This window comes from Streptomyces sp. NPDC055025 (assembly GCF_053608565.1).
Genome location: NZ_JBSGVS010000035.1, coordinates 1 through 94,038 on the forward strand (window position 1 = coordinate 1; position 94,038 = coordinate 94,038).

Annotated in this window: 75 protein-coding genes, 10 tRNA genes, 1 other RNA gene, 1 pseudogene and 1 riboswitch; of the genes and pseudogenes, 44 read left to right on the forward strand and 43 right to left on the reverse strand. The window is 69.9% G+C overall.

Annotated features, from left to right (window positions below; all coding sequences use genetic code 11):
* The first annotated feature begins 554 nt into the window (after positions 1 to 554).
* The 3 genes from ACWGDX_RS21630 (at position 555) to ACWGDX_RS21640 (ending at position 2,920) form a co-directional block, all read left to right on the forward strand.
* Positions 555 to 2,417: an ATP-dependent nuclease gene (locus ACWGDX_RS21630; RefSeq protein WP_453627877.1), complete on the forward strand. Its 1,863-nt coding sequence runs from the start codon at positions 555 to 557 to the stop codon at positions 2,415 to 2,417.
* Between the two features lie 24 nt (positions 2,418 to 2,441).
* Positions 2,442 to 2,588: a hypothetical protein gene (locus ACWGDX_RS21635; protein ID WP_453627879.1), complete on the forward strand. Its 147-nt coding sequence runs from the start codon at positions 2,442 to 2,444 to the stop codon at positions 2,586 to 2,588.
* Positions 2,589 to 2,743: 155 nt separating this feature from the next.
* A complete protein-coding gene (locus tag ACWGDX_RS21640) occupies positions 2,744 to 2,920 on the forward strand; it encodes a hypothetical protein (RefSeq protein WP_453627881.1) in 177 nt (58 codons plus the stop codon).
* A 231-nt stretch (positions 2,921 to 3,151) separates the two neighbouring features.
* On the opposite strand, the gene ACWGDX_RS21645 is transcribed toward ACWGDX_RS21640, so the two are convergent.
* From ACWGDX_RS21645 to ACWGDX_RS21655, 3 genes are all read right to left on the reverse strand, one after another.
* Positions 3,152 to 3,616, reverse strand: coding sequence for a thiopeptide-type bacteriocin biosynthesis protein (locus ACWGDX_RS21645; RefSeq protein WP_453627883.1), 465 nt, complete (start codon positions 3,614 to 3,616; stop codon positions 3,152 to 3,154).
* Between the two features lie 60 nt (positions 3,617 to 3,676).
* Positions 3,677 to 4,873, reverse strand: coding sequence for a hypothetical protein (locus ACWGDX_RS21650; RefSeq protein WP_453627885.1), 1,197 nt, complete (start codon positions 4,871 to 4,873; stop codon positions 3,677 to 3,679).
* A gap of 331 nt (positions 4,874 to 5,204) precedes the next feature.
* Positions 5,205 to 5,292, reverse strand: a tRNA-Ser gene (locus tag ACWGDX_RS21655).
* Between the two features lie 72 nt (positions 5,293 to 5,364).
* On the opposite strand from ACWGDX_RS21655, the gene ffs reads away from it, so the two are divergent.
* The 6 genes from ffs (at position 5,365) to ACWGDX_RS21685 (ending at position 14,654) form a co-directional block, all read left to right on the forward strand.
* Positions 5,365 to 5,463, forward strand: an RNA gene (gene ffs / locus ACWGDX_RS21660) — signal recognition particle sRNA small type.
* 50 nt (positions 5,464 to 5,513) lie between these two features.
* Positions 5,514 to 7,925, forward strand: a complete 2,412-nt coding sequence (locus ACWGDX_RS21665) for a DNA polymerase III subunit gamma and tau (RefSeq protein WP_453627887.1) — start codon at positions 5,514 to 5,516, stop codon at positions 7,923 to 7,925.
* A 246-nt stretch (positions 7,926 to 8,171) separates the two neighbouring features.
* Positions 8,172 to 9,425, forward strand: a complete 1,254-nt coding sequence (purD, locus tag ACWGDX_RS21670) for a phosphoribosylamine--glycine ligase (protein ID WP_453627889.1) — start codon at positions 8,172 to 8,174, stop codon at positions 9,423 to 9,425.
* A 531-nt stretch (positions 9,426 to 9,956) separates the two neighbouring features.
* Positions 9,957 to 11,846 (forward strand): hypothetical protein, encoded by a 1,890-nt coding sequence (locus ACWGDX_RS21675; RefSeq protein WP_453627890.1) that lies wholly within the window; start codon positions 9,957 to 9,959, stop codon positions 11,844 to 11,846.
* Between the two features lie 199 nt (positions 11,847 to 12,045).
* Positions 12,046 to 13,542, forward strand: coding sequence for a N,N-dimethylformamidase beta subunit family domain-containing protein (locus ACWGDX_RS21680; protein WP_453627892.1), 1,497 nt, complete (start codon positions 12,046 to 12,048; stop codon positions 13,540 to 13,542).
* A gap of 209 nt (positions 13,543 to 13,751) precedes the next feature.
* Positions 13,752 to 14,654, forward strand: a complete 903-nt coding sequence (locus ACWGDX_RS21685; protein ID WP_453627893.1) for a phosphoribosylaminoimidazolesuccinocarboxamide synthase — start codon at positions 13,752 to 13,754, stop codon at positions 14,652 to 14,654.
* 75 nt (positions 14,655 to 14,729) lie between these two features.
* On the opposite strand, the gene ACWGDX_RS21690 is transcribed toward ACWGDX_RS21685, so the two are convergent.
* The 9 genes from ACWGDX_RS21690 to ACWGDX_RS21730 form a co-directional block, all read right to left on the reverse strand.
* Positions 14,730 to 14,802 (reverse strand) — tRNA-Gly (locus ACWGDX_RS21690).
* 22 nt (positions 14,803 to 14,824) lie between these two features.
* On the reverse strand, positions 14,825 to 15,481 hold the full coding sequence (locus tag ACWGDX_RS21695) for a response regulator (protein WP_453627895.1): 657 nt from the start codon (positions 15,479 to 15,481) through the stop codon (positions 14,825 to 14,827).
* Positions 15,478 to 16,851 carry a sensor histidine kinase gene (locus tag ACWGDX_RS21700; protein WP_453627897.1) on the reverse strand — a complete coding sequence of 458 codons (1,374 nt, stop codon included), beginning with the start codon at positions 16,849 to 16,851 and terminating at the stop codon, positions 15,478 to 15,480. Before ACWGDX_RS21700 ends, ACWGDX_RS21695 begins: the two co-directional genes overlap by 4 nt.
* 53 nt (positions 16,852 to 16,904) lie before the next feature.
* The gene (locus ACWGDX_RS21705; protein WP_453627986.1) at positions 16,905 to 17,774 is read right to left on the reverse strand and encodes an ABC transporter permease; all 870 of its coding nucleotides are present in this window, start codon (positions 17,772 to 17,774) and stop codon (positions 16,905 to 16,907) included.
* Between the two features lie 20 nt (positions 17,775 to 17,794).
* Positions 17,795 to 18,769: an ABC transporter ATP-binding protein gene (locus ACWGDX_RS21710; protein WP_453627899.1), complete on the reverse strand. Its 975-nt coding sequence runs from the start codon at positions 18,767 to 18,769 to the stop codon at positions 17,795 to 17,797.
* A 202-nt stretch (positions 18,770 to 18,971) separates the two neighbouring features.
* Positions 18,972 to 20,315, reverse strand: a complete 1,344-nt coding sequence (locus tag ACWGDX_RS21715) for a multicopper oxidase family protein (RefSeq protein WP_453627900.1) — start codon at positions 20,313 to 20,315, stop codon at positions 18,972 to 18,974.
* A gap of 889 nt (positions 20,316 to 21,204) precedes the next feature.
* Positions 21,205 to 21,277 (reverse strand) — tRNA-Gly (locus tag ACWGDX_RS21720).
* A gap of 68 nt (positions 21,278 to 21,345) precedes the next feature.
* A tRNA-Gly gene (locus ACWGDX_RS21725) sits at positions 21,346 to 21,417 on the reverse strand.
* A gap of 130 nt (positions 21,418 to 21,547) precedes the next feature.
* Positions 21,548 to 21,883 carry a histone-like nucleoid-structuring protein Lsr2 gene (locus ACWGDX_RS21730; RefSeq protein ID WP_453627901.1) on the reverse strand — a complete coding sequence of 112 codons (336 nt, stop codon included), beginning with the start codon at positions 21,881 to 21,883 and terminating at the stop codon, positions 21,548 to 21,550.
* Positions 21,884 to 22,320: 437 nt separating this feature from the next.
* Between ACWGDX_RS21730 and purS the strand changes: the two genes are divergently transcribed.
* The 5 genes and pseudogenes from purS to ACWGDX_RS21755 form a co-directional block, all read left to right on the forward strand.
* Positions 22,321 to 22,626: a phosphoribosylformylglycinamidine synthase subunit PurS gene (purS, locus tag ACWGDX_RS21735; protein WP_453627902.1), complete on the forward strand. Its 306-nt coding sequence runs from the start codon at positions 22,321 to 22,323 to the stop codon at positions 22,624 to 22,626.
* Entirely contained in the window at positions 22,623 to 23,303 is a 681-nt protein-coding gene (gene purQ / locus ACWGDX_RS21740) for a phosphoribosylformylglycinamidine synthase subunit PurQ (RefSeq protein WP_453627904.1), read from the forward strand. Before purS ends, purQ begins: the two co-directional genes overlap by 4 nt.
* Positions 23,303 to 25,561 (forward strand): phosphoribosylformylglycinamidine synthase subunit PurL, encoded by a 2,259-nt coding sequence (gene purL / locus ACWGDX_RS21745; protein WP_453627906.1) that lies wholly within the window; start codon positions 23,303 to 23,305, stop codon positions 25,559 to 25,561. The genes purQ and purL overlap by 1 nt, the downstream gene beginning before the upstream one ends.
* Before the next feature lie 152 nt (positions 25,562 to 25,713).
* Entirely contained in the window at positions 25,714 to 26,289 is a 576-nt protein-coding gene (locus ACWGDX_RS21750; protein ID WP_453627908.1) for an ArsR/SmtB family transcription factor, read from the forward strand.
* Between the two features lie 101 nt (positions 26,290 to 26,390).
* A pseudogene (locus tag ACWGDX_RS21755) lies at positions 26,391 to 27,203 on the forward strand (M23 family metallopeptidase); the annotation flags it as partial.
* A gap of 109 nt (positions 27,204 to 27,312) precedes the next feature.
* Here ACWGDX_RS21755 and ACWGDX_RS21760 read toward each other — a convergent pair.
* On the reverse strand, positions 27,313 to 28,668 hold the full coding sequence (locus tag ACWGDX_RS21760) for an MFS transporter (RefSeq protein ID WP_453627988.1): 1,356 nt from the start codon (positions 28,666 to 28,668) through the stop codon (positions 27,313 to 27,315).
* A gap of 161 nt (positions 28,669 to 28,829) precedes the next feature.
* Between ACWGDX_RS21760 and ACWGDX_RS21765 the strand changes: the two genes are divergently transcribed.
* From ACWGDX_RS21765 to purM, 5 genes are all read left to right on the forward strand, one after another.
* Complete coding sequence (locus tag ACWGDX_RS21765; RefSeq protein WP_453627910.1) at positions 28,830 to 29,276, forward strand: winged helix-turn-helix transcriptional regulator; 447 nt, start codon at positions 28,830 to 28,832, stop codon at positions 29,274 to 29,276.
* 1,509 nt (positions 29,277 to 30,785) lie between these two features.
* Positions 30,786 to 31,643 (forward strand): sterol carrier family protein, encoded by an 858-nt coding sequence (locus tag ACWGDX_RS21770; RefSeq protein ID WP_453627912.1) that lies wholly within the window; start codon positions 30,786 to 30,788, stop codon positions 31,641 to 31,643.
* Between the two features lie 59 nt (positions 31,644 to 31,702).
* On the forward strand, positions 31,703 to 32,686 hold the full coding sequence (locus tag ACWGDX_RS21775; protein WP_453627913.1) for an META domain-containing protein: 984 nt from the start codon (positions 31,703 to 31,705) through the stop codon (positions 32,684 to 32,686).
* 74 nt (positions 32,687 to 32,760) lie between these two features.
* Complete coding sequence (gene purF / locus ACWGDX_RS21780) at positions 32,761 to 34,287, forward strand: amidophosphoribosyltransferase (protein WP_453627915.1); 1,527 nt, start codon at positions 32,761 to 32,763, stop codon at positions 34,285 to 34,287.
* A gap of 198 nt (positions 34,288 to 34,485) precedes the next feature.
* Positions 34,486 to 35,556 (forward strand): phosphoribosylformylglycinamidine cyclo-ligase, encoded by a 1,071-nt coding sequence (gene purM / locus ACWGDX_RS21785; RefSeq protein ID WP_453627917.1) that lies wholly within the window; start codon positions 34,486 to 34,488, stop codon positions 35,554 to 35,556.
* Between the two features lie 103 nt (positions 35,557 to 35,659).
* On the opposite strand, the gene ACWGDX_RS21790 is transcribed toward purM, so the two are convergent.
* Both ACWGDX_RS21790 and ACWGDX_RS21795 read right to left on the reverse strand, forming a co-directional pair.
* Positions 35,660 to 35,911 carry a DUF3073 domain-containing protein gene (locus tag ACWGDX_RS21790; RefSeq protein WP_046508206.1) on the reverse strand — a complete coding sequence of 84 codons (252 nt, stop codon included), beginning with the start codon at positions 35,909 to 35,911 and terminating at the stop codon, positions 35,660 to 35,662.
* A gap of 280 nt (positions 35,912 to 36,191) precedes the next feature.
* The gene (locus tag ACWGDX_RS21795) at positions 36,192 to 37,274 is read right to left on the reverse strand and encodes a Leu/Phe/Val dehydrogenase (RefSeq protein ID WP_453627920.1); all 1,083 of its coding nucleotides are present in this window, start codon (positions 37,272 to 37,274) and stop codon (positions 36,192 to 36,194) included.
* A 160-nt stretch (positions 37,275 to 37,434) separates the two neighbouring features.
* Between ACWGDX_RS21795 and ACWGDX_RS21800 the strand changes: the two genes are divergently transcribed.
* Together ACWGDX_RS21800 and bldC are read left to right on the forward strand one after the other, a co-directional pair.
* A complete protein-coding gene (locus ACWGDX_RS21800; RefSeq protein WP_363083825.1) occupies positions 37,435 to 38,274 on the forward strand; it encodes a hypothetical protein in 840 nt (279 codons plus the stop codon).
* Positions 38,275 to 38,811: 537 nt separating this feature from the next.
* Positions 38,812 to 39,018 (forward strand): developmental transcriptional regulator BldC, encoded by a 207-nt coding sequence (gene bldC, locus ACWGDX_RS21805; RefSeq protein WP_003949541.1) that lies wholly within the window; start codon positions 38,812 to 38,814, stop codon positions 39,016 to 39,018.
* Positions 39,019 to 39,575: 557 nt separating this feature from the next.
* Here bldC and ACWGDX_RS21810 read toward each other — a convergent pair.
* The 4 genes from ACWGDX_RS21810 to ACWGDX_RS21825 all read right to left on the reverse strand — a co-directional run bounded on the left by ACWGDX_RS21810 (position 39,576) and on the right by ACWGDX_RS21825 (position 45,626).
* Entirely contained in the window at positions 39,576 to 39,782 is a 207-nt protein-coding gene (locus ACWGDX_RS21810) for a DUF6274 family protein (RefSeq protein ID WP_453627922.1), read from the reverse strand.
* A 394-nt stretch (positions 39,783 to 40,176) separates the two neighbouring features.
* Positions 40,177 to 40,251, reverse strand: a tRNA-Asp gene (locus ACWGDX_RS21815).
* A gap of 90 nt (positions 40,252 to 40,341) precedes the next feature.
* Complete coding sequence (gene hrpA, locus ACWGDX_RS21820; protein ID WP_453627924.1) at positions 40,342 to 44,328, reverse strand: ATP-dependent RNA helicase HrpA; 3,987 nt, start codon at positions 44,326 to 44,328, stop codon at positions 40,342 to 40,344.
* A gap of 440 nt (positions 44,329 to 44,768) precedes the next feature.
* Positions 44,769 to 45,626 carry a hypothetical protein gene (locus tag ACWGDX_RS21825; protein ID WP_453627926.1) on the reverse strand — a complete coding sequence of 286 codons (858 nt, stop codon included), beginning with the start codon at positions 45,624 to 45,626 and terminating at the stop codon, positions 44,769 to 44,771.
* A 184-nt stretch (positions 45,627 to 45,810) separates the two neighbouring features.
* Here ACWGDX_RS21825 and ACWGDX_RS21830 point away from each other — a divergent pair, with 184 nt between their 5' ends.
* On the forward strand, positions 45,811 to 46,713 hold the full coding sequence (locus tag ACWGDX_RS21830; protein WP_453627928.1) for a thioredoxin domain-containing protein: 903 nt from the start codon (positions 45,811 to 45,813) through the stop codon (positions 46,711 to 46,713).
* A complete protein-coding gene (locus ACWGDX_RS21835; protein ID WP_453627930.1) occupies positions 46,710 to 47,585 on the forward strand; it encodes a cytochrome c biogenesis CcdA family protein in 876 nt (291 codons plus the stop codon). The genes ACWGDX_RS21830 and ACWGDX_RS21835 overlap by 4 nt, the downstream gene beginning before the upstream one ends.
* 185 nt (positions 47,586 to 47,770) lie before the next feature.
* Here the strand turns inward: ACWGDX_RS21835 and ACWGDX_RS21840 are convergent.
* The 7 genes from ACWGDX_RS21840 to ACWGDX_RS21870 all read right to left on the reverse strand — a co-directional run bounded on the left by ACWGDX_RS21840 (position 47,771) and on the right by ACWGDX_RS21870 (position 52,669).
* Positions 47,771 to 47,847, reverse strand: a tRNA-Phe gene (locus ACWGDX_RS21840).
* Between the two features lie 20 nt (positions 47,848 to 47,867).
* A tRNA-Asp gene (locus tag ACWGDX_RS21845) sits at positions 47,868 to 47,942 on the reverse strand.
* Positions 47,943 to 48,322: 380 nt separating this feature from the next.
* Positions 48,323 to 48,646, reverse strand: a complete 324-nt coding sequence (locus tag ACWGDX_RS21850) for a hypothetical protein (protein ID WP_453627932.1) — start codon at positions 48,644 to 48,646, stop codon at positions 48,323 to 48,325.
* Positions 48,647 to 48,796: 150 nt separating this feature from the next.
* Positions 48,797 to 49,987, reverse strand: a complete 1,191-nt coding sequence (locus ACWGDX_RS21855; RefSeq protein ID WP_453627934.1) for a helix-turn-helix domain-containing protein — start codon at positions 49,985 to 49,987, stop codon at positions 48,797 to 48,799.
* Between the two features lie 230 nt (positions 49,988 to 50,217).
* A tRNA-Glu gene (locus tag ACWGDX_RS21860) sits at positions 50,218 to 50,290 on the reverse strand.
* An 80-nt stretch (positions 50,291 to 50,370) separates the two neighbouring features.
* On the reverse strand, positions 50,371 to 52,149 hold the full coding sequence (locus ACWGDX_RS21865) for a metallophosphoesterase family protein (RefSeq protein ID WP_453627936.1): 1,779 nt from the start codon (positions 52,147 to 52,149) through the stop codon (positions 50,371 to 50,373).
* Between the two features lie 169 nt (positions 52,150 to 52,318).
* Positions 52,319 to 52,669, reverse strand: a complete 351-nt coding sequence (locus tag ACWGDX_RS21870) for a metallopeptidase family protein (RefSeq protein WP_453627938.1) — start codon at positions 52,667 to 52,669, stop codon at positions 52,319 to 52,321.
* A 384-nt stretch (positions 52,670 to 53,053) separates the two neighbouring features.
* Between ACWGDX_RS21870 and ACWGDX_RS21875 the strand changes: the two genes are divergently transcribed.
* The 3 genes from ACWGDX_RS21875 (at position 53,054) to ACWGDX_RS21885 (ending at position 56,683) form a co-directional block, all read left to right on the forward strand.
* Positions 53,054 to 53,752, forward strand: coding sequence for a hypothetical protein (locus ACWGDX_RS21875; protein WP_453627940.1), 699 nt, complete (start codon positions 53,054 to 53,056; stop codon positions 53,750 to 53,752).
* 204 nt (positions 53,753 to 53,956) lie between these two features.
* Positions 53,957 to 56,413 (forward strand): DEAD/DEAH box helicase, encoded by a 2,457-nt coding sequence (locus tag ACWGDX_RS21880; protein ID WP_453627942.1) that lies wholly within the window; start codon positions 53,957 to 53,959, stop codon positions 56,411 to 56,413.
* Positions 56,414 to 56,610: 197 nt separating this feature from the next.
* A tRNA-Lys gene (locus tag ACWGDX_RS21885) sits at positions 56,611 to 56,683 on the forward strand.
* Between the two features lie 172 nt (positions 56,684 to 56,855).
* Here the strand turns inward: ACWGDX_RS21885 and ACWGDX_RS21890 are convergent.
* From ACWGDX_RS21890 to ACWGDX_RS21900, 3 genes are all read right to left on the reverse strand, one after another.
* Positions 56,856 to 57,143: a hypothetical protein gene (locus tag ACWGDX_RS21890; RefSeq protein WP_382851080.1), complete on the reverse strand. Its 288-nt coding sequence runs from the start codon at positions 57,141 to 57,143 to the stop codon at positions 56,856 to 56,858.
* Positions 57,144 to 57,151: 8 nt separating this feature from the next.
* Complete coding sequence (locus ACWGDX_RS21895) at positions 57,152 to 58,066, reverse strand: radical SAM protein (RefSeq protein WP_453627943.1); 915 nt, start codon at positions 58,064 to 58,066, stop codon at positions 57,152 to 57,154.
* A gap of 271 nt (positions 58,067 to 58,337) precedes the next feature.
* On the reverse strand, positions 58,338 to 58,598 hold the full coding sequence (locus ACWGDX_RS21900) for a hypothetical protein (protein ID WP_453627945.1): 261 nt from the start codon (positions 58,596 to 58,598) through the stop codon (positions 58,338 to 58,340).
* Positions 58,599 to 58,705: 107 nt separating this feature from the next.
* Between ACWGDX_RS21900 and ACWGDX_RS21905 the strand changes: the two genes are divergently transcribed.
* Positions 58,706 to 59,470 carry a GntR family transcriptional regulator gene (locus ACWGDX_RS21905; RefSeq protein WP_453627947.1) on the forward strand — a complete coding sequence of 255 codons (765 nt, stop codon included), beginning with the start codon at positions 58,706 to 58,708 and terminating at the stop codon, positions 59,468 to 59,470.
* A 531-nt stretch (positions 59,471 to 60,001) separates the two neighbouring features.
* Here the strand turns inward: ACWGDX_RS21905 and ACWGDX_RS21910 are convergent.
* The 3 genes from ACWGDX_RS21910 to ACWGDX_RS21920 all read right to left on the reverse strand — a co-directional run bounded on the left by ACWGDX_RS21910 (position 60,002) and on the right by ACWGDX_RS21920 (position 62,620).
* A complete protein-coding gene (locus ACWGDX_RS21910) occupies positions 60,002 to 61,408 on the reverse strand; it encodes an FG-GAP-like repeat-containing protein (RefSeq protein WP_453627949.1) in 1,407 nt (468 codons plus the stop codon).
* Between the two features lie 418 nt (positions 61,409 to 61,826).
* Complete coding sequence (locus ACWGDX_RS21915) at positions 61,827 to 62,075, reverse strand: hypothetical protein (protein ID WP_453627951.1); 249 nt, start codon at positions 62,073 to 62,075, stop codon at positions 61,827 to 61,829.
* Between the two features lie 53 nt (positions 62,076 to 62,128).
* Positions 62,129 to 62,620, reverse strand: a complete 492-nt coding sequence (locus tag ACWGDX_RS21920; RefSeq protein ID WP_453627953.1) for a hypothetical protein — start codon at positions 62,618 to 62,620, stop codon at positions 62,129 to 62,131.
* A 288-nt stretch (positions 62,621 to 62,908) separates the two neighbouring features.
* On the opposite strand from ACWGDX_RS21920, the gene ACWGDX_RS21925 reads away from it, so the two are divergent.
* The 5 genes from ACWGDX_RS21925 to ACWGDX_RS21945 all read left to right on the forward strand — a co-directional run bounded on the left by ACWGDX_RS21925 (position 62,909) and on the right by ACWGDX_RS21945 (position 66,199).
* A complete protein-coding gene (locus ACWGDX_RS21925; RefSeq protein ID WP_453627955.1) occupies positions 62,909 to 63,136 on the forward strand; it encodes a hypothetical protein in 228 nt (75 codons plus the stop codon).
* A 170-nt stretch (positions 63,137 to 63,306) separates the two neighbouring features.
* The gene (locus tag ACWGDX_RS21930) at positions 63,307 to 63,474 is read left to right on the forward strand and encodes a hypothetical protein (protein ID WP_382851101.1); all 168 of its coding nucleotides are present in this window, start codon (positions 63,307 to 63,309) and stop codon (positions 63,472 to 63,474) included.
* Between the two features lie 362 nt (positions 63,475 to 63,836).
* The gene (locus tag ACWGDX_RS21935; protein ID WP_363079718.1) at positions 63,837 to 64,382 is read left to right on the forward strand and encodes a hypothetical protein; all 546 of its coding nucleotides are present in this window, start codon (positions 63,837 to 63,839) and stop codon (positions 64,380 to 64,382) included.
* A gap of 260 nt (positions 64,383 to 64,642) precedes the next feature.
* Positions 64,643 to 65,902 carry an APC family permease gene (locus ACWGDX_RS21940; protein WP_453627989.1) on the forward strand — a complete coding sequence of 420 codons (1,260 nt, stop codon included), beginning with the start codon at positions 64,643 to 64,645 and terminating at the stop codon, positions 65,900 to 65,902.
* 84 nt (positions 65,903 to 65,986) lie between these two features.
* Positions 65,987 to 66,199: a hypothetical protein gene (locus tag ACWGDX_RS21945; RefSeq protein ID WP_363079717.1), complete on the forward strand. Its 213-nt coding sequence runs from the start codon at positions 65,987 to 65,989 to the stop codon at positions 66,197 to 66,199.
* Between the two features lie 180 nt (positions 66,200 to 66,379).
* On the opposite strand, the gene ACWGDX_RS21950 is transcribed toward ACWGDX_RS21945, so the two are convergent.
* Positions 66,380 to 67,030 (reverse strand): HAD family hydrolase, encoded by a 651-nt coding sequence (locus tag ACWGDX_RS21950; protein ID WP_453627991.1) that lies wholly within the window; start codon positions 67,028 to 67,030, stop codon positions 66,380 to 66,382.
* A 167-nt stretch (positions 67,031 to 67,197) separates the two neighbouring features.
* Between ACWGDX_RS21950 and ACWGDX_RS21955 the strand changes: the two genes are divergently transcribed.
* The 5 genes from ACWGDX_RS21955 to ACWGDX_RS21975 all read left to right on the forward strand — a co-directional run bounded on the left by ACWGDX_RS21955 (position 67,198) and on the right by ACWGDX_RS21975 (position 71,536).
* Entirely contained in the window at positions 67,198 to 67,383 is a 186-nt protein-coding gene (locus ACWGDX_RS21955) for a hypothetical protein (RefSeq protein ID WP_453627958.1), read from the forward strand.
* Between the two features lie 155 nt (positions 67,384 to 67,538).
* Positions 67,539 to 67,612: transfer RNA gene (locus ACWGDX_RS21960), tRNA-Met, on the forward strand.
* A gap of 220 nt (positions 67,613 to 67,832) precedes the next feature.
* On the forward strand, positions 67,833 to 68,579 hold the full coding sequence (locus ACWGDX_RS21965; protein WP_453627959.1) for a MerR family transcriptional regulator: 747 nt from the start codon (positions 67,833 to 67,835) through the stop codon (positions 68,577 to 68,579).
* Positions 68,580 to 68,909: 330 nt separating this feature from the next.
* Positions 68,910 to 70,055 (forward strand): PP2C family protein-serine/threonine phosphatase, encoded by a 1,146-nt coding sequence (locus tag ACWGDX_RS21970; protein ID WP_453627993.1) that lies wholly within the window; start codon positions 68,910 to 68,912, stop codon positions 70,053 to 70,055.
* 283 nt (positions 70,056 to 70,338) lie between these two features.
* Positions 70,339 to 70,493: riboswitch (cyclic di-AMP (ydaO/yuaA leader) on the forward strand.
* Between the two features lie 11 nt (positions 70,494 to 70,504).
* Complete coding sequence (locus tag ACWGDX_RS21975; RefSeq protein WP_453627961.1) at positions 70,505 to 71,536, forward strand: M23 family metallopeptidase; 1,032 nt, start codon at positions 70,505 to 70,507, stop codon at positions 71,534 to 71,536.
* Between the two features lie 197 nt (positions 71,537 to 71,733).
* On the opposite strand, the gene ACWGDX_RS21980 is transcribed toward ACWGDX_RS21975, so the two are convergent.
* From ACWGDX_RS21980 to ACWGDX_RS22000, 5 genes are all read right to left on the reverse strand, one after another.
* Entirely contained in the window at positions 71,734 to 73,077 is a 1,344-nt protein-coding gene (locus ACWGDX_RS21980) for a PrsW family intramembrane metalloprotease (protein WP_453627963.1), read from the reverse strand.
* Positions 73,078 to 73,219: 142 nt separating this feature from the next.
* On the reverse strand, positions 73,220 to 74,014 hold the full coding sequence (trmB, locus tag ACWGDX_RS21985; RefSeq protein WP_453627994.1) for a tRNA (guanosine(46)-N7)-methyltransferase TrmB: 795 nt from the start codon (positions 74,012 to 74,014) through the stop codon (positions 73,220 to 73,222).
* Positions 74,015 to 74,400: 386 nt separating this feature from the next.
* The gene (locus tag ACWGDX_RS21990) at positions 74,401 to 75,087 is read right to left on the reverse strand and encodes a pentapeptide repeat-containing protein (RefSeq protein ID WP_453627965.1); all 687 of its coding nucleotides are present in this window, start codon (positions 75,085 to 75,087) and stop codon (positions 74,401 to 74,403) included.
* Positions 75,088 to 75,528: 441 nt separating this feature from the next.
* Positions 75,529 to 76,233 (reverse strand): hypothetical protein, encoded by a 705-nt coding sequence (locus tag ACWGDX_RS21995; protein ID WP_453627966.1) that lies wholly within the window; start codon positions 76,231 to 76,233, stop codon positions 75,529 to 75,531.
* A complete protein-coding gene (locus ACWGDX_RS22000) occupies positions 76,226 to 76,645 on the reverse strand; it encodes an ATP-binding protein (protein WP_453627968.1) in 420 nt (139 codons plus the stop codon). Before ACWGDX_RS22000 ends, ACWGDX_RS21995 begins: the two co-directional genes overlap by 8 nt.
* 234 nt (positions 76,646 to 76,879) lie before the next feature.
* On the opposite strand from ACWGDX_RS22000, the gene ACWGDX_RS22005 reads away from it, so the two are divergent.
* From ACWGDX_RS22005 to ACWGDX_RS22015, 3 genes are read left to right on the forward strand one after another with little or no spacing between them, the layout of a single operon-like run.
* Positions 76,880 to 77,710, forward strand: coding sequence for a helix-turn-helix domain-containing protein (locus ACWGDX_RS22005; RefSeq protein ID WP_453627996.1), 831 nt, complete (start codon positions 76,880 to 76,882; stop codon positions 77,708 to 77,710).
* On the forward strand, positions 77,707 to 77,925 hold the full coding sequence (locus tag ACWGDX_RS22010) for a DUF397 domain-containing protein (RefSeq protein ID WP_453627970.1): 219 nt from the start codon (positions 77,707 to 77,709) through the stop codon (positions 77,923 to 77,925). Before ACWGDX_RS22005 ends, ACWGDX_RS22010 begins: the two co-directional genes overlap by 4 nt.
* 11 nt (positions 77,926 to 77,936) lie before the next feature.
* On the forward strand, positions 77,937 to 78,155 hold the full coding sequence (locus ACWGDX_RS22015) for a DUF397 domain-containing protein (RefSeq protein WP_453627972.1): 219 nt from the start codon (positions 77,937 to 77,939) through the stop codon (positions 78,153 to 78,155).
* A 40-nt stretch (positions 78,156 to 78,195) separates the two neighbouring features.
* Here ACWGDX_RS22015 and lhgO read toward each other — a convergent pair whose 3' ends face one another.
* Together lhgO and ACWGDX_RS22025 are read right to left on the reverse strand one after the other, a co-directional pair.
* Positions 78,196 to 79,413, reverse strand: coding sequence for an L-2-hydroxyglutarate oxidase (gene lhgO / locus ACWGDX_RS22020; RefSeq protein ID WP_453627973.1), 1,218 nt, complete (start codon positions 79,411 to 79,413; stop codon positions 78,196 to 78,198).
* A gap of 197 nt (positions 79,414 to 79,610) precedes the next feature.
* Positions 79,611 to 81,095 (reverse strand): MFS transporter, encoded by a 1,485-nt coding sequence (locus ACWGDX_RS22025; protein ID WP_363079699.1) that lies wholly within the window; start codon positions 81,093 to 81,095, stop codon positions 79,611 to 79,613.
* 641 nt (positions 81,096 to 81,736) lie between these two features.
* Here ACWGDX_RS22025 and ACWGDX_RS22030 point away from each other — a divergent pair.
* Complete coding sequence (locus tag ACWGDX_RS22030) at positions 81,737 to 83,938, forward strand: asparagine synthase-related protein (protein WP_453627975.1); 2,202 nt, start codon at positions 81,737 to 81,739, stop codon at positions 83,936 to 83,938.
* An 85-nt stretch (positions 83,939 to 84,023) separates the two neighbouring features.
* On the opposite strand, the gene ACWGDX_RS22035 is transcribed toward ACWGDX_RS22030, so the two are convergent.
* Complete coding sequence (locus ACWGDX_RS22035; RefSeq protein WP_453627976.1) at positions 84,024 to 86,135, reverse strand: sigma-70 family RNA polymerase sigma factor; 2,112 nt, start codon at positions 86,133 to 86,135, stop codon at positions 84,024 to 84,026.
* Between the two features lie 870 nt (positions 86,136 to 87,005).
* On the reverse strand, positions 87,006 to 87,752 hold the full coding sequence (locus ACWGDX_RS22040; protein WP_453627978.1) for a TetR/AcrR family transcriptional regulator: 747 nt from the start codon (positions 87,750 to 87,752) through the stop codon (positions 87,006 to 87,008).
* Positions 87,753 to 88,086: 334 nt separating this feature from the next.
* Here ACWGDX_RS22040 and ACWGDX_RS22045 point away from each other — a divergent pair, with 334 nt between their 5' ends.
* On the forward strand, positions 88,087 to 89,466 hold the full coding sequence (locus tag ACWGDX_RS22045; RefSeq protein ID WP_453627980.1) for an NAD(P)/FAD-dependent oxidoreductase: 1,380 nt from the start codon (positions 88,087 to 88,089) through the stop codon (positions 89,464 to 89,466).
* 284 nt (positions 89,467 to 89,750) lie between these two features.
* A complete protein-coding gene (locus tag ACWGDX_RS22050) occupies positions 89,751 to 91,373 on the forward strand; it encodes an ATP-binding SpoIIE family protein phosphatase (protein WP_453627982.1) in 1,623 nt (540 codons plus the stop codon).
* Positions 91,374 to 91,446: 73 nt separating this feature from the next.
* On the opposite strand, the gene ACWGDX_RS22055 is transcribed toward ACWGDX_RS22050, so the two are convergent.
* Positions 91,447 to 92,739, reverse strand: a complete 1,293-nt coding sequence (locus tag ACWGDX_RS22055) for an MFS transporter (RefSeq protein WP_453627998.1) — start codon at positions 92,737 to 92,739, stop codon at positions 91,447 to 91,449.
* Positions 92,740 to 92,925: 186 nt separating this feature from the next.
* On the opposite strand from ACWGDX_RS22055, the gene ACWGDX_RS22060 reads away from it, so the two are divergent.
* Positions 92,926 to 93,492 carry a MarR family winged helix-turn-helix transcriptional regulator gene (locus ACWGDX_RS22060; protein ID WP_453627984.1) on the forward strand — a complete coding sequence of 189 codons (567 nt, stop codon included), beginning with the start codon at positions 92,926 to 92,928 and terminating at the stop codon, positions 93,490 to 93,492.
* The last annotated feature ends 546 nt before the right edge of the window (positions 93,493 to 94,038 follow it).

Sequence of the window (94,038 nt, forward strand, 5' to 3'; positions counted from 1 at the left end):
GTATTGCCCGGTGAGAGCAATGGCGGAGGATACGAGATTCGAACTCGTGAGGGGTTGCCCCCAACACGCTTTCCAAATGTTCGTGTGGGGGTCCGGACGGGTTCGCAGGCGTTCTGACCTGGGGACCAGTCGTGTCGAGTCGCTCGGATGGTCTCGCCTGAACCGCCATGAATGCAACCCGAAGTGCAACCCTCAGCGGGTGCGGGTGCGGGTGCGGGTGCGGGTGCGGGAGCCGTGCAGTGGTGTGGTCCACTGCTCAGGCGGCGGGAGGCAACTACCAAGAACGCTCCTCAGAGGAGGTCGCCCTTCCGGGCGGAACCTGCAGTCTCCCCGGTGCTGTGCGCCGCCCTCGATGACGTCTTGGCCGACGAACTTTCGAACTCCGGCGACCAGACACATGCTGGACGTCATACACCACACTGGAACCGCCCTGCTGGATGCCCGTCTATTCGTTAGAGTGACCCAACTGCGTTGCGGTATCCTCCGGTTTGCATAGCCCTCCTCCTCTAGAGAGCGGCACCAACTGCTCCTCCCAGTGCATCATTGAGGCCCTCGTGCGTATCTCCGAGATCGTGGTCACCGACTTCAAGGCGATCCGTCACGCGAAGCTGACGGAGTTGGACAAACAGCCGTATACGCTAATTACCGGGCGGAATGCCAGTGGTAAGACTGCGATGCTCCAAGCCTTGCACTTGATCACGCGCACACGAGGGCTGGAGCCGCGCCCAGAGCTGGTACGACTGGGCAAGGACAAGGCCGGAATTGAGCTGTACTTCACGCTTAGCGACGAAGAGTTCCATCGTGTAAACCTGCATCATCAATCGGTGTTTGGCAGGAATGCCGAGCGTAGGGACCGGTTCCGTCGGACTGCGGTAGTGGACAAAACAGGGAATGTTTCTTTCGCGGACTCCTCTGTGGTTGCCACGGTATTCGACCCCGTCTTCAGAGCCAGTAACAGCTTCCCGGACATCACTTTGCTCGGTGCCGCTGAAAACGGTCGGGTAGGGGCCAGTGCTCCGCTTAGTAGCGCCGATGTTCCGCCCTCCAGGCTTGCAGGTGGTCCACCTGCTGCCGAGGACTTGACGATCCGTCTCACGACCCTGGACTACTGCTCGCTGGTAAAAGCCCGGGACAGCGGGTGGCGCGATGACGCCTACGAGCAATTGGGAGAGACATTCCGCGAGGCAACGGGTAAGAGGTTGCTACGCCCGCAACCGATCAGTGGCCTCGGAACTACTCGCATCGAAGTTGTAACGGCGGATGGCCGGCACCCCGTCAGCGAGTTGTCCAGTGGGGAGGCTGGCCTTCTGGGGCTGTTGTGCGCACTACATCAATCTGCGCACGACGGGAGCGTGCTGCTCCTTGATGAGCCCGAGCTGCACCTGCATCCAGCCCTGCAGATGGCGTTTCTGCGTGCAGTTGGAGCCCTTGCCCACCGAACTCAGACGATGATTGTCACCCACTCGGTCAAGATCGTCGCGGCTGCACATCCGTCGCAGATCTACCAAATGGTCGGTGGCGAAGCCGCTGAACAGGCCCGACGAGTCGCAAGCGCCTCCTCATTGGCGGGTGTGGTCGCCGATATGGGCGTTGCCGAGGCAGACCTGCTCCTCAAGGGCGGACGCCTGGTCGTGGAAGGTGACAGGGACGAAAACTATCTGGGGCGTCTGTTCCCCGAGGAACTAGAGAACGTGCATGTGATCAAGGCAGGTAGCTCCGGACAGGTGCTTGCCCGTCACCGAATGCTTGCTGACGACCTGAGTTCACTGCCATGGGTGTGTCTCATCGACCGCGACCTGATGAGCGACACCCAAGTTCGGAATTACCAGCGCGACTATCCCAACCTCCATATATGGCCCCGCCGGGCTCTGGAGAGCCTGCTTCTGGATCCTGGCCTTGTCGCAGCGGTGCTTGGATCTCTCGGCCGCCCGACCTCGCTCGACGAGGCTGAAGCTCTGCTCCGTGCCGCAGTAGATCCACTAGCGGACGATGTTGTCTCCGACATGCTCGCGGGTGAACTGGCCAACCGTTTCCCGATGCCGCGTGCGGACAAGAGGGACGGCATCCGAGGTCTCAAAGAGCAATATACGGCTGCGGCACACGCTATGAAGGCGCGAAGCGATGCTGTAGATGCGATCCATCGGGAGGTGTCCGAGCGAGTACGCGAACGTTGGGAGCGCGACCGGTTCCTCCTGGTTGATCCTAAAAAAGCGCTAGGTGCCCTGGCAGGTGAACTCAACCTCTTCCGCAAGACACAGGATCTTACAAATGCGCTGCTCGCCAGTGCGGGCGCAGGGCCAGCGATAAGGCCGCGGCCTCTAGAAGAGTTTCGACTGAGACTAGTTCAGACCCTGCAAGGGCCCCCGCCGCCAGATGTCTCACTGCCGACCTCGATGGCAAGTGAGACCAAAAGATAAGAGAGGCTGGCTGAGACAGCCGTCGTGACTAAAGAGAGATCTTTGGATATTCGGGATAAAGTAATCCATCAAGGCATAGCAAACGATGCAGCCTGGGTGGGGCGAATTGCTGCCGATTTCGAGAATGCTGAGCTTGACGAGTGCATCGGCGTTGCTTCTTCAGGTTCTTGACTGTCTATCAGGTTCTCGCTAGTTTGGAAGTTCTGCGATCCGATTCTGAGTGCTCGCTCACGTCTCGATCAAATCGAGCTCTCCAGGAAATTCTCGACGCGCCCGCTGCGCGGGCGGTCATGGATCGAAGTGCCAGGCCGTTCCGCAATACCTTGATGCACTACAATCTTGATCGACGCCTTGATCTGTCAAAGGTGGATTTGGATTCCCCTGTTTTCAATTTGGCATCAGCCTACTATCCGGATTATGGTGACTTTGGCGATTTGGTTGATATGGTCGAAAGGGTTCTGGTGCAAACTTCGGCGGCCATCGATGATTGGGCTGAATCGTAGGTCGGCGTCTGAAGTATCGCTTTTGGGTTTGCGTTAGGTCGATTTCCGAGACTTCATGAAAGGGTTCTTTCCGGTCGTAGCGCGTAATGAATTGCATGCGCGGACGATCCATTGCGGTTTCGTTCTCTCGGGTGTTGCGGTGCGATAGGCGCGGCTTCTGCGAGGGCCCGTTTTTACCCATGGATATGCGATGTTTTCCTGGCGTCCCGCACCTCGGCTCTCCTTAGGGTTCTAGCTGTCCAGGATTGCCGCCCTGGCTGCCCAAGCCAGGATGCTCTGCCCGCGCATGGATAGTCCGAGCCGGTTCCAGTGAAAGATCACGTGGTAGCTGAGCATCTGGCGCAGCCCTCGGTCGAGAGTTCCGTCCTGGACGCCGTTGGCGAGGGTCTGGCCGACGCTGTGGAATGCTGCGACCCACTCGCCGATGGGTTCCAGCGGGCCTCCGGGGCGCAGCAGGGTGTCGCTGTCGGCGAGAAGCAGGTGCCGGATCTCCTGGGCTCGGGCGTTCAGCTGTTCCTGCGGTACGTCGCTGACGGCCGAGCGGTGTTCCGTCGTGATGACGCGGTCCCAGACATCACCCTGCTCGTACCACTCCAACCGTGCGGCGCGCATCATGATGGTGCACAGCAGGACGGACGGGTCGATGAAGATGATCTGCCCATCACGAGTCAGCCCAAGTTGCCTCGGCGGCATCATGGCCGTGGTTGCGTAAGGGGATCCATCCCGGCGCTCTGCATTTATTCGGCACAGATCCGGTTATTGCCCCGATGCGTCATTGGTTGCCGCAGTGCTTCCAGATGGGTCGGGGCGCGTAGGTGCGGGCACTCGCTCCTGACGTAGGACAAGGGTCGTACTGAGCTCCACGGTTGCTAGATACCACCAGAAGATCCAGTCGAGAAAAGCGGGGTCGTAGTCCTGCCGCTGTGAGGCGTCCCGGTGGCGAATCTCGAATTTGTTGGCAATCATGAAGAGGGCGCCATCATCAGGCTTCCCCAACTCGGCACGGATCAAATCGCGGCGTTCCTCAAGGATGCCCGCGAGGGCAATAATCGCAGAACGCTTTTCCTCGGTTGAGGAATTCCTGCCGCGGTACAGAGCGATGGCGTGTGCGGTGCGCTGCTTGATGTCGGGGTCAGGGGCGCTGAGGGTGCGGTGCACTAGGTCGGCCCGCGCCTCGTCTGTGACCGCCACCAGTCTGCCTTGGTCTTCGCCCTCGTCGGCGAGGCGGTAATGCAAGGCCGATCGTTCGAGCAGGCGATTCATCCTCCAGCGGTACAGCACTTGTGCAGGCCCGCTGTGGAACTCTCGGTGGTGCCAGCCACACTGGTCCCAGTCGTGGAAGTGGCGATCGCGTGGCCGAGAAACAAGATCGTGGAACACCTCAATGAGACCGAAGAAGGTGTCCTCGTCCCATTCCTGTGGCCTAAGCGGCCAGAGATCGCCTACGCCGAGACGCAGCTTGAGAACCTCGGCAGGATCTGGAAGTTCCTCGTCTACGTCCACGCACTCCTCGCCGAATTGCTCGACCAGGTATCCGCTCTTATGTAGTTCCATCACGAGACGGACGAAGTCTAGGCGTGCCTTCTCGGGATGCGGAGGGTTTGCAGGGTTGGCTACGCCTTTGCGATGTGGCCAATAGGGTCGCGGCTCGGCATATGGTCGAAGTTCGGCGGATCGAACAATCAGTTCGCGGAACCACGACATCTGCGTGACTACCGGGGGCTGCTCCCAAGGAGGGGTGTCGGACTGGCCCCACGGGTCGTCCACTCGCGGAGCAGAGGCTGGCAGGCTCTCGAAGTCGGAGCAGGCACTGCCTCCTTGGAACGCCTCGGTCAGAAGCCACTCAGCCCTAGTCGTCCAGTCCCGACGGCCGGACGACGCCACGCGGTTGGCTTCGGAAGCGAACAAGGCGGCGGGCCAGAGCAACTCGTAGTTGCTGAGATCGATCACCAAGGTCCTCCCTCGCGGTCCGACGACGGGACAACTGCGGCCTCAGTAGGTCCAATGTCGCGTCAGCCGGCAGTGCCCGGGAGCATACCTACAGAGGCGGACGCGGACTGCTCGCATCGCACTCACGCGCGACCTTGGGGCTCTCGTCATATGGCAGCGGTGGTCGGACAGGCCATGGCTTGCGGCGGTCTGATGGGTTCGACGCCGAAGCCATCCACCTCAGCACGTGGAGGACGTCGGCCTCACGGTTGGACCGCGGCAACTGCAACCCTCAACGCTGAAGGGCCCCACCGCAAGCGGTGGGGCCCTTCAGCGTATTGCCCGGTGAGAGCAATGGCGGAGGATACGAGATTCGAACTCGTGAGGGGTTGCCCCCAACACGCTTTCCAAGCGTGCGCCCTAGGCCACTAGGCGAATCCTCCGGGGCAAACAATACAAGACGCCGGGCCGTGCTCGCGAACTCGTTCCGGGGGGTGGGGATCGGGTACTGTGGGCGCAGCCCCTCACGTGGCGCTATCTGACTGAACTCCCCCAGGGCCGGAAGGCAGCAAGGGTAGGTTGGCTCTGGCGGGTGCGTGGGGGGCGTTCGCGTTGGGGTGGTGGTACGGGCGCGATGTCGGAGGGGGCCGATATCGTCGTAGGTGTGTCGTCCCTTGCGCTCTACCGCCGCTACCGTCCCGAGTCCTTCGCCGAGGTCATCGGGCAGGAGCATGTCACCGACCCCTTGCAGCAGGCGCTGCGGAACAACCGGGTCAATCATGCCTACCTGTTCAGCGGGCCTCGGGGCTGCGGGAAGACGACCAGTGCGCGCATCCTCGCGCGGTGTCTGAACTGTGAGCAGGGGCCCACGCCGACCCCGTGCGGTGAGTGCCAGTCCTGTCAGGACCTCGCCAGGAACGGGCCGGGGTCGATCGATGTCATCGAGATCGACGCCGCGTCGCACGGAGGTGTGGACGACGCCCGCGATCTTCGCGAGAAGGCGTTCTTCGGTCCCGCGAGCAGTCGTTACAAGATCTACATCATTGACGAGGCGCACATGGTCACCTCGGCGGGCTTCAACGCCCTGCTGAAGGTGGTCGAGGAGCCGCCGGAGCATCTCAAGTTCATCTTCGCGACCACCGAGCCCGAGAAGGTCATCGGGACGATCCGGTCGCGTACGCACCACTATCCGTTCCGGCTGGTTCCGCCGGGGACGCTGCGTGAGTATCTCGGCGAGGTGTGCGGCAAGGAGGGCATTCCCGTCGCGGACGGGGTGCTCCCGCTGGTCGTACGGGCCGGCGCCGGGTCCGTGCGTGACTCGATGTCCGTCATGGACCAGCTGCTCGCGGGCGCGGCCGAGGACGGTGTGACGTACGCCATGGCGACGGCCCTGCTCGGTTATACGGACGGGTCCCTGCTCGACGCCGTGGTGGACGGTTTCGCGGCGGGGGACGGGGCCGCGGCGTTCGAGATCGTCGACCAGGTGATCGAGGGCGGCAACGATCCGCGGCGTTTTGTCGCCGATCTGCTGGAGCGGCTGCGTGACCTGCTCATTCTGGCCGCAGTGCCGGACGCGGGGGAGAAGGGGCTGATCGACGCGCCCGCCGATGTCGTGGAGCGGATGACGGCTCAGGCGTCGGTCTTCGGCGCGGCCGAGCTGAGCCGGGCGGCCGATCTGGTCAACACCGGGCTGACGGAGATGCGCGGAGCGACCTCACCCCGTCTCCAGCTGGAGCTGATCTGCGCCCGCGTGCTGCTGCCGGCCGCCTTCGACGACGAGCGCTCGGTGCAGGCGCGGCTCGACCGCCTGGAGCGGGGAGCGGCGGCGGCCGTCACGGCCCAGGGAGCCGCGTTCTCGGGCCCGGGGCCCGGTCCGGCGGCAGGCTACGTTCCCGGCCCCGAGGCGCACGCGCCCGTACCGCCCCCGATGCCCGCCGGACCCGCGGCTGCCCAGACGCCTCCGCCATCGCCCCCGCCTCCGCCGGTGCAGCCCCCTGGTACGCCTGCGCCGGCTGTGGCGCCCGTACCCGAAGGCGCGGCGGAGCCGCAGCGTCCCGGAGCGTGGCCCGGCGCCACCGCCCCGGACACCGGCCGCCGTCCCGGCGGCTGGCCCACCGCGTCGACACCGGGACAGGGGGCCGCGCCCGGTCGGCAGACCCCCGCGCCCGCCGCCCCGGCCGCGCCGTCGCAGTCGGCCGCCGCCCCCGGCGGAGCGCAGGGGCCAGGTCAGGGCCACGGTCAGGGCCCTGGCCCTGGTCCGGTTATGGCGCAGGGCGCGGGCCAGGTGCGGAACATGTGGCCGGACATCCTGGAGGCCGTCAAGAACCGCCGGCGCTTCACCTGGATCCTGCTCAGTCAGAACGCGCAGGTGGCGGGGTTCGACGGTACGACGCTCCAGCTCGGTTTCATCAACGCGGGCGCGCGTGACAACTTCACCAGCAGTGGCAGCGAGGACGTGCTCAAGCAGGCGCTCGCCGAGCACTTCAACGTGCAGTGGAAGGTCGAGGCGATCATCGACCCCTCCGGCGGCTCCCAGCCGCCGTCCGGGAGCGGTGCGGGCGGTGGCGGCGGAGGCGGCTACGGCGGCGGTCCTGGTGGAGGCGCAGGCAACAGCGGTGGTTACGGAGGCGGCGCCTACGGGGGTGGCGGTTACGGAGGTGGCGGCTCCGGCGGCGGTCCCGGGAACGGGAGCGGCGGTGGCGGTGGCGGTGGCGGAACTGGGAACGCCGGAGGCACCGGGAGCGGCGGTGGTTACGGAGGCCGTCCCCAGGCATCGGCTCCCGCCCCCGGCGGTTCATCGTCTCAGCGCCCCGCCCCGCCCGCCGCCGTATCCTCGTCGGCCGCGCCCGCGCCCCACGCGCCCGCGGCGCAGTCCCCGGGTTCCGGGCAGGCCCGGAACGAGCCGCCCCGCTCCGACAACCGGCCTGCCTCGCCCCCGCCCCCGCCCCCCGTGGCCCCGGAGGACGACACCCCGGAGGAGGACGATCCGGATCTGGTCGATTCCGCGCTCTCCGGCCATGACCTGATCGTGCGCGAGCTGGGGGCGACGGTGGTGGAGGAATATACGAACGATTAGGGGAATGTATGAACGAGTGGCCAGCCGTCCGGCGAGCAGCGCTCCCTCTGGCCCCGCTCCAAGGCCCGTACGAGTAGCGGCCCCCGTCCCAGGCTCGTGCCAGCAGTCGCGCCAGCAGCGGCCCCCTGCCCAAGCCGCGTACGCGCTCCAAGGCCCGTACGAGCAGCGAACCCCCCTGCCCAAGCCGCGTACACGGACCAAGGCCCGTACACAGCGGGATGCTCCCTCCGGGCTAGGCTGCCTCCCGTGAAGGTCCTTGTCATCGGCGGCGGCGCCCGCGAACACGCCCTGTGCCGCTCTCTCTCCCTCGACCCCGCGGTCACCGCTCTGCACTGCGCGCCCGGCAACGCCGGTATCGCCGAGGTGGCCGAGCTGCATCCGGTCGACGCGCTGGACGGCGCGGCCGTGTCCCGTCTCGCCATCGAGCTGGAGGCCGGACTCGTCGTCGTCGGTCCCGAGGCGCCGCTCGTGGCGGGGGTCGCCGACGCCGTACGGGACGCGGGCATCCCCTGCTTCGGCCCCTCGAAGGAAGCCGCCGAACTGGAGGGTTCCAAGGCCTTCGCCAAGGATGTGATGGCCGCGGCGAACGTTCCGACGGCCCGTAGCTATGTCTGCACCACCCCTGAGCAGATCGACGACGCGCTCGACGCCTTCGGTACCCCGTATGTCGTCAAGGACGACGGGCTCGCCGCCGGCAAGGGCGTCGTCGTCACCGCCGATCTCGCGAAGGCGCGCGAGCACGCGCTCGCCTGCGAGCGGGTCGTCATCGAGGAGTTCCTGGACGGGCCCGAGGTCTCGCTCTTCGCGATCACCGACGGCGAGACGGTCCTGCCGCTCCAGCCCGCGCAGGACTTCAAGCGCGCGCTCGACAACGACGAGGGCCCCAACACGGGCGGCATGGGCGCGTACTCCCCGCTTCCGTGGGCCGACCCCAAACTGGTGGACGAGGTCCTGGAGAGCGTTCTCCAGCCCACGGTCGACGAACTGCGCCGGCGCGGTACGCCTTTCTCCGGGCTGCTGTACGCGGGTCTCGCGATCACGGGCCGAGGGGTACGGGTCATCGAGTTCAACGCCCGCTTCGGCGACCCGGAGACCCAGGTGGTGCTGGCCAGGCTCAAGACCCCGCTGGCCGGTGTCCTGCTGGCGGCGGCCGAGGGGACGCTCGCGGACCTGCCGACGCTGACCTGGCGGGACGACGCCGCCGTCACGGTGGTCATCGCCTCGCACAACTACCCGGACACACCGCGTACCGGCGACCCGATCGAGGGCCTCGCGGACGTCGCGGCGTACGACGCGCCCCACGCGTACGTACTGCACGCCGGAACCCGGCGCGACGACGACGGTACGGTCGTGAGCGCGGGCGGCCGCGTGCTGTCGGTGACGGCGACGGGCAAGGACCTGACACAGGCCCGTGAGCGGGCGTACACGGCGGTGAACCGCGTCACCCTGGCGGGCTCGCAGCACCGTACGGACATCGCGAGCGAGGCCGCGAAGGCCTGACGCCGGCCGGAGCAGCCCCCCCCGTATCCGACCGGGCGACCCCCGTATCCGGCCGAGCGGCTCCCGTAAACCGATGTCCGACCGAGGACCGGGGCTCGGGGATCGGGCATCGGAGCCGCCCGCTACGGCGTCGCGTGAGCCCCCGCGCGTACCACCACGCTGTCCCGCGTGGCACTGCGCCGCGCGTGGCGTGCGCGCCGTGCCACGCATACCCCCTGCCCGTCCGCCTCCCGGCCCTCCGCCGACCGGCGCAACGCGCGGCCGTTTCCGTACCGGAGCCGAGCCCGCCCGGCCCGACCGGCCCCGCCCCGCCTGGGAACCGGGCTCACAGCCCTGTTCGTCAGCAGCTTTGACCAGAGCCATTCCATCGAGTGACGAACAGCCCATCCGGATGACGGGTCGGCGGGGTCCAACTAGGGTGCGGCGCATGCGTTCCGGCACTTGGCCCACCGACATTGCGATGTCAGTGACGGGTGCCACAGTGGGGTAGTGAGCAAAGCGGTGCAGGGGCAGAGGGGGTGAAGTCCGACCATGTCCGGTTCCAGTTCCAGCTCCGGTTCCAGCTCAGGTATGGGTGACGAGCTGGGTGCTCAGGGCGCCCGTGTCCGGGCCCTCGCCGTGTTGCGTGTCCGCAGCAGGGCGCTGGCCGTGGCCCTGCTGCCCGCGGCCGTCGCCGTCGTGCTGCTGGTCGGAGGGGCCACAGGCCATCTCCACGGGGGGAGCTGGGACGCGGCCCGCTGGGCCGTGACGGGCTTCGCGGCGGTCGTGCTGCTGCTCGGTGCCGCCGTCGCCGCCGTGATCGCCTTCGCCAGACCGGCTCTCAGCCCCACCGTCGCGGTCAGCGAGTCGGCCGCCCCCGACCTCTACCGGCTCGTACGCGATCTCGCGGAGCGGCTCGAAGTGCCGGCCCCCTCCGCCATAGCGTTGACCCCGGACTGCGACAGCTGGCTGGAGGACCGTACGCACCCCGCGCACGCGCAGGCGCCCGCGCCCACTGGGCCCTCGCTCCCCGGCGCTGGCCGCCGACGGCGTACGCCCGCCGCGCCCGTCCTGGTGATCGGTTCGCCCTTCCTGTGGTGGATGCGGGTCGCCGAGCTGCGTGCCGTGCTCGCGCCGGTCGTCGCGGGTACGGGCCCTTCGGCGCACCCGGACATAGCCGCTGCCCGCCGTTTCGTCCGCGGGCTCGACGCGGCCGTCGCCGTGGCGTTCCGTCCGGGCCGGGGGCTGCCGGGGAGAGCGGCGTTCGGCCTGATCGGCCGGATCGCCCGGCTGCTGCTGCGCGGTTGCGGTGAGCATGCCGCCCAGATGGAGCGGGGTGTCGCGGCGGCCGCCTCCGAGCGTGCACAGGGTGTGGACTACGGCCTGCGGATCGTCGCCCAGGAGCAGGTGGGCCTGGCGTACGCGGGCTGGGACCGGCTGCTGACCCGGGTCGCGCTGCCGGCCTGGCGCATGGGCCGCTGGCCCTCCCGTCTGGACGCGGGCGTGGTGTCCGCCCTCACCGAGCTGTCCCGTCGCGACCGTCTGGCCGAGGGCTTCACCTCCCGGCTCGGGGAGCGGCCCGCCTGCGATCTGCTCGAAGAGCCGGGCGCGGTCGACGAGGCGGCGTCCCTGCTGGCCGCGCGTCTCTTCCACGGCGGCCCGGCCGAAGCGGGACCCGACTGGTCCCCGGTGGACTGGCAGCAGTATCCGGAGGAGGTCGTCGACCGTAAATGGCGTACGGAAGCGGCCAGGCTGCACCGCGTCCTGGACAGTCTGGGAGTACGTCGCCCGGCGGACACCGCCTCTTCCGCGACGGCACCAGGTCCCACGCTGGCCCGGGTCATGGACCATCTCTCCGCCCCGAGCGGCGCGGGCGGTACGGGCGGTACGAGGGACGCCAGCGCTACGGGGAACACGGGCGCTACGGGCAGCACGGGCGCTACGGGGGACACGGGCGCTGCGGGCGGCACGGGCCGGGCGGGTGGCTCGTCCAAGCAGGACAGCGCCGCCAGGCAGGACAGCGCCGACGGTGAGACCCACGGACACGCCCAGGCCGGTGATGCCCTGGCCGCCGGGATCAGCGCCGAGCTGGCCCGGGAGGAGGCGGCTGCCCCACCCGTCCCGGCCGGGGCCGTGGGCGATTCCGTAACCCTCTGGGGCACCGACCCGCTGCCTCTCTCGCCGCTCCAGCCGCCCCGCACGGGCAGGGAGCTGCTCGCCGACCATGTGACGGCGATGGTCTGCTGCTCGGCCGTCGACACGGCGGGTGCCACACCCGGTCTGGACTGGCTCGACGGACCGACCCTGCTGATCGACGGCGAACGCCGTACGGATCTGGGCGGGCGCGTCCTCAGCCTGGTCGAGGGAGGTGACGCGGAACCGCTCCGCTCCTGGCTGGCCTCGCTCGGCGTACGGCCGGAGAAGCCCGTACGCCTCGTGTGACCCCACTTCGGTCACACCCGCCCCGCACCGAATCTCCTTTATCACATCCCGCATCCGGACCGGGACGTTCCGTTAACGCCAATTCGCGACGAACGGTGACGAGCCGCATGCGTTATGTGATGTGCTGGAGGCCGGTGCTTGTAGCAAAAACGGCCGTACCACCCGATGTGGCGCGGCGGACGCGGAGGAGGGGCGTGCGATGGGGGCGGACCAGATCCGACGAGCGGACCGGATCCGACAGGCGGAACAGATCCGGCGATGGGAGTCGGGCGCTCTCGCCCACGCGGTCAGCGACCCGTTCGGCCAGGGCCCGCTGCCCTGGCTGCGCGGCAGCGAGAACTACTTCGACGACACCGGTCAGCTCGTGCCCTGGTACGCCGATCCGACCCTGGGCCGCGACCGCGGCGGCGGCCTCCACACCGCCGACGACGTACGCCGTCAGATCAAGGGCTTCGCGTCCACCGGCGGAGTCGCCCCCGGCGAGGCGATCGACTTCCATGTCACCGTCGACCCGCCCCAGCAGTTCTCGGTCGACATCTACCGGATCGGGCACTACGGCGGCGACGGCGCCCGCAAGATCACCACCAGTCCCCGGCTCTCCGGCATCGTCCAGCCGCCACCGCTCGCCGCCGACCGCACGGTCTCCTGCCACCACTGGTGGCTCTCCTGGCGGCTCCAGATCCCGTCGCACTGGGAGCTCGGCGCGCATGTCGCCGTCCTCACGACCGTCGACGGCTACCGCTCGCACATCCCTTTCACCGTCCGCGACAGCCATCCCGCCGATCTGCTCCTGCTGCTCCCGGACATCACCTGGCAGGCGTACAACCTCTACCCCGAGGACGGTCATACCGGCGCCAGCCTCTACCACGCCTGGGACGAGAAGGGCGGGCTCCTCGGCGAGCAGGACGCCGCGACCACCGTCTCCTTCGACCGCCCCTACGCGGGCGCGGGTCTGCCGCTCCATGTCGGGCACGCCTACGACTTCATCCGCTGGGCCGAGCGGTACGGCTACGACCTCGCCTACGCGGACACCCGCGATCTGCACGCCGGCCGGGTCGACCCCACCCGCTACCGAGGGCTGGTCTTCCCCGGCCACGACGAGTACTGGTCCGTTCCCATGCGCCGCACCGTCGAGCTGGCGCGCGAGCAGGGCACATCACTCGTCTTCCTCTCCGCCAACACCCTGTACTGGCAGGTGGAGCTCGGCCCCTCGGCCTCCGGCGTCCCCGACCGGCTGCTCACCTGCCGCAAGCGCCGCGGCCCCGGACGCCCCGCGCTCTGGCGCGAGGTGGACAGGCCTGAACAGGAGCTTCTCGGTATCCAGTACGCGGGCCGGATCCCCGAGCCCCACCCCATGGTCGTACGGAACGCCGATCACTGGCTCTGGGAAGCCACCGGCGCGACCGAGGGCGACGAGATCGACGGACTCGTCGCGGGCGAGGCCGACCGTTATTTCCCGCGTACCCCGCTTCCCGAGCACCAGGACCGCATCCTGCTCGCGCACTCCCCGTACCGCGACAGCGAGAACGCCCGACGTCACCAGGAGACCTCGCTCTACCGGGCTCCCTCGGGCGCGCTGGTCTTCGCCTCGGGGACCTTCGCCTGGTCCCCGGCGCTGGACCGGCCCGGCCATGTTGATCCCCGTATCCAGCGCGCGACCGCCAATCTCCTGGACCGGATCTGCAAACGGGACTGACTCGAACGGACTCGACCGGACTCGAACGGACCCCCGCACCCCCTCCCGCACCCTCTCGCATCCCGCCTGCACCACCTCCCCGCACTTCCCCGCACCTCCCCCTCGGGGGCGGACGCGTGGCGCGCGCCGGACCCCTGCGAGCTGCGCCTTCCGGCATACGGGAGAATCGAGGCGATCTTCAAGATCGGACAGAACCACGGGGAGGAACCGTGTCCGGATTCGTCGAAAAGCCCGAGCCCCTTCAGGTGCCGGGTCTGGTGCATCTCCACACCGGCAAGGTGCGGGATCTGTACCGGAACGAGGCGGGCGACCTCGTGATGGTCGCCAGTGACCGTATGTCCGCCTACGACTGGGTGCTGCCCACCGAGATCCCCGACAAGGGCAGGCTTCTCACCCAGCTCTCGCTCTGGTGGTTCGAACGGCTCGCCGAACTCGTACCGAACCATGTGATTTCCAGTGATGTCCCCCCCGGCGCCCCCGCCGACTGGGCCGGACGCACCCTGGTCTGCGAACCGCTGCGGATGCTCCCGGTGGAGTGCGTCGCGCGCGGCTATCTCACCGGCTCGGGACTCACCGAGTACAACGAGTCCCGTACCGTCTGCGGACTCGCGCTCCCCGAAGGCCTGGCCGACGGCTCCGAGCTGCCCGGTCCGATCTTCACCCCCGCCACGAAGGCGGCCGTCGGCGAGCACGACGAGAACGTGTCGTACGAGGAGGTCGCCCGCCAGGTCGGCACCGAGACCGCCGCCCTGCTGCGCCGGACGACCCTCGACGTGTACAGCCTCGCCCGTGACCTGGCCCGGGTCCGCGGGATCATCCTCGCCGACACCAAGTTCGAGTTCGGCTTCGACGTCGACGACCGGCTGGTGCTCGCCGACGAGGTGCTGACCTCCGACTCCTCGCGTTTCTGGCCGGCGGACTCCTGGGAGCCGGGTCGTCCGCAGCTGTCGTACGACAAGCAGTACGTACGCGACTGGCTGACCTCTCCGGCCTCCGGCTGGGACCGCGCGAGCGAGCAGCCGCCGCCCCCGCTGCCACCGGAGGTCGTCGAGTCGACCCGGGCGCGGTATGTGGAGGTGTACGAACACCTCACCGGCAGCACCTGGCAGTAGAGCCGGTCACAGTGGAGCCGGTCACAGTGACACGAAGAAGCCCCCGGTCGACCGACCGGGGGCTTCTTCCTTCTGAGCGGACGACCAGGTTCGAACTGGCGACCTCAACCTTGGCAAGGTTGCGCTCTACCAACTGAGCTACGTCCGCATGCGCCGTGGCGCGTCTGCCACTATACCCAACCTCGCCGCCGTGCGAGACGCACAGCCGTATGACGGTTCTCCGCACCGAGTTTGGACGCGGCGGACGAGAGATAGTTCCGTACGGTCCCCTGCGACAGCGAGGCACGCTCCGCGATCTCCGCGATGGGCGCACCATCTGCCGCCAGCTCCAGTACCTCCGCCTCCCGCGCGGTCAGTGGCGAGTCCCCCGCCGAGATCGCGTCGGCCGCCAATTCCGGGTCCACGAAGCGGTTTCCCGCGTGCACCGTACGGATGATCTCGGCGAGCTGCCGAGCGCTGACGGTCTTGGGCACGAAGCCCCGGACGCCCGCGGCCAGCGCCCGCTTCAGATGGCCGGGCCGACCATGACTGGTCACGATCATCGTCCGGCAGCCGGGCAGTTCCGTGCGGAGCGATGTGGCGACTTTCACACCGTCGGCACCGGGCATCTGGAGATCGAGAACGGCCACATCGGGCCGGTGCGCCCGCGCCATCGCCAGCGCCTCGGGCCCGGACGCCGCCTCGGCGACCACCAGCAGATCGTCTTCGAGCGCGAGCAGCGCGGCGAGCGCGCCCCGGATCAGATGCTCGTCGTCGGCGAGCAGAACGCGTACGGGAGCGGGTACGGGGCCGGGTACGGGAGCGCCCTGACGGGGCAGGGACGTCATACCGCGACGACCTCGGCGGAGACGGGGCCGTGGCCCGGCGCGGTCAGCGGCACCCGCGCCGTCAGCCGGAAACAGCCGTCCCCCGTGTGCTTCGCCTCCAGCGTGCCGTCCAGCGCGGCGAGCCGCTCCCGCAGTCCGGCGAGACCGGAGCCGCCGTTCGAACCGTTCCGTACGCGTTCGGCGGAGGCGATCACGTCCATCGGCACACCGTCGTTCTCGACGACGAGAACCGCTTCCCGGGCGTCGGCATCCGCCTGGCCGTCCTCCCCGCTCTCCGACAGCCGTACGGTGCACCGCCGCGCGTCCCCATGGCGCAGCACGTTCGTCGTCGCCTCGCGCACCACCCACCCCAGTGCCGACTGGACCTCGGCCGGAAGCCCCCGGCCGCCGCTCCCGCTTCGGCCACCGGCTCCGGCCCCGCCTCGCCCAGCACCGCCGGTCGGACCGTCCTCCCCCTGGACCAGACCGTCCGCTCCCTCGATCAGGCAATCGATGCCCGCCGCCGTCAACACCCCACGAGCTCCTTCCAGTTCCGTATGCAGATCCGCCGCGCGATATCCCCGTACGACATCCCGTACCTCGCGCTGCGCCTCCCGCGCTATCCGCTGTACCTCGGTCATCTGGGCCACGGCCTCCGGCCGGCCACGCTCGGCGAGCTGGACCGCCAGCTCGCTCTTCAGCGCGATCACCGCGAGATTGCGGCCCATGACATCGTGCAGATCGCGGCCGAAGCGCAGCCGTTCCTCCGCGACCGCGAGCCGCGACTGAAGTTCCCGGGCCGCGTCCAGGTCCCAGACGGCCTTGAGCAGCCAGGCCGAGAAGACATAGGTGAAGACGAGGGCCGTGCCCGCGAGGGCGAGCCCGACGACATTGGCCACGATGATCCTGGCCGGCAGGGACAGTGCCAGGGAGACGGCCGCCGTGCCACCCACCGTGCCGAGCACGGTGTACGCCATCTGGCGATGCGTCCGCAGACCCATGGTGATCGACGCCAGCCCGAAGACCGCGAAACCGAACAGCAGCAGTGCGTTCTGGCTGTCATCGGTGATCACATCGGTGCCGCGCAGGACGAGGGCGACGAGGGTGCCCTCCGCCGAGACCACCGCCACGGTCACGGTCAGCCTTACGGGCCGCTCGCGTCGGCCGAGACGCCAGTCCAGGGCCCGGGACTGGAGCAGACAGCAGAGCGCGGCCTGGAGGCAGACCAGCAGGAACAGCCATCCACTGAGCGGTCCATGACCGCTGGTCAACGACGGGACGCCGATCAGCGCCAGCTCCATGACCCCGAGGAAGTAGAACGACCAACGGGTGTAGATCTCGACCTTGACCGGCTTGCTCTTGCCGTGCCACCAGCCCGTCAGCCGGGACATCGCGCCCTCTCCATCCAACTCCCCCTCGCGCCTTCCGAACGCGGCGCCGCGGCTCAGCGCCGTGGCTCCCACCGGAACCATCGCTCCGCGGCGAAGACGGCGAGCACCGTCCACACCAGCGCGCCGAGCGCGGCCCCGAAGAGGTCGTACCCCTCCCCGCCGCCCAGCCACCCCGCCCTGATCAGAGTCATCACCCCGGTCAACGGCAGCAGTTCGCACATGGAGGCGATCCTCTCGGGCAGCGCCTCCAGCGGGATGAACAGCCCCGAGCCGAGGACCGAGATCATGAACAATGGCATCGTCGTGAGCTGGGCGCTCTCCACCGTACGGGTGAATGCGGAGGTCACGGCGGCCAGCGCGGTGAGCAGCACCAGTCCCGCCAGCAGCCCGCCGACGAGCACCACCGGCCGCTGCGGCGCCCGTATCCCGAGGAAGGCGACCCCGGCCACGATCATCACGGCGGACTGCGCGAACGCCAGCGACACGGCGGGCAGTGCCGTACCGGCGAGTATCTCGCGGTCTGACACCTCGATCGTACGCAGCCGCTTGAGCACCAGTTCCTCACGCCGGGCGGTGTACGCGGAGGCGAGGTTGGCGTACACCGCCATGATCAGCACCATGCCGATACCGCCGGACAGGGCGGCCTCGACGGCACTCATCCCCGTCCTGCCCAGGTCGATTCCCCCGAGCGAGGACTTGATCGCCCCGATCATGGCCACCGGCACGAACAGCGCGGCGAACAGCGCCGTCCTGTTCCGCACGAGCAGCGTGAACTCGGCCCTCCCGAGCGCCCCGAGACGCCCCGCGACCGTGGTCGTGCCCGCTCCCGCCCCTGCCGATCCGGCCCCCGCCGTACTTTTCGTACTCGCCGTGCCCACGCCCGCCGTACTCTCCCCGCTGTCCCCCGTGCGTGCCGTGCCCATCTTCGCCGTATCCCCCATGCTCATCGCACCCCCACCGTCGCCATCGGTTCCGCGCTCGCGCTCCGCGCCGCGATTTCCAGAAAGGCCTCTTCGAGGGAGGCCGACCGTGCGTCCAGTGCTTCCAGCTCCACGTCCGACTCCCGTGCCCACCGCAGGAGTTCGCCCAGGTCCTGCTGGAGCTGATGGGTACGGATCTCCACCCGCCGTCCCTCCGCCGCGGCCCGCAGCGACAGCGGCAGCCGCCCGGCCGGAACATCGGCCGGCAGCAGGAAACGGATCCGGGCCGGCCGCGCCGCGGTCACCTCGGCCGGAGTCCCCGAGACCTCGATCCGGCCCTGGTGCATGATCGCCAGCCGGTCGGCGAGGGTCTCGGCCTCCTCCAGATAGTGCGTGGTCAGCAGCACGGTGGTGCCGCCGTCCCGCAGGTGCCGTACCAGCTCCCAGGTGTCGCGCCGCCCTTCGGCGTCCAGGCCCGTCGTCGGCTCGTCGAGGAAGAGCACCTCGGGGCGGCCGAGCAGCGCGAGCGCCAGATCGAGACGCCGCTTCTCACCGCCGGAGAGCTGTTTGACCCGTACGCCGGACCGCTTGCCGAGCCCCACCAGCTCCAGCGCCTCACCGGTGGGCCGCGCCCCGCTCGTACAGCCCGCGCACATCCGTACGGTCTCGGCGACCGTCAGATCGGAGGGGAAGCCGCCCTCCTGGAGCATCACCCCGACACGGGGACGCACGACCGCCCGCCGGGTGTACGGATCACTGCCCAGCACCCGCACCATTCCTCCGCTGGGCCGGGCGAGGCCCTCCAGCAGCTCGACGGTGGAGGTCTTGCCCGCGCCGTTCGTCCCGAGCAGCGCGAATATCTCCCCCCGCGCCACGGAGAACGAGACGCCATTCACCGCGGTGAAGCCGCCGGCGTAGGTGCGCCGCAGCGCGTCCACATCGATCACCGGCGGTTCGGTGCCCGGCGGTTCGCTCAGCCAAGACGAAGACTCAGTCATGTCTTCAGGCTCCCCGCCGACCGGGACGCCCGGCAGTGCGCGCTGTCACCGCCGCCGATGACATATGTCATGGACGGCCCCGGACCGGCGGGGGCAGGCAAGGGTCCGGCAAGGACAGCCGCAGACCGGCGAGGGCAGCCACGGACCGGCAAGCACAGCCGCGGACCGGCGAGGGCAGGCAAGGACAGCCACGGACCGCCGGTCAGTCCTTCTTCACTCCCGGTGCCGCCGGGTCCCTACCGCTCCCGGTCCCGGCCCCGGTTCCGTTCCCGGGCGGGCCGTCGACGAGTTCCAGGACGGACATCATGCCCTTGTCCTCGTGATTGAGGATGTGGCAGTGCAGCACTGTCTTTCCGGTGTAGTTCTCGAAGGCGGTCCGGACGACGATGTTCCCGCGCGCCGGCACGTCCACCGTGTCCTGGTAGCCGTAGAACGTCTGGGGCTTGCCGTTCGTGCTCATCAGCTGGAAGTCGTTCGTGTGCACATGGAACGAGTGCACTTCGTCACTGTTGTTCTGGACCGTCCACTCCTGCACGGTGTTCAACTGCCCTGTGAAATCGATGCGGTTCGGGTCGAACTGCTTGCCGTTGATGTAGTACTCCGTGCCGGCCGCGTTCTCCGTGTACGTGATCGTCCTACGGGCGGCGAGCTTGGCCTTGGCCAGGTCCCGGGCCGGCGCGAAGGCGGCGGGCGGCTTCACCGGAGTCCGGGCCTCCCCCCGCGAGACGAGCGTGGCGAGCGTCGCCTCGGGGAACTGGTTGCCCGCCGGACCCGTGTTGTACGGGAGTGTCTTCAGCTCGGTGGTGCCGGGCGGACCGCCCTCCACCAGTACGTCATAGCGGGCCGCCGCCGGAATGATGATCGTGTCGACGGAGTAGGTCTTGGTGACAGGGTTCCCGTCCCGCGCGATCACCCGGAATCTGTGGCCCGGCAGCACCACCTTGTAGAAGATGTTGGCGCCGATGTTGGCGATCCGCCAGAGCTGGGTCTCGCCCGGCCGGATATGGATGGCGGGGTTGAGCTGCCCGTTGACCACGCGGGTCGTGGGCGCGCCGATGCTCAGATCCGCGGTCTTGATCTGGTCACCCACCCGCTGGAAGTCCTTGAGCGCGACGACCCGTTCGGTGATGTTCCGCAGTGCCTTCGGCAGATACCGCTTCAGTCCGTCGACGATGATGATCCCGGACATCCCGCCGGCGGTCTGGGGAGCGGACAGCGTGTGGGGGTGCGGGTGGTACCAGTAGGTGCCCGCCGCGAGGTCGCGCGGGAACTGGTACGAGTAGTGGTAGGTCTCCCCGGGCTCGATCATCAGGAAGATGTTGTCGGAGTGACCGCTCGGCGAGACGTGCAAGCCGTGGACGTGCAGGTTCGTCATCTGGTCGATTTTGTTCACCATCGCCAGCTTCACGCGGTCCCCGGGTTTGATACGCAGGGTCGGCGGCATGTACCGGCCGTTGTAGGTCAGTGCCCACAGTTTCTTGCCCGCGAGTTCCACCCTTTTGCGCTCGACCACGATGCGGGTGTTCAGGAAGCCGTTCCTGCTCACCACTTCAGGGGGGTTGCGGAGCGCGCCCGTCGGCCGGGCGGCTGTCAGCGGTGGTGACGGCGAGACAACGGCGGCGGGGGACGCGGAGGATGAGGAGTGTGCCGGGCCCGTCATCGGCCGCGACGCACCGGAGTGGTCGCCGCAGCCCGAGATCAGGGCGAGGGCGGTGAGGGCGGCGAGGAGTGCCCGCGCCCCGGCCGTTTCGACCGCCCCGGCGAAGGACCAGCTTCCTCTGGCACGAGTCCGATGAGTCCGATGAGTCCGACGAGTTGGACGAATCCGGGGGGTCCGATGAGTCCGACGAGTCCGCATCATGGTCTCCGGTCTGATGTGACGCCGTGACGCCCTGGCAGGGTGACGTCCTGACGGGACGCCGGGACGGTGATGCCGGGGCCGAGGGATCCGGCGCAATGCGGTGGAATCCGGGCCGGTGACGGCATCGTCGGGTCATTCTGGCGTGCGGGATTCGCCGTCGCGGAGATCGACCCGCTGAGGAATTGGGCTGGTTTGTCGCTTGCTGTGGCGCCGTTCATCACACGCTCTGATCATCTACAGCGCACCCAGGCCGACCGATGCGGACACCGCGCGTCCCACTGGACGAGGCCGCGCGCAGGCATACCGCAGGCGTACGCACATGCGTACGCGCACGCCGCGCACAGGCATACGCCGCGCAACGCCGCGCACAGGCATACGCCGCGCAACGCCGCGCACAGGCATACGCGCACACAGAAACGCCCGGCCGATAAAACCGGCCGGGCGTCCATACGTACTAGTGTCTGATGCGCTGATCAGATGCTGATCGCAGCCGGATCAACCGGCCTTGTGCTATGAACGATCTTGTGTCGCGAAGATCTCCAGCCGTTCTTTTCGACCAGAACCTTTGCTTCCGAGCGGACGACGAGATTCGAACTCGCGACCCTCACCTTGGCAAGGTGATGCTCTACCAACTGAGCCACGTCCGCACCGCGCCGATCGCTCGGCGCGACCATCACCCTACCCGATCCACTGAGTGGACCGAAGAGCGATGCAGAGCGGGTGACAGGAATTGCACACTGCGCCTCCCCCTTGGAAAGGGGGCGTTCTGCTACTGAACTACACCCGCACGCTCGGCGAGGTTTTGGCCTTTCGGCCTTGCCCCTCGGCGTGGTCCAAACTCTAGCCGATCAGTGGGGGTGCTGTGCAACTCGGTGCGCTGCCGCGTCGCCCGGCCGGCCCCATGGGCCGCCGCCGGCTCAACTGGCTTCGCGGAACGCCTCGTAGACCCGCTTGGGGATCCGGCCGCGCGCCGGTACCTCCATCCTGTGGGACTGGGCCCAGGCGCGGACGGCCGCCGGGGCGGGCGCGAGGGCGGTGTGCCGGTAGGTCGTCAGGGATTTGCCGTGCTTGCTGGCGTTTGTCTGCTTTCGGCCTGCGGCCATGAACGGTGCCAGGGCCTTGCGTAGTTTCTTTGCATTGGCGGGATTGAGGTCGATCTCGTACGACTTCCCGTCCAGGCCGAACGTGACCGTTTCCGACGCTTCTCCGCCGTCGATGTCGTCGGAGAGCGTGACCACTACGCGCTGCGCCACGGATATCGGTCCTTTCTTGCGGTACCCGCCCGGTCCCTGCCGTCTGCGAAACACGGCTGACGTGCGGCGATACCGGCCTTCCGGCTGTTAACAGGGGGCTAGCTGGCACTTCTGGGGACTTCGGGTTCAATGTTGCTTTCCGCTGTATTCCTTTGTACAGCGGCAGGCGCCGCATTGTGAAGCCCAGCCAATTGCATCAGCGTGTCCCATGCAATGGGGAGGCATGGTTTTTCCATGGATTTTCCTGTGCGTTGCTCGGTGGCCGAAATCGGCGGGCGATCCGGCGAGACTGTATCTACCCGCGTAGATTCTCGGGCCGGGTAAGCTGAGGGAAGCTCGGGGGGTCAGGGGGATTCCCCGGGACCCGGGGATTCCCCGGAGAACGCAGCAGCAGAAACAGCAGCAGAACCAGTCGCACCACACCACCGGGAGTGCCAGTGGCACGCGTCGTAGTCGACGTCATGCTCAAGCCGGAGATCCTCGACCCGCAGGGACAGGCTGTGCAGCGCGCGCTGCCCCGTCTGGGTTTCGAGGGCATCGCCGACGTCCGCCAGGGAAAGCGCTTCGAGCTGGAGGTGGCGGAGCCGGTCGACGACGCCGCCCTCGCCCGTATCCATGAGATGGCCGAGACCTTCCTCGCCAACACCGTGATCGAGGACTTCGTCGTCAAGGTCGAGGGGACCGAGAAGGGCGACGCCGCGAAGGCCCGGGACGAGGCCGAGAAGGCCGGGGAGCCGAAGTGACCGCTCGTATCGGAGTCGTCACCTTCCCCGGCACACTCGACGACCGGGACAGCCTGCGCGCCGTCCGGATCGCCGGAGCCGAGCCCGTCTCCCTCTGGCACCGCGACAAGGACCTTCACCAGGTCGACGCGGTCGTCCTGGCCGGCGGCTTCAGTTACGGTGACTATCTGCGGGCCGGGGCCATCTCCCGGTTCTCCCCGGTGATGGAGACGATCATCGAGCAGGCGAAGGCCGGGCTGCCGGTCCTCGGGATCTGCAACGGCTTCCAGATCCTCACCGAGTCCCATCTGCTCCCCGGCGCGATGCTGCGCAACAACCATCTCCACTTCATCTGCCGCGACCAGAAACTGCGCGTGGAGAACGCGGAGAGCGCGTGGACCGCCGACTATTCCGCGGGCCAGGAAATCTCCGTACCCCTCAAGAACATCGACGGGCGGTACGTCGCCGACGAGCGCACGCTCGACGAGCTGGAGGCCGAGGGCCGGGTCGCCTTCCGCTATCTGGACGGCAACCCCAACGGCTCGCTCCGCGACATCGCCGGCATCAGCAACGCGGCGGGCAATGTCGTCGGCCTGATGCCGCACCCCGAGCACGCCGTGGAGCCGCTGATCGGTACGGGCCGTACCGACGGCCTGGGATTCTTCACCTCGATCCTGAAGAAGCTGGTAAGCGCCTGATGCCCATCAAGACCCTCGACACGGTCAAGCACGCGAGCGGCACGCCCGAGGCGGAGCAGCCCTGGAAGGACCTCGGCCTCAAGGAGGACGAGTACACCCGGATCCGGGAGATCCTGGGGCGCCGGCCCACCGGGGCGGAGCTGGCCATGTACTCCGTCATGTGGTCCGAGCACTGCTCGTACAAGAGCAGCAAGGTGCATCTCAAGCAGTTCGGCGAGAAGGTCCCCGCCAATGACGCGATGCTCGTCGGCATCGGCGAGAACGCGGGCGTCGTGGACGTCGGCCAGGGGTACGCGGTCACTTTCAAGGTCGAGTCGCACAACCACCCCTCGTACATCGAGCCCTACCAGGGCGCGGCCACCGGTGTCGGCGGCATCGTCCGCGACATCCTGGCCATGGGCGCGCGGCCGGTCGCGGTCGTGGACCCGCTGCGCTTCGGCGCCGCCGACCACCCCGACACCAGGCGGGTACTGCCCGGTGTGGTCGCGGGCATCGGCGGTTACGGCAATTCCCTGGGCCTGCCGAACATCGGCGGCGAGGTCGTCTTCGACGCCTGCTACCAGGGAAACCCGCTGGTCAACGCCGGCTGTATCGGTGTGATGAAGCACGAGGACATCCATCTCGCGCAGGCGTCCGGCCCCGGCAACAAGGTGATCCTGTACGGCGCCCGTACCGGTGGCGACGGCATCGGCGGTGTGTCGGTCCTGGCGAGTGAGACCTTCGAATCGACCGGACCGGCCAAGCGGCCCGCCGTACAGGTCGGTGACCCGTTCCAGGAGAAGCTCCTCATCGAGTGCACCCTGGAGATCTTCCGCGAGAAGCTCGTGGCCGGGATCCAGGACCTCGGCGGCGCGGGTCTCTCCTGCGCGACGAGCGAGCTGGCGTCCGCGGGCTCCGGCGGTATGCGGGTCGAGCTGGACACCGTCCCGCTGCGTGACGCGACCCTCTCGCCCGAGGAGATCCTCATGAGCGAGTCGCAGGAGCGGATGTGCGCGGTGGTCGAGCCCGGCAACGTCGACCGCTTCATGGAGATCTGCGAGAAGTGGGACGTCATCGCCACCGTCATCGGTGAGGTGACCGAGGGTGACCGGCTGGAGATCTTCTGGCACGGCGAGCAGATCGTGGACGTACCCCCGCGGTCGGTGGCGCACGACGGTCCGGTCTACCACCGGCCGTACGCCCGTCCCGAGTGGCAGGACGCCCTCCAGGCGGACGACGCGAACAAGCTGCCGCGCCCGGTCACGCCGGCCGAGCTGAGGGAACAGGTCCTGAAGCTGGTCGCGTCGCCGAACCAGGCGTCGAAGGCGTGGATCACCGACCAGTACGACCGTTTCGTCCAGGGCAACACCGTGCTCGCGCAGCCCGAGGACGCCGGGATGGTCCGGATCGACGAGGAGTCGAATCTGGGTGTGGCGATGGCGACGGACGGCAACGGCCGGTACGCGAAGCTCGACCCGTACACCGGCGCGCAGCTCGCGCTCGCGGAGGCGTACCGCAATGTCGCGGCCTCCGGTGCCAGGCCGCTCGCCATCTCCGACTGCCTGAACTTCGGTTCGCCCGAGGACCCCGCCGTGATGTGGCAGTTCGCCGAGACCACACGTGGTCTGGCGGACGGCTGCCTTCAGCTCGGCACCCCGGTCACCGGCGGCAATGTCTCCCTCTACAACCAGACCGGCGAGACGGCCATCCATCCGACGCCGGTGGTGGCCGTGCTCGGTGTGATCGACGACGTCAACCGCCGTACGCCGATCGCGTTCAAGGAGGAGGGCCAGCTTCTCTGCCTCCTCGGTGACACGCGCGAGGAGTTCGGCGGTTCGGCCTGGTCGCAGGTGGTGCACGACCATCTCGGCGGGCTGCCGCCGGCCGTGGACCTGGACCGGGAGAAGCTGCTCGGCGAGATCCTGATCTCGGCCTCGCGCGACGGGATGATCGACGCGGCGCACGATCTGAGCGACGGCGGTCTGATCCAGGCGGTCACCGAGTCCTGCCTGCGCGGCGGCCACGGCGCCCGGCTGGTCGTACCGGACGGGCTCGACGCGTTCACCTTCCTGTTCAGCGAGTCCGCGGGGCGCGCGGTCGTCGCCGTACCGCGCAGCGAGGAGCTCCGCTTCACCGACATGTGCGGCGCGCGCGGACTGCCCGTGACGCGGATCGGTGTCGTGGACGGTGACGAGATCGAGGTCCAGGGCGAATTCACCATCGCGCTGACGGAACTCAGGACGGCCCACGAGGCGACGATTCCGGCGCTGCTGGCCTGATGGCGCTGCCGGCCTGATCGTCATGGTCGAGTCGACGAGCCCCCGCCCGGTGTGTACCGGGCGGGGGCTTTGTCGTGGGCGCGGGCGCGGGCGCCGGCACCGGCGTGCAGGGCGCGCTTGCAAGGTGTTACGTAATTACGTAACTTCAAAGAGTGGAGCTCGCGGTGGAACTTGAGGAGCGGGTAGCCGCGCTGGAGCGGCGGATCGCGGCGCTGGAGGCGGTGGACCGTGAGGGCGGTGGGAATGGCGGGGACAGTAGGAATGGCGGGGACGGTGGGAATGGTGGGGACGGTGGGGTTCCGTCTGGGTACGGGGATGAGTTCTGGGCGCTTCAGCGGCTCAAGGAAGAAGTCGCCAAGGCCGGCTCGCCGAACGGCGGGGTCCTCTACACCGGTGCGGTGCGGCTGCCGACGGAGGAGCGGTACGAGTGGCAGTACGGCACCTTCACCGACGGGCTCCTCGACGCCAACTGGTCGCACGCGGCCGAGTCCTTCGCGGCGCTCGGCCATGCCGTACGGCTGCGGCTGCTGCGCGAGATCCTCGGCGGCCGGCGCACCGCCGCCGAACTGGCCGAGCTGGACGGTATCGGCACCACCGGCCAGATCTACCACCATCTGCGCCAACTGACCGGCGCGGGCTGGCTGCACACGACGGGCCGAGGCAGGTACGAGGTGCCGGCGGCCCGGGTCGTACCGCTGCTGGTGATGCTCTCGGCGGCCCGGCCGTGAACTGCCTACGGCCATGAAGCACGACTGTCAGGACCGGCAGGACTGATCCGTAAGCGTCACCCGTCTCCGTAAGCGTCACCCGTCGTCGTCAAGGGGGAACGATGCCCGTCCGTAAACAAGCCATGATCCTCTTCCGGCTGTCCTGGCTGGCCGTCTTCGCGCTCATCCTCCTCGATGTGTTCCGCGTGCTGTCGGTCTCCTGGTGGCTGACCATGCTGCCCGGGGCCGTCGCCATCGCCGTGACCCTTGGTGTGAGCCGTATCGGCCGTGCCCACCACGCGGACCGGCCCGCCGCGATCGAGGTGGCGCCTCCCGTCAGGGGCCGCTGGTCCGCGCTCAACAGCCCGGCCGACAAGGTGCCGAGCCATGGCACACACACGTATGGGCAGACCTACGCGATCGACATCGTGGCGGAGGGGAAGCCCGGTGCCGCCCGTCCCGCCTTCACCTGGCTGTGGCCGATCGTGCGGCGCAACCGCGACTTCCCGGCCTTCGGCGAACCGCTTCTCGCGGTGGCGGACGGGACCGTCGTGTACGCCAGGGACCGGCAGCGCGACCATCTCAGCCGCAACTCATTCCCGGCCCTCGTCCATCTGATGCTCATCGAGAGCGTCGTACGTGAGATCGCCGGAGCGGGCCGGGTCACGGGCAACCGTCTCGTACTCGACCTCGGGAACGGTACGTACGCGATGTACGCCCATCTCCAGCGCGGCTCACTCCAGGTCCGCGCGGGCGAGCGGGTACGGACCGGCCAGCCCCTGGCCCGTTGCGGCAACTCGGGCAACTCGTCGGAGCCGCATGTGCACTTCCAGCTCATGGACCACCCGGACCCGGACGCGGCGCGAGGCATCCCGTTCCGCTGGGAGGGCATCGGAGTCCCGGCCAATACGGAGGAGTTCACGGTGGGCGGGGAACTGGCGGCGGGGGAGGAGGAGGGGGAAGGGGAGGGGGTCACCTTTGAGGAGAAGCTCGCCTCTGAGAAGAAGCGCATCTCTGAGGTGAAGCGCATCTCTGAGGTGAAGCTCACCTCTGAGGAGAAGCTCGCCTTTGAGGAGAAGCTCGCCTTTGAGGAGGAGCGGACGATCGCTCCGTCAGGGCCCACACGAGAAGCGCGAGGCAACTGAACGACGCGCCCAGCACGCAGACGGCGCCCCAGCCCGCCGCCGCGTACAGCGAGGTGGAGGCGATGGCGCCGGTGGCGCTGCCGATGGAGTAGAAGATCATGTAGCCGCCGAACAGCCGACTGCCCGCGTCCGGGGCGAGTGCGTGGATCAGGCTCTGGCTGGTGACATGGACCGCCTGTACGGCGAGGTCGAGGACGATCACGCCGACCACCAGCGCCCATAGCGAGTGCCGGGTGAGGGCCAGGGGCACCCAGGACGCGGCGAGCAGGACCAGACCGATACCGGTCGTCCACCGGGAGAGACCACGGTCGTTGAGTCGTCCGGCCGCCGTCGCGGCGAGGGCACCCGCCGCCCCCGCCAGTCCGAACGCGCCGATCGCGGAGTCCGACAGCGAGAACGGGGGCGCGCTGAGCGGCAGCGCGACGCAGCTCCACAGAGTGCTGAACGCGGCGAAGACCAGCAGAGCGAGCAGGGCGCGGATCCGCAGGAGGCGTTCCCGGGCGAACAGAGTGACGGTGGAGCGGAGCAGCCGCCCGTAGCTGAGGGTTGAAGGCACCGCGCGGGGCCGTCGTGTGCGGGACGGTAGCGCCCGGGATGGCAGTGCGCGGTGCAGCGTGAGGGCGAGTACGCAGGTGAGGGCCGCCGAGGTGAGATAGACGGAGCGCCAGCCGGCCAGATCCGCCAGCAGTCCGGACACGGTGCGGGCGAGCAGGATGCCGGTGACCACACCGCTGGTCACGAGACCGACGACGCTCCCGCGCCGCGCTGTCGGTGCGAGCGATGCCGCGAAGGCCACCAGCGTCTGGGTCACCACCGCGAGAAGTCCTACGACGGCCATCCCCACCAGCAGAACGGCCCCGGTGGTGGCGGTGCCGACCAGGGCCAGCGCTGCCGCGAGCAGCAGGAGCTGCACCGAGACGAGGCGTCTGCGGTCGACCAGATCGCCCAGCGGGACGAGGAAGAAGAGCCCCAGGCCGTAACCGATCTGGGTGAGGGTGACGACGGCACCGAGCGTCGCCGGACTCATCGCGAAGTCATGGCCGAGGGTCACGAGGAGCGGCTGGGCGAAGTAGACATTGGCCACCGCGGACCCGCATGCGACGGCGAGGAGCAGGGTGATGCCGGGGGACAGTACGTAACGGGTACCGGCTGTCGCTGCTTTCTCCGGTTGTCCAGTGCTTGCGAGCCGTCCGGTGCCTGGGGTCTGTGCGGTGCCTGGGGTCTTCTGGATTGTGGTGTCCTCGCTGTCGCCCATCAGTACCCTCCAGAGCCGCATTGGTTTCATCTTGCTACCGGTCGGGACGCTATCCGTCTTGGTAGCATGTTGCAACCGATGTGACGGTGGAGCGGGATGCGGGACGCAAGAACGACGGACCCCAAGAGGAACGACGGACCCCAAGAGGGAAGGCGGGCGCCATGGTGAGAAGGACGCGTTTTGACGACAGCGACTGTCCGGTCGCGCGATCGGTCGACGCGATCGGCGACTGGTGGTCCCTGCTGATCGTCCGGGACGCCTTTGACGGCAGCCGCCGCTTCGGGGAGTTTCAGCGCAGCCTCGGTGTGGCGAAGAACATCCTCACCACGCGCCTGCGCGCCCTGGTTGCCGGCGGAATCCTGGAGGCTGTCCCTGCCTCCGACGGCAGCGCGTACCAGGAGTACGTCCTGACTCCGAAGGGCAAAGCTCTCTTCCCCGTGATCGTGGCGCTGCGGCAGTGGGGCGAGGGGCACTTCTTCGCCCCCGGCGAACCGCACTCGAAGATGACCGACCGCCGACATGGGCAGCCCCTCCACGCCCTGGAGATCCGCGCGGCGGACGGCCGACGGCTTGAGGCGGACGACACGATCGTCAACAAGGTGCCTTGACGAGGTGCGTGGCGGGGATGGGTGGTGCGGGTGGGAGGTGGGTGGCGGGTGCGTGGTGGTGGGTTGGTGGTTGGTGGGTTGGTGCGGGTGGGTGGTGGGTGTGCGCGGGAGTGGAGTGGGGTGGTGACGACACCGGCTCAGCGACAGACCGTCCACTGTCTGCTGGGGTTCAGTCCCATGTCTGGGATGGGGTTGTCGGGTGCGGGTGAGGACCGAGGGGTAGTCGGGGTGGGCCGGCAGGTCCCGTGCCACGCGGGGGCCGCCCCTCTGGCTTTGAGTTTCGCGATTGCGGGCCGGGCGTCAAGGGCGCTCCTCCGTCGCGTCGGCAAGCCGATTCCGCTCCGCTCCACCCTTGACCCCCGTCCCTCCATCGCAAGTGCGGATCAGTGGGAGGGGCGGCCCGGGGGAAGGGGTCCCCGGGGGGCTCAGATGGGGGTGCCTGTTTCCTTCCCGGCCTCGGGTTGGTGGGCCCTGCGGGGCTGCGCGGCAGTGGAGTGGGGCGGCCCGGCACCGGCTCAGCGACAGACCGTTCATTGTCTGCTGGGGTTCAGACCCGTGTCTGAGATCCGTGGTGACGTGGCACCCCAAGCGCCAGGCGGACGAACTGGCGCCCTCGACGGTCCGGATGGGCTCGTATGTCTGCCCTTTTTGCTGGTCGGGGACCTGTGAGGACGCTTCCCGTGTCACTAGGACGCAAGAGACGTCCGAAGGACGCAGCCGGACCCATCGCCGCGCCATTCCCGGGGAAAGAGGCCTGACTAGCCCCACCGATGCCCCATATGCCCATATTTGGAAGGGCGTTGGGGGGTCCTATGAGGCGGTCGTGTGTCCTCAGGTGCGCTAGGCGGGTCCCAGACCACAAACAGACCCCGAACCGGCCCACTCGCACCCGCCACGGACACACCCACCCCACCAACCACCCACCCCAGATACGGGACTGAGCCCCAGCAAGCAGCGGACAGAAAGCCGCCGAGCCGGTGTCGTCACCGCCCCATTCCACTGTCGCGCAGCCCCGCAGGGCCCACCAACCCGAGGCCGGGAAGGAAACAGGCACCCCCATCTGAGCCCCCCGGGGACCCCTTCCCCCGGGCCGCCCCTCCCACTGATCCGCACTTGCGATGGAGGGACGGGAGTCAAGGGTGACCGAAGGTCATCGGCTTGCCGACGCGACAAAGGAGCGCCCTTGACGCCCGGCCCGCAATCGCGAAACTCAAACCCAGAGGGGCGGCCCCCGCGTGGCACGGGACCTACCGGCCCACCCCGACTACCCCTCGGCCCTCACCCGCACACAGCCATCCCATCCCAGACATGGGACTGAACCCCAGCAGACAGCGGACGGTCTGTCGCTGAGCCGGTGCCGTCACCACCCCACTCCACTCCCGCGCACACCCACCACCCGCACCAACCCACCCACCACCAACCACGCACCCACCATCCACCCCCACCGGTCCACCCGTCCCCGCCGAGGCGTCATAGCGGGCGTGCTCCATCAGCCTTTAGCCTCGCTCCATGCCACCGGTCAAGAAGCGCACCCGCAGTTACGACTCCGCCAAGATCCGGACCGCCGTTCTGGCGCAGTTCGGGAACGTACGCGAAGCCGTCGCCGGCCTTACGGCCGAGCAGCTCGCTCTGCCCACCGCCCTTGGGGGCTGGACCGTTCGTGAGTTGGCCGCTCATCTGACCATGGCCGTCGAGTCCGTCTCCCGGACCATCGAGCTGTCCGCGCAACCGTCCGATCAACACCCCACCCAGCGGCCCGATCAGCGGCCCGATCGACAGTCCGCCCCCGCCCCCGCTCCCGTCCTCCCCCTCCTTGACTGGCCTTTCGCGACCGCCGGTCTCGCCGAGGACATCAGCCAGGATGTCAAGGTGGTCGCCGCGTCCGCTTCCCCCGACGAGTTGTTCGAGCGCACCGCCGAGCGGATCGCCGCGTTGCTGCCCGGGACCCCCGACGACCGGCTGCTCACCACGCGGCTCGGTGTCATGCGGCTCGGCGACTTCCTGGTGACCCGGACCGTTGAGCTGACCGTCCACACCGACGACCTCAACCGGGCCGTGGCCGGGCTGGATGTTCCGTACGACCGGCAGGCCCTCGCGGCCTGCGCCCGGCTGCTCGCCGACGCGCTCGCGGTGAAGGCGCCCGGCGCGTCGACGGAGGTGCGGATTCCGCCGTACGCCGTGGTGCAGTGCGTGGAGGGACCCCGGCACACCCGTGGTACGCCCCCCAATGTCGTGGAGACCGACCCCCTCACCTGGATCCGGCTCGCCACCGGCCGTACGACCTGGCGCGAGGCGCTCGACACGGCGCACGTCAGCGCGAGCGGGGAGCGCGCGGATCTGAGTGGACTGCTTCCGCTCATGGGGTGACGGAGGCGTCGGCACGCAGAGCGACGGAACCGTACGCCATGGCGCTCCGTCCCAGGGACATGCGGAAACAGAAGAGGACCAACATCACCGCGACCACCGCGACCACCGCCACGACCGCGACCACCGCCAACCCGACCGCGACCACCGCGACCACCGCGACCACAGCCACCACCGCGATCGCCGCAGTCACCGTCGTCGCCCTGTTCACGCTGACCGCCTGCGGTACGGAGTCCGGCGTCGGCGGCGGCTCCGGGGGTTCCGTACGGTCCGACCTCCCCCTCACCGATGTCCACTGGAGCGTCGACAGCCTGACCGTCGGCGGCAAGAAGACCGCCGCGCCCGCCGGAGCGAGCGTGGAGATCGGCACCGACGGCCGGGCCAGCGCGCATACGGGGTGCAACACCATCGGCGCGAAGGTCACCGTCGACGGCGACACCGTCACCGTGGGTGAGAAGGAGTCGACGCTGATCGGCTGTCCCGAGCAGCTCCAGGCCTTCGAGAAGGCTCTCGGCGGGGCCTTCGCCGGAAAGCTCAAGGCCACCGTCGAAGAGATCAAGGGGGGCAAGGGCGCCAAGGGGGGTGCGGCCCAGGACCGTCGGCTCACGCTCACCACCGCCGACGGCGACGCGATCACCCTGACCTCCGAGCCGCCCGCCCCGCTCGCCGGTACGGAGTGGACCGTCGACGCGCTGACCGACGGCGCCACCGCGACCTCCCTGCCCCAGGGTGCCGAGGGCAAGGCCCACTTCACGTTCGGTAAGGACGGCACCGTGGAGGGCAGCTTCGGCTGTAACAGTTTCCGCGGCACCGCGAAGGTCTCCGGGGCCGGGACCGGGGCCGGGGAGAAGGCCGCCTCCACGGTCACCTTCGGCCGGCTCTCCAGCACCCGCAAGCTCTGCCCCGGACCCGAGATGACCCTGGAACGCCAGGTGCAGAAGGTGCTGGAGGGCAACGTCACATATGAGCTGCACCACCGTTCCCTGACCATCAAGCAGGCCGACGGCCAGGGCCTGGGCGCCGTGGCGGCGGCTTCCGGCACATAGTCCGACGGGCGATCGCGGAGCCGGCCCGCATCCCCAATTCGGACCAGTGGTCGATCTCGCCTACACTCGGTGGCGTGCCTCGTGGTGATGGACGACTCAACCACGACCTTCTCCCCGGAGAGAAAGGCCCCCAGGACGCTTGTGGCGTCTTCGGAGTCTGGGCCCCGGGTGAAGAGGTCGCCAAGCTCACCTATTTCGGACTGTATGCCCTGCAGCACCGTGGACAGGAGTCCGCGGGCATCGCTGTGAGCAATGGTTCCCAAATCCTCGTTTTCAAGGACATGGGCCTGGTCTCCCAGGTCTTCGACGAAACCTCGCTCAGCTCTCTCCAGGGCCATATCGCGGTGGGCCACGCCCGCTACTCCACCACCGGAGCCTCGGTGTGGGAGAACGCGCAGCCGACCTTCCGGGCCACCGGCCACGGCTCGATCGCGCTCGGTCACAACGGCAATCTGGTCAATACCGCCCAGCTCGCCGAGATGGTCGCCGATCTGCCCAAGGAGAACGGCCGCTCGACCCGGGTTGCCGCCACCAACGACACCGATCTGGTGACGGCGCTGCTGGCCAGCCAGGTGGACGACGACGGCAAGCCCCTCACCGTCGAGGAGGCCGCCGCCAAGATTCTCCCCGATGTCCAGGGCGCCTTCTCGTTCGTCTTCATGGACGAGCACACCCTCTACGCCGCCCGTGACCCGCAGGGCATCCGCCCGCTCGTCCTCGGCCGTCTCGAACGCGGCTGGGTGGTCGCCTCCGAGGGCGCCGCCCTCGACATCTGCGGTGCCGCGTATGTCCGTGAGATCGAGCCCGGCGAGCTGATCGCCATCGACGAGAACGGTCTCCGCACCCAGCGGTTTGCGGAAGCGAAGCCCAAGGGCTGTATTTTCGAGTACGTATACCTGGCCCGTCCCGATACGGACATCGCCGGGCGCAACGTCTATCTGTCCCGCGTCGAAATGGGGCGGAAACTCGCCAAAGAATCTCCCGTCGAAGCGGATCTGGTCATAGCGACCCCGGAGTCGGGCACGCCCGCCGCCATCGGTTACGCGGAGGCCAGCGGCATTCCGTACGGCTCGGGCCTCGTCAAGAACGCCTATGTCGGCCGGACCTTCATCCAGCCGTCCCAGACCATCCGCCAGCTGGGCATCCGCCTCAAGCTGAATCCGCTCAGGGAAGTCATCCGGGGCAAGCGACTGGTCGTCGTCGACGACTCGATCGTGCGCGGCAACACGCAGCGGGCCCTGGTCAAGATGCTCCGGGAGGCGGGCGCCGCCGAGGTCCACATCCGGATCTCCTCCCCGCCGGTGAAGTGGCCCTGCTTCTTCGGTATCGACTTCGCCACCCGGGCCGAGTTGATAGCGAACGGGATGACGGTCGAGGAGATCGGGACCTCCATGGGCGCGGATTCCCTCGCCTACATCTCACTCGACGGGATGATCGAGGCGACCACGATCGCCAAGCCGAATCTCTGCCGCGCCTGCTTCGACGGCGAGTACCCGATGGATCTGCCCGATCCCGAACTGCTCGGCAAGCAGCTCCTGGAGACCGAGCTGGCCGCGGGCCCGGCCAATACCGCGGCCGCGGACGCGCTCCGCCGTCCGTAACGCGGGCCCCGGCGCGGGCCCGATGCCCGGTCCCGCACCGGTCCCGCGGCTCCACGGTCCGAGACGCCGGAACACCCGGAAAGCCCGGAAAGCCGGTCCTGTGGTCCCATCGCTCCTCGGACCGGCCCTCACACCCCTCACACCCACCCACCCCGCACTCACCTTGACGACCGAATGCCGACAGGAAAGTACCCAGCCATGTCCGAGACGACTACTGGTGCCAGTTATGCCGCCGCGGGCGTAGACATCGAAGCCGGTGACCGCGCGGTCGAGCTGATGAAGGAGTGGGTGAGGAAGACCCGCCGCCCCGAGGTGCTCGGCGGCATCGGCGGCTTCGCCGGCCTCTTCGACGCCTCCGCCCTCAAGCGCTACGAGCGCCCCCTTCTCGCCTCCGCCACCGACGGGGTCGGTACGAAGGTCGACCTGGCCCGCAAGATGGGCGTGTACGACACGATCGGTCACGATCTGGTCGGCATGGTCGTCGACGACTTGGTCGTCTGCGGCGCGGAGCCGCTCTTCATGACCGACTACATCTGTGTCGGCAAGGTCCACCCCGAGCGGGTCGCCGCCATCGTCAAGGGCATCGCCGAGGGCTGTGTGCTGGCCGGCTGCGCGCTGGTCGGTGGCGAGACCGCCGAGCACCCCGGACTGCTGGGCGAGGACGACTTCGATGTCGCGGGCGCGGGTACGGGCGTGGTCGAGGCGGACCGGCTGCTCGGCGCGGATCGTATCCGTACGGGTGACGCGGTGATCGCCATGGCGTCCTCCGGTCTTCACTCCAACGGGTACTCACTGGTCCGTCATGTGGTCTTCGACCGGGCCGGCTGGTCGCTGGACCGCCAGGTCGAGGAGTTCGGCCGGACCCTGGGCGAGGAGCTGCTGGAGCCCACCAAGATCTACTCGCTGGACTGTCTGGCCCTCACCAGGACGACCGAGGTGCACGCGTTCAGTCATGTCACCGGCGGCGGTCTGGCGGCCAATCTCGCCCGGGTGATCCCGGACGGACTGCACGCCAGGGTGGACCGCTCGACCTGGACGCCCGGTGCGGTCTTCGACCTGATCGGAACGGCCGGGCAGGTGGAGCGCCTGGAGCTGGAGAAGACGCTGAACATGGGGGTCGGCATGATCGCCGTCGTCCCGGCGGAGTCGGCCGACGCCGCGCTCACCACGCTCGCCGACCGGGGTGTGGACTCCTGGATCGCCGGCGAGATCACGGAGCGTGGCGACCAGGCCACGGGCGCGGAGCTGACGGGCGACTACCGGAGCTGAGCGGACGGCCCGGGGCCCGGCGGGCATCCGGGCAGCACAGAACCCGGTCCAGGACTACGGCCCTGGACCGGGCCACTGAGATACTGCTCTGGGTATACGGACGTCAAGCGCCGCGGCGCTGCGCCGAGGGCCCGGACTCGTCGTCCTCGTCCTCGTCGTCGTTGTACAGATCCGCGTACTGTGCGTACGGGTCGTCTTCCTCGTCGTCGTCCTCGAACGGCTCGCCGTTCGGCGGCTGACTCGAGGTCGACGCGCCCAGCTCGTTGGCCAGACGCGACAGGTCAGTCCCGCCGCTGTTGTACTTCAGCTGGCGGGCGACCTTCGTCTGCTTGGCCTTGGCCCGGCCGCGCCCCATGGCTCGACCCCCTCGGTGACGGGGCTCGACGGCCCCAGAGTCTTGACACGCGTTCATGAATCAGAACGAGCTCTCCGCGGAGAGACCCGTCCGTAGGGCTTCAACGGTACCTGCTTCCGCGGCCATACGGTACGCCGCCCGCATGACGCGCCCCGGCGCAGGACCAGCGAGGCGCCCCGTCCTCCCTGGTCAGCGTCGATTTTAACCTCTTCTGGAGGGGCGACCCGCCGACCGGCGTGAGTCTCGTCTCCCGGGCGTCCGGCCACCCCTCCCCCGACGGTCAGCGGTGGCGGGCCTCCGCCATCCTGTGCTCGGCGATCCGGTCCGCCGCGGCGGCCGGCGGAATACCATCTTCCTTTGCGCGTGCGAAGATTTCCAGCGTGGTGTCGAAGATCTTCGCGGCCTTCGCGCGGCACCGCTCGAAGTCGAAGCCGTGCAGCTCGTCGGCGACCTGGATCACGCCGCCGGCGTTCACCACGTAGTCGGGGGCGTAGAGGATCCCGCGGTCCGCGAGGTCCTTCTCGACGCCCGGGTGGGCGAGCTGGTTGTTGGCGGCCCCGCACACCACGGTCGCGGTGAGGACGGGGACGGACGAGTCGTTCAGCGCGCCGCCGAGCGCGCACGGGGCGTAGATGTCCAGCCCCTCGGTACGGATCAGCGCCTCGGTGTCGGCGACGGCGGCGACCTGCGGATGCCGGTCCGTGATTTGGCGTACCGACTCCTCGCGCACATCCGCGATCACGACATGCGCGCCGGCCTCCAGGAGGTGCTCCACGAGATGGCGCCCGACCTTGCCGACGCCCGCGATCCCGACCGTACGGCCCCGCAGCGAGGGGTCGCCCCACTGGTGCCGCGCGCTCGCCCGCATGCCCTGGAAGACCCCGTACGCGGTCAGCACCGACGAGTCGCCCGCGCCGCCGTTCTCGGGGGAGCGGCCCGTGGTCCACGCACAGGTGCGGGCCACGACGTCCATGTCCTCGACGTAGGTGCCGACATCGCAGGCCGTGACATACCGACCGCCGAGCGACGACACGAATCGGCCATATGCGAGCAGTAGCTCTTCGCTCTTGATCTGTTCCGGATCGCCGATGATCACCGCCTTACCGCCGCCATGGTCGAGCCCGGCGAGGGCGTTCTTGTACGACATGCCCCGGGAGAGGTTCAGCGCGTCGGCGACGGCCTCGGCCTCGGATCCGTACGGGTAGAAGCGGGTGCCGCCGAGGGCCGGGCCCAGGGCGGTGGAGTGGATGGCGATGACGGCCTTGAGGCCGCTGGAACGGTCCTGGCAGAGCACGACTTGCTCATGGCCCCCCTGCTCCGAGCGGAACAGGGTGTGCAGGACGCCGTCGGTCAGATCGGTCACGGTGGTGACTCCCAAGTACGAAGCGGCGGTGGGAAGTCCCTCCTGTGGGTGGGGAGGGACCGGCTGGGCAAGCAAGAGGGTAAGTCCTACGGGGGCGTAGATGAGCCGCAGTGCACAGGATCACCCCCTGGAGGAGTACAGGCGTGGGACGATGCGCGGCATGCCGGCGGTGTCTTCTGTCCTCGTTCCCTACGCGTCCTACCTGCGGGTCTATGAGCCGCTGGCGGCCTTTCCCGAACCGGAGAGAGATCATTGGACGCGCTACGCCAGACGTGACCGTACGCCCACCGCACAGGACGAACTGCGCCGCTCCCTGGCCGACTTGCTGCCCACTCCGCCGGTCGCCGTGCCGGTGCACGAGAGCGGGGACGCGTTCGTCGCCGTGGTGGACGGGGTGGTGTGCGTCTGTCCGTGGCGTACCCGCCTGCGTGGCTGGCTGGCACTGGAGGAGCTGGCGGAGTCGCTGCCCGTGCCGCTGCTCGACGCGGTGCTGCCGCCGGTGGTGCGCGGACAGGCCGTCGCGGACTACGCGCGCTGGCGGGACCGGAATCCGGACGCGCGGCCCTGGATCAGGACAGCGGTCTGGCAGGTGCCGGTGGGGTGGTTCACGCTCTTCTCCGACGACGAGCGGGAGTACGAGGCGGGCGGGCCCGGGGTGCCCGTGCTGCGCTACCGGACGCCGATGGTCCAGGCGAGACGGCGGCTGGCCCGTGCGCTGAAGACCCTGCGGGAGTCGGTGGACGACGGGCCGCTCATCGAGGGCCTGGTGGATGTGGGACGGTGGCTGGAAGAGTTCCATCCGAGGTCGCTTGTCGAACTGGATTACGGAGGTCTGGTGCACGCTCTCTCCGGGGCCCAGCTCGCCGAGGACCGTTCGGCCGCCGATGTGGCGGCGGGGATCGCGGCGCTGCGGGCCGGGGACGGCGACGGCGCGGGAGCGGCCTACGGCCGGCTCACGGAGCGCTGGCGGGCGGTGAGGGAGCGGCTGTTCGCGAACTGACCGGTTCGGGCACGCGATGCCGGAACGGGCGGGGAAGCGGGCATGAACCGGTCTTGAAGCGGGCTTGAACGACACTTGAACTCCGGCCCTGGGGCGGAGGTCCCGATCCGGGCCTATGCCCGCAAGCGTGACGGACCGCACTAACGGGGCTCTTGCGCCCATCGCCCCTCCTCGTGTCAAAATAGGACAAGGAGTCCGGGGAGGGTTCCTTCCGCCCAAGTAAGGGCGGATTACTCAGCATTGCACGCTATACGGGGGGTCTGGTGACTCCTGATCGCTCTGTGACTGATCGTATCTGTGACGTGACTGTCCGCTATGGCATGGTCCATCGGCTTCCGCCGCTGATGAACACCTCAGAGGGCAATTCCATCGGTTTGGCCGACGTGGCTGGACGGATGGTGTAGTTGTAGTGCCGAGGACAAGCCGTTCGTCCTATAACCGACTCGGCCCGCGTCCGCCATTTCGGGCAACGCGGGTCAAGGTGCAGAATTTAGAGGAAAGAACCGAGATGGTTCGGTTCTCCCGAGGAGGCCGCTCATGACCGCTCGCACCCCTGATGCCGAGCCGCTGCTGACCCCGGCTGAGGTTGCCACGATGTTCCGCGTGGACCCGAAGACGGTCACCCGCTGGGCAAAAGCCGGCAAGCTCACGTCCATCCGCACGCTCGGTGGGCATCGCCGGTATCGCGAGGCAGAGGTCCGCGCACTGCTTGCGGGTATTCCGCAGCAGCGCAGCGAGGCCTGACGCCTTTTTTCACGGCTCAGCAAGGCGCAACAAGGCACTACAGGGCACAACTGGGCTCAATGACCAGGGCACTGCCGGGTCCCCCATATCCGGTCGTCCCGACCCATAGCTCCATACGACGGGCACCTGCCCCAACAGGTCCCATGCCCTCGCAACACGGGTAAGTCGTCGATCGCGCTGGACTCCGCCGGGTCCAGCGCGATCTTTTTTGTGCCGGGGAGGCGGGCGTTCCGGTCCAGCTCGGCCGCTGTGTGAAGGGTGGGGCGGGTGATTCCGGAGGGATTCCGACGGTAGTGCAATTGCACATATTAAATTCGTGGATTGTAGGAAGGGTGTAAGCGCTGCCCTTGGTCGAAATTGTTCCGTGATGCCCGTCACACCCCATGCCCCTTGTCAACGATGTCCGTCCCACCCGTCGGATCCGACCGCATCGGCGCCGGTGGCGGCCCCGGACCGGTCTGCGGCCGGTGTGCGACCGGGAGAGGCCGACGGAGGCGCTCGTAGGCGCTCGTAGGCCGTTCGTAGGCCGCTCAGCGCTCGTGGGAGTCACGCGGGGCTCAGGGAGCGGACGGAGCCAGATCGTCGGGTAACTCGGCCTTGAGGAAGCCGACCGCGAAGCCGTCGTCGGCCGCGCCGGGCTCCATGGCGAGGCGCTGGAGGCGGTGGCAGATCGGGCAGTACCCCGTACGGTGCGGATGGCCTGACGCGGCCGCCAGATGGGCGCGCAGCAGTGCGCGCGTCTCGTGCCTCGCTGTCGATGACATCCCGGACACCACCCCCCGGTGCGGGCCCCGGGCTGGGACGAACAAGGGGCCTTGGTGTTTAGGTACCCCCGGCGGATCGCGCCGTCAAGACACTCAGGACATGGCCCCGGGGATTTGGGCACGCCATTACTGCGGCCTTACCGCGGCGTCGACGGCCCTTGCCTTACGCGAGGGAGTCGGCCGCGCGGGCCGGGCGCCGAGCGGCCCGCGCGGCCCGTGCCCACGCCCCGGATGCGGGCACACGGCGGCTCCGCCGCGGGCTCGGTGCGGGCGCGGCCTCCCGGGCGGCCTCGGCTCGGTGCGGCCTCGGCTCGGACGTGGTGCGGACGTGGTGCGGACATGGCGCGGGCACACGAAAGGGCCCGCATCCGATGGGATGCGGGCCCTTTCACTGCGGTCCTGACGGGATTTGAACCCGCGGCCTCCACCTTGACAGGGTGGCGAGCACTCCAAGCTGCTCCACAGGACCAGGTTTCGCGGCCTTGTTTCCTCGGCTGCGAAACGAGACTCTACAGCAGCTCGGAGGGTGCGGTCGAACTGACCGATGGCGACAGGACCGTCACGGCGCCACCGCGTCGATCGCCTTCATGATGCGTTTGTCCGAGACCGGCTGCGCCGTGCCCAGGGCGTGGGCGAAATAGCTCACCCGCAGCTCCTCGATCATCCAGCGGATGTCCAGGACCTGCTGCGGTACCGGCCGCCCCTTCGGGAGCTGTTCGAGCAGCCAGGCGTACTCGTCCCGCATCTCGTGGACCTTCTCCATCCGCGTGGTGTCGCGCTGGACGGCCGTCGGCATCTGCTGGAGCCGCCGGTCCACCGCCACGAGATAGCGCATCAGGTCGGGCAGCCGGCGCAGCCCGGTGCGGGTGACGAAGCCGGCCGGTACGAGGGCCGCGAGCTGGTCCCTGACGTCCTGGACGTTGTTCACCAGCGTCAGACTGTTCGTGGCCTTCAGGCGGCGCTCACAGGCCTGCCAGGCGGCCAGGATCTGCTGTACCTGGCCGATGGTCCGTACGGTCATGTCGACGAGGTCGGCGCGGACCTTGTCGTACAGCTTCCGGAACGATTCCTCGTCCCACGCCGGACCCCCGTGTTCCGCGATCAGCCGGTCCGCCGCGGCCATCGCGCAGTCGTCGAAGAGCGCCTGGACCGAGCCGTGCGGATTGCGGGACAGCGCCAGCTTCTGCTGGTTGGAGAGCTTGTCCGAGGCGAACTTCGCCGGGTTCACCGGGATGTTCAGCAGGATCAGCCGCCGGGTCCCCGCCCACATCGCCTGCTGCTGCTCCGCCTCCGTGTCGAAGAGGCGTACGGCCACGGTGGCGCCCTGGTCGACCAGGGCGGGATACGCCTTGACCGGCTGGCCGGCCCGGCGGGTCTCGAAGACCCGGGAGAGGCCGCCGATCGTCCAGGCCGTCAGCCCCGTACGCTCGATCGACGCGCCGCCCGAGCGCTCCGCGGTGGCCGCGGCGGCCTGGGAGAGGGCCTGACGGGCCTTGGGCCGCAGACGCAGCTTCAGCGCGTCCAGATCCTTGTCCTCGGCGATCTTGCGGCGCCGCTCGTCGACGATCCTGAATGTGATCTTCAGATGGTCGGGCACCCGTGACAGATCGAAGTCGTCGCCCGTGACCGGCACGCCCACCATCCGCTGGAGCTCACGCGCGAGCGTGACCGGCAGCGGTTCCTGGAGCGGCACCGCCCGTTCCAGGAACGCCTTCGAGTAGTTCGGCGCGGGCACGTAATGACGGCGGACCGGCTTGGGCAGGGAGCGGATCAGCTCCATGACGACGTCCTCGCGCAGCCCGGGGATCTGCCAGTCGAAGCCCTCGGAGGTGACCTGGTTGAGGACCTGGAGCGGTACGTGGACGGTCACCCCGTCCGCGTCCGCGCCCGGTTCGAACTGGTAGGTCACACGGAACGTGAGCGGGCCCTGCCGCCAGGAGTCCGGATAGTCGTCCTTGGTGACCGAGCCGGCCTTCTCGTTGATGAGCATCGACCGCTCGAAATCGAGCAGTTCCGGCTCCTCGCGGCGCTTCTCCTTCCACCAGGAGTCGAAGTGCGCGCCGGAGACCACGTCGTCCGGTACCCGCCGGTCGTAGAAGTCGTAGAGCGTCTCGTCGTCCACGAGGATGTCGCGGCGCCGTGCGCGGTGCTCCAGCTCCTCGACCTCGCCCAGCAGTTTGCGATTGTCATGGAAGAACTGGTGGTGCGTCCGCCAGTCGCCCTCGACCAGCGCGTTGCGGATGAACAGCTCCCGCGAGATCTCGGGATCGATACGGCCGAAATTCACCTTGCGCTGGGCGACGATCGGTACGCCGTACAGCGTCACCTTCTCGTACGCCATCACGGCCGCCGCGTCCTTCTCCCAGTGCGGCTCGCTGTAGGTGCGCTTGAGCAAATGGCCGGCGAGGGGTTCGATCCACTCGGGCTCGATCTTCGCGTTCACGCGCGCCCAGAGCCGGGAGGTCTCCACCAGCTCGGCGGACATGATGAAGCGCGGCGGCTTCCGGAAGAGCGACGAGCCCGGGAACACCGCGAATTTGGCGCCGCGCGCGCCCAGGTACTCGTTCTTCCCGGCGCTCTTCCCGGCGTTCTTGGCGGCCTCCGCGCCGGCTTCCTTCACGTCCTTCATACCGATGTGCGACAGCAGGCCCGCCAGCAGCGAGACATGGACGGACTGGTCGGCGGCGTCCTCCTCGTTGAGGTGGATACCCATCTGCCGGGCGACCGTACGGAGCTGGGAGTAGATGTCCTGCCACTCCCGGATCCGCAGGAAGTTCAGATACTCCGACTTGCACATCCGGCGGAAGGCGGACGAGGACAGCGTCTTCTGCTGCTCCCTGATGTACCGCCAGAGATTGAGGAAGGCGAGGAAGTCCGACGTGTCGTCCTTGAAGCGGGCGTGCTGCTGATCGGCCTGGGTCTGCTTCTCGGCGGGGCGCTCGCGCGGGTCCTGGATGGAGAGCGCGGCGGCGATCACCATGACTTCCCGTACACAGCCGTTGCCGTCGGCCTCGATGACCATCCGGGCGAGGCGCGGGTCGACGGGGAGCTGGGAGAGCTTGCGGCCCAGCGGTGTGAGCCTCTTCTTCGGATCCTTCTGCGCGGCCTGCGACGGGTCGAACGCGCCCAGCTCCTGGAGAAGCTGCACACCGTCGCGGATATTGCGGTGGTCCGGCGGATCGATGAAGGGGAACCGCTCGATGTCACCGAGGCCGGCCGCGGTCATCTGGAGGATGACGGAGGCCAGATTCGTACGGAGGATCTCGGCGTCCGTGAACTCCGGGCGGGACTCGAAGTCGTCCTCGGAGTAGAGCCGGATACAGATGCCGTCGGACGTACGGCCGCAGCGGCCCTTGCGCTGGTTGGCGCTGGCCTGCGAGACGCGCTCGATCGGCAGGCGCTGGACCTTGGTGCGGTGGCTGTAGCGGGAGATACGGGCGGTGCCCGGATCGATCACGTACTTGATACCGGGGACGGTCAGCGAGGTCTCGGCCACATTCGTCGCGAGCACGATCCGGCGCGTCACACCACCGGAGGGGCGCTGGAAGACGCGGTGCTGCTCGGCGTGCGAGAGACGGGCGTAGAGGGGGAGGACCTCGGTGCCCCGCAGCTTGCGTTTCTCCAGGGCGTCCGCGGTGTCCCGGATCTCACGCTCGCCGGAGAGGAAGACGAGGATGTCGCCGGGGCCCTCCGAGTGGAGTTCGTCCACGGCCTCGGAGATCGCGGTGATCTGGTCGCGGTCGCCGTCCTCACCGTCCTCCTCCAGAAGGGGGCGGTAGCGGACCTCGACCGGGTAGGTGCGGCCCGAGACCTCCACGATGGGGGCATCGCCGAAGTGGCGGGAGAAGCGCTCCGGGTCGATGGTCGCCGAGGTGATGACGACCTTGAGATCCGGGCGGCGGGGGAGGAGCTGGGCGAGATAGCCCAGCAGGAAGTCGATGTTGAGGCTGCGCTCATGGGCCTCGTCGATGATGATCGTGTCGTACGCGCGCAGCTCGCGGTCCGTCTGGATCTCGGCGAGCAGGATGCCGTCCGTCATCAGCTTGACGAAGGTCGCGTCCTGGTCGACCTGGTCCGTGAAGCGGACCTTCCAGCCGACGGCCTCGCCCAGGGGCGTGTCCAGTTCGTCCGCGACCCGCTCGGCGACGGTACGGGCGGCGAGTCTGCGCGGCTGGGTGTGCCCGATCATGCCGCGGACGCCGCGGCCCAGCTCCAGACAGATCTTGGGGATCTGGGTCGTCTTGCCCGACCCGGTCTCACCCGCGACGATCACGACCTGGTGGTCGCGTATCGCCTCCAGGATCGTGTCCTTCCGCTGGCTGACGGGGAGCTGATCGGGATACGTGACGGCGGGCACGCGCGCGCCGCGCAGCCGCATGCGCTCGCCGGCCTTCCCGGCCTCACCGGCGATCTCGTCCAGCACGGCCTGCCGTGCCTCGGGTTTACGGATGCGCCGGGCGCCCTCGAGACGGCGGCCGAGCCGCTGCGCGTCGCGCAGCGAGACATCGGCCAGCAGGGTCTGGAGATCGGCGAAGGAAGTAGACATACCGAGCCAAGGATCTCACCCGCGGCTCGGGGGTGGCGAACCCATTTCGGTCGCGGCGGCGGGGGCGGACGGATGGGGGGGCGGGAGGTGGCCGGTCGGGGGTGGCCCGGGGGTGATTCGGAGTCGGGTTGGGGGCGGGTTGGCATCGGGTTGGGGGCGTGGCGGGGGTCCGTTGGCGGCCGGGGTGGGGTGAGGGTGGTCCGTTGGCGGCCCGGGGGGCGGCTGGGGGTGGTCTGCCGCCGGTCGGGGGTGGCTCGGCCGGGGGCCCGGCGACGGGGCTCGGCGACGGGGCTCCGGGTGACCAGGCCGTTGGGCTCGGGGTGACCAGGCCGTTCCGTCCGTCACACGGGAGCGTGGACCGCCGCCGCTCGCTGGGCTCTCACCGGTCGACCTCCCGGTGCCACGGGTATAGGGAAGGACTTAGGCCAGGTTCATCCTTTTCATCCCCTTTGTCGCGGAGGTCGCTCGTCCATGTCTGCCACCCCGTCCGCCACCCCGTCTCCGTCCTCGTCCCAGCCGTCGTCCGCGTCGCCGCCGCCGTCGGCAGCGCGGCCGTCGCCCTCGTCGGCAGCGCCGCCGTCCCACTCGGCGCACCCGTTGCCGCCGTCGAACTCGTTGCACCCGGCGAGCTCGTCGAACTCGTCCGTGTCCCCTCCGTCGCCGTCCCTGTCTTCCCCCGTGTCTCCGTCCTCTTGTGCTCCGTCTCCGTCTCCGTCTCCTTCCGTCTCGTTGTCTGCCTCGTCGCAGTCGTCCCAGTTCCCGCCCGCTTCCCCGCTTCCGTCGCTCCCGTTGTCTCTGCCGACCTCTCCGCCCGCGTCGGCCCTGCCGTCCTCCCCGTCGCCTCTGTCCCCTCCGCCGACCCCGGAGGCCTCTCCACCCGCCTCCCCGTCGCCGGTGGCGGGACCGCCGGTGCCGGCACCGCCCGCATCCCCGCCGCCTTCGCCGTCCCTGTCCGCTTCTCCGGCGGCAACGCTTCCGGCGTCTCCACCGGCGTCTCCACCGGTCTCTCCTCCGACGCCGTCGGCGCCACCGTCATCGGTCCCGGTTCCGTCCCCGGCGGCCCCGCCGTCTCCGTCCCTGCCGGCTCCGGCGTCTCCTCCGCCGTCTCCGTCTCCCGCGTCCCCGCCGTCTGCGCCCGCGTCGTCTCCGTCGCCCACATCTCCGGCGGCTCCGGCGGCTCCGGTGGCTCCGGTGGCTCCGGCGATTCTTCCGCCCGTGACTCCTCCGCCCGTGCCGTCTCCGCCGGCCCCGCCCGCGCCGTCGTCGTCCCCTGCGTCTCCGCCTCCGCCGTCGTCCACGGCCGTGCCGTCTCCGTCGTCCCCACCGGCGTCGTCCCCTCCGTCCCCTCCGTCCCCTCCGTCCCCGCAGGCCCACCCCGCGCCGCCCGCGCCGTCCGCTCCCCCTGCTCCGGCCCCCTCACCGGCCCCGTCCTCGCCTCCGTCGCGCCCCTCTCGTCAGGCCATCGTCATCGGCGCGGGCATCGTGGCCGCCACCGTGCTGCTCGGCGTCGTCTCGTACACCTCCACCCGGCCGGAACCGCCCTCCCGCGCCCCGTCCCGGGACAGGGTGATCTCCGAGATCCCCGCCCAGCCGCAGGCCGGGGTCTATCCCGAACTGGTGAAGCTCGCCCGGCGCGGCGTGGGCGATCCGCTCGCCGTGGGGCGTGCGGACGCGCCGGTCGTGATGGTCGAGTACGCCGACTTCAAGTGCGGCTACTGCGGGAAGTTCGCCCGCGACAGCGAGCCCGCGCTGATCAAGAAGTACGTCGAGGACGGCACCCTCCGTATCGAGTGGCGCAACTTCCCGATCTTCGGCAACCAGTCCGAGGCCGCGGCCCGCGCCGCCTGGGCGGCCGGACGGCAGGGCCGCTTCTGGCAGTTCCACGCCGCCGCGTACGCCGAGGGATCGAAGGAGAAGGGCTTCGCCGTCGACCGGCTCGACCAGCTCGCCCGCGAGGCCGGGGTGAAGGACATCAACCGGTACAGGGACGACCGCGAGAGTGACGCCGCCGAGGCGTCCGTACGCAAGGACCAGGCGGAGGCGTACGGGCTCGGCGCCACCTCCACCCCGTCCTTCCTCGTCAATGGCCGTCCCATCGCGGGCGCCCAGCCGTTGGAGACCTTCACCCGGGCCATCGAGGCGGCGAAGAAGGACCCCCCGCCCAAGCTCACCCCGCAGAAGGAGACGGCTCCGAAGGGCACGGCCCCGAAGGATCCGCCGACCAACGGCACAGCCCCGAAGGACCTCCCGACGACGAACTCTTCGACGAACGGGACGCTCCCGAAGGACCTCCCGACCAAGGACCCCACGAAGAGGGACAGCAAGGGCGGCCCCGGACCGGCCGAGGGCAACGAGGACAACAAGGGAGGCAAGGGCGATCGGTGACGACCGACATCGGCTATCCGGTCGCGCTGCTCGGCGGTCTGCTGGCACTGCTCAGCCCGTGCAGCGCCCTGCTGCTGCCCGCGTTCTTCGCGTACTCCATCGACTCGGCGGGCCGCCTTCTCGCCCGTACCGGCATCTTCTATCTGGGACTGGCCACCACCCTCGTCCCGCTGGGCGCCGCCGGTTCGTTCGCGGGGCGGCTCTTCTACGGCCACCGCGATCTGCTGGTCGCCCTCGGCGGCTGGCTGATCATCGCGCTCGGGCTCGCCCAGATCCTCGGCCTGGGCTTCGCCTCACGCCGTATCGCCGGGCTGTCGGGCCGGATCCGCCCCACGACCGCGCTGTCCGTGTACGCGCTCGGGCTGGTCTACGGGCTCGCGGGCTTCTGCGCGGGGCCGATCCTCGGCAGCGTGCTGACGGTGGCCGCGCTGAACGGCACACCGGTCTACGGGAGCGTGCTGCTCGCGGTGTACGCGCTCGGTATGGCCGTACCGCTGTTCCTGCTGGCCCTGCTCTGGGAGCGGTACGGTCTCGGCCGCCGGACCTGGCTGCGCGGCCGTGCCTTCCGGGCCGGCCGCTTCGAGCTGCACACGACCTCGTTGCTCTCCGGGTTCTTCTTCGTTGTGCTGGGCGCGGTCTTCCTCGTCTTCGACGGGACGACCGCGCTGCCGGGGCTGCTCTCGGTCGACGCGTCCTTCGAGGCCGAACGGTGGGCGCGCGGGGTCGCCGCGGCCGTGCCGGACTGGGCGCTGCTGACGGCGGTGGCACTGGTGGCGGTCGTGGTGGTCGTGCGCACGGTGACGCGCCGGCCGCGCGGGCGGGGTGCGAGCGAGCCGGACCGTACCGAGAAGGCCGGAACGGGCGGCGCCTGAGCGGCGCGACCGGACGGCGCGCGGTCAGACGGCGCGTGACCGGACGGCCCGCGGCCAGACGGCGCGTGAGAGGTGCTGGACGTGGGAGGCGCTGGAGAGGCGCGTACGGGAAAGCCCCTCCGCCGGAGAAGCCAAAAAGCCCCCCGCCGAGATAATCGGTGGGGGGCTTGTGTCCTTGCGGACAGTGGTGGCTGGGGCCGGGATCGAACCGGCGACCTATCGCTTTTCAGGCGATCGCTCGTACCAACTGAGCTACCCAGCCACGCAACCTGACGGTTGCAGCGGTCCTGACGGGATTTGAACCCGCGGCCTCCACCTTGACAGGGTGGCGAGCACTCCAAGCTGCTCCACAGGACCATGCGATGTGCGAGCACCAGTCTCGCACACAGTGACGCGTGCCCCCAACGCGATTAGTGTCCCCACCATCACCGGACTGGTGATTCCCAGTGACCGGATGGACACGTACCGCTTGGCTGATGTCGCTGAATCAGCGTAGCAGACCCAAGGTCATGCCCCGCACGCGTGACCTGCGGCCTCATCGCCGGGACCGGCCCGGACCTCGACGGCGTACGCGCGATGGGGTCCTGCTCCGGGGGCCGCGTACGGCTACGGCGTCACGCACCAACGCGTCGGGCGAGTGCCCCCGTACCTGGTCCGGCACGGGGGCACCGTCACGCTGTGGACTCTGCCGCGGGAGAGGCTCCTACAGCCGCGGGAGAGGCTCCTGCGTCAGGACATCAGGTCCGCGTCGCGTTGAAGCCGCCGCTGGTGATGTACGCGCCGTTGCGGCACTCCGCCTTCTGATATCCCCACCGCTTCGCCCCGTTGACGGGCGACCCCGAGCTGCACGTGACCCAGACCGTCACGAAGTAGCCGGGACACTCCACGTGGTACCGCTCGGCGCCGCCGCTGCCGGCGCTGTCGAACCACTCCGTGCACGCGGCCGCGGCCACGGGCGGCGCCGAGGCCGCGTTCTGGGATGCCTGTGCGGGCATGACCATGGTGCCGAGGGCGACCGCTGTTCCGAGCCCCGCGGTGGCAAGTGCGCTACGCAGACGCATCTTCTGCTCCTCTTGGTTGGGAACGGTTGGTCATCAATGTGGCCCGCGCACCTTCGGTAAACCTTGGAGAAACCTTGAGACGGCCGACTCGCTCACGTCACCTGCGCGTCCGGCCGTCCACGGCAACGGCCGGTCTATGCCAACAGCCGGTCAGCGGTGCGTGGTCGGGGGCGGTGAGAGCGGGATCAGGCCCGGCTCGTAGTGGCGGGTGAAGAGCGTCGCCACGAGGTCACGGCGGCTTCGTACTCCCGTCTTGTCGAACACCGACTTGAGATGGTCCTGCACGGTGTGCGGGGACAGTCCGGCCTGCCGGGCGATCTCGGCCGTGGAGTGGCCGCGCAGTACCAATTGGGTGATGTGGCGTTCGCGGGCGGTCAGCCCGTACGCGGCGACGATCAGGCCGACGTGTTCGCCGGGGCCCGCCGGTTCGGCCACGACGGCGACCCGCGCCCCCGCCAGGTCGTCCATTCGCCAGGCGTGCAGCCGTACCTGGCCCCGGGTGCGGCTGTGCACCCAGGAGCTGAGGGAACTCCCGGCGCCAGGCGCCCGGACCGCCGCCGCGACCGCGTACACCGCGGGGGGCAGGACGTTTCCTGCCGGGGGACCGGAGAGGGAGTGAGCGTGCCTGGCGAGCGTGGGGTCCGGCGGGGACATGTCCGGCGGGAACATGTCCGGCGACATGTCCGGCGGGGACATGCTCTCGAACCACATGGGGATGGTGGGCGTCATATGGAGCACGCCGTACTCCTCGTCCAGCAGCACCATGCCCGGGGCCGTCGGCGACTGCTCGTCCTGCGCCCGGCGGGCGAGATGCAGCCGGCGCAGGGCGTTCCCCAGAGGCTGTGCGAGTGCGCCGGCCAGCGCGAGATCGGCGGGTCCGAAGGCGGGGGCGTCGTCGCCGCGGCCGAGGACCAGCGCCCCCCAGGCGCCGTGGCGGTCCCGGAGCAGGACGCGTAATTCGTCGCGGAAGCCGAGAGGGCCGGCGATGTCCCGGTAGCGGGGGCTGTGTTCGAGACGCCCGCCGACCTCCTGGCTGAGCAGGCCGACAGGCACCGGTCTACGGGCCAGATCGGGCAGGGCGTTGGCGTCGCCCTCGCGGTACTCGATGTCGAGCATCCGTGGCATCAGCGCGGCGGGAACGGCGTCGCGATAGCTGCCGCCGGTGTTCATCAACGTCTCCGGATCGACCGTGATCCCGGCCCAGATGTCGCACCGCAGCGCGGGGACGACCGACCGGGCCACCCCGTCGAAGAATTCCTCGACACTCCGTGCGGACATCGCCGCGCGCACGGCCGCGTCCCGGACTCTGCCGGGCCGTGACATTCCCCCCGATTGCCCCATGCGGTCAGGCTAAGGGCGGGTGACTGGTGCCGTGGAAGCGTTGGCCCGGCGTGCCGACCCGTGGCTTCCCGGAGTGGTTTCGTCGGAGACTCGCTTGTCAGTGACCTTGTCAGCGACTGATCCGCCGGGACATCGCTCGCCGGGGAACTGAGTCCTCCGCGCGGCTGGGCCGTACCGACCGCGTCCCGGCTACCTCATACGAAGCAGCCGAAACGTGGGGTGTTCAGATGTGCCCCCAACGGGATTCGAACCCGTGCTACCGCCTTGAAAGGGCGGCGTCCTGGGCCACTAGACGATGAGGGCTAAGGGCCCGCCTGGGCGCTTTGCAGCGCGTCGGGGACGTGAGAAGCATATGGGATGGCAGGAGCTATCGCCAAAACGGTTTACGGGGCGGGTGCGGGGGCCGGTACGGGTGCGCCTCCCGGGATTCGCGAAGGTGAGGCGGTACGGGTGGCCGGCGGCGGTCCCGTAAGCCTGGTGCTCCTCGTCGGACTCGGGCTTCCGGAGGGGCTTCCGGACTGGTTTCCGGAGGGGCTTCCGGAGGGACGCTCGGAGGTGTTCCCCGAGGGCCTTCCCGACGGACCGGTGCTCCCCGCGGTGCCCGGTGACGGGCTCGGGCCGCCCGACGGGCCCGCTTCCGGTGACGGGCTCGCTCCCGGGGTGCCCGCCTCCTTCGGGAGATGGCGGCTGACCTCCGCCGTCGTCAGTCCGAGACCGCCGAGGGTGATCTCGTCCCACGCCTGGAGCCGCTTGGTCGTCCGGTCCAGATAGAGCACGGAGGTGCGCACCTTCTCCGGTTCGTCGTTCTGTACGGCGCGCAGCCCGCCGCCGCCCGTCGACCCCTCGATCTTCAGCCGGGTGCCGTGCGCCATCACCTCCGTCTCGCGGTGGTGGACATGACCGGACAGCGCGAGCGGGACGAGCCCGTCGGTCTCCCGCGCCGCCACCGGGTTGTGGGCGACCGCGATATGCACGGGGGTGCCGGCCGCCGCCTGGTCGCGCAGGGCCGAGGCGAACTGGATGCCGGCCATGCGCTCCGCCGGATCGCCCCCCGCCTCCGTCGAACGGTCGGGGGTGTACTGCGGATCGCCCATGCCCGCCACCCGGAGTCCGGCGACGGTCACCGCCCGGCCCTCGTCCAGGACCCTGACGTTCTTCATGCGCCGGAGGTACTTCTGGGTGATCTCCGAATCGTGGTTCCCGCGTACCCAGACATAGGGGACACCGAGATCGGCGATCGGGTCGAGGAACGTGTTCTCGGCGGAGGCGCCGTGGTCCATGGTGTCGCCGGAGTCGATGATCAGGTCGATCCCGTACTGCTCCACGAGCGAGCCGATGATGTGCCAGGACGCCGGGTTGAGATGGATGTCGGAGACATGCAGTACCCGCAGGGTCGCCGGGTCCGGCTGGTAGGTGGGCAGCGTGGAGGTCGCGTCGTACAGCTTGGTCACATTGGTGACCAGCCGCGCCAACTCCTTCTGGTAGACGTCGAAGTCGGTGACGATCGAACGGGCGCTGCCGACGACCTGGGGCGCGGAGGAGAGCAGTCCGGAGAATTTGGGCTCCAGCACCGACTTGGGGTTCCAGGTGGCGTACGCGCCGATGCCCGAGGCGGCCAGCAGACCGAGCGCGAGCCCGCCGGCGGCGAGCGCGCGGCGCGGGCGGCGGTAGACGGTGAGACCGAGGGCGGTCGCGCCGGAGACGACGGCGACGCACGAGCGTACGGCCAGCTCCGTGGTGCCGTCCGCGACATCGTGGGTGACCTCGTCCTGGAGCCCCGAGAGCCGTTCGGGGTGCTCGACGAGCGCGGTGGAGCGCACGGGATCGAGCTGGTCCACATCCACGTCGAGACGGATCGGGGCGGTGTGCGTCTTCATCTCCAGCGCGCCGAGCGGCGAGACATTGATCTTGGTGCCGCCGGTGAGGGACGGCCGCAGGGTCATCCGCGTGTCCATCGGGCCGACGGGCGTCCGTACGCTGCCGACGACCAGCAGTCCGAGCCACGCGCCCAGCACCACGACGGCGACCAGACCGAGGGCGCGGGAGTAGGGGTGCGGTGAGTGGACCAGCGCGCTGGTGGGTCCCTCCCGGCGGGATTGGAGGTGGCCCAGGACGCGGGTACGTGTGGCACGGAACGGGAAACGCAGTACATCACGGGCCATTGGGCCCGTATGCCCGAAGTGACGGGTGACCATGCCTGCGCTACGCCATCATGCGTAGTCCTTTGAGCCTCTTGGTGCTTGTGGTCGCTGTGGGGCGCGTGGGGTGGGGGGTGTGGAGCGGGTGGTGCGGACGGGCGTGGGTGGGGTGCGTGGAGCGGGTGGTGCGCGCTCAGCCCCAGCCCAGTTCGTGCAGCCGCTCGTCGTCGATGCCGAAGTGATGGGCGATCTCATGGACGACGGTCACGGAGACTTCGTGGACCACGTCCTCCGGGCTCTCGCAGTAGCGCAGGGTCGGGCCCATGTAGATCGAGATGCGGTCGGGCAGGACCCCCGCGTACCACTCGCCCCGGTCCGTGAGCGGAGTCCCCTCGTACAGCCCCAGCAGTTCGGGGTCGGACGGGCCGGGTTCGTCCTCGACGAAGACGGCCACGTTGTCCATGACCCGTGTCAGCTCCGGGGGGATCTGATCGAGGGCCTGGCCGACCAGCTCTTCGAACGTCTCGCGTGTCATCTCCAGCACGGGTTCATTGTCGGTGATGACCGGCCGTTCCGGTGGGGCGTGCGCGGGAAGGAAGTGGAAGGGAACTGAACGTTTCCGTGTCCGCTTTCGGGTGATACGAAGGCCAAATCGCCTGTATCGCCCGCGCATTCGCCCCATGGCGGATCGGCGGCCCGAGGGCTTCGGTGGCGAGGGCGAGGGCGAGGGCGGGGACGGTGTGGGGTGAGGGCCGGGGCGGCGAGGGGCGTGGGCCGGGACGGCGTGAGGGCGGGGACCGGCGCGAACGCGTCACACACCCGGCCTGAACGCGCCCCGAGCGTGTCCCCGGCGGGGAAAAGGAAGTTGGGCAGGGAAACCCCCGCCGTCGGCGGTGGAGTCCGTATCCCAGCCCCGGAGGTGCCGCCCGTGCGCCAGTTTTCCGCCATGTCCGCCCCAGGCCGTTTCGCCGTCTGGATCGTCACCTCCCTGGCGGTCGCGGCGTCCGCGGGCTGCATGAGCGTCGGGGAGGACGAGGGAAAGCCGGCGCCGTCGCGTTCAGCGGACCGCCATGGTTCCGCCGCCGAGCCCGACGGGGGTACGGGCGCGGGCCCCGGGGCGCCCCACGCCTGGCAGGGGCGTACGGGAGTGGAGGCGGAGGGCTCGGAGGGGGCCGGCGGGGGAGGGGACGGCAGGGACAAGGGCGCGTCGCCGAGCCCCAGCTCCGCCGACACGCCGTCGCCCAAGCCCTCGAAGGGCGAGCGGCCCCAGCCCGGGAAGAAGCCGACCCCGCCGGGGAACGAGCCCGTACCGTCCAAGGAGCCCACGCGCCCGGCGCCCTCCCCCAGCCAGCCGCCGGTACAGAGCCCCGACCCGGCACCGGAGCCCGAGCCGGAACCGACGAAGCCGCAGGAACCGCCGTCCGTATCGCCGGCGGCGGACATCCGTACGAGCTTGACGTCGGCCGGGGAGCCGACCGGGCCGGGAGCGGGGACGGGCATGGGACCCGGGCTCGGGTCCGGGAAGACGTCCGCGAAGACGTCGGGGAAGGGGAAGACGTCGGGGAAGGCGTCAGGAATGGGAATGCGGGCGGAGCCGATGGCATCACCGCAGATGGGACCGGTGTGACGGGGGTCGCCGTGGCGGCGGTTTGCCTTGGAGGGGGGTGGGTGCGTATGGTAGTAGATCGTTTGATCATTGCCTGGCGCCGACACAGAAGAGCGCCACGTGGCGCGTACTCTCCCTTGCCGTGGCTGACCGCATTGAGGCGGTCGATTTGCGAATCACGGAGTTTGGGCGCGTGCCGAGACTCCGGAAGGTTTCGCATTTCGCATGTCCATTTCCAGTACTGACCACGCCGTCATGCCCGAGCACGAGTCCACCGAGCCGGTGGAGACCGTCGAGGGTCCGGAGGCCGCAGCGGCCACCGGTACGACTGACGTAACGGCCCCCAAGTCCCCCAAGTCCTCCAAGTCCCTCAAGTCCACCGAGACGGTTGAGGCTGACGAGGTCTCAGTGACGTCCGAGGCGTCCGAGGCGTCCGAGACCGCTGAGGGATCAGAGGACCTTGAGGGTTCTGAGGACCCTGAGATCTCCGACACGTCCGACAACGACACGTCCTACGACGGGGCGTCCGACGACGACACGTCCGCCGAGGCCGAGTCCGCCGAGGCCGAGTCCGCCGACTCCTCCGAGGCCCCGGGGCTGACCTTCAGCGACCTGGGCCTGCCCGAGGGCATCGTCCGTAAGCTCAACCAGAACGGCGTCACCGCGCCCTTCCCGATCCAGGCCGCGACCATTCCGGACGCCCTGGCCGGCAAGGACATCCTGGGCCGTGGCCGTACCGGTTCCGGCAAGACCCTCTCCTTCGGTCTGCCGCTGCTGGCCACGCTGTCCGGCGGCCACACCGAGAAGAAGAAGCCCCGCGGCATCATCCTCACCCCGACCCGCGAGCTGGCGATGCAGGTCGCGGACGCGCTCCAGCCGTACGGCGACGTGCTCGGCCTGAAGATGAAGGTCGTCTGCGGCGGTACGTCGATGGGCAACCAGATCTACGCCCTGGAGCGTGGCGTCGACATCCTCGTCGCCACCCCGGGCCGGCTGCGCGACATCATCAACCGCGGTGCCTGCTCGCTGGAGAAGGTCCAGATCGCGATCCTCGACGAGGCCGACCAGATGTCCGACCTGGGCTTCCTGCCCGAGGTCACCGAGCTGCTCGACCTGGTGCCGGCGGGCGGCCAGCGGATGCTCTTCTCCGCCACCATGGAGAACGAGATCAGCACGCTGGTCAAGCGCTATCTGACCAGTCCGGTCAGCCACGAGGTCGACAGCGCCCAGGGCAATGTCACGACCATGACGCACCACGTGCTCGTGGTGAAGCCGAAGGACAAGGCCCCCGTGACCGCGGCGATCGCCGCGCGCAAGGGCCGCACGATCATCTTCGTACGGACGCAGCTCGGCGCCGACCGGATCGCGGAGCAGCTGCGCGAGTCGGGCGTGAAGGCGGACGCGCTGCACGGCGGTATGACGCAGGGCGCGCGTACCCGGACGCTGGCGGACTTCAAGGACGGTTACGTCAACGCGCTGGTCGCCACCGACGTCGCCGCCCGCGGTATCCATGTGGACGGCATCGACCTCGTACTGAACGTGGACCCGGCCGGCGACCACAAGGACTATCTGCACCGCTCGGGCCGTACGGCGCGGGCCGGCAAGTCCGGGGTCGTCGTATCGCTGGCGCTGCCGCACCAGCGCCGTCAGATCTTCCGGCTGATGGAGGACGCGGGCGTGGACGCCTCGCGTCACATGGTCGGCGGAGCGGGCGCGTTCGACCCGGAGGTGGCGGAGATCACCGGCGCGCGTTCGCTCACGGAGGTCCAGGCCGACTCCGCGAACAACGCGGCCAAGCAGGCCGAGCGCGAGGTCTCGGAGCTGACCAAGCAGCTCGAACGCCTTCAGCGCCGTGCCGCCGAACTCCGCGACGAGGCCGACCGCCTGATCGCCCGCGCGGCGCGCGAGCGGGGCGAGGACCCGGAGGCGGCGGTGGCCGAGGTGGCCGCCGAGACCGAGCGCGCGGTGGAGGAAGCGGCGGCAGCGGCCGCCGCCGTTCCGGCGCAGCGCGAGGAGCGCAGGGACAGCCGCGACGAGCGCGGGAACTTCGGGCGCCGCGACGACCGTGGCGAGCGCAGCGGCCGGGGCGGCGCGCGCGGCTACACGCCGCGTGACGACCGCGGTGGTGACCGTGGCGGTGACCGTGGTGGCTTCCAGCGTCGTGACGACCGGGGCGCCGACCGCGGTGGCGACCGCGGTGGCGACCGCGGCGGGTTCCAGCGCCGCGACGACCGTCGGGACGACCGCGGCGGCGACCGTGGCGGCTTCCGTCGGGACGACCGTGGTGGTGACCGTGGCGGCGACCGTGGCGGGTTCCAGCGTCGTGACGACCGGGGCGCTGACCGCGGTGGCGACCGTGGCGGGTTCCAGCGCCGCGACGACCGTGGCGCGGAGCGCGGCGGCTTCAACGGTGACCGTGGCGAGCGTCGTGACGACCGTGGCGGCGAGCGCCGTGACGACCGTGGTGGCCGCTCCTTCGAGCGCCGCGACCACCGGGCTCCCAGCGACCGCCCCTTCAACCGTGACCGTCGCGACGACCGCCCGGCGGGCACCGGCTTCCGCGCCGCCGCCCACGACCGTCCGTCCACCCGCCGCGACGACCACCGAGGCGGCTCCACGGGCACCGGCACCGGCTCCTTCGGCCGCCGCGACGACAAGCCGCGCTGGAAGCGCAACGGCTGACCGTCACCCGATCTGACGCCCCACCAGGGCCCGTGCCCCACCCCCAGGGTGGATCACGGGCCCTGCCCCGTCCCCCACCTCCCCCGCCACCCACACCCCCCCTCTCCCGCCACCCCACCGAGGCGCGACATCCCCACGACCGGATACCCGATCGGCGCACCGCCCCCGGCGGGCTATGCTCGTGGGTGTTGTGCCGAGGGCCGTTAGCTCAATTGGCAGAGCAGCGGACTTTTAATCCGTTGGTTGTGGGTTCGAGTCCCACACGGCCTACATCTCAGCCCCAGGTCAGAGCCCATTACTGATCTGGGGCTGTTCTCTGTTCGAGTTCATTTCGGACGTCTGCTCCAGCGGTGCTCAATCGAGGTGCAAACGATCACGTAGAAGGGCCCCGGCCGCGTCTCCGGCCGCGTTTCCGGCCGGGGCCCCTGCCGCCCGTTCCGGGTTACGCCGACTGTCGCGCGGAACTCTCGCGCAGCACGTTCAGCTTGTCCTTGTACAACGGGCCGGCGTGGTAGGCGGCTTCGTCGTGGGTCGGAGCGGACTCCTCGATCAGGTGATGGGCCGCGGCCTTCAGGTCAGCTGCCCACAGCAGCACATGCTGCTGCGCGCTCTGGCCGCACTCCTGCGGTTCCCCGGGGAGGCACAGCGGGAGATCACGCACGCTGAGCTTGTTGTACGCGTGGCGCACATACATTGCGGTCCGCTGCCATTGCTCGTCCGTCCGCGCCATGCCGCCTCCTATGGTCCGATCTGTCCGGAAACCTCGATCGTAGCCTCCGCGTCGGGTACGCACGGTGAGCATGGTCCGCACCAAGGAAGGCACTGCGGAGGTGTGCACGAACGCGCGGGCAGCGGCCGGTGAACGGCTTCGATCTCGGCGCGTGCCCGCTTGGTCGCCGGGCCCGCCCAAATGTCCTTCAGCGGGGACACCAGGACATTTCCCAGGCTGATGAACCGGCCGATGACGCAGGGCCACACATCCCCGTCGGGGCCGATCGCGAGCTTCCCCTGGGCGCATTGACCACACAGATCAGCGATGGTGGGCCGGGCGCCCTTGCCGGCTCGCCCGATCGCCCGGGTGTGGTCCCCGCCCACGGCCGTCAGCCCAAGGTCCGTGAGGTCCCGGAACGCGTCTTCGGCCCGTTGTCCGGGCAGTGCTGAAATGACCGCGCCGCGCAGGGTGAGGCCGAGTTCCTGCGCGCGTTGGATGTTTGCCCGTGTGCGGCTGTGGGACCCCGGCCGTACCGTAACGGCGTCGTGCTCCTCGGCGGTGTCCGAGTAGTACGACGTGGCGAGCCTGACGCGGTACTCGGCGAACGTGGCCCACAGCTCGTCCGAGACATGCGTCAGGTTCGAGAACACCTCCACGGCCAGGCCGACGCGCGCCGCGTGCCCGATGAGGTCGGTGAGGTGCGGGTACAGGGTGGGTTCCCCGCCGATGAACTGAACGTCACTTACGCCCATGGCGGCGAGCTGGTCGACGCAGTCCTTCCAGCCTGCCGCGGTCATGGTGCCGTGCGTGCCGCGGGGGGATGAGTCGGCGTAGCAGTGGGTGCATTCGAGGTTGCAGAATCCCGTGACTTCCAGCCAGGCGAACGCCAAGCTCTGTCGGCCGGGGTCTGCCCCATGCTGGGGTAAGGATCGGGTAGACATGTGGTGCCCTCTTTTCTTCTCGATGGGTGGGCACCGCCTCGGCCGGGGTTTCCTGGCGGGAGTCATCGGCCGAGGCGGGGATCAATGGGGGTGTCCGGCCCGCACGTAGGGACGGACGGCCGCCCATCTCGTTCGTGTCGCCGGGCGCGTCCGGCTGGCTGGCGTCACTGGGCGGGCGGGGAGTGCCACACCAAGGTCACGCCGTGCTCGGGGCAGCAGGCGCCGGCCTCGTCCTCGATCGGGAAGTCGTGTCGGCCCTTGGCGCAGCGCGTCATGACGCCTCCGGCGTGGTCTCGGCCCGGTCGAGTTCCGCCCAGACGACATCCCGGTCCGTGCTGCGGTCGTGGCCATAGCGGTCGGCCATGGTCAGCGCGCTGAGGATGGCTGTGCGGGTGCTGTCCCGCAGGTCCGCGGGCAGGTCGGCCTCGATGCGGATGACGCCCGCCGCTGTCTCCTTGGTGCGCGGCTCGCCGCCTGTGACGGCCGCGAGCAGTGCGGTCAGGGCCGCGACTTGGGTATCAGGCGAACACACGGGTCCCCCTCGTAAGCGGGCGATCACTCATCGTGATGCTGAGTATTCAGCTTCAACCTGATGGGTTAGCTTTGTCAATGTCGACGTTCAACCCCGGAGCGGCCCAAATGCCTCGTGACACGCCGTACTTGCAGGTCGCCGACGCTCTACGCGCCCGTATCAAGGCGGGCGAGTGGCCGGTCGGCGCCAAGCTGCCCTCCCGTGCCCGCTTCGCCGAGGAGTACGGCGTCGGTCAGAGCGTCGCGCAGCGTGCCATGGAACGGCTGATCATCGAGGGACTCCTCGAAGGCCGCGCGGGATCCGGGACCTACGTGCGCCGGCCACGCGAGCGGCTGCGCATGGTTCGCTCCCGCCACCGCGAGCGCCGTGGCGGCTCCCCGTTCCGCGCGGACATGAAGGAGCAAGGGCGCGCGGGTACTTGGGAGTCCCGCAGCGAGGCGCGCGCCCCGGCGCCCGAGCACATCGCGGAGCGTCTGGCGATCGAGCCAGGTGACCTGTGCGTCGTCACCCGATACGAGTTCCTCGGCGACGGCCAGCCGGTCCAGCTCTCCGAGAGCTGGGAGCCCATGGCCGTCACGGACGGCACACCGATCGTGCTGCCCGAGATGGGGCCGCACGCGGGCGCCGGAGTGGTGGAGCGGATGCGTTCGATCGGCGTCGTCATCGAGACTGCCGTCGAAGTCCCGCGCCCCGGCCGAGCTACGCAGGAGATCGCGAACCTGTTGGGCATCAGTGTCGGCGACCTGATCACCGAGATCGAGCGGACGTACTACGACGTTGACGGCCGGCCGGTGGAGACCGCGGACATCACGGTCGCGGACGTGCGCTGGGAGATCGCCTACGAGATCGCGATAGAGCAGCCCGACGATTGACCCCGGGCATGACGAAAGCGCCCCGCCTCCCGGAGGAGAGCGGGGCGCGGCGCCGGCATCAAGTTGAGACATGTCCCCCGTTCCGCGATGCTGCCCGACATGACCGATGAACCGGGCACCGGCGCCTGGATGTGGCGCACCACCAACGGCGCTGACAGCGACGGGAAGTGGGAGAAGTACTGGGACCCCAACGCGTCGCCCATGAGCGACGAGGAAGCTGCTGCAAGGTATCGGCGCCTCCTGCAACTTCTATTCGGTCCCCTCCTCAGTGACTCGCGATAGACCTCGCACTCGGCGGAAAGCCCCCGCCCGCCCGTGAAGGCCAGACGGGGGCGACAGCGTACGGCGGTCAAACTTCCCCACCGGGCGCGCGTTGCTCACGTTCGGCACGTTCCTGATCCAGCCGGGCAAGCAGCGCCGTCAGCCCACGCTGAGCGTCCTGCGCCATGAGTGCCGGGACGCGCGCTTGCCGCGTTGGCGGGGTCGCTCTCGTACGTTCGGTACGAGAGCGATCTCGTGCGGTCGCGCGCGTCAGTCGGTCAGGGCCGCGCCGAAGTATGGGCGGGTGCCCAGGCCCAGGGACTGGGCGGTGAGCAGGGTGGAGCCGGTGCCTGTGGGGCCGGAGGCCGTGCTCGGGAGGAGGTGGAGGCGGGCCTTCTCGTTGGCTGTGGCGATCAGTTCGGCGCGTCCGTCGTGGTTGAAGTCGCGCAGCAGGACCGACGATCCCAGCCAGGAGTCGTTCGCTTCGGAGGGAGCGCCCTCGACGCCGGGTGTGCGGACGTCGTACTGGCGGGAGTTCTTGCCCGTGAGGCCGCCCTTGCCGCCGCGCAGGAGGGTGACCGCGCCGCCCCGGAAGAGATTCTTGCCGAGCACCTGGCCGGGGACGCCCGCCGCGAGGTCCGGGTAGCCGTCGCCGTTCGTGTCCGCGGCCGACACGTCGTACCCGAAGTAGTCGACCGATTCCGGCGTGCCCGGGACACCGGTGGTGGCCTGGCTGATCGAGGTGACCGTGGTGCTCGGGCCGGCCGAGGTGCCCTTGAGGATGTGTACGGCGCCGCCCTTGCCCGAGCGGGGGATACCGACCGCGAGGTCGCCGTAGCCGTCCTTGTTGAAGTCGGCGATCGTGGCGCTCGGGTGGGCTATGTCGCTCGATTGGGGCAGGCCGATCTTCCGCGGCGGCGTGGCCGGACCGCCGGAACGGCCGCGGTAGAACCAGACGCGGTTGGTCCAGGTGTCCGCGTCCCAGCCGAGGACCGCGAAGTCGGCGGTGCCGTCCTTGGTGACCTTGCCGGAGACCACGAGTTCCGGCGCGATGTCCTCGCCGTCGATCGGGTCGAGGTTGGTGGCCGTCCCCCGCGAGCCGGTCTTGGTGAACGGACCGCGTACGACGTAGACGTAGTCGTCGGTGATCGCGACGACGTCCTGCTTGCCGTCGGCGGTGAAGTCGCCGACGGCGATGTCCTTGGCGAAGCCGCAGTCCTTGCAGCCCGGACTCTTGAATGACGTCCCGTTGGTCAGGCCCGCCTTGGAGCCCCACAGGATGGTGAAGGTGCCGTTGTAGGCGCCCTCGTCCTCGCCGGGAGCGGTGACGACGACGTCGCCGTAACCGTCCTTGTTCATGTCGGCTGCGGTGACCTTCGTGCCGAAGGAGTCGTTCGTTTCCGCGGTACCCGCGATGTACGGGGTGTTCTGCGTGATCACCGAGCGCTTGGCGGGCGCGGGACCGTGGGCGGTGCCCCAGACGACCACGACGGCGCCCGCCTGTTTCTTGCCGCCCACCGTGGCGGTGCTGTCCCCGAAGACGAGATCGCGGTGGCCGTCCCCGTTGAAGTCGTCCGCGAACTTCGCGGTGGCCGCGGTCGCCGGCGCGGCCAGCACCAGCGGGGTGAGACCGGAGGCGAGGAGGCCGGCGGTCAGCAGGAGGGCGTGCTTGCGCAAGGTGTCTCCAACGGTCGGGGCGGACCCCGGGAATCCGGTGCCGTGATCAGGAGACCCTCGGAAAATGGTCAAGGTTGTAGGGGAGTCCGGTGAACATTTGAGGTTCCTGTGACGGCTCCGACGGACCGCCGAGGCCAAAGCGTGTACCGGAAGTGGATCTCAGCGGTGCGAGGATCTTGCTCCGTGGCGCGTGGTGCGTGGCGCGTGTTGCGTGGCGCGTGGGGACGGGCGGGCAATGGGCCGTGCTGGAGCCGCTGTTGCCGCTCTTGCCCGGGGGGGACGGACGCGCGGTCGGCCTCCGGTAAGGAGCCGCCTGGTGGCGTTGTCGCCGGGCCCGAAGACCATGGCCTCGGGCGTTCGCGCGGCGGCCTGATGACCGTGCTGCGCCTGGGCGTCGAGCGGGGGCGGAAGCCCGCGCCTACGAAACGATCCTCTCGCCGAGCGCCTCGGTGAGGTGGTTCCGCAGGGTACGTGCCGCATCGGGCGACAGAAGTGCGGAAACGTCGGGGCAGCCGTCGTAGAGGGCGAGCCGGATGTGATCGTGATGACCGGTGGTGGCCACGTCGATCGCGATCGTCGGTTCGCTCTCGGCCCGGTAGTTCGCCGTCTCGTCGGCACCGTTGAGGGCGAGGACATCCTCTCCGCTGACGCTGGACCAGATACTCATGGGCTCATCCTCCCGTGGCGCGGCGCCCCGCCGTAGGGGGCGCCCCGGAGCACTCATTCAGCGTGGTCCATGTTCCACGCCTCGGGCAGATCGCTGCCGCAGAAGACGCAGACGAAGTCGTCTTCGCGCACGATGTTGTGCTCCTGACAGTCCGGACAGGCCCGGAACACCACCCCGTGGGTGAAGCCGGACGGCCGCCCGAGCTCCGCGCGATCCAGAGCCTGGGCGACCGCCGGCCACGAGCTGACGTCCGGGCAATACCCGGTCGAGTGGTTGCTGACGTCGCCCACCACCCATCGACCTGCCTCGCGGACGAAGCCGATCTCGCCGGCGCTCAGGACCGGTTCTCCGCCGGCGCACGCCACATGCTCGCTTCGCCGCGGCGCCAGCCGCAGCACGCCGTCTGTGTCGACCACGAAGGTGAAGGGTTCGGCCGGCTCCGCCGCCGGTCGCTCCGCGATCCAGCCGTCGAAGTCCGCTGCCGAGCGAATCTGGAAACCGTCGCTGCCGGGCCGGACCGCGGCTTTCACATCGGCCGGTCCCACATACCGGTAACTCCGCCCCGGCGCGCTCACGCGAGCCAACCCAGGCGAGCCAACCCAGAACACCTGCGACTCGCGCCCTGACGGAACACCTCCGCCCGCGCCTCCGCACGGCGGTTGGCGGACGCCACGCGTCCAGGTCCCGTCCGGTTCGGAGGCCGCCGACGACGGCGGCAAATGGCGCTTACCCGATAGAGGTAAGAATCATACTTTTCGAAGTTGTTCGAGGCGGAAGGTGGAATTCGTTCCGTGTCGCGGTATCTCCGTGGCGCGTCGAACAAGGAGTCCCCTATGCGTCGAACTCTCGCATCCCTGGCCACGGCCGGCCTGGGGCTGTCCGTGGTCGTCGGTCTCGCAGGGACCGCCACGGCGGCTGTTCCCTCACCGGCGGCTGCCGGTCCCGGAGATCTTGTGCTGGCGTACCAGTGCAATGCCGGTGGCGGCACGGTCGTTTTCCCCCTCGGTCCCGTCGCCAGGTGTGAAGGCGGACGGTTCGCCGGTTCCATCGTGGTGGTGTAGCGGACGGCGGGGCGCGATCAGGCCGGGTGCGTACGCCGGCGACGCCGTGAGCGCGTCCGGTGTCCGGTCGGCCCGCGTCTGCTCCGTTCGACGGGAGACAGAGCGGCGCGTGCCCGGTCGTGGGTGCGCGTTCCCCAGGTACTCAACAGCGTGGGAGAGAAAATATGCGTATGTGCAGAGCTGTGGCGGTCTCGGGTCTGGTCCTCGCCGGAATCCTCGGATCCGCCGGGGCCGCGACTGCCGCCGAACACGAGGGGGACTCGCCCCTGGTGAGCATCGGGTCGATCCATGACTCGATCGAGGACCTTCTGGACCAGACCGTGCTGCTCGACGACTGACGAAGTCTGGATCCGGCAGAAACGCCTGGATCCGACAGACGGAGTGCCCCTCTGCCCGGCCTGCCAGGAGCCGGGTGGAGGGGTCTTGTCGTTCCCGGAGGTGGAGGGCAGGGGGGAGGGGCGGAGGGGGCGGAGAGCTTCGGGCTTCGGGTACCGCGTCGTGCGCGGTCGGGCTTCGGGTACCGCGTCGGGCGAGGTCGGGCGTCGGGCACCCCGTCGGGCGGGGGCCGGCCGCCGGGCCCGGCTCCCGGTCGACAGTCGGCGGCTGCCCGGGGGCTTCTTCCGTGGGGGTGGAAGGCTGCGGGACGATCGGCGGACGGTGCCCCTCGCACCTGCGATCCGCCGAGATCTCGGAGGCCTACGTGACGGTGATAGTCGGACTGGTCCACAAGAAGCGTGTCTATCTGGGGGGTGACTCCGCCGGGGTCGCCGGATATCAGCTCACCGTCCGCCGCGATCCCAAGGTGTTCACCAATGGTCCTTACGCCATGGGCTTCACCACCAGTTTCCGGATGGGACAGTTGCTCCAGCACGCCTTCAAGGTGCCGCGGCCCAAGGGAGATCTGGATCGGTTCATGGTCACGACATTCGTCAACGCCCTGCGGACCTGCCTCAAGGACGGCGGCTGGGCGCGGAAGGAGTCCGAGCAGGAGCAGGCCGGGACCTTTCTGGTGGGGGTGCGAGGGCGGTTGTTCGCCATAGACAGCGACTATCAGGTGGCCGAGTCGGCCGATGGCTACGCGGCTGTCGGATGCGGTGACGAACTGGCCCTCGGCGCTCTGCACGCGACCGCCACGCTGGCCATGAAGCCGCGTGCCCGGCTCGCGACCGCGCTGGCCGCCGCCGCCCATCACAGTGCCGGGGTGTCCGCGCCGTATCTCTACGTCGCCACCCCGCGCCCGTCGTGAACGGATCAGGTCCCGTCGTGAATGGATCGAGCATGGGCCCGTCAGGTCCGTCAGGTCCGTCAGACCCGTCAGACCCGTCAGGCGCGTCAGGCCCGTCGGGACCGTCGGGCCGGTCGGGGAGATCAGGTTCGTCGGGCAAGTCAGGCTCGTCCGGTGCCTCCGGTGCCTCCGGTGCCTCCGCCACGTCCGGCACGTCCGGTACGGGGGAACTCGTCCGGCGGCTCGGGCTGTTCGACGCCGTGACCATCGGTCTGGGAGCCATGATCGGCGCGGGCATCTTCGCCGCGCTCGCCCCGGCCGCCGCGGCGGCCGGTTCCTGGCTGATGGCCGGGCTGGCGATCGCCGCCGTCGTGGCCTACTGCAACGCGACCTCCTCCGCCCGGCTCGCCGCCCGCTACCCGGCCTCCGGCGGAACGTACGTCTACGGCCGTGAGCGGCTCGGCCCGTTCTGGGGGTATCTCGCCGGATGGGCCTTCGTGATCGGGAAGACCGCCTCCTGCGCGGCGATGGCACTGACCGTGGGCGCCTACGCGTGGCCGGGGCAGGCGCACGCGGTGGCGGTCGCCGCCGTGGTGGCGCTGACCGCCGTGAACTGTGTCGGGGTGCAGAAGTCCGCGTGGCTCACGAGAGCCGTCGTCGCCGTCGTACTGGCCGTGCTCGCCGCCGTGGTCGTCGTCTGCCTGACCGCAAGTACCGGGGGTACGGGGGGTACCGGGAGTACCGGTAGTTCCTCCGCCCTCGCCGACCTTGCCCCTGCCGTCACCTTCGGCGGGGTGTTGCAGGCGGCCGGGCTGCTGTTCTTCGCGTTCGCCGGTTACGCGCGTATCGCCACGCTCGGTGAGGAGGTCCGCGACCCCGCCCGTACGATCCCGCGCGCCATCCCCCTCGCGCTCGGCATCACCCTGGTCGTGTACGCCGGTGTCGCGCTCGCCGTCCTCTCCGTCCTGAGCCCCGGCAGGCTGGCCGACGCCACGGCGCCGCTCGCCGAGGCGGTACGCGCGGCGGGCGTTCCCGGTCTGGCCCCGGTGGTACGGGTGGGTGCGGCCGTCGCCGCCGTCGGCTCGCTACTCGCGCTCATCCTCGGCGTCTCGCGTACGACCCTGGCGATGGCCCGCGACCGGCACCTGCCGCATGTTCTGGCCGCCGTGCACCCGCGCTTCAAGGTGCCGCAGCGCGCCGAAATCGCCGTCGGCGCGGTCGTCGCCCTCGCCGCCGCCACCGTGGATGTGCGCGGTGCGATCGGCTTCTCGTCGTTCGGGGTTCTCGTCTACTACGCCGTCGCCAACGCCGCCGCCCTCACCCTCACCCGCGCCGAGAAGCGCCCACCGCGCGCCGTGCCCGTACTCGGGCTCGTCGGCTGTCTGCTCCTCGCCTTCGCCCTGCCCCTGTCCTCGGTCGTGTCGGGCGCCGCCGTACTCGCGGTCGGCGCCGTCGTGTACGCGGTCCGCGGGCGTCCGCGGTCCGGCGGGCCCCGGTCCGGCAAGCTCCGGTCCGGCGGGCCCAGGGCGGCGGGAGCGTGATGATCGGAACGGTGTGACGGGTGTGATCAGAACGTAGCTTCCCAGCGGCTGCGCGGCGGGCGGGAAGGTCGCACTCTTGGCCGTATGAGTGATGCACCGATCGTCGTCCACCGGGCGTCGGGGACAGGCGGGCGGCGGGTCACGGTCCGTGGGCGGATCATGGGGCTCGCCCACTCCGACACCCATCTCGTCGAATTCCTGCGGCTGGCCGGTCTGCCCGATGCCTGGGAACTGCTCGACGACCCGGAGTGGGTGGAGTGGCAGGGTGGTCCCGCGCACGAATACAGCGTCGTATGAGGTACGGCTGAGGTACGGCGTCGTATGAGGTGATCATCCTCCGCGCCCCTCAGCCCCGTCGGCGCCGAGCCCCCGGTCGGCCGAGCCCTCCGCCCGCGCGCCGGTGGCGCCGAGCCCCCCCGCTGGGCGCCCCCGCCCGAGCCCCCGCTCCCGCTGGCACCCGCGCCCGCGCCCGTTCGTTCAGTCCGGCGGGACCGTCGCCGCGATCGACGTGAGCTGCGTCAGGCTGTCGATCCGCCAGTCCGCCGCCTCCACCACCTCCGGATCGTCCGCCCACAGATAGCCCCATGGACCGCGCCGCAGATGGGCGGTGCGCAGGCCGGCCCGCTGGGCGGGGAACAGGTCGTACGCCGGATGGTCGCCCACGTACAGCGTTCTGTCGGGCGCCGCCCGCGCCGCCTCGATGACATGGCCGAAGAACTCCGGAGCCGGTTTGGCCACGCCCCACTCGGCGGAGGTGGCCACCAGATCCACGGGCAGATCGAGGCGGCGCAGCAGATCACCGGCCTTGACGGTCTGGTTGCCCGCGAGCACGACACGGATGCCGAGGGCCCGGAGACCGGCCAGGGCGGGCCGTACGTCGGGGTAGAGGTCGGACTCGTCGAGATGCTCGCCGCGCCCGGCCGCCTCCCTGGCCCGGTGGGCCTCGCCGATGTCCATACCGGGCTTGATCAGATGGAGGGCGTCGGCGTTGTCCTTGTTCTGGACGGTGGCGGCGCCCACCAGCGCGGAGATGGTGTGCCGGGGAATCCCCAGCCAGTCGGCCCATGAGGCCCAGTAGCGGTCGTCGCGTACGAGGGTCTCGCCGACGTCGAACACGATGGTTTCGATCACCGGTCCAAGCGTAGGGGGACACGCTCCGCCGATTGTCAGTGGCTGGCCGTAGCCTGTCTCCTATGTTCGCTTCCTCGTCCGCTCACTCCTCTCACTCCGGTCCCCGTCCGACTTCTTCGGCTTCTTCGGCTTCTGTGGCTCCTTCGGCTCCTTCGTCCGGTTCGGTGGCGGGTGCGGAGTCCCGTGCCCTGCCCGGCGCCGTCCGCTCCGCCACCGTGGTCAACGCGGAGATCCGCGCCCTGTGGGCACGGGCCGGCGGCGCGCTCTCGTCCGCCGAGCAGGAGCGTTACCAGCGGCTTCTGGTGGAGTGGGCCGCGGCCGTACGGGCCGACGTCGTCACGGCCGCCTAGTGCGGGGTGCGTTGACGGCTCTGTGACGGGAGCCATGACGGAAGCCGTGAGGGGGCTGTGACGGGAGCCGTGGCACGGCCCGGCGGGTCCCCATGGTGTTCCCGTGGCCAGTGGTAATGATCCTGCTCTGAATGGCGTAAGGTTGTGTTTACCGACGCGGGGTGGAGCAGCTCGGTAGCTCGCTGGGCTCATAACCCAGAGGTCGCAGGTTCAAATCCTGTCCCCGCTACTGAAAAGAGTGGCAACAGCCGAAGGCCCGGATCCCAAGTGGATCCGGGCCTTCGCTGCGTGTCCGCGTGTCCGCGTGCCTGCCTGTCCGGGTGTCCGCGTACCTCTGCGTGTCCGCGTGCCTGGGTGCCTGGGTGTGCCTGGGGATCCGTGCCCCCAGCACCGCACCCGGCTTCCTCGCGCTTGACCTTTACGCCGCGTCAAGTTCTACCGTCGACGTCATGGAGTGGTCGATCCAGGAGATCGCGAAGAAGGCAGGGACCACGAGCCGCACGCTCAGGCACTACGGCGAACTGGGGCTGCTGACGCCCAGCCGCACCGGCGCCAACGGCTACCGCTACTACGACCAGGACGCCCTGGTCCGGCTCCAGCGGATTCTGCTGCTGCGGGAGCTGGGACTCGGGCTGTCGGAGATCGCCCGGGTCCTCGACGGCCGGCAGGACACGGCCGTCGCCCTGCGCACGCATCTCAGACTGCTGGAGCAGGAGCGCGAGCGCGTCGAGCGGCTGATCGCGTCGGTGCGGACCACTCTCCACAAGACCGGGACGGGAGAGGAACTCATGGCCGGGGAAGTGCTCGACGGCTTCGATCACACACGGTACGAGCGGGAGGTGACCGAGCGATGGGGCCGGGAGGCGTACCGGAAGGGCGACCGCTGGTGGCGCGCGCTCAGCGAGGAGGAACGCCAGGGGTTCCAGGACCGGCACGAGGCCATCGCCCGCGACTGGGCGCGGGCGAAGGAGTCGGGGCTCGCCGCCGACAGCGACGAGGCCCAGGCCGTCGCCCGCCGTCATTGCGACTGGCTGTCGGTGACGGCGGAACCCACGAAGTCGTATGTCATCGGCGTGACGCGCATGTATGTGGACGATGCACGCTTCACAGCGGCCTATGACAAGTACGGTGAAGGGACAGCAGTGCTCGTACGGGACGCCATGAAGGTGTACGCCGAGCACCACCTGACTGGCTGACCGGTCGTACGGCCGGTCGGTCGGCAGACTCGGCGGCGACCGGGCAGCGGCTCGGCGACCGACGCGGCGACCGACCGGCCATATGACCGAACGACCGGGCCGTCCGGCCGCCTGACCTGCTGAGGAGCCGGTCGCGATCCGACCTCCTCCATAGCCCACTCGGCCGACGGCGAGTCGCCGCCGAGGACGGCAGCGGCCAGCCTGGGTGGGGCGCGGTACCGTCCGCAGCCCTAGGCGGAACCGGGCAGGTGACCACTGGTGGGGAAGCTGAGCAAGCTCAGGGAGAACCTGAGTGGCAGAGGCACGCGGGCCGACGACCTGACCGGTCCGATGTCCGCCGACGGGTCACCGATGCCGGAAAGCCATATCCGTACCAGCCGTCGGCTGGTGCGTTTTCTGCCTGTCCTGGTGATCGTCGTCGGGGTGATCCTCGATCTCTCGACGCCGACGCGGGTCACCGCCGCCCCCCTGTACGCCGCCGCCCCCCTGGTCGCGGCGCCGTTCTACCCGCTGATCGGCACGCTGCTGATCAGCCTCGCGGCGGTCTGCGCCGAACTGTCGATGCACCTCTACGCCAACTCGCTCAACACGCTGGAGTCGCTCAGTGAGTTGCTGACGGTGGTGATCGTGTCTCTTCTCGCGCTCTACATCGGCGGGGTACTGCGCCGCAGCGGGCAGCGGCTCGCCTCGGCCCGGATCATCGCCGAGACCGCTCAACGGGCGGTGCTGCCAAGACCCGCCGAACGGATCGGCGGGCTGCGTATCGCCGCGCGGTACGAGGCGGCCCAGGAGGGCGCGTTCATCGGCGGCGACCTGTTCGCCGTACAGGACACGCCGTACGGGGTACGACTGGTGGTGGGGGACGTACGGGGGAAAGGGCTGGAGGCGGTCGAGGCGGTGGCCGTCGTCATCGGGTCCTTCCGGGAGGCCGCCGAGCAGGAGAGATCGCTGGAGGGGGTGGCGCAGCGGCTGGAGCGCGCGCTCACCCGCGACGGGAGCAGACGAGGCGGGCTGGACGCCTTCGAGGGGTTCACCACGGCGGTGCTCGCCGAGATCCCGCACGACGGGAGCGTGGTGCGGCTGGTCAACCGGGGCCATCCCGATCCGCTGCTGATGTGCGAGGACGGCGCGGTACGGATGCTGGAGACGCGCGACCCCGCGCTGCCGCTCGGGATGAGCGAACTGGCCGCGTGGCCGGACCGTGCCCAGCAGGCCGTCTACCCGGCCGGCTCGACGCTGCTCTTCTACACGGACGGACTCTCTGAGGCGCGTGACGCCCAGGGAGTCTTCTATGTGCCGATGGACCGGCTCGACGGACGGATCTTCCAGGGGCCCGACGAACTGCTCCAGGCGCTGATCGACGACGTCCGGCTGCACACCGGCGGCGGGAGCCAGGACGACATGGCGCTGCTGGCGGTGAACCGCCCCACGGAGGGGCAGCCGGAGCGGCGCAGGACGATACCCCTCGTTCCCTGACGCCTTCCCTGCTGCCGTTTCCCGGGGCCGTTCGCTGACGCCGAGTCCGCCGTCACCACCGTGTGTGATCGACAGGTATCCCTCCGCATAACATTTGACACACCGTCAGATATTCGGGGTGTACTGAAAGGAAGTCAGCTCGCCCGATTGCGTATGCATGTGCCCTGGTGTGTCCGATGCGAAGTTGTTAATGATCACCGGGAACAGCTTGGAATAAGGGCCTGGTCTCTATTAACGTTCGATAACGCAGCGCGGTCGTCCCAGCCGTCGTAAGAGTCGGCACCGTGCTCACGCGCCGAATCCCGCAAGGGAACCGGGGAACCACCAATTGGGGTGAATCGGAAGTTCTTCGCTGCCTTGTGCGGCGTAGGGCGACCGTAGGAGACCTTCCTGCTCCGAACCCGTCAGCTAACCCGGTAGGCGAGAAGGAAGGAAAGGAGTGCGCCTCAGTGGCGTCCAATCAGCCTGCCCCCACCGCCCCCTTCGAAACCACCTCCTTCGGCAGCGAGCCGGAGCGGGCATGGGGCGAGTGGAACCCGACCGAGGAGTCCGTACGCCCGGTACGCGGCAGGCATCGCGTCGGCAAGCAGCGCAACGGCTTCGCCCGTAGCTCCACCGTCCTCGGCGTCGGCGTCATAGCCGCCGTCGGCGCGGGCGGCATGGCCACCGCTCAGGACAAGCCCGCGGTCTCCATATCCCTGCCCGACGCCATCACCGACAATCTCCCCGACGCCGGGTCGCTCCCGGGCATGGGATCGCTGGCGGCGGACGAGGCCGAGCCGGACCTGCTGGCCAGTGCCCCGCTCACCACCGCCGGTATGACCGCCGCGGACGCGGAGCAGGGCGCCACGGACGCGGGCGAGGCCCTGCGGGCCCGGATCCTCCAGCAGGCGGAGCAGCAGCAGAACGAGGCCGACGCGACGGAGAAGGCGGCCGCGGAGCGCGCGGCGGCCGAGCAGGCCGCGGCACTGGCCAAGAAGCAGCAGACCGAGGCCGAGAAGAAGATCGAAGAGGCCAGGAAGAAGGCCGAGGCGGAGGCCAGGGCCAAGGCGGAGGCGGAGCGCCTCGCGAAGCTCGCGGCCAGCTTCGCCCTTCCCACCTCCTCGTACACCATCACCTCGACCTACGGTGAGTCCGGCTCCATGTGGTCCTCCGGCTACCACACCGGTCTGGACTTCGCCGCCCCGACGGGCACCCCGGTCAAGGCCGTGCACAGCGGCACGGTCACCTCCGCCGGCTGGTCGGGCTCGTACGGCTACCGCACCATCCTGGAGCTGGATGACGGTACGGAGATCTGGTACTGCCACCAGTCCTCGATGACCGTCACCGCCGGGCAGAAGGTCACCACCGGCGAGACCATCGGCCGGGTCGGCGCGACCGGCAATGTGACGGGACCGCATCTGCACCTTGAGGTGCACACCGCGGGTGGCTCCGGTATCGACCCCATGAGCTGGCTGAGCAGCAAGGGCCTGACTCCCTGACCCGGGTGTGACCCCATGACCCGGGCTCGGGTCTCCGTCCCCGATCCCTCGATTCCCCGATTTGACCCCGTGGCGCGACTGGCACAGTCCGGTCCCCGGCGGCTCCGGCGCTCGCCCCCCGACGCCTGGGCCGCCGGTCCCGTTTCCGGACCCGACCGGACCGGACCGGCACGTTCGTCCGTGTTCGTCCACGTTCGTCAGTACTGGCGGTACGGGTTGTAGCCGTCGTAGTCGATGTACGGCGGAGGCACCGGCACCCGGCCCGTGGCCCGCGCCGCATAGGTCAGGGCCGGTCCCGCCGTCTCCCTGCGCTGCCAGAGATGGTGCAGCAGCTCCTGCTCGCGCTCGACGAAGTCCGGGCCGGCCTTGCCGCGCTGGGCGTGGTGGCGCAGAAACGCCAGGGACGTCGCGAACGCCTCGTACTCGCCGACCGATCTGGACGCCTGGGGCCCGTACGTACGGCCCGCGAAATCGCGTGCCACCGTGCGCGCCCGCATTGAGGAGAGCGCCTGGGGCGCGGCGGCCGGCAGCCAGCCCGCCGCCGCGTACGCGGGCAGCTCGGCGGAGACCGTACGCAGCTCGCGCTGTCTGCTCCAGATCGCCAGCCAGGTCAGCAGCCCGAAGGCCGGCACCATGAACGCCGCGTACACGGCGTAGAAGCCGAACGGGCCGAAGAGCGACGTCGAGCCGTTCCACAGCGCGTGCATCCCCATCGCCAGCGCCAGACCGAGCGGTGGAAGGGCGAACCGCCGGATCCTCTGGCGACGGGTCGCCATCGCCGCCAGCCCGAAGCCTATGCCCGTGAGCACGGTGAAGAGCGGGTGCGCGAACGGGGACAGCACCACCCGTACGAAGAAGGTCGCCGCCGTCATGGCGGGCAGGCCCGTGCGGTCCGCGGTCTGGTCCTCGCCGAAGGCGCTGCCGAGATAGAGGATGTTCTCGGTGAAGGCGAAGCCGGTGGCGGTGAAGCCCGCGAACACGACCCCGTCGACCAGCCCGGTGAAGTCCCGTCTGCGGAACAGGAAGATCAGCAGGATCGCCGCGGCCTTGGCGCTCTCCTCCACGACCGGTGCTATCACCGTGGCGCCCAGGGACTCCGCGCCCGCCGGGTCCGCGGTGGCGATGGCTATCCACCGGGTCGCGAAGGTGTTGGCGATGATCGCGACCAGGGCGGCGGCGAAGGCACCCCAGGCGAACGAGAACAGCAGATTGCGCCAGGGGCCGGGGTCGACGCGGTCCAGCCAGCGGAAGGCCGCCATCAGGAGCGGTACGGGCAGCACGGCGAGGCCGAGACCGACCAGAAAGCCCTCGGTGCCGGTCTGGTCCCGCACGAGCGCCAGGATCACCAGCGCGCAGAGTGCGAGCAGCGTGATCACGGCCCCCGCCCGCACCGCCCGGTGCCGCCAGAAGGCGCGGCGCGGGCGATAGCGCCTGCGGGCAGGGTCCGGTACGGCGGTCCACAGGTCACCGAGCTGTTCCTGCTGCTCGTAGACAGGGATCGCCGGGCCCGGATCGGGGCGCTGCTGCGAGGGTTCCGACACCCGATGACCCTAACGAGAGCCACTGACACTGGCGATGGTGCCTCTGCCGCTACCGCCGGTTACGGGGCTACGGGGGACGGGGTTACGGGCGGACTCGGGGCGCGCCCTACGGTCAGGTCGCGGGTCAGCGGGTCAGGTCGGGTTAGGCGGACGGCCGCCCCGGCCGTTCCGGCTGTCCCGGCCGCCCCGGCCGTTCCGGCAGATCCGCTACGCGGCGGAACAGCAGATCGCGTACGGCATGGCCCTTGTCGAGCCCCTGGCCCTCGAACCGGGTCAGCGGCCGGAACGCGGGCCGGGGCGCGTATCCGCCGTCCGGCCGGGTGTTCTCGAAGCCCGGGTGGGCCGTCAGCTCCGCGAGCATCTGCTCGGCGTACGGCTCCCAGTCGGTCGCGCAGTGCAGTACGGCCCCGGGCCTGAGCCGGCTCGCCGCCAGGGTGAGGAACTCCGGCTGGATCAGCCGCCGCTTGTGGTGGCGCTTCTTGGGCCAGGGGTCGGGGAAGTAGACCCGCAGTCCGTCGAGGGACCCGGGCGGCAGCATCTCCCTGAGCAGGATGATCGCGTCGCCGTTGGCCACCCGGATGTTGGACAGTCCGTTCTCCTCCGCGAGCCGGAGAAGATTTCCCTGGCCGGGGGTGTGTACGTCGACCGCGAGTATTCCGGTGCCGGGGTCGTCCGCGGCCATGCGCGCGGTGGCCTCGCCCATCCCGAAGCCGATCTCCAGGACGACCGGCAGCCCGCCGAACAGCTCGTACGGATCAAGGACCCGCTGGCCGTCGATGTCCAGGCCCCAGGCGGCCCACAGCCGCCGCAGCGCGTCGGCCTGGCCCGTGGTGACGCGGCTGCGGCGCGGCTGGAAGCTGCGGATGCGCCGCTCGAAGTGCGACCCGGCGGGATCGGCGGCGGGCCCGTCGCCGTCGGGGAACATCCGGCTCATCATCCGCGCCCCGGCCCGCTCGGCCGTCCCGGCGCCGCTGGCCCCCTTGATCATGCCCTGCTCAACAGACTCGGCCGCCTCGGCCATCTCAGTCATCCGTCCCGGTCTTCTCGCGTTCGGCCACCACGCACCGATTCTACGGAGCGCCCAGCGAGCACCCCCGCCACGCCCGCCCGCCGGGGTATCTCTCGCCGAAGCGCTGCCGAGCCCGCCCGAGCCCGCCCGCACTCGCCCGGGACGCGAAAGAAGCTTCTGGCCGACGTCGTCGTAGCCGGCCTCACCGCCGGGCAGCGGGACCGGCGCGGTGTCGCACCGGTCGCCCGTGTCGTCGAACATGTCGAATACGAGTCGCGGGTCCATGGCTGTGCCACCCGACGGCGGGTACGGGGCTACTTGTCGTCGAGGTCTTCGCCGAAGGTGACGTCCAGCTCGGCGGTGAGGGCCTCGGCCAGTTGGAGTGACTGGGCCCGGTCGATGACGATCTGCTTGAGCGAGGTGAGGCCGCGGACCTGGGAGAGGTCGTTGCCCCGAAGGTCCAGGCCGCGGTACTTCCCGCCGTCGAACTCGGTCAGCCGCAGATCGCTGTCGTCGATCAGGGCGGCGCCCAGATCGGCAGCGACGAAAGCGGTCTCCCGCAGCGAACACCTGGCGAAGATCACAGGCCCGGCGGCCCGGACGCGGGCGAAGGTGCTGTAGTCCAACTTGCAGTTCTCGAACAGGACGTTGTCGAGCGTGACGTCTTCGAGCGTGGCGCCCATGAGCTTGCAGTCGCGGAAGACGGCTCTGGAGATCTTGCTGTCGGTCCACCGCAGGGAGGACAGGTCGCAGCCTGTGAAATCCACGGAGTCGACGCGGATCTTCTCCAGACGGGTGCGCCGGGCCTTGAGGCCGGTGATCCTCCCGTCCATCAGATGGGTGTCGGCCAGGTCGAGGTCCCGCAGGTCCGCCTCGGCGTAATGGAATCTCGTCATCTGGCCACGGCCGCCCCCCAGCGAGGTGACGTCGGAGAGGTGGAGGCCCGGCTCGTTCAGGGTGGGGAGCGTGACGCTCGTGCGGCGGATTGTGCGGGTGTCCATCAACAGCCTTTCCGGGCGGCGGCTCGGTCACCGGTGCTGCCGGCACGCCCGGGGCGTGCCGGCAGGCGCCGTCGTGTCCGCGAGTTCCGGGGAGAGCAGGACCACATCACCCTTCCAGGAGATCGTGGGGATCGGGTCGAGGCGGCGCCGGTCCCAGTCGGCTTTCTGGCCCGAACGGATCAGCTGGAGATACTTGGCGAGGCGTTCGACTTCCCGGACCGGCGGGGCGCCAGGGTGCTCGCGGGTCCGGATGAGGGTGCGGCGCCAGAACTCCTCGGCCTGGACCGGAGTGGGCGGCTGCCGGTCGGTGTTGACTCCGTGATCAGAGTTGCGTTGGTCTGCACGCAGTGCTGGACCCGGCCTGCCCGCCGCAGGTCACGGACCGGGACGGGGCGTCCGTGCGGACACGTGGGCGTTCCGCTTCTGCTGAGGCGGGCCGCTTCAGCGTCCGCCGAAGAGCCTGGCTCGTGCCTCGGCGCGCTTCAGGTACGCGGCGTGTTCCGCTGCCAGGTCCACGATGGTGAACTCGTCGAGTTCCATGAGGAGTTGGCCCGCGAGCACCCAGCCGAGCCGCCGGCTTTCAAATGCCACGCCGCCGGCGTCGTACATCACCGGGAACGGCCCGCCCGGTTGGTACAGCGCTCCGTGCACCCCCGCCACCACGAATGTCTTCACGCGCAACGCCACATGGCGTTCGCGTAAGTGCGGGCAGGCCCCCACCGACGTCACCGCGCACGGTACGCACAGGGGCGGATGCGTGGTGACGTAGCCGGGCTGGCTCAGCTCCGGGTAGTCCGCGTCCTCGCCCACGACCCACAACGTGCCGTCGTCGGTACGGTCGGACGGCCCGCCGCAGATCTGGCACAGCAGTTTGCGCATGGCGTGGCGCTGGCGCAGGAAGTGCACGTTCCCGAACTCGGGCCGTCCCTTGCCCGGACTGATTCCGATCCGCTTCCACAGCACGCCCATGTCGTCGCGCTCGTACGGTCCTTCGTCGGCGTACGCGATGCCGTCGCCCTTGGCGATCAGCACACCCCTGGGCCTGTGCTCGGAGGACCAACAGGCGATGTACGGCACGACATCCGGCCGTGCTGTCCCGCCGAGCGGAGGCCGTTCGCCCTCATCCGTCCCCGACAGGTCAGCCATGCTCCGGCCCCCCGCCCGGCGCGTTACGCTCCGCCGCGCTCCGCACCGACAACGACGCCCAGATCATCTTTCCCGGCCCGGCCCGGTCGGCCACTCCCCATTCGTCCGCCAGCGCGTCGACCAGGAGCAGCCCCCTGCCGTCGAGCGCCGCCGGATCCGGGGTACGCGGCTGCGGGCGGTCCGGCGAACCGTCGTGCACCTCGATCCGCAGAGCCCCCGAGCTGCGGAGATAGCGCGTCTCGATGATCTGCTCCGGCGTCACCTTCGCGTGCAGCCCCGCGTTACTGAGGAGCTCCGACACGATCAGGACCGCCGAATCCTCCAGCTCCGACAGCCCCCAGCCGGCCAGCGACTTCCGCAACTCCAGCCGCGCCAGCGCAACGCATCTCGGGTGACTGCTCCACCGCAGCACAACGCTGTGCTCCGTTGAGTCCGGCCTGCGATTCCCGTACATGTCACACGCCCTCCATCTGCCCTTTTCGCCCTCGGCCAACTCGGCTGCGTCGCTGCGGGACTTGCGAGGAGTGCGCTTGCAGGGCAAGGCCGACTCCGCTCCGTAGCGAAACGACTACCGGAGTGACCTAGCGTGGCGTAGAGTCCACCTGTCCTCAACTTGCGTGGTTTGATCGGAGAGTTGGTTGCGCGGATGGTGAACCGCAAGGAGCTGGACCCCGAAAAATCGCCCGGTGCCCGCTTCGGAGAGCGTTTGCGCTCGCTGCGGGATGAGCGCGGTTGGACGCAGGACGAGCTGGGGGAGCGCATGGGGTGCTCCGGAACGCACATTTCCGCCGTCGAAACTGGTCGTCGGCCGCCAACTCCGCGCTTTGCGGAGAGCGCTGACAGGGCATTCGGCACAGGCGATCGGCTCGAACGTCAGGGTCGGGCCGTATGGAACACCGCGATACTGGAAGGGTTCCCGGAGTTCGTTGCTCACGAGGTCCGCGCGGCAGAGATCAGGCTCTTTGAGCTGGGCATCATTCCCGGGCTGCTCCAGACACCGGAGTACGCCGCATCCATCACCACAGGTGCCATGCGACGTGGAGCGATCACGGAGCAGCAAGCAGAAGAACGGCTGGCTCTAATCGCAAAGCGACAAGCGTCCCTGGAGCGGACTCCCACACCGCTGGTCTACGCGGTGCTGGACGAGAGCTGCATTCGGCGACCGGTGGGCGGTCCCGGGGTCATGGCGGCACAACTGGACCGACTGGCGGAGTTCGCAGAGCTGCCCTCAACGGTCATCCAAGTGGCTCCGTACGATCTCGGCGAGCGGCGCGCGTTCGATCTGCCGGTTCACCTGCTGACGCTGCCGGACCGGTCCCAGCTTGCCTACGCCGAGTCCGCCCAGCAGGGGAGGTTGGAACGCGATATGAGGTTCGTCCAGCCTCTGTTGACGGCCTACCATCAATTACAGGCCGAGGCACTTTCCCAGGCGGCTTCCGTGGCCATGATCGACCAGGTACGAAAGGGCATCCTGTGACGACCGATTCCCCCCGCTGGTTCAAGTCCTCCTACAGCAGCAACGGCGGCGCCTGCGTGGAGGTCGCCGCCAACCTCGTCGTCTCGCGCGGCGTGGTTCCCGTCCGTGACTCCAAGGATCCGAGCGGCCCAGTTCTGAGCGTCCCCGCCGGTGCGTTTGCCTCGTTTGTGGCGGGCGTCAAGGCGGGCGAGTTCGCTGGCACCGTTGACGTATGAAAGGGCACCCCGTGACGACTGAGTCGCCTCGTTGGTTCAAGTCCTCCTACAGCGCCAACGGCGGCAGCTGCGTGGAGTGGGCCCCCGCGTACGCGTCCGCTACCGGCGTGGTTCCTGTCCGTGACTCCAAGGATCCGAGCGGCCCAGTTCTGAACGTTCCCGCCGGCGCGTTCGCCTCGTTCGTGGCGGGTGTCAAGGCGGGCGAGTTCGCCCGCACCTTCGGCGCTTGATCCGCGCGCACCCCCTCGCCCTCAGGGCAGAGGGGGTGTGTCAGTCCTCGCCCAGCACCGCGAGCGCGCGTCTGGCGACCTCGCGGCCGATCGGCAGCGACGCCGTCGCCGCCGGGGACGGTGCGTTGAGGACGTGGACCGTGCGCGGGCGCTGCCGGATCAGGAAGTCGTCCGCCAGCGTGCCGTCCCGCAGCACCGCCTGGGCCCGTACGCCCGCCGTCGCCGGGCGCAGATCCGTGTCCCTGACCGTGGGGAGCAGTCTCCGTACCGCCTTCGCGAAGGCGCGCTTCGACAGGGAGCGGTGCAGCTCGCCCGCGCCGTACCGCCAGTGCCTGCGTGCCGTACGCCAGGAGCCGGGCCAGCCCAGGGTGTCCGCCAGCTCGGCGGGCCGTACGGTCCGCCAGGTGTAGCCCTCGCGGGCCAGCGCCGGGACCGCGTTCGGTCCGACATGGACGGCTCCGTCGATGCCCCGGGTCAGATGCACCCCCAGGAACGGGAACGCCGGGTCCGGCACCGGATAGACCAGGCCGCGTACGAGATCGGGCCTGGCCAGTTCGTAGTACTCGCCCCGGAAGGGAACGATCCGCATCCCCGGGTCGTCGCCCGCGAGCCGTGCCACCTGGTCGCACTGGAGCCCCGCGCAGTTCACCAGCACGCGCGCCCTGACCACGTCCCCGGCCGCCGTACGGACCGCGACACCCCAGGGGCGGCGGTCCACGGCCGTGACCTCCGCGTCGTACCGGACGGACGCGCCCGTCGCGCCCGCGGACTCCGCGAGCTGCTCCGCGACCGCCAGGAAGTCGCAGACCCCGGTCGTGCCGACATGGATCGCCGCGAGCCCGCGCACCTGTGGTTCGTACTCGGTGATCTGCGCCGGGCCCAGCTCCCGCACCGGGATGCCGTTCTCCCTGCCGCGCTGGACCAGGGCGTGCAGCCGGGGCAGCTCGTCCCGCTCCGTGGCGACGATCAGCTTGCCGGTGACCTGGTGCGCGATGCCGTACTCGGCGCAGAACTTGACCAGCTCGGCGGAGCCGCGCGCCGCGTACCGCGCCTTGAGCGAGCCGGGGCGGTAGTAGACACCGCTGTGGATCACCCCGCTGTTGTGGGCCGTCTGATGGCGTCCGGGGCCCGGCTCCTTCTCCAGCACCACCACGCGGGTGCCCGGCGCGGCGCGTGTGATGGCGTACGCCGTCGACAGGCCGACGATCCCGCCGCCGATCACCAGCACTTCGCAGTCGAATCCCACGCGTCCGCTCATAGCGCGCGCCACCTCCCACCCCGATAGTGCACTGGCCCGCCGACAACGCGCTTAAACCACGAATCGACAGACCGGTACGACAAGTAGGCACGGAGTGCCGCCACCAGCCCCGACGGGCCCTCGGTTCCGCCCCGCGCGGCCCCCCACCCCGGTGCCGCCAGGCCCCTGCGCGGGTGCCGCCGGCCGGGACCCGGCCCCTACGCCGGTGCCACCAGCAAGGGCCGCGCGCGCTCCCGCAGCTCGACCACCCGGGGCTCGTCCCCGTACGGCTCCAGGCGGTGCAGCAGATCCCGTACGTACTCGGTCGTACGCGCCGAGGAGATCCGGCCCGCCACCTCCACCGCCCGGGTGCCCGCCGCGCACGCCGCGTCGAGATTGCCCGACTCCAGTTCGGCGACCGCGCTCACCACCAGGCGCAGCCCGTGCGAGCGTACGAACTCCTCCGTCGGCCGGGAGAGCGCCTGCTCCGTGAAGCGCCGTACCTGGCGCGGCGCCTTCAGATCGCGGTAGCACTCGGCGGCGTCGGCGGCGAATCTGTCGTACGAGTAGAAGCCCAGCCAGGACGGGTCCGCGTCACCCTCCCGCGAGCGCTCCAGCCACCCTTCAGCGGCCTTGAGCGCGGCACCGGCGGCCACCGCGTCACCCGCCTTCGCGTGCGCGCGCGCCTCCACCAGCCGGAAGAAGCTCATCGTGCGCGCGGTGGCGAGACCGCGATTGCGCTCCAGCGCCGCCTGCGCGAGGTCCACACCCTCGTCCGCGAAGCCGCGATAGGTCGCCTGGAGGGACATGGAGGCCAGCACATAGCCGCCCAGCGGTACATCGGCGGCGGCGCGCGCCAGCCGCAGCGCCTGGATGTAATAGCGCTGCGCGGCCTCCTGCTGTCCCGTGTCGAAGGCCATCCAGCCGGCCAGCCGGGTCAGCTCGGCGGTGGCCCCGAAGAGCCCTCGGCCCACTTCGTCGCTGTACGCGCCGAGGAGCAGCGGTGCCGCGTCGACCCGCAGGCACTCGGGCACCATCGACGAACGCCAGTCCCCGCCGCCGTACTTGGAGTCCCACCGTCTGGCGTCGGACGCCGCCTCGCGCAGCTTCGCCACATCGCTGTGGCCCACGCGCAGCGGCGAGACCTCGCCGGACGGGTCGGAGCCCTGGCCGGAGCCCTGCCCGCTCCCGCCGTGCGCTCCCTGCGCCGCCTCCGCGACCGCCGGATCCCGGGCGACCGAGGAGTCGGCGGGTGTTATCAGCCACCGGGAGGCGGGCGTCGCGTAAGCGCTCACTGCGAAGGATCCGGCCAGGGACTGCCAGATGCCGCCGCTACCCGCGCGGCGGCCCGCCAGATCCAGTCGGTACAGCTCCGTCGCGGCGCGCACCGCCTCACCCACGTCACGTGGGAAGGCGAGCCCGACCTCGGGGGCCGGATCCGCGTCCGCGAGGCCGATCTCATGGAGTGGGACGGGACGTCCCAGTTTGGCTCCGATGGCGGCGGCGATGAGATGGGGCGCCGCACCCTGCGGAACCATCCCCTTCGACACCCATCGCGCCACGGAGGTCTTGTCGTAGCGAAGTGTCAGACCGCGCTGCGCCCCGAGGTCGTTGACCCGCCGGGCGAGGCCGGCGTTGCTGATTCCCGCGAGGGCGAGAACGGTGCCGAGCTTTTCGTTCGGCCCGCGTAGCTCCCTGGACATGCGCCACCCCTCGACACACAGACGGCCGCCGCGTCCGCGGCATAGGCGCGCGGCATTCGTAAACCCAGCGTAGTTCGCCACATCCCGACCGTTAAGGGGCGGACTTCCGTATGGCGGGATTGTTGTCCGTGCTCCACGGCGGGGTTCGGTCCCCGAGCGGTACGCCGTGCTCCGGCTGTGTAGCGTGCGCCCGGCCGTGCGCTCTTGGCCCGGCGGGAGCGGGAGCGCTTCCATGAGACCTGCGTGGGTCGGCCCACTGCGTACTGGAACCAGTGGGCTGGGGGATACCGCCGCCCCAATCCCCGCGGGCGGTGGATCAGTCCGGGAGGCGGCGAACGCCTCCCGGACTGAGCGTGTGCCGGTGCTGAAGTGCCGTGCCGGGCCCGGAGTTTGGCTGAAACACGTCTGTCGGGGAAGCGCCGTGGAAGCGCCGCCGAAGCGCCGTTTCTTCGCCAAACGGCCAATGCCAGGGGCGCATTCGCTTTTCCGCGCGTGCTCCCGTAGGCCCTCCTGTGCGCTGTTGTCGTGGCAGCATGTTCCCGAACGGCTTCGGTTTCGGGCTGCTCGGAGTGGGTTGTCGAGCCTACTCTGTGGGCTCTTGAGCCTGATTCTCGACTTGTCCACAGGCTGTGGAGGCGGCGATGCGCTGGTTGGTGGGGTGGAGCAGTATCGCCGCGCGCTTCGGCACGGCAGGGCCGGCCGCCGGGTCGGGCGGACCCTCCGGACTTTCCGGACCCTCCGGTTCCGCCGGATCTGCCGGGTCCGCCGGCTCCATGGGGTCCCGGGGGTCCGTCGGCCCGGTCGGTGACGATCCCGAGGGCCGTGGCGTGCATCCCGTCGGCTCCCAGCTCCTGTGGGGCGACCCGGATCCGCTGTGGGCCGTGGGCGACTGGCGGCCCGACGAGATCCGGATCGTCAGCGTCGACCCCTTCACCAGGCTGGCCGTGCTGGGCTGCTGCGGGGCCAGCGACGAGGAACTGCGGGTCGGGCTCTTCGCCGCCCGCGGCGGCGCGCTGCGCCATCTCACCGCCTGGCCGGGCAGCTACACGGCGGTCGCCCAGATCGGCCGCCGGATCACGGTCGTGGGCGACCTCGCCGGGGCCAGGCCCGTCTTCTACACCCCCTGGGCGGGCGGCACCGCGTACGCCACCGCCGCCCTGCCCCTCGCCGATCTCATCGAGGCCCAGCTCGACATCGGGCATCTCGCCGCGCTCCTCGCCTGCCCCGAGACCCCGGAGGCGCTGCGCGACTCCACTCCGTACGACGGCGTCAAGCGCATCCCGCCCGGACACGCGCTGGTCCTGCGCGAGGGGTCGCGCGAGATCACCGGGTACGAACAGGTCGCCTCCCTCGCCGTCGCCGGACCCCAGCGGGACCCCGACCGGGCGGTGGAGGGCGTACGGGACGCCCTCGTGGAGGCCGTACGAGCACGGCTCCTGGCCCCGCGCCACGCGCCCGAGAGCATGCCGCCCGACCCGGGGCCCGTCCCCGGCATGGGGCCCGCCGAACGGCGCGCCGCGCGCGGGGGCCCGGTCCCCGGCATCGGCGCCGATCTCTCCGGCGGCAGCGCGTCGGGCACGCTCGCGCTGCTCGCCGCCGGGCTGCCTGGCGCGCCCGGCACGGTCCTCGGACACGGCACCGGCGCGGGCGAGCGGCTGCTCGCCGTCACCTTCAACGATCTGGCGACCGGCAGCCGCGACGAGGCCGAGCTGGAGCGGGCGCGGCTGATCGCCGCCAACCCCCGGCTGCACCATGTGGTCGTCGCGGCGGGCGAAGAGGCCCTGCCGTACGCCGACTTGGAAGGCCCGCTCACCGATGAGCCGGGTCCCTCCCTGGTCACCGCGGCGCGCCACCGGCGGCGGCTGGCCGCGGGCAGCGCCGACCACTTCACCGGAGCCGGTGCCCGCGAGGTGCTCGACGCGCATCCCGCGCGTCTGGCCGATCTGCTGCTCGACCGGCGCCGACGCCATCTGCTGCACCCGGTCACCGCGCTCGCCAGGGCCGAAGGGCCTTCGCCCGCCTCGCTGTTCATCCCGCTCACCGTGTACCGCGCGGCGCGCCGACTGGCCCGTACGCCGTACCGCACCGGCCTCGAAGAGGCGGCGGCCCGGCTTCCGCAGGCCAACAGGGCGGCGCTGTCCGCGTCCGCGAACGGCCCGCTGGGCGCCTCGCTGGCCGCCCTCACCTGGTCGCGACCCGGGCCCGCCGCGCGCTGGCTGACCGGGGAGGCGCTCGCGGAAGTATCGGTTCGCCTGTCGGCGGCGGCGATCCGGCCCACCTCCGTGCAGCGTCCCGGGGAGGCGCGCGCCCGCGCCGCGCTGGCCCGCCACGCCGCTGACCACCGTGTCTTCGAACAGGCCGCGGAGATCCGCAGCCAGCGGCTGCACGCGCCCTTCCTCGACAACCAGGTGGTACGGGCCTGCCGCGAGCTGCCCGAGGCGCTGCGCGTCCAGCCGGGCGCCCGCGCGGAGATCCTCCGTACGGTCCTGGCCGGGGCCGGTATCCATGACCTTCCGCCGGGCTGGGGCGCGACGTCCCGGGCGGGTTCCGCCGCCGCCACCCGCGCGGGACTGCGTACCGCCGTCGGTGAGCTGATCAGCCTCTTCGACGCGCCCCTGCTGGCCGACGCGGGCCTGATCGAGGCACGTGTCGTACGCAAGGCCCTGCGGGCGGCGGCCGAGGGCGAACCCGTACCGCTCGACGGTCTCGCCGATCTGGTCTCCACCGAACTGTGGCTGCGGCGCCTGCTGTCCCGCCGGGGCACCTGCTGGACGGGCACGGCGGCGCCGCGCCAGCGCGCGGTGGCGGGCGTGGTGGTCCCGCGGCCGACGCTGCACTCGTAAGGGAGCGCGCGGCGGCGGCCCTTCGCGCGGCCGGTGCGGCCGGAGCCGCCGGTGCGGTCGGTGTGGCCGGAGCCGCCGGAACGCGTCAGGAGCAGCTGATCCGCGACTGCGCCCAGTCGGCGAGCGCCACCGCCCCGAGCGGCCGGTGCGGCTCGACCACCAGGCGGATCGTCTTCTGCCCCGAGATTCCCACCTGTACGGGTACGGCCGGGTCGCCGCCGCGCAGCACGGGCGAGCGCCAGAGCCGTTCACCGTCCCCGTACAGGGAGAAGCGCACGGACCCGAGGTCCCGCGTCAGATCGTCCACCCCGACCAGCGCCGCGTAGGTGCTACAGCTCCGGTTGAGATCGATGACGACCGACGACGACGCGTGCGTCGTCACCCCATGGGCGTACCGGGTGCCTCCGATGGCCAGTCCGGAACGCTTCCACATCCAGCTGCTTCCGACGAGCCGCACCTCCGGCTTGGTCTTGTCACCGAAGACGTCGTACGACAACTGGTTCACCTGATAGTCGACCGGAGGCGCCGGAGGCGGAGGCGGTGGCGGCGGAGGTGGCGGCGGCTTCGGGCTCGGCGTGGGAGGCACCGGTGACACCGACGGGGCCGGCGCCTTGGTCGGCGTCGGAGAACCGGGCTGGGCGGGCTTCGGACTGGGGGTGGGCTTCGGCTCCGGCTTCGGGGTCGGTTTCGCCGAGGGGGACGGTGTCGGCTTCTTCGCGGAGGGGGCGGGCTCCGGCGCGCGCGGCGGGGGCGACGGAGCCGGCTTCGGCGGTACGACGGGCCGCGCGACCGGAGGCTTCGCCTTGGGCGGCTGTTCAGGCCGCGAGTCGTTCACCAGCGCGTACACCAGACCGGCCGCGGCGGCGAGGGCCACCAGCCCCGCGATCCCGGCCTTCGCGGGCGCACCGAGTCCCTCGGACGCGAGGGCTCCACCGGAGGCCGCCCCACCTGCCGCGCCACCAGAGGCAGCCCCGCCCGCCGCCGCGCCGGAAGCCGCTCCTGCCCCTGCTCCCGCTCCCGCACTGGAAGCCGCTCCCGCTCCCGCCGCCGCGCCGGAAGCCGCTCCCGCGGCACCGCCGGCGCCCGTGGCCGCCGCGGCGGCGCCGGCCCCCGCCGCTCCCACGGCGCCGCCCGCCACGATCCCGGCGGCCTTGAACGAAGCGCCCGCCGCGAACCAGCCGATCACCGCGACCGGCAGCACCATCGCGGGAATCTCGTCATTGATGTGCGCCAGCTCGCCCGCCGCGCGACGGCACTTGGCGCACTCCTCCAGATGCTTCCGCAGCCCGCGCTCCGCGCGCATCCGCAGACCTCCCCGGGCATACGCCCCGAGCCGGTCCGCGTACTGGGCGCAGTCGCCGCCCGAGGTGTGCGCGGTATTCACATGGGCCTGTAGATAGGCCTGCTTGAGCCCCTCGCGCGCCCGACTGGCCAGTACCGCCGTGGCATTGGCGCTCAGCCCGAAGAGCGGCGCGACCTCGCTCGGCGACTCCTCCTCGACCGTGGTGTGCCAGAGCACCGCCTGCCAGCGCTCGGGCAGACTGCGGAAGGCCCGCATGGCCATGGACTGTTCGGCCTCGCGCATCGCCAGGACATCCGCGCCCAGATCGAGGGTGTCCCTGTCCGAGACCTCGGAGGAGCGGGCGGCCTGCGCCGCGAACACCGCGAAGTCCTCGACCAGTTGCTCCCGCTTCGCGGACTTCGTCCAGGAGGCGGCCACCCGCCGGACGGTCGTCAGCAGATAGGCGCGCACCGCCTGCTCGGGCCCGGCCCCGCCCCGGACCGCCTGCAACGTACGGGCGAAGACCTCGGCCGTCAGATCGTCGGCGGTATGCGTGTCCCGGCAGCACGTACGGGCGTAGCGGCGCACCGCGGGCGAGTGCCTGCGGAACAACTCCTCGTACGCGCTGTCGTCGCCGTCCCGCATCCGCTGGATCAGATCGGCGTCCGAGGAGGGCGGCGCGGGCGTCCCCGGCGCGGACGCTCCCGGCGCGGCCACGGGAGCGTCCGAGGAGGGCGGCGCGGGCGTCCCCGGCGCGGACGCTCCCGGCGCGGCCACGGGCAGTTCGACGGTCGGTGTCCCGGCGGTCGGTGCCGGCTCGGCCTGCGACGCGCCGCCGAGGCGATCGCGCTGCGGCGGCACGCTGCTCTCCGCCTCGGCCGCCCCGGACCGTGAACCGGTCGAGGGATGCGGCATGGGAGGACCGGGATAACCCGCGGGCCTCCCCGACCCGCCGGGCCCACTCTGCTCGGGCACGCTCGGCACACCCTTCGGACCGCCAGGACCGCCAGGACCGCCAGGACCGGCAGGACCGCCAGCACCGGCAGGACTTCCCGCACCGGCAGGGCCGTCAGGACCGCCACGCCCACCGGCACCGGAAGCGCCCGTCGTGACCGGGCCACCGGAGCCGATCCGGCCGCCGGGCACCCCCGGACCCGGCACCTCCCTGGGCCCGCCCTGACTCGGCACCTGCCGCTGGACCGTCCCGTCGGATTCCGTATCACCGTCGGCACCACCGCCACCGAGCGGCTCGTCCCGTCCGTCACCGCTCATCGCGGAAGCCCCCGTACGCGCCCTCTGAAGACACCCTCTGACGCAAACACCGGGACAGAGTGTCACAGAGCACCGCGATGCCCGGCCTTTCGTGCCAGGCAACCACTCATCCGGGGAGGTTTCCCCGAGTCCGGTATGAACGTTCACTCGTTCGGGGACGCCTCAACGGCGTTCACCGCCAAGTCAGTTCGAGAACAGCTTCACCGACCCGACCCGACCCGACCCGACCCGACCCGACCCGACTCGCGCCGCCCGGACCCGTGCCCGCCTGGAGCCGCGCCGCCCGGAGCCGGTGCGGCGGGCGGGTCGGCCGACCGGTCCGCACCGAAGGTACGGACCGGACCGACGCCCACGATCACCGCCCGACAGCTACCCGGCCGCTCACCGTGGCCCAAAGCTCCAGGACCCCGCGGACGCCTGACCGGATGCCTGACCGGACGCCTGGCCGGACGTCCGGCCGGACGCCCGGCCGAAGACCGGCCCCGCTCACCGTCCCGGCAGAACCGCGCCCGCTCACACCGGCCGTGACCGCAGCCCCTCCAGCAGAATGTCCAGCAGCCGTGCCGAAGCCGCCGCCTGCTGCGCCGCGTCCGGCAGCGAGGGCGCGGCCGTGGCTATCACCAGCAGAACATCGGCCACGGACACATCACCGCGCAGCTCGCCCGCGGCCCGCGCCCGCTCCACAAGCTGCCCGACGACCTCCAGCAGCTCCACCGCACCCGGATCGTCCAGCTCCTCCGGTGACAGCCGATGACCGATCACCCGCAGATCGGGCGCTCCGGCCTGCCGCTGCTGCGGCACCCGCACCTCGCCCTGCCCGCCCCGGTCAGCCGCCGCGTCCTCGACGTCCACGCCCACCCGCAGCACATGCGGCGGAAGCAGCCGCCCCGCACCCGAGGCCACCGACGTGCGCAGAAAACGGGAGAGAGCCGACCAGGGCTCCTCCTCCTGACCCAGCGCCGTACGCGCCTGGTCGGTCAGCCGGGAGGTCTCCTCCTCGGCTATCCGCCGCACCAGCACGTCCTTGCTGGGGAACCGGCGGTACACCGTGCCGACCCCGACCCGGGCCCGTCGCGCCACATCCTCCATCGGAGCCCCGTACCCCAGCTCGCCGAACACCTCGCGAGCCGCGCGCAGTACATGCTCCAGATTGCGCTGTGCGTCCACCCTTAAAGGTGCCGAGCGACTCGCCCCGCCCGTCACCCGTTGGTCGCCGTCCGTGACGACGGCAGTCTGCCAATGAGAATCCTGAATGTGCATAACCGTTCCCCCGGTAATGATGTCTCCCCCCGGAGACCCCCTCCTCGACAGCCGAGCGTGCCGACCCGGTCACGGACCGGACACGCCGACGAGGTACGAACATAGTTGAGCCCGGGTCAATTCAGAAGAGGGTAGTTCCGCACGGAGCGCCCCCCGATCGGAGCAAGGACCGGAAGATGCCTGATTCATCCAACGGCCGCCACCCCCGACGCCCCCGCTGACCTGCGCCCCTCCACCAATACCTGCGGTTTTGCCCGTCCGGGGCCGTCGACGGCCTCCGGTCACACAATCTGTCGTGGCTGTGGACAAACACCGGACCCCGTTGCGTCATGGGATGGTGAAGGCTCAGATCTCCCCGGAAACGACCCCCGCACCCACGCCCGGTGCGCGCATTCTGGTTGTCGGCGGCGGCTACGTCGGGATGTACACCGCGCTGCGCCTCCAGCGGAAGCTGAAGAACGGCGAGGCCGAGATCATTGTGGTCTCCCCCGACCCTTATATGACATATCAGCCGTTCCTGCCGGAAGCGGCGGCGGGGAACATCTCGCCCCGCCATGTCGTGGTCCCGCTCCGGCGCGTGCTGGAGAAGTGCACGATCATCATCGGCGAGGCCACGGCCATCGACCACGCCAAGCGCACGGCCACCCTCAAGACCCTCGCCTCCGAGGAGGAGGGCACCGGCACCGTAGAGATCGCCTACGACGAACTCGTCCTCGCGCCGGGCTCCGTCTCCCGCACCCTCCCGGTCCCCGGCCTCGCCGAACACGGCATCGGCTTCAAGACCGTCGAGGAGGCCATCGGACTGCGCAACCATGTCATCGAGCAGATGGACATCGCCTCCTCCACCCGCGACCCCGCCATCCGCGACGCCGCCCTCACCTTCGTCTTCGTGGGCGGCGGTTACGCGGGCGTCGAGGCGCTCGCCGAGCTGGAGGACATGGCCCGCTACGCCTCGCGGTACTACCACAACATCAAGGCCGACGATCTGAAATGGATCCTCGTCGAGGCCACCGGCCGGATCCTGCCCGAAGTCGGCGAGGAGATGGGCACATACGCCGTCCGCGAGCTGCGCGCGCGCAATATCGACGTACGGCTCGGCACCCGCCTCGACTCCTGCGAGGACCGGATCGCCGTGCTCAGCGACGGCGCCCGGTTCCCCACCCGTACCGTCGTCTGGACCGCCGGGGTCAAACCGCATCCGATCCTCGCCGCCAGCGATCTGCCGCTCGACGCGCGCGGCCGGCTGCGCTGTACGGCGAAGCTCTCCGTCGACGGCGCCGAACACGCCTGGTCGGCCGGTGACGCGGCGGCCGTTCCCGATCTCGCCGCCGACGAGCCCGGCAAGGAGTGCGCGCCCAACGCGCAGCACGCCCTCCGGCAGGCCGGAGTTCTCGCGGCGAACATTCTCGCTTCGCTGCGCGACGAGCCCCTTCAGGACTACCGTCACGCGTACGCGGGTTCGGTTGCGTCCCTGGGCCTCCACAAGGGGGTGGCGCACGTCTACGGCCGGAAGCTCAAAGGCTTTCCGGCCTGGCTGATGCACCGCGTGTACCACCTCAGCCGTGTCCCGACCTTCAACAGGAAGGCCCGCGTCCTCGCGGAATGGACCCTATCCGGGCTCTTCAAACGGGAGATCGTCTCGCTCGGCTCGCTGGAACACCCGCGCGCCGAGTTCGAACTCGCCGCGGGCGGCGAACGGCCGAAGGACAAGTGATGTCACCGACATCACCGTCCGAAGGGCGGTAAGGACCGCACGGAACGGCGGCGCACGGCCCACGACGGCCGGGCACGGCCGGCGTCAACGACCCGAGTACGACCCGAACACGGCCGACGTCCCCGTCAGTGCGCCCGGCCACACCGGACGTGTGACCATAGGTGGGTTCACATCTGCACAGAGTGATCCGGCCCGCTCGGCGCAACCGGCCCCGACGACCCGGCCAGGCCCGACCAGCCCGGCCAAGACGAACAGCTACACGACACCATGAGGCCTGAGAATCCGTGAACTTCACGCGTTGGAGCGCCCGGCTCCCCGGTACACAGCGCCGCGCCGCAGCGCGGACGGACCGCGGTTCCGTGCCCGCGGCCCGCGCTGAGTACGAACAGCGGCCCGATCCGGTGACGGACGTGCCCGCCCTCGAAGACCTCTCCGTCGGCGAGATCCTCGGCGGACTGCCCGCGCTCGTCGCCCTGTTGTACGGCCCGGAGCACCGCGTCGCCTACGTGAACGGCGCGTACGCGACAGCCTTTGGAGCGCGGACACCCGGCGCCACCGCGGCCGAGAGCTGCCCCGAACTCGCCGAGCTGGGACTGCTCCCGCTCCTGGACCAGGTGCTGCGCAGCGGCAAGTCCCGTACGGTCAAGTCCCGCAAGGTCCAGATCGCCGGCGAGGGCTCGTACACCGTCACCTGCGCCCCCGTCGACTGCCGGGGCACCGGCGGCGTCCTCATCTTCGCCGCCGATGTCACCGCCCACGCCGAGGCGGCCGAGCGGCTGCGCACCAGCGAGCGCAGACACCGCAAGACCGCCGTCACCCTCCAGCGCTCGCTCCTCCCGCAGGAGTTGGAGCAGCCGGACGATCTGCGGGTCGCCGCCACCTACCAGCCGGGCGGCGCGGACGCCGCGGTCGGCGGTGACTGGTACGACGTGATCACTCTCGGCGCCGGGCGTACGGCCCTCGTCATCGGCGATGTCATGGGCCGCGGTGTCCGCGCCGCCGCCGTCATGGGGCAGCTCCGTACCGCCGTCCGCGCCTACGCCCGGCTCGATCTGCCGCCGCACGAGGTGCTCCAGCTCCTCGACGGGCTCGCCGCCGAGATCGACGCCAGTCAGATCGCCACCTGTGTCTACGCCGTCCACGATCCGAACGAGGGCCGGCTCGTCTACGCGTCCGCCGGTCATCTGCCGATCCTGGTACGCGCCGAGGACGGTACGGTCGCACGGGCCGAGGACCCCACGGGCCCGCCGCTCGGCACCGGCGGCTGGCTCCACAGCTCGGGCACGATCCCGCTCCCGCCCGGCTCCACCGCCGTTCTCTACACGGACGGTCTGGTCGAGCGCCGGGGCGAGGACATCGACGAGGGCGTGGCCTCCCTGGAGCGCGCCCTGGCCGGCGCGCAGGGCTCACCGCAGGTCGTCTGCGACCGGCTGATCCGCTCCCTCGGGGTCACGGCCGACCATGACGACGATGTCGCGGTGCTCGTCCTCCAGCACCCGTCCCGCACGGGCCCGGACGCGGAGCTGTTCCACAACGCGGCGCTCGATCTGCTCGGCGGCATCGAGGCGGCCCCGCGCGCCCGTGCCTTCGCCACGGGGGTCCTCGCGTCCTGGCGCTTCCCCGTCGAACTGTGCGATCTGGGCGTGCTCGCCACCAGCGAACTGGTGGCGAACTCCCTCCAGCACGGCACCCCGCCCATGCGCCTCAGGCTCCGCCGCACCGACCGCCGGCTGATCATCGAGGTGACGGACGGCGACGAGCATCTGCCGCGCCGCCGCAGAGCGGAACCGGCGGACGAGGCGGGCCGCGGTATCTCGATCATCGCGACGATCGCCTCGTCCTGGGGCTCCCGCCGTACCCCGGGCGGCGGGAAAGCCGTCTGGTGCGAATTCGCGCTGCCGCACTGACGGATATCCGCGCTGCCGCGCTGACGGACACGGATACGGGAACGGGAACGGGGGCAGCGGGGCCGGTACGCGATCAGCGGGCCGGTGCCGGAGCCGGGGCGGGCTCCGCGGCGGCCTCCGGCCGGTGCCGGGCGACCAGGCGCGAGGCCGACACGAGCGACGGCTGATCCTGTACGGGCGTGAGCCGCCTGCCCAGCCGCAGCGCCAGCACGCTGATGCCCAGCGAGAACAGTACGAACGTCACGATGTACGGACCGTGCAGCGTGGCCCCCATCGGCCCGCCCACCGCGGGACCGACCGCCAGTGCGAGCTGCTTGACCAGTGCGAACGCCGAGTTGTACTGCCCGACCATCGACTCCGGCGCCAGATCGGCCACCAGCGGCGCCACGGTCGGCGACAGCATCGCCTCGCCGAGCCCGAACAGCGCGTACGTGGAGACGAACGCGGCCGTCGCCATCGTCTCGCTGCCGTGACCGAGCCCCGCGAACCCCGCGATGATCCAGGCGAACGTCCAGATCAGCCCGACCGCCGCGATCACCCGGCTGCGCCTGCGCCGCTCGACCAGCCGCAGCACGCCGAACTGAGCGACGACGATCACCGCCGTGTTCGCCGCCAGCGCGATCCCGAGCGTCGACGGGTCGATCCCGGCGGCCTCGGTGCCGTACGCGGCGAGCCCGGACTCGAACTGCCCGTAGCACGCGAAGAACAGCACGAACCCGAGCACACAGAGCCGGACCATGGCCTGATGCCCGAGCATCGCCCGCACCCCGCCACCCGTGGCGTCCCTGACCGCGAGGGTGACCCCGGCCGGCCGGGGCAGCCGGACCGTGGCGGCGATGGCCGCCAGTACGAGGAACATCGCGGCCTCGACGCAGAAGAGCAGCGTGAACGTGCCCGGCCGGCTCTCGTCGACGATCTGCCCACCGATCAGCCCACCGACCCCGAGCCCCAGGTTCGCCAGAAAGAACTGGGTGGCGAAGGCCCGGGTCCGCGTCGACGGGGTGGAGCACCACACGATCATCGTGGCCAGCGCGGGCTGCATGACGGCGGTCCCGGCGCCCAGCAGCGCGGCGGACAGGACCGCCGTCACGACGCTCCAGGACAGCCCCATGGCGAACGCCCCCACGGACGCCAGCACAGCCCCCGTCACCAGCACGGGCAGCGGCCCGCGCCGGTCGATGACCCGCCCGGTGAACGGCAGGACGACCAGCGCGGCCAGGGCGAAGACCGCCAGCACGGCACCGGCCGTACTCGCGCCCAGGTGCCGGACCTGAGCGACATACACGTAGAGATACGGAACCGTGAACCCGAGCCCGAAAGCGCTCAGCGCGTTCCCTGCCTGGATCCGGCGCATCGCAGCGCCCATAGCCCTGGTCACACTCACCTGCCTCAGAAGATCGCACGACCGCGAAGGAGCGGTACGAAGTAGCGGTACGAAGTAGTGGTACGGAGAAGACACTCAAGCTTGAAGACTTCGAAGCTAAAGTTAGGACTTCAACAATACACAGTGAAGGACTTCAATGCCAGCAGAGGTACGTGGGATACTGCCCTGATGCCAGACACCCCCGAGAAACCCGGCCCGTCGGGTCTCCAGGAACCGAGCCTCGACGAGCAGATCGCGGCCTATCAGCGCGAGTTCCATGACCTCGACCCCCAGGTGGAGAAGGTCGTCTCGGCGCTGGGCAGGCTCAATCGCCGTATGAACGTCTCGTACGGACGCCACCTCGCCGAGCTGGGGATCAGCAACGCCGAGTGGGAGGTCCTGAAGACCCTCGTGGTCTCGGGAGCCCCCTACCGCCTGGGCCCCGGCGAACTCGCCAAGCGCCTCGGACTCACCCCGGCCGCGATGACCCACCGCATCGACCGCATGGCCGGCGACGGTCTGGTCACGCGCGACCGCGACGAGAACAACAGGGTCCGGGTGATCGTCGAGCTGACGGACGAGGGCCGCACGAAGTGGCTGGAGGCGATGCGGATGGCCTCCCGCTTCGAGGAGGAACTGCTCCAGGACCTCTCGGGCGACGAGCGCCGGGGCCTCGGCGAGATGCTGATCCGCCTGCTGCGCCGCGTGGAGCACGCCCAGCCGGACGCCGGCGGACGGCTGACGGACCTGGGCTAGGGGGGAGCCTGGCGGGGCGGGGAGCGGGGGGCTGGGGGTTCGTTTGACACACCCCAGGGCGATCCGTAAGGTTCTTCGAGTTGTCACGGGACCGAAACGGATCCACGGCAGCCACTTACGCCGCAGCAGCGGCACCTCAACTCAGCACGGTCTCCCAGCCGGGGTGTATTTCGGCATGCCGAATTTCATTTCGAAGGCTTGATTATGAGCCGCCCGGGAAATCCGCTAGGGTTTGAGACGTCGGAACGGCCCAAGGGCCGGGAAGGCAGCCCCCTCTGACTGGGAATCAGGCCCGAAAGGATCTGCTAGAGTCGGAATCGCCGGAAAGGGAAACGCGAAAGCGAAGAACTGGAAAGCAGCCCCGCTCCGACGGGGAATCGGACACGAAAGAGTCTGATAGAGTCGGAAACGCAAGACAGCAAGACAAGCAAGAAGAGAACAACAGCAGGACCGAAGGGAAAGCCCGGAGGAAAGCCCGTGAGGGTGAGTACAAAGGAAGCGTCCGTTCCTTGAGAACTCAACAGCGTGCCAAAAGTCAACGCCAGA

What these genes read in the sequence shown, in the direction of transcription:
- ACWGDX_RS21640 (WP_453627881.1), top strand. Translation starts at nt 2,744, where the DNA reads ATGCACTACAATCTTGATCGACGCCTTGATCTGTCAAAGGTGGATTTG.
- ACWGDX_RS21645 (WP_453627883.1), bottom strand. Translation starts at nt 3,616, where the DNA reads ATGATGCCGCCGAGGCAACTTGGGCTGACTCGTGATGGGCAGATCATC.
- ACWGDX_RS21675 (WP_453627890.1), top strand. Translation starts at nt 9,957, where the DNA reads ATGTCCGGTTCCAGTTCCAGCTCCGGTTCCAGCTCAGGTATGGGTGAC.
- ACWGDX_RS21680 (WP_453627892.1), top strand. Translation starts at nt 12,046, where the DNA reads ATGGGGGCGGACCAGATCCGACGAGCGGACCGGATCCGACAGGCGGAA.
- ACWGDX_RS21695 (WP_453627895.1), bottom strand. Translation starts at nt 15,481, where the DNA reads ATGACGTCCCTGCCCCGTCAGGGCGCTCCCGTACCCGGCCCCGTACCC.
- ACWGDX_RS21700 (WP_453627897.1), bottom strand. Translation starts at nt 16,851, where the DNA reads ATGTCCCGGCTGACGGGCTGGTGGCACGGCAAGAGCAAGCCGGTCAAG.
- ACWGDX_RS21705 (WP_453627986.1), bottom strand. Translation starts at nt 17,774, where the DNA reads ATGGGCACGGCACGCACGGGGGACAGCGGGGAGAGTACGGCGGGCGTG.
- ACWGDX_RS21710 (WP_453627899.1), bottom strand. Translation starts at nt 18,769, where the DNA reads ATGACTGAGTCTTCGTCTTGGCTGAGCGAACCGCCGGGCACCGAACCG.
- purL (WP_453627906.1), top strand. Translation starts at nt 23,303, where the DNA reads ATGCCCATCAAGACCCTCGACACGGTCAAGCACGCGAGCGGCACGCCC.
- ACWGDX_RS21760 (WP_453627988.1), bottom strand. Translation starts at nt 28,668, where the DNA reads ATGGGCGACAGCGAGGACACCACAATCCAGAAGACCCCAGGCACCGCA.
- ACWGDX_RS21765 (WP_453627910.1), top strand. Translation starts at nt 28,830, where the DNA reads ATGGTGAGAAGGACGCGTTTTGACGACAGCGACTGTCCGGTCGCGCGA.
- ACWGDX_RS21770 (WP_453627912.1), top strand. Translation starts at nt 30,786, where the DNA reads ATGCCACCGGTCAAGAAGCGCACCCGCAGTTACGACTCCGCCAAGATC.
- ACWGDX_RS21775 (WP_453627913.1), top strand. Translation starts at nt 31,703, where the DNA reads ATGCGGAAACAGAAGAGGACCAACATCACCGCGACCACCGCGACCACC.
- purM (WP_453627917.1), top strand. Translation starts at nt 34,486, where the DNA reads ATGTCCGAGACGACTACTGGTGCCAGTTATGCCGCCGCGGGCGTAGAC.
- ACWGDX_RS21790 (WP_046508206.1), bottom strand. Translation starts at nt 35,911, where the DNA reads ATGGGGCGCGGCCGGGCCAAGGCCAAGCAGACGAAGGTCGCCCGCCAG.
- ACWGDX_RS21800 (WP_363083825.1), top strand. Translation starts at nt 37,435, where the DNA reads ATGCCGGCGGTGTCTTCTGTCCTCGTTCCCTACGCGTCCTACCTGCGG.
- bldC (WP_003949541.1), top strand. Translation starts at nt 38,812, where the DNA reads ATGACCGCTCGCACCCCTGATGCCGAGCCGCTGCTGACCCCGGCTGAG.
- ACWGDX_RS21810 (WP_453627922.1), bottom strand. Translation starts at nt 39,782, where the DNA reads ATGTCATCGACAGCGAGGCACGAGACGCGCGCACTGCTGCGCGCCCAT.
- hrpA (WP_453627924.1), bottom strand. Translation starts at nt 44,328, where the DNA reads ATGTCTACTTCCTTCGCCGATCTCCAGACCCTGCTGGCCGATGTCTCG.
- ACWGDX_RS21850 (WP_453627932.1), bottom strand. Translation starts at nt 48,646, where the DNA reads ATGCGTCTGCGTAGCGCACTTGCCACCGCGGGGCTCGGAACAGCGGTC.
- ACWGDX_RS21855 (WP_453627934.1), bottom strand. Translation starts at nt 49,987, where the DNA reads ATGGGGCAATCGGGGGGAATGTCACGGCCCGGCAGAGTCCGGGACGCG.
- ACWGDX_RS21865 (WP_453627936.1), bottom strand. Translation starts at nt 52,149, where the DNA reads ATGGCCCGTGATGTACTGCGTTTCCCGTTCCGTGCCACACGTACCCGC.
- ACWGDX_RS21880 (WP_453627942.1), top strand. Translation starts at nt 53,957, where the DNA reads ATGTCCATTTCCAGTACTGACCACGCCGTCATGCCCGAGCACGAGTCC.
- ACWGDX_RS21890 (WP_382851080.1), bottom strand. Translation starts at nt 57,143, where the DNA reads ATGGCGCGGACGGACGAGCAATGGCAGCGGACCGCAATGTATGTGCGC.
- ACWGDX_RS21895 (WP_453627943.1), bottom strand. Translation starts at nt 58,066, where the DNA reads ATGTCTACCCGATCCTTACCCCAGCATGGGGCAGACCCCGGCCGACAG.
- ACWGDX_RS21905 (WP_453627947.1), top strand. Translation starts at nt 58,706, where the DNA reads ATGCCTCGTGACACGCCGTACTTGCAGGTCGCCGACGCTCTACGCGCC.
- ACWGDX_RS21915 (WP_453627951.1), bottom strand. Translation starts at nt 62,075, where the DNA reads ATGAGTATCTGGTCCAGCGTCAGCGGAGAGGATGTCCTCGCCCTCAAC.
- ACWGDX_RS21925 (WP_453627955.1), top strand. Translation starts at nt 62,909, where the DNA reads ATGCGTCGAACTCTCGCATCCCTGGCCACGGCCGGCCTGGGGCTGTCC.
- ACWGDX_RS21930 (WP_382851101.1), top strand. Translation starts at nt 63,307, where the DNA reads ATGTGCAGAGCTGTGGCGGTCTCGGGTCTGGTCCTCGCCGGAATCCTC.
- ACWGDX_RS21940 (WP_453627989.1), top strand. Translation starts at nt 64,643, where the DNA reads ATGATCGGCGCGGGCATCTTCGCCGCGCTCGCCCCGGCCGCCGCGGCG.
- ACWGDX_RS21945 (WP_363079717.1), top strand. Translation starts at nt 65,987, where the DNA reads ATGAGTGATGCACCGATCGTCGTCCACCGGGCGTCGGGGACAGGCGGG.
- ACWGDX_RS21965 (WP_453627959.1), top strand. Translation starts at nt 67,833, where the DNA reads ATGGAGTGGTCGATCCAGGAGATCGCGAAGAAGGCAGGGACCACGAGC.
- ACWGDX_RS21970 (WP_453627993.1), top strand. Translation starts at nt 68,910, where the DNA reads ATGTCCGCCGACGGGTCACCGATGCCGGAAAGCCATATCCGTACCAGC.
- trmB (WP_453627994.1), bottom strand. Translation starts at nt 74,014, where the DNA reads ATGATGAGCCGGATGTTCCCCGACGGCGACGGGCCCGCCGCCGATCCC.
- ACWGDX_RS21990 (WP_453627965.1), bottom strand. Translation starts at nt 75,087, where the DNA reads ATGGACACCCGCACAATCCGCCGCACGAGCGTCACGCTCCCCACCCTG.
- ACWGDX_RS21995 (WP_453627966.1), bottom strand. Translation starts at nt 76,233, where the DNA reads ATGGCTGACCTGTCGGGGACGGATGAGGGCGAACGGCCTCCGCTCGGC.
- ACWGDX_RS22005 (WP_453627996.1), top strand. Translation starts at nt 76,880, where the DNA reads ATGGTGAACCGCAAGGAGCTGGACCCCGAAAAATCGCCCGGTGCCCGC.
- lhgO (WP_453627973.1), bottom strand. Translation starts at nt 79,413, where the DNA reads ATGAGCGGACGCGTGGGATTCGACTGCGAAGTGCTGGTGATCGGCGGC.
- ACWGDX_RS22025 (WP_363079699.1), bottom strand. Translation starts at nt 81,095, where the DNA reads ATGTCCAGGGAGCTACGCGGGCCGAACGAAAAGCTCGGCACCGTTCTC.
- ACWGDX_RS22030 (WP_453627975.1), top strand. Translation starts at nt 81,737, where the DNA reads ATGCGCTGGTTGGTGGGGTGGAGCAGTATCGCCGCGCGCTTCGGCACG.
- ACWGDX_RS22035 (WP_453627976.1), bottom strand. Translation starts at nt 86,135, where the DNA reads ATGCCGCATCCCTCGACCGGTTCACGGTCCGGGGCGGCCGAGGCGGAG.
- ACWGDX_RS22040 (WP_453627978.1), bottom strand. Translation starts at nt 87,752, where the DNA reads ATGCACATTCAGGATTCTCATTGGCAGACTGCCGTCGTCACGGACGGC.
- ACWGDX_RS22045 (WP_453627980.1), top strand. Translation starts at nt 88,087, where the DNA reads ATGGTGAAGGCTCAGATCTCCCCGGAAACGACCCCCGCACCCACGCCC.
- ACWGDX_RS22055 (WP_453627998.1), bottom strand. Translation starts at nt 92,739, where the DNA reads ATGGGCGCTGCGATGCGCCGGATCCAGGCAGGGAACGCGCTGAGCGCT.
- ACWGDX_RS22060 (WP_453627984.1), top strand. Translation starts at nt 92,926, where the DNA reads ATGCCAGACACCCCCGAGAAACCCGGCCCGTCGGGTCTCCAGGAACCG.